The 112218-nt window shown below is 40.4% G+C and carries 134 protein-coding genes and 1 pseudogene (1 of these 135 only partly in view); 96 read left to right on the top strand and 39 right to left on the bottom strand.

Annotation, left to right across the window (positions count from 1 at the left end; genetic code table 11):
* Together PH210_RS19605 and PH210_RS19600 are read right to left on the bottom strand one after the other, a co-directional pair.
* Positions 1-318, bottom strand: the 5' portion of a protein-coding gene (locus tag PH210_RS19605; protein WP_289987872.1) for a FusB/FusC family EF-G-binding protein. The gene continues 336 nt to the left of window position 1, outside the view; 318 of the gene's 654 nt are visible here — the first part of the coding sequence; it begins with the start codon at positions 316-318; its stop codon lies off the left edge, out of view.
* Positions 319-590: 272 nt separating this feature from the next.
* Positions 591-863, bottom strand: coding sequence for a CD3324 family protein (locus tag PH210_RS19600; protein WP_289987871.1), 273 nt, complete (start codon positions 861-863; stop codon positions 591-593).
* Between the two features lie 329 nt (positions 864-1192).
* Here PH210_RS19600 and PH210_RS19595 point away from each other — a divergent pair, with 329 nt between their 5' ends.
* From PH210_RS19595 to PH210_RS19540, 12 genes are all read left to right on the top strand, one after another.
* Entirely contained in the window at positions 1193-2356 is a 1164-nt protein-coding gene (locus tag PH210_RS19595; protein WP_289987895.1) for a glycerate kinase, read from the top strand.
* 168 nt (positions 2357-2524) lie between these two features.
* Positions 2525-4384, top strand: coding sequence for a XylR N-terminal domain-containing protein (locus tag PH210_RS19590; RefSeq protein WP_289987870.1), 1860 nt, complete (start codon positions 2525-2527; stop codon positions 4382-4384).
* A gap of 244 nt (positions 4385-4628) precedes the next feature.
* Positions 4629-5813 (top strand): acyl-CoA dehydrogenase family protein, encoded by a 1185-nt coding sequence (locus tag PH210_RS19585; RefSeq protein WP_289987869.1) that lies wholly within the window; start codon positions 4629-4631, stop codon positions 5811-5813.
* A 25-nt stretch (positions 5814-5838) separates the two neighbouring features.
* Positions 5839-6318 carry a flavin reductase family protein gene (locus PH210_RS19580; RefSeq protein WP_289987868.1) on the top strand — a complete coding sequence of 160 codons (480 nt, stop codon included), beginning with the start codon at positions 5839-5841 and terminating at the stop codon, positions 6316-6318.
* 20 nt (positions 6319-6338) lie between these two features.
* Positions 6339-7151, top strand: coding sequence for an FAD synthetase family protein (locus tag PH210_RS19575; RefSeq protein WP_289987867.1), 813 nt, complete (start codon positions 6339-6341; stop codon positions 7149-7151).
* Between the two features lie 23 nt (positions 7152-7174).
* The gene (locus PH210_RS19570; RefSeq protein ID WP_289987866.1) at positions 7175-8155 is read left to right on the top strand and encodes a DODA-type extradiol aromatic ring-opening family dioxygenase; all 981 of its coding nucleotides are present in this window, start codon (positions 7175-7177) and stop codon (positions 8153-8155) included.
* 17 nt (positions 8156-8172) lie between these two features.
* Entirely contained in the window at positions 8173-9060 is an 888-nt protein-coding gene (locus PH210_RS19565; protein ID WP_289987865.1) for an alpha/beta fold hydrolase, read from the top strand.
* 146 nt (positions 9061-9206) lie between these two features.
* Positions 9207-9998 carry a 2-keto-4-pentenoate hydratase gene (locus tag PH210_RS19560; RefSeq protein ID WP_289987864.1) on the top strand — a complete coding sequence of 264 codons (792 nt, stop codon included), beginning with the start codon at positions 9207-9209 and terminating at the stop codon, positions 9996-9998.
* Between the two features lie 13 nt (positions 9999-10011).
* Positions 10012-11322, top strand: a complete 1311-nt coding sequence (locus PH210_RS19555) for an MFS transporter (protein WP_289987863.1) — start codon at positions 10012-10014, stop codon at positions 11320-11322.
* A gap of 221 nt (positions 11323-11543) precedes the next feature.
* Positions 11544-11984: a hypothetical protein gene (locus PH210_RS19550; RefSeq protein WP_289987862.1), complete on the top strand. Its 441-nt coding sequence runs from the start codon at positions 11544-11546 to the stop codon at positions 11982-11984.
* A gap of 116 nt (positions 11985-12100) precedes the next feature.
* Positions 12101-12970, top strand: a complete 870-nt coding sequence (locus PH210_RS19545) for an NAD-dependent epimerase/dehydratase family protein (RefSeq protein WP_289987861.1) — start codon at positions 12101-12103, stop codon at positions 12968-12970.
* Positions 12971-12982: 12 nt separating this feature from the next.
* Positions 12983-13573, top strand: a complete 591-nt coding sequence (locus tag PH210_RS19540) for a VanZ family protein (RefSeq protein ID WP_289987860.1) — start codon at positions 12983-12985, stop codon at positions 13571-13573.
* 59 nt (positions 13574-13632) lie between these two features.
* Here PH210_RS19540 and PH210_RS19535 read toward each other — a convergent pair whose 3' ends face one another.
* A complete protein-coding gene (locus PH210_RS19535; protein ID WP_289987894.1) occupies positions 13633-13716 on the bottom strand; it encodes a YjcZ family sporulation protein in 84 nt (27 codons plus the stop codon).
* A 104-nt stretch (positions 13717-13820) separates the two neighbouring features.
* On the opposite strand from PH210_RS19535, the gene PH210_RS19530 reads away from it, so the two are divergent.
* The gene (locus PH210_RS19530) at positions 13821-14663 is read left to right on the top strand and encodes an alpha/beta hydrolase (protein ID WP_289987859.1); all 843 of its coding nucleotides are present in this window, start codon (positions 13821-13823) and stop codon (positions 14661-14663) included.
* 144 nt (positions 14664-14807) lie between these two features.
* Here the strand turns inward: PH210_RS19530 and PH210_RS19525 are convergent, their stop codons facing one another.
* The 5 genes from PH210_RS19525 to PH210_RS19505 all read right to left on the bottom strand — a co-directional run bounded on the left by PH210_RS19525 (position 14808) and on the right by PH210_RS19505 (position 18706).
* Entirely contained in the window at positions 14808-15896 is a 1089-nt protein-coding gene (locus PH210_RS19525; protein ID WP_289987893.1) for an acetyl-CoA C-acyltransferase, read from the bottom strand.
* Entirely contained in the window at positions 15892-17364 is a 1473-nt protein-coding gene (locus PH210_RS19520) for an AMP-binding protein (RefSeq protein ID WP_289987858.1), read from the bottom strand. Before PH210_RS19520 ends, PH210_RS19525 begins: the two co-directional genes overlap by 5 nt.
* A 33-nt stretch (positions 17365-17397) precedes the next feature.
* Positions 17398-17574, bottom strand: a complete 177-nt coding sequence (locus tag PH210_RS19515; protein ID WP_289987857.1) for a hypothetical protein — start codon at positions 17572-17574, stop codon at positions 17398-17400.
* Positions 17575-17801: 227 nt separating this feature from the next.
* A complete protein-coding gene (locus PH210_RS19510; RefSeq protein ID WP_289987856.1) occupies positions 17802-18026 on the bottom strand; it encodes a hypothetical protein in 225 nt (74 codons plus the stop codon).
* 116 nt (positions 18027-18142) lie between these two features.
* Complete coding sequence (locus PH210_RS19505; RefSeq protein WP_289987855.1) at positions 18143-18706, bottom strand: biotin transporter BioY; 564 nt, start codon at positions 18704-18706, stop codon at positions 18143-18145.
* A 194-nt stretch (positions 18707-18900) separates the two neighbouring features.
* Between PH210_RS19505 and bioB the strand changes: the two genes are divergently transcribed.
* On the top strand, positions 18901-19920 hold the full coding sequence (gene bioB, locus PH210_RS19500; RefSeq protein WP_289987854.1) for a biotin synthase BioB: 1020 nt from the start codon (positions 18901-18903) through the stop codon (positions 19918-19920).
* Positions 19921-19957: 37 nt separating this feature from the next.
* Here bioB and PH210_RS19495 read toward each other — a convergent pair whose 3' ends face one another.
* Together PH210_RS19495 and PH210_RS19490 are read right to left on the bottom strand one after the other, a co-directional pair.
* Entirely contained in the window at positions 19958-21244 is a 1287-nt protein-coding gene (locus tag PH210_RS19495) for an NCS2 family permease (RefSeq protein ID WP_289987853.1), read from the bottom strand.
* Positions 21245-21387: 143 nt separating this feature from the next.
* Positions 21388-22248 carry an AraC family transcriptional regulator gene (locus PH210_RS19490; RefSeq protein WP_289987852.1) on the bottom strand — a complete coding sequence of 287 codons (861 nt, stop codon included), beginning with the start codon at positions 22246-22248 and terminating at the stop codon, positions 21388-21390.
* Between the two features lie 347 nt (positions 22249-22595).
* Between PH210_RS19490 and PH210_RS19485 the strand changes: the two genes are divergently transcribed.
* On the top strand, positions 22596-23843 hold the full coding sequence (locus PH210_RS19485; RefSeq protein ID WP_289987851.1) for a cation:dicarboxylate symporter family transporter: 1248 nt from the start codon (positions 22596-22598) through the stop codon (positions 23841-23843).
* A 115-nt stretch (positions 23844-23958) separates the two neighbouring features.
* On the top strand, positions 23959-24969 hold the full coding sequence (locus PH210_RS19480) for a DUF3231 family protein (protein ID WP_289987850.1): 1011 nt from the start codon (positions 23959-23961) through the stop codon (positions 24967-24969).
* Positions 24970-24987: 18 nt separating this feature from the next.
* On the opposite strand, the gene PH210_RS19475 is transcribed toward PH210_RS19480, so the two are convergent.
* Positions 24988-25254 (bottom strand): sensor histidine kinase, encoded by a 267-nt coding sequence (locus tag PH210_RS19475; protein ID WP_289987849.1) that lies wholly within the window; start codon positions 25252-25254, stop codon positions 24988-24990.
* Between the two features lie 508 nt (positions 25255-25762).
* On the opposite strand from PH210_RS19475, the gene PH210_RS19470 reads away from it, so the two are divergent.
* Positions 25763-26464: a CAP domain-containing protein gene (locus PH210_RS19470; RefSeq protein ID WP_289987848.1), complete on the top strand. Its 702-nt coding sequence runs from the start codon at positions 25763-25765 to the stop codon at positions 26462-26464.
* 8 nt (positions 26465-26472) lie between these two features.
* On the opposite strand, the gene PH210_RS19465 is transcribed toward PH210_RS19470, so the two are convergent.
* Positions 26473-26832 carry a hypothetical protein gene (locus PH210_RS19465; RefSeq protein WP_289987847.1) on the bottom strand — a complete coding sequence of 120 codons (360 nt, stop codon included), beginning with the start codon at positions 26830-26832 and terminating at the stop codon, positions 26473-26475.
* A gap of 120 nt (positions 26833-26952) precedes the next feature.
* Positions 26953-27771, bottom strand: coding sequence for an SGNH/GDSL hydrolase family protein (locus PH210_RS19460; RefSeq protein WP_289987846.1), 819 nt, complete (start codon positions 27769-27771; stop codon positions 26953-26955).
* Positions 27772-27901: 130 nt separating this feature from the next.
* Between PH210_RS19460 and PH210_RS19455 the strand changes: the two genes are divergently transcribed.
* Together PH210_RS19455 and PH210_RS19450 are read left to right on the top strand one after the other, a co-directional pair.
* Positions 27902-28204 carry an antibiotic biosynthesis monooxygenase family protein gene (locus tag PH210_RS19455; RefSeq protein ID WP_289987845.1) on the top strand — a complete coding sequence of 101 codons (303 nt, stop codon included), beginning with the start codon at positions 27902-27904 and terminating at the stop codon, positions 28202-28204.
* Between the two features lie 66 nt (positions 28205-28270).
* Positions 28271-28939 (top strand): alpha/beta family hydrolase, encoded by a 669-nt coding sequence (locus PH210_RS19450; RefSeq protein ID WP_289987844.1) that lies wholly within the window; start codon positions 28271-28273, stop codon positions 28937-28939.
* 68 nt (positions 28940-29007) lie between these two features.
* Here PH210_RS19450 and PH210_RS19445 read toward each other — a convergent pair whose 3' ends face one another.
* The 4 genes from PH210_RS19445 to PH210_RS19430 form a co-directional block, all read right to left on the bottom strand.
* A complete protein-coding gene (locus PH210_RS19445; protein ID WP_289987843.1) occupies positions 29008-29331 on the bottom strand; it encodes a BC1872 family protein in 324 nt (107 codons plus the stop codon).
* A 157-nt stretch (positions 29332-29488) separates the two neighbouring features.
* Entirely contained in the window at positions 29489-29884 is a 396-nt protein-coding gene (locus PH210_RS19440; RefSeq protein WP_289987842.1) for a secondary thiamine-phosphate synthase enzyme YjbQ, read from the bottom strand.
* Between the two features lies 1 nt (position 29885).
* Positions 29886-30227: a DUF3889 domain-containing protein gene (locus PH210_RS19435; protein ID WP_289987841.1), complete on the bottom strand. Its 342-nt coding sequence runs from the start codon at positions 30225-30227 to the stop codon at positions 29886-29888.
* Positions 30228-30337: 110 nt separating this feature from the next.
* Positions 30338-30472: a hypothetical protein gene (locus PH210_RS19430; RefSeq protein WP_289987840.1), complete on the bottom strand. Its 135-nt coding sequence runs from the start codon at positions 30470-30472 to the stop codon at positions 30338-30340.
* A 126-nt stretch (positions 30473-30598) separates the two neighbouring features.
* Here PH210_RS19430 and PH210_RS19425 point away from each other — a divergent pair, with 126 nt between their 5' ends.
* The 22 genes from PH210_RS19425 (at position 30599) to PH210_RS19320 (ending at position 50024) form a co-directional block, all read left to right on the top strand.
* Positions 30599-30979 (top strand): MazG nucleotide pyrophosphohydrolase domain-containing protein, encoded by a 381-nt coding sequence (locus PH210_RS19425; protein WP_289987839.1) that lies wholly within the window; start codon positions 30599-30601, stop codon positions 30977-30979.
* Positions 30980-31035: 56 nt separating this feature from the next.
* Positions 31036-31263, top strand: coding sequence for a hypothetical protein (locus PH210_RS19420; protein ID WP_289987838.1), 228 nt, complete (start codon positions 31036-31038; stop codon positions 31261-31263).
* Positions 31264-31348: 85 nt separating this feature from the next.
* The gene (locus tag PH210_RS19415; RefSeq protein ID WP_289987837.1) at positions 31349-32050 is read left to right on the top strand and encodes an MBL fold metallo-hydrolase; all 702 of its coding nucleotides are present in this window, start codon (positions 31349-31351) and stop codon (positions 32048-32050) included.
* 159 nt (positions 32051-32209) lie between these two features.
* On the top strand, positions 32210-32578 hold the full coding sequence (locus PH210_RS19410) for a Gp49 family protein (RefSeq protein WP_289987836.1): 369 nt from the start codon (positions 32210-32212) through the stop codon (positions 32576-32578).
* 66 nt (positions 32579-32644) lie between these two features.
* On the top strand, positions 32645-33184 hold the full coding sequence (locus PH210_RS19405; RefSeq protein WP_289987835.1) for a GNAT family N-acetyltransferase: 540 nt from the start codon (positions 32645-32647) through the stop codon (positions 33182-33184).
* A gap of 108 nt (positions 33185-33292) precedes the next feature.
* Positions 33293-33826, top strand: coding sequence for a sigma-70 family RNA polymerase sigma factor (locus PH210_RS19400; RefSeq protein WP_289987834.1), 534 nt, complete (start codon positions 33293-33295; stop codon positions 33824-33826).
* 3 nt (positions 33827-33829) lie between these two features.
* Positions 33830-34240 (top strand): PadR family transcriptional regulator, encoded by a 411-nt coding sequence (locus tag PH210_RS19395; protein WP_289987833.1) that lies wholly within the window; start codon positions 33830-33832, stop codon positions 34238-34240.
* 7 nt (positions 34241-34247) lie between these two features.
* The gene (locus PH210_RS19390; protein WP_289987832.1) at positions 34248-35525 is read left to right on the top strand and encodes an FtsW/RodA/SpoVE family cell cycle protein; all 1278 of its coding nucleotides are present in this window, start codon (positions 34248-34250) and stop codon (positions 35523-35525) included.
* Positions 35526-35891: 366 nt separating this feature from the next.
* A complete protein-coding gene (locus PH210_RS19385) occupies positions 35892-36692 on the top strand; it encodes an alpha/beta fold hydrolase (protein WP_289987831.1) in 801 nt (266 codons plus the stop codon).
* 77 nt (positions 36693-36769) lie between these two features.
* Positions 36770-37561, top strand: coding sequence for an IclR family transcriptional regulator (locus PH210_RS19380; protein ID WP_289987830.1), 792 nt, complete (start codon positions 36770-36772; stop codon positions 37559-37561).
* 295 nt (positions 37562-37856) lie between these two features.
* The gene (locus tag PH210_RS19375; protein WP_289987829.1) at positions 37857-39134 is read left to right on the top strand and encodes an MFS transporter; all 1278 of its coding nucleotides are present in this window, start codon (positions 37857-37859) and stop codon (positions 39132-39134) included.
* A 158-nt stretch (positions 39135-39292) separates the two neighbouring features.
* Positions 39293-39829: a cupin domain-containing protein gene (locus PH210_RS19370; protein ID WP_289987828.1), complete on the top strand. Its 537-nt coding sequence runs from the start codon at positions 39293-39295 to the stop codon at positions 39827-39829.
* Positions 39830-39958: 129 nt separating this feature from the next.
* Positions 39959-40873 (top strand): VOC family protein, encoded by a 915-nt coding sequence (locus tag PH210_RS19365; protein ID WP_289987827.1) that lies wholly within the window; start codon positions 39959-39961, stop codon positions 40871-40873.
* 15 nt (positions 40874-40888) lie between these two features.
* Positions 40889-41680, top strand: coding sequence for an SDR family oxidoreductase (locus PH210_RS19360; protein ID WP_289987826.1), 792 nt, complete (start codon positions 40889-40891; stop codon positions 41678-41680).
* 26 nt (positions 41681-41706) lie between these two features.
* Positions 41707-43395 (top strand): thiamine pyrophosphate-binding protein, encoded by a 1689-nt coding sequence (locus PH210_RS19355; RefSeq protein WP_289987825.1) that lies wholly within the window; start codon positions 41707-41709, stop codon positions 43393-43395.
* Between the two features lie 12 nt (positions 43396-43407).
* The gene (locus PH210_RS19350; protein WP_289987824.1) at positions 43408-44853 is read left to right on the top strand and encodes an aldehyde dehydrogenase family protein; all 1446 of its coding nucleotides are present in this window, start codon (positions 43408-43410) and stop codon (positions 44851-44853) included.
* Between the two features lie 84 nt (positions 44854-44937).
* Positions 44938-45723, top strand: a complete 786-nt coding sequence (gene nadX, locus PH210_RS19345) for an aspartate dehydrogenase (protein WP_289987823.1) — start codon at positions 44938-44940, stop codon at positions 45721-45723.
* A 126-nt stretch (positions 45724-45849) separates the two neighbouring features.
* A complete protein-coding gene (locus PH210_RS19340; RefSeq protein ID WP_289987822.1) occupies positions 45850-47154 on the top strand; it encodes an aromatic ring-hydroxylating oxygenase subunit alpha in 1305 nt (434 codons plus the stop codon).
* 47 nt (positions 47155-47201) lie between these two features.
* Complete coding sequence (locus tag PH210_RS19335; protein ID WP_289987821.1) at positions 47202-47711, top strand: aromatic-ring-hydroxylating dioxygenase subunit beta; 510 nt, start codon at positions 47202-47204, stop codon at positions 47709-47711.
* Between the two features lie 182 nt (positions 47712-47893).
* Positions 47894-48679: an SDR family NAD(P)-dependent oxidoreductase gene (locus PH210_RS19330; protein WP_289987820.1), complete on the top strand. Its 786-nt coding sequence runs from the start codon at positions 47894-47896 to the stop codon at positions 48677-48679.
* A 58-nt stretch (positions 48680-48737) separates the two neighbouring features.
* Entirely contained in the window at positions 48738-49697 is a 960-nt protein-coding gene (locus PH210_RS19325) for a VOC family protein (RefSeq protein ID WP_289987819.1), read from the top strand.
* Positions 49698-49889: 192 nt separating this feature from the next.
* Positions 49890-50024, top strand: a complete 135-nt coding sequence (locus PH210_RS19320) for a YjcZ family sporulation protein (RefSeq protein ID WP_289987818.1) — start codon at positions 49890-49892, stop codon at positions 50022-50024.
* 278 nt (positions 50025-50302) lie between these two features.
* Here PH210_RS19320 and PH210_RS19315 read toward each other — a convergent pair whose 3' ends face one another.
* A complete protein-coding gene (locus PH210_RS19315) occupies positions 50303-54052 on the bottom strand; it encodes a S8 family serine peptidase (RefSeq protein ID WP_289987817.1) in 3750 nt (1249 codons plus the stop codon).
* Positions 54053-54304: 252 nt separating this feature from the next.
* Positions 54305-55606: a helix-turn-helix domain-containing protein gene (locus PH210_RS19310; protein WP_289987816.1), complete on the bottom strand. Its 1302-nt coding sequence runs from the start codon at positions 55604-55606 to the stop codon at positions 54305-54307.
* A 227-nt stretch (positions 55607-55833) separates the two neighbouring features.
* On the opposite strand from PH210_RS19310, the gene PH210_RS19305 reads away from it, so the two are divergent.
* From PH210_RS19305 to PH210_RS19260, 10 genes are all read left to right on the top strand, one after another.
* Complete coding sequence (locus PH210_RS19305) at positions 55834-56817, top strand: glutathione S-transferase family protein (protein WP_289987814.1); 984 nt, start codon at positions 55834-55836, stop codon at positions 56815-56817.
* 15 nt (positions 56818-56832) lie between these two features.
* Positions 56833-57339, top strand: coding sequence for a GNAT family N-acetyltransferase (locus PH210_RS19300; protein WP_289987813.1), 507 nt, complete (start codon positions 56833-56835; stop codon positions 57337-57339).
* Positions 57340-57621: 282 nt separating this feature from the next.
* Positions 57622-57789, top strand: coding sequence for a YezD family protein (locus PH210_RS19295; protein ID WP_289987812.1), 168 nt, complete (start codon positions 57622-57624; stop codon positions 57787-57789).
* 171 nt (positions 57790-57960) lie between these two features.
* Positions 57961-59034 (top strand): sulfate ABC transporter substrate-binding protein, encoded by a 1074-nt coding sequence (locus tag PH210_RS19290; protein WP_289987811.1) that lies wholly within the window; start codon positions 57961-57963, stop codon positions 59032-59034.
* 339 nt (positions 59035-59373) lie between these two features.
* Entirely contained in the window at positions 59374-60195 is an 822-nt protein-coding gene (gene cysT, locus PH210_RS19285) for a sulfate ABC transporter permease subunit CysT (protein WP_289987810.1), read from the top strand.
* Positions 60196-60574: 379 nt separating this feature from the next.
* Positions 60575-61447 carry a sulfate ABC transporter permease subunit CysW gene (gene cysW, locus PH210_RS19280; protein ID WP_289987809.1) on the top strand — a complete coding sequence of 291 codons (873 nt, stop codon included), beginning with the start codon at positions 60575-60577 and terminating at the stop codon, positions 61445-61447.
* Position 61448: 1 nt separating this feature from the next.
* Complete coding sequence (locus PH210_RS19275) at positions 61449-62522, top strand: sulfate/molybdate ABC transporter ATP-binding protein (protein WP_289987808.1); 1074 nt, start codon at positions 61449-61451, stop codon at positions 62520-62522.
* A gap of 75 nt (positions 62523-62597) precedes the next feature.
* Positions 62598-63158 (top strand): HD domain-containing protein, encoded by a 561-nt coding sequence (locus tag PH210_RS19270; RefSeq protein ID WP_289987807.1) that lies wholly within the window; start codon positions 62598-62600, stop codon positions 63156-63158.
* Positions 63149-63652 (top strand): GNAT family N-acetyltransferase, encoded by a 504-nt coding sequence (locus tag PH210_RS19265; RefSeq protein WP_289987806.1) that lies wholly within the window; start codon positions 63149-63151, stop codon positions 63650-63652. Before PH210_RS19270 ends, PH210_RS19265 begins: the two co-directional genes overlap by 10 nt.
* Before the next feature lie 85 nt (positions 63653-63737).
* Positions 63738-64193 carry a DUF2269 family protein gene (locus tag PH210_RS19260; RefSeq protein WP_289987805.1) on the top strand — a complete coding sequence of 152 codons (456 nt, stop codon included), beginning with the start codon at positions 63738-63740 and terminating at the stop codon, positions 64191-64193.
* 17 nt (positions 64194-64210) lie between these two features.
* Here the strand turns inward: PH210_RS19260 and PH210_RS19255 are convergent, their stop codons facing one another.
* The gene (locus tag PH210_RS19255; RefSeq protein ID WP_289987804.1) at positions 64211-65008 is read right to left on the bottom strand and encodes an alpha/beta hydrolase; all 798 of its coding nucleotides are present in this window, start codon (positions 65006-65008) and stop codon (positions 64211-64213) included.
* Positions 65009-65116: 108 nt separating this feature from the next.
* Between PH210_RS19255 and PH210_RS19250 the strand changes: the two genes are divergently transcribed.
* The gene (locus tag PH210_RS19250) at positions 65117-66091 is read left to right on the top strand and encodes a UCP032817 domain-containing protein (protein WP_289987803.1); all 975 of its coding nucleotides are present in this window, start codon (positions 65117-65119) and stop codon (positions 66089-66091) included.
* Positions 66092-66139: 48 nt separating this feature from the next.
* Positions 66140-66529: a VOC family protein gene (locus PH210_RS19245; protein ID WP_289987802.1), complete on the top strand. Its 390-nt coding sequence runs from the start codon at positions 66140-66142 to the stop codon at positions 66527-66529.
* Positions 66530-66576: 47 nt separating this feature from the next.
* On the opposite strand, the gene PH210_RS19240 is transcribed toward PH210_RS19245, so the two are convergent.
* The gene (locus PH210_RS19240) at positions 66577-67092 is read right to left on the bottom strand and encodes a YbaK/EbsC family protein (protein ID WP_289987801.1); all 516 of its coding nucleotides are present in this window, start codon (positions 67090-67092) and stop codon (positions 66577-66579) included.
* A 131-nt stretch (positions 67093-67223) separates the two neighbouring features.
* Between PH210_RS19240 and PH210_RS19235 the strand changes: the two genes are divergently transcribed.
* The 3 genes from PH210_RS19235 (at position 67224) to PH210_RS19225 (ending at position 70141) form a co-directional block, all read left to right on the top strand.
* Positions 67224-67973: an SAM-dependent methyltransferase gene (locus PH210_RS19235; protein WP_289987800.1), complete on the top strand. Its 750-nt coding sequence runs from the start codon at positions 67224-67226 to the stop codon at positions 67971-67973.
* Positions 67974-68197: 224 nt separating this feature from the next.
* Positions 68198-68620, top strand: coding sequence for a Gp49 family protein (locus PH210_RS19230; RefSeq protein ID WP_289987799.1), 423 nt, complete (start codon positions 68198-68200; stop codon positions 68618-68620).
* 273 nt (positions 68621-68893) lie between these two features.
* On the top strand, positions 68894-70141 hold the full coding sequence (locus PH210_RS19225) for an MFS transporter (RefSeq protein WP_289987797.1): 1248 nt from the start codon (positions 68894-68896) through the stop codon (positions 70139-70141).
* A 47-nt stretch (positions 70142-70188) separates the two neighbouring features.
* On the opposite strand, the gene PH210_RS19220 is transcribed toward PH210_RS19225, so the two are convergent.
* A complete protein-coding gene (locus PH210_RS19220) occupies positions 70189-70713 on the bottom strand; it encodes a DinB family protein (protein ID WP_289987796.1) in 525 nt (174 codons plus the stop codon).
* Positions 70714-70807: 94 nt separating this feature from the next.
* Positions 70808-72325: an ATP-binding protein gene (locus PH210_RS19215; RefSeq protein WP_289987795.1), complete on the bottom strand. Its 1518-nt coding sequence runs from the start codon at positions 72323-72325 to the stop codon at positions 70808-70810.
* A 149-nt stretch (positions 72326-72474) separates the two neighbouring features.
* Here PH210_RS19215 and PH210_RS19210 point away from each other — a divergent pair, with 149 nt between their 5' ends.
* From PH210_RS19210 to PH210_RS19185, 6 genes are all read left to right on the top strand, one after another.
* Entirely contained in the window at positions 72475-72774 is a 300-nt protein-coding gene (locus PH210_RS19210) for a phospholipase A2 family protein (RefSeq protein ID WP_289987794.1), read from the top strand.
* Positions 72775-72862: 88 nt separating this feature from the next.
* A complete protein-coding gene (locus tag PH210_RS19205) occupies positions 72863-73147 on the top strand; it encodes a hypothetical protein (protein WP_289987793.1) in 285 nt (94 codons plus the stop codon).
* Positions 73148-73205: 58 nt separating this feature from the next.
* The gene (locus PH210_RS19200) at positions 73206-73706 is read left to right on the top strand and encodes a GNAT family N-acetyltransferase (RefSeq protein ID WP_289987792.1); all 501 of its coding nucleotides are present in this window, start codon (positions 73206-73208) and stop codon (positions 73704-73706) included.
* Between the two features lie 12 nt (positions 73707-73718).
* Positions 73719-73949: a hypothetical protein gene (locus tag PH210_RS19195; RefSeq protein ID WP_289987791.1), complete on the top strand. Its 231-nt coding sequence runs from the start codon at positions 73719-73721 to the stop codon at positions 73947-73949.
* A gap of 19 nt (positions 73950-73968) precedes the next feature.
* Positions 73969-74730 carry an SDR family oxidoreductase gene (locus tag PH210_RS19190; protein ID WP_289987790.1) on the top strand — a complete coding sequence of 254 codons (762 nt, stop codon included), beginning with the start codon at positions 73969-73971 and terminating at the stop codon, positions 74728-74730.
* A 202-nt stretch (positions 74731-74932) separates the two neighbouring features.
* A complete protein-coding gene (locus PH210_RS19185; RefSeq protein ID WP_289987789.1) occupies positions 74933-75343 on the top strand; it encodes a vWA domain-containing protein in 411 nt (136 codons plus the stop codon).
* Between the two features lie 35 nt (positions 75344-75378).
* Here PH210_RS19185 and PH210_RS19180 read toward each other — a convergent pair whose 3' ends face one another.
* On the bottom strand, positions 75379-75558 hold the full coding sequence (locus PH210_RS19180) for a hypothetical protein (protein WP_289987788.1): 180 nt from the start codon (positions 75556-75558) through the stop codon (positions 75379-75381).
* A gap of 167 nt (positions 75559-75725) precedes the next feature.
* On the opposite strand from PH210_RS19180, the gene PH210_RS19175 reads away from it, so the two are divergent.
* The 3 genes from PH210_RS19175 to PH210_RS19165 are packed head-to-tail and all read left to right on the top strand — an operon-like array spanning position 75726 to position 76844.
* Positions 75726-76241, top strand: coding sequence for a GrpB family protein (locus tag PH210_RS19175; RefSeq protein ID WP_289987787.1), 516 nt, complete (start codon positions 75726-75728; stop codon positions 76239-76241).
* A gap of 5 nt (positions 76242-76246) precedes the next feature.
* Complete coding sequence (locus tag PH210_RS19170; protein WP_289987786.1) at positions 76247-76504, top strand: hypothetical protein; 258 nt, start codon at positions 76247-76249, stop codon at positions 76502-76504.
* The gene (locus PH210_RS19165; protein ID WP_289987785.1) at positions 76479-76844 is read left to right on the top strand and encodes a DUF2085 domain-containing protein; all 366 of its coding nucleotides are present in this window, start codon (positions 76479-76481) and stop codon (positions 76842-76844) included. The genes PH210_RS19170 and PH210_RS19165 overlap by 26 nt, the downstream gene beginning before the upstream one ends.
* A gap of 95 nt (positions 76845-76939) precedes the next feature.
* Here the strand turns inward: PH210_RS19165 and kynB are convergent, their stop codons facing one another.
* Genes kynB through PH210_RS19150 form a run of 3 tightly spaced genes read right to left on the bottom strand, consistent with a single transcriptional unit; the run spans position 76940 to position 79896 of the window.
* Positions 76940-77566, bottom strand: a complete 627-nt coding sequence (gene kynB / locus PH210_RS19160) for an arylformamidase (protein ID WP_289987784.1) — start codon at positions 77564-77566, stop codon at positions 76940-76942.
* Positions 77567-77608: 42 nt separating this feature from the next.
* Positions 77609-78466, bottom strand: coding sequence for a tryptophan 2,3-dioxygenase (gene kynA / locus PH210_RS19155; protein WP_289987783.1), 858 nt, complete (start codon positions 78464-78466; stop codon positions 77609-77611).
* Positions 78467-78492: 26 nt separating this feature from the next.
* Positions 78493-79896 carry an amino acid permease gene (locus tag PH210_RS19150; RefSeq protein ID WP_289987782.1) on the bottom strand — a complete coding sequence of 468 codons (1404 nt, stop codon included), beginning with the start codon at positions 79894-79896 and terminating at the stop codon, positions 78493-78495.
* Between the two features lie 349 nt (positions 79897-80245).
* Between PH210_RS19150 and PH210_RS19145 the strand changes: the two genes are divergently transcribed.
* Positions 80246-80860, top strand: a complete 615-nt coding sequence (locus PH210_RS19145) for a TetR/AcrR family transcriptional regulator (protein ID WP_289987781.1) — start codon at positions 80246-80248, stop codon at positions 80858-80860.
* A gap of 426 nt (positions 80861-81286) precedes the next feature.
* The gene (locus PH210_RS19140) at positions 81287-81898 is read left to right on the top strand and encodes a Crp/Fnr family transcriptional regulator (RefSeq protein WP_289987780.1); all 612 of its coding nucleotides are present in this window, start codon (positions 81287-81289) and stop codon (positions 81896-81898) included.
* Positions 81899-81905: 7 nt separating this feature from the next.
* Here PH210_RS19140 and PH210_RS19135 read toward each other — a convergent pair whose 3' ends face one another.
* Positions 81906-82529, bottom strand: coding sequence for a Crp/Fnr family transcriptional regulator (locus PH210_RS19135; protein WP_289987779.1), 624 nt, complete (start codon positions 82527-82529; stop codon positions 81906-81908).
* A 220-nt stretch (positions 82530-82749) separates the two neighbouring features.
* Here PH210_RS19135 and PH210_RS19130 point away from each other — a divergent pair, with 220 nt between their 5' ends.
* The 9 genes from PH210_RS19130 to PH210_RS19090 all read left to right on the top strand — a co-directional run bounded on the left by PH210_RS19130 (position 82750) and on the right by PH210_RS19090 (position 92022).
* The gene (locus PH210_RS19130; RefSeq protein WP_289987778.1) at positions 82750-84231 is read left to right on the top strand and encodes a 4-hydroxyphenylacetate 3-hydroxylase family protein; all 1482 of its coding nucleotides are present in this window, start codon (positions 82750-82752) and stop codon (positions 84229-84231) included.
* Complete coding sequence (locus PH210_RS19125) at positions 84228-84785, top strand: NADPH-dependent FMN reductase (RefSeq protein WP_289987777.1); 558 nt, start codon at positions 84228-84230, stop codon at positions 84783-84785. The genes PH210_RS19130 and PH210_RS19125 overlap by 4 nt, the downstream gene beginning before the upstream one ends.
* A gap of 15 nt (positions 84786-84800) precedes the next feature.
* Entirely contained in the window at positions 84801-85343 is a 543-nt protein-coding gene (locus PH210_RS19120; protein WP_289987776.1) for a 3-hydroxyanthranilate 3,4-dioxygenase, read from the top strand.
* Positions 85328-86338: an amidohydrolase family protein gene (locus PH210_RS19115; RefSeq protein ID WP_289987775.1), complete on the top strand. Its 1011-nt coding sequence runs from the start codon at positions 85328-85330 to the stop codon at positions 86336-86338. The genes PH210_RS19120 and PH210_RS19115 overlap by 16 nt, the downstream gene beginning before the upstream one ends.
* 4 nt (positions 86339-86342) lie before the next feature.
* Positions 86343-86801: a RidA family protein gene (locus tag PH210_RS19110; RefSeq protein WP_289987774.1), complete on the top strand. Its 459-nt coding sequence runs from the start codon at positions 86343-86345 to the stop codon at positions 86799-86801.
* 15 nt (positions 86802-86816) lie between these two features.
* On the top strand, positions 86817-88277 hold the full coding sequence (locus tag PH210_RS19105) for an aldehyde dehydrogenase (protein ID WP_289987773.1): 1461 nt from the start codon (positions 86817-86819) through the stop codon (positions 88275-88277).
* A 61-nt stretch (positions 88278-88338) separates the two neighbouring features.
* On the top strand, positions 88339-89118 hold the full coding sequence (locus PH210_RS19100; protein ID WP_289987772.1) for a 2-keto-4-pentenoate hydratase: 780 nt from the start codon (positions 88339-88341) through the stop codon (positions 89116-89118).
* 245 nt (positions 89119-89363) lie between these two features.
* Positions 89364-90152 carry a 2-keto-4-pentenoate hydratase gene (locus tag PH210_RS19095; RefSeq protein WP_289987771.1) on the top strand — a complete coding sequence of 263 codons (789 nt, stop codon included), beginning with the start codon at positions 89364-89366 and terminating at the stop codon, positions 90150-90152.
* A 217-nt stretch (positions 90153-90369) separates the two neighbouring features.
* Positions 90370-92022, top strand: coding sequence for a M4 family metallopeptidase (locus tag PH210_RS19090; RefSeq protein WP_289987770.1), 1653 nt, complete (start codon positions 90370-90372; stop codon positions 92020-92022).
* A 49-nt stretch (positions 92023-92071) separates the two neighbouring features.
* Here the strand turns inward: PH210_RS19090 and PH210_RS19085 are convergent, their stop codons facing one another.
* Positions 92072-92620, bottom strand: coding sequence for a DUF3231 family protein (locus PH210_RS19085; RefSeq protein WP_289987769.1), 549 nt, complete (start codon positions 92618-92620; stop codon positions 92072-92074).
* 397 nt (positions 92621-93017) lie between these two features.
* Between PH210_RS19085 and PH210_RS19080 the strand changes: the two genes are divergently transcribed.
* The 4 genes and pseudogenes from PH210_RS19080 (at position 93018) to PH210_RS19065 (ending at position 95264) form a co-directional block, all read left to right on the top strand.
* Complete coding sequence (locus tag PH210_RS19080; RefSeq protein WP_289987768.1) at positions 93018-93404, top strand: sporulation protein; 387 nt, start codon at positions 93018-93020, stop codon at positions 93402-93404.
* A gap of 118 nt (positions 93405-93522) precedes the next feature.
* Complete coding sequence (locus tag PH210_RS19075; RefSeq protein WP_289987892.1) at positions 93523-94032, top strand: GNAT family N-acetyltransferase; 510 nt, start codon at positions 93523-93525, stop codon at positions 94030-94032.
* Between the two features lie 89 nt (positions 94033-94121).
* Positions 94122-94766, top strand: a pseudogene (locus tag PH210_RS19070) (HAD family hydrolase); the annotation flags it as partial.
* A gap of 60 nt (positions 94767-94826) precedes the next feature.
* The gene (locus PH210_RS19065) at positions 94827-95264 is read left to right on the top strand and encodes a GNAT family N-acetyltransferase (RefSeq protein WP_354670002.1); all 438 of its coding nucleotides are present in this window, start codon (positions 94827-94829) and stop codon (positions 95262-95264) included.
* Between the two features lie 46 nt (positions 95265-95310).
* Here PH210_RS19065 and PH210_RS19060 read toward each other — a convergent pair whose 3' ends face one another.
* The 4 genes from PH210_RS19060 to PH210_RS19045 form a co-directional block, all read right to left on the bottom strand.
* Positions 95311-95967 (bottom strand): hypothetical protein, encoded by a 657-nt coding sequence (locus PH210_RS19060; RefSeq protein ID WP_289987767.1) that lies wholly within the window; start codon positions 95965-95967, stop codon positions 95311-95313.
* Between the two features lie 213 nt (positions 95968-96180).
* A complete protein-coding gene (locus PH210_RS19055; protein WP_289987766.1) occupies positions 96181-96651 on the bottom strand; it encodes a DMT family transporter in 471 nt (156 codons plus the stop codon).
* 42 nt (positions 96652-96693) lie between these two features.
* Positions 96694-97389: a Crp/Fnr family transcriptional regulator gene (locus PH210_RS19050; protein ID WP_289987765.1), complete on the bottom strand. Its 696-nt coding sequence runs from the start codon at positions 97387-97389 to the stop codon at positions 96694-96696.
* Positions 97390-97407: 18 nt separating this feature from the next.
* Positions 97408-97833 carry a DMT family transporter gene (locus PH210_RS19045; RefSeq protein WP_289987764.1) on the bottom strand — a complete coding sequence of 142 codons (426 nt, stop codon included), beginning with the start codon at positions 97831-97833 and terminating at the stop codon, positions 97408-97410.
* 174 nt (positions 97834-98007) lie between these two features.
* On the opposite strand from PH210_RS19045, the gene PH210_RS19040 reads away from it, so the two are divergent.
* Together PH210_RS19040 and PH210_RS19035 are read left to right on the top strand one after the other, a co-directional pair.
* Positions 98008-98268, top strand: coding sequence for a hypothetical protein (locus tag PH210_RS19040; protein WP_289987763.1), 261 nt, complete (start codon positions 98008-98010; stop codon positions 98266-98268).
* A 684-nt stretch (positions 98269-98952) separates the two neighbouring features.
* Positions 98953-99279: a hypothetical protein gene (locus tag PH210_RS19035; protein WP_289987762.1), complete on the top strand. Its 327-nt coding sequence runs from the start codon at positions 98953-98955 to the stop codon at positions 99277-99279.
* Positions 99280-99397: 118 nt separating this feature from the next.
* On the opposite strand, the gene PH210_RS19030 is transcribed toward PH210_RS19035, so the two are convergent.
* Together PH210_RS19030 and PH210_RS19025 are read right to left on the bottom strand one after the other, a co-directional pair.
* On the bottom strand, positions 99398-99583 hold the full coding sequence (locus PH210_RS19030) for a hypothetical protein (protein ID WP_289987761.1): 186 nt from the start codon (positions 99581-99583) through the stop codon (positions 99398-99400).
* 127 nt (positions 99584-99710) lie between these two features.
* A complete protein-coding gene (locus tag PH210_RS19025) occupies positions 99711-100028 on the bottom strand; it encodes a hypothetical protein (protein ID WP_289987760.1) in 318 nt (105 codons plus the stop codon).
* 248 nt (positions 100029-100276) lie between these two features.
* On the opposite strand from PH210_RS19025, the gene PH210_RS19020 reads away from it, so the two are divergent.
* The 7 genes from PH210_RS19020 to PH210_RS18990 all read left to right on the top strand — a co-directional run bounded on the left by PH210_RS19020 (position 100277) and on the right by PH210_RS18990 (position 104345).
* Positions 100277-101092, top strand: coding sequence for a lipid II flippase Amj family protein (locus PH210_RS19020; protein ID WP_289987759.1), 816 nt, complete (start codon positions 100277-100279; stop codon positions 101090-101092).
* Positions 101093-101212: 120 nt separating this feature from the next.
* On the top strand, positions 101213-101473 hold the full coding sequence (locus tag PH210_RS19015; protein WP_289987758.1) for a YiaA/YiaB family inner membrane protein: 261 nt from the start codon (positions 101213-101215) through the stop codon (positions 101471-101473).
* Between the two features lie 87 nt (positions 101474-101560).
* Positions 101561-102103: a GNAT family N-acetyltransferase gene (locus tag PH210_RS19010; RefSeq protein WP_289987757.1), complete on the top strand. Its 543-nt coding sequence runs from the start codon at positions 101561-101563 to the stop codon at positions 102101-102103.
* A gap of 173 nt (positions 102104-102276) precedes the next feature.
* The gene (locus PH210_RS19005; RefSeq protein WP_289987756.1) at positions 102277-102711 is read left to right on the top strand and encodes an SRPBCC family protein; all 435 of its coding nucleotides are present in this window, start codon (positions 102277-102279) and stop codon (positions 102709-102711) included.
* A 111-nt stretch (positions 102712-102822) separates the two neighbouring features.
* A complete protein-coding gene (locus PH210_RS19000) occupies positions 102823-103644 on the top strand; it encodes a pentapeptide repeat-containing protein (protein WP_289987754.1) in 822 nt (273 codons plus the stop codon).
* A gap of 108 nt (positions 103645-103752) precedes the next feature.
* Positions 103753-103953: a hypothetical protein gene (locus PH210_RS18995; RefSeq protein WP_289987752.1), complete on the top strand. Its 201-nt coding sequence runs from the start codon at positions 103753-103755 to the stop codon at positions 103951-103953.
* Between the two features lie 167 nt (positions 103954-104120).
* Complete coding sequence (locus PH210_RS18990; RefSeq protein WP_289987751.1) at positions 104121-104345, top strand: hypothetical protein; 225 nt, start codon at positions 104121-104123, stop codon at positions 104343-104345.
* A gap of 225 nt (positions 104346-104570) precedes the next feature.
* Here the strand turns inward: PH210_RS18990 and PH210_RS18985 are convergent, their stop codons facing one another.
* Positions 104571-105080: a DoxX family protein gene (locus tag PH210_RS18985; protein ID WP_223589335.1), complete on the bottom strand. Its 510-nt coding sequence runs from the start codon at positions 105078-105080 to the stop codon at positions 104571-104573.
* A 190-nt stretch (positions 105081-105270) separates the two neighbouring features.
* On the opposite strand from PH210_RS18985, the gene PH210_RS18980 reads away from it, so the two are divergent.
* From PH210_RS18980 to PH210_RS18970, 3 genes are read left to right on the top strand one after another with little or no spacing between them, the layout of a single operon-like run.
* Positions 105271-106227: a heme-dependent oxidative N-demethylase family protein gene (locus PH210_RS18980; RefSeq protein ID WP_289987750.1), complete on the top strand. Its 957-nt coding sequence runs from the start codon at positions 105271-105273 to the stop codon at positions 106225-106227.
* Positions 106227-106670 (top strand): dimethylamine monooxygenase subunit DmmA family protein, encoded by a 444-nt coding sequence (locus PH210_RS18975; RefSeq protein ID WP_289987749.1) that lies wholly within the window; start codon positions 106227-106229, stop codon positions 106668-106670. Before PH210_RS18980 ends, PH210_RS18975 begins: the two co-directional genes overlap by 1 nt.
* 13 nt (positions 106671-106683) lie before the next feature.
* On the top strand, positions 106684-107637 hold the full coding sequence (locus PH210_RS18970; RefSeq protein WP_289987748.1) for a PDR/VanB family oxidoreductase: 954 nt from the start codon (positions 106684-106686) through the stop codon (positions 107635-107637).
* Positions 107638-107851: 214 nt separating this feature from the next.
* Here PH210_RS18970 and PH210_RS18965 read toward each other — a convergent pair whose 3' ends face one another.
* From PH210_RS18965 to PH210_RS18955, 3 genes are read right to left on the bottom strand one after another with little or no spacing between them, the layout of a single operon-like run.
* Positions 107852-108241: an SRPBCC family protein gene (locus PH210_RS18965; RefSeq protein WP_289987747.1), complete on the bottom strand. Its 390-nt coding sequence runs from the start codon at positions 108239-108241 to the stop codon at positions 107852-107854.
* Positions 108242-108272: 31 nt separating this feature from the next.
* A complete protein-coding gene (locus PH210_RS18960) occupies positions 108273-108728 on the bottom strand; it encodes an SRPBCC family protein (RefSeq protein WP_289987746.1) in 456 nt (151 codons plus the stop codon).
* Positions 108709-109035, bottom strand: a complete 327-nt coding sequence (locus PH210_RS18955) for an ArsR/SmtB family transcription factor (RefSeq protein WP_223589343.1) — start codon at positions 109033-109035, stop codon at positions 108709-108711. Before PH210_RS18955 ends, PH210_RS18960 begins: the two co-directional genes overlap by 20 nt.
* A gap of 178 nt (positions 109036-109213) precedes the next feature.
* Here PH210_RS18955 and PH210_RS18950 point away from each other — a divergent pair, with 178 nt between their 5' ends.
* From PH210_RS18950 to PH210_RS18935, 4 genes are all read left to right on the top strand, one after another.
* Complete coding sequence (locus tag PH210_RS18950; protein WP_289987745.1) at positions 109214-109921, top strand: MBL fold metallo-hydrolase; 708 nt, start codon at positions 109214-109216, stop codon at positions 109919-109921.
* A 13-nt stretch (positions 109922-109934) separates the two neighbouring features.
* Positions 109935-110501 carry a TetR/AcrR family transcriptional regulator gene (locus tag PH210_RS18945; protein WP_289987744.1) on the top strand — a complete coding sequence of 189 codons (567 nt, stop codon included), beginning with the start codon at positions 109935-109937 and terminating at the stop codon, positions 110499-110501.
* A gap of 98 nt (positions 110502-110599) precedes the next feature.
* Entirely contained in the window at positions 110600-111208 is a 609-nt protein-coding gene (locus PH210_RS18940) for an exonuclease domain-containing protein (protein WP_289987743.1), read from the top strand.
* 163 nt (positions 111209-111371) lie between these two features.
* Positions 111372-111887, top strand: coding sequence for a DUF6933 domain-containing protein (locus PH210_RS18935; RefSeq protein ID WP_289987742.1), 516 nt, complete (start codon positions 111372-111374; stop codon positions 111885-111887).
* The last annotated feature ends 331 nt before the right edge of the window (positions 111888-112218 follow it).

Raw genomic sequence — 112218 nt, 5'->3', positions numbered from 1 at the left:
CTCAGGTACTTTTAGTTTTTTGGCTTTTGGAAACATCTTTTTAATTTGCTGATCAGTCAGCTGAGGAAACGGAAGCAGATACGGAGATAACTCTTGAATGTATTGGTCAAACTCAAAATCCGTTTTCCTTTTTGATAGGTCCAGCATTTGTGTTTGTTCTTGTGTTATAAAAGGAAAAAGTTCCATGATCTTCGCGTTTGCCAGTTCCTTTACGGCAAGAATGACAGTAGGGTCGGAATTCTTTTTATAGCTGTCCTTGATTTCCGCCACTTGCTTTTTTATAAAATTAAATTGTTCGTTTTTAATAAATTTTTCCATCATACAGTCCACCTCACTACGGTTATTTTAAAAGAATGACACAATCATTAATAGGGAGAAGGCGATTAAGAAGCAAACAATACATAAGGCTCTTTTCGTAAACTTTGTTGCTTTTGGAACCTAATAAGGTTCATTTACTAAGTTTCACGGCAATTTTCGCAAAAGTGCTTACGAAAAGATGCCACGACGCTTCTAGTTATACGGGTTGATAAACTTATACGAAAAACAACAATTTATGCGAAAATAGCATACATAAAAAAAGCACCGAACCATCAGTGCTTTTTACGTGAGTAGACAATTTTCTTAATTGTTTCTATAGAAAGGAAATGCTCTTCAGCTAATTGATCAATACTGCGACCGCTTTTAAATGCTCGTTTAATCGAAGCGTTCCGCTCATCAATTAACTTTCTCCCTCCGGAACAGCTGCCCCATTTTTGGTAAGCTGTTTCTGGCTTAGGAATATAGAGGGTTTCCCCTTGTACATATTTTTGAATTTCTGCAATGAGATGTTCAGGTAAAATATTGCTTGCATTGACATATTTCATGGATAACCAGCCCCTTATTTTTAAAATCGAAAGAAAATAAGGTGCAAAGCCACATATTAGAAATATTACCTACCTGGGCGATTTTTTAGATTTATTTCCGCCCCATGCAAAGTATCGCCTTTCCAATACTAGGCTTTGCATGAGTCGCTGGAGTACCAGGCAATCGAGATTGATTCCCCATGAAAAGAACACCCCCACAATTCTAATTACTTTAATTATAATAATATTAATGCAGAAATCCTATAGTGTCTTTCTATTTTATCTGCCAAAGCCAAGCTATTACCGATGTTGGAGCAGTGTTTGAGGATTATAATAAATTTAAGTTGATAATGTTGGGGGAAGGTGAAACTAACGTAAAAATCGTCATTGCGCCTGATTCATTTAAAGGGTCATTAACCGCACCAGAGGCAGCACGGGCCATTGAAAAAGGCATAAAAAAGGCATTGCCGGAGGCAGACACCGTTTTAGTTCCAGTTGCAGATGGAGGAGAAGGCACAGCAGATAGTTTGGTGGCAGCGACCAATGGACGAATGGTTGAAGTTGTCGTGAAAGGGCCACTACAAGACCCGGTTCACGCAGCATATGGAATTCTTGGGGATAACAAAACATGTGTCATTGAGATGGCTGCCGCATCAGGATTAAATCTAATCTGTCCTGAAAGGCGAAATCCGATGCTGACGACCAATTTTGGGACAGGTGAATTAATCAAAAAAGCATTAGACGACGGCTGCAGTAATTTTATTTTAGCTATCGGAGGAAGTGCTACTAACGATGGCGGGATTGGCATGCTTCAGGCCTTGGGCATGAAGCTTTTGGATGCTGAGGGAAATCCGATTGGCTTTGGGGCTGTTGAACTTTCACGAATCTCCGTGATTGAGGATTGTGATTTTGATTCAAGAATTTCAGAAGCATCCTTTTTAATTGCGACAGATGTTCAAAATCCGTTAATCGGGCAGAATGGGGCCTCCCATGTGTTTGGTGAGCAGAAGGGAGCGACGCCTGAAATGGTTGAAATCCTTGACCGAAACTTAGCGCACTGGGCCGATTTGATTGAAGCCAAAACGGGTATACATTTGCATGACAGGCCAGGTGCCGGTGCGGCAGGCGGTATCGGTGGAGCTTTCCAAGCATTTTTTCCGGCTGCTACCAAAAGAGGAATCGACATCGTTATTGAATACACGAATCTGGCTGAAAAGCTAAATGGAGCTGCGTGTGTGTTTACGGGCGAAGGCCAAACCGATTTTCAAACGGCATCTGGAAAAACACCGATGGGAGTAGCAGAGGAAGCTAAGAAACGGGGGATTCCCGTCTTTGTTCTGGCGGGTTCTATTGGAAAAGGTATTGATAAGCTTTACCAGCATGGAATCCATAGTGTGCACAGCATCATTAACGCTCCGATGTCACTTGAAGATGCGATGAAACGCGGTGCTGAATTATTAGAGCAAGCGGCAGAGCAGGTAATGCTTACTGTTTTGGCTGGGCGAGCTAAATAATTCTTTTTTCAAGACAGAGAGATCAAAAATGGTTCTCTGTCTTTTTTTGCTAGTTTAGAATACTATTAATAATTCATTATATATATGATAACATTTTAATAGATAACGCTTTTCATAATACAATAAAATGATTACGCTTCCACTTTGATGATAAACGGGGGTGTCAGTATGAGAATTCAGCTTTCTGAAGAGGATCATAGTCATGAATTGGCTGTTGAGGACAGAAAAATTATCACATCCTCATCCGCATTAGGAATCCTTAAGCAGCAGTTAGTTAAGAACATTGGGAATGAAAGAATCAAAGGTTTCCTGTTTCATTTTGGCTGGGAGATGGGTGAGAACGATGCCAAAGAAGCTATGCAAACCGAAACATCGTTGAAAGCCTTAATTAAATATGGCCCCATCCTGCATATCGAGAATGGCCATATTAGGGGCAGCCAGCATGATTGCACCTTTGAACTGGATGATCAGGGGAAAATAAAATCATTCTTTTCAACCGGTACGTGGGTTGATTCTTATGAGGCAGAAGAGCATATTAAACAATTAGGAATCTCAAAGACCCAGGTATGTCATACACTTGTTGGTTATGCCAGCGGCTTTATGTCAACCGTATTTGGGGAAAGACTGCTGGCGAAAGAAGTAACCTGTGTGGGAAAAGGGGATGCTGAGTGCCGCTGGATCATAAAGCGACAAATAGAATGGGAAGCGGATAATGAAGAGGACCTTCATTATTACAATGAAACTCCGATTGTGAAAGAACTGGAGTATACCTATGACCAGCTGTTGGAGCAGAAAACAGTTGTTACAAGACTGGCTAATTTTCAGCATAAATTAACGGAAGCCATTATCAACGGCAGCAATTTGCAAACCATTGTAGATAAGGTTTTCGGCATGGTTCAAATTCCAATTATTATTGAAGGAACCGACCTTCAAACCATTGCCTGCTCGGGGGTATCTCAAGAAAGATATCTTGAACTAAAAGCAGATTTGGAGCAATATTTAGAAGAACATGCCCCAATGGAAAAGGCGTCTAGGTTTCGTAAAAAAACAATTAAAACCGATGCCCAAGAACGGCTTATTACTCCTATTCTTGTCCAAAAGGAAGTATTAGGTCATTGTTCGTTTATTTTTGAAAACACACAAAGAGAGCAGCATGAGGAAGATTACCTGCTGCTCGACCGTTTGGCCAATGCTGCTTCCCTGGTTCTCTTAAATGAAAAGACAAAATTTGAGTCTTTTGAAAGAATGAAAGGGAACTTCTTAGAACAAATCATAGATGGCAAGCTGTCGGAAAGTGAAATCATCAAAAGAGGAAAATACACGGGGCTTGACCTGGGACAGCCTTTTTATCTAGCAGTGATGGAATATAAGAAAAGTCAAAGTTCAATAGAGGAAGAATTCCTTTTCCAAGAACAAATATTCGAAACGACGTTTCGCTATTTTAATAATAAAAAACATAATTTATTAATTGGGCAGCGGGAAGGAAATATTCTATTTTTTATCACGAAAGAAACCGTGAAAAATAGCACGATTGAAAAGGTAATGAAAGAATTTCATGGCCATTTGATGAAAAAATACCCCAAAGGTGATTTCAAATTTGGAATTAGCAATGTTGGTGATGATATTAAAAAGGTTTCAAAACATTATGAAGAAGCAACCATGGCTTTGAGGCTTGTTAATAGAAAAAAAGTGGTGCCATTCCGTTCGTTAGGAATTGTGGGCGTACTGCTTAACTCCCAAAATATCAGCGGCATAAGAATGCTGGCAGAACAAGAGCTTGGACCTTTATATAATACAAAGGATTCAAAAACAATTGAACTCCTTAAAACATTATACAATTTCTTGTTAAATGGCGGGAAGCTGGAGCAAACGATGAATGATCTCGCCTTGTCTATGAGCGGTTTACGGCACCGGATTAATAAGATAGAAAGTATGCTCGAGAAAGATCTGCGCGACCCGGATGCAGCTCACCAGCTATTACTGATACTAAAATCGTTAATCGCTTTAGGGGAATTTGATATTGAATAGACTCCTATTTATAGACCAACCGGTTATCAACTGGCAGGTCTTTTTTTTATCCAATTGAACAAAAAGTGTCTATTAATAGAAAAATCATGAACAGTTTTTGTTCTAGTCTGAAAATTATAAATTTACTACACTACTGATATAGGAATTAAACAACATAAACATGTGGGAAATGTAGTTAATGTAAGCGTTGCCAGGATAATTTGATTCCCAACAAAAATGAACAGCAATCGAAAGAGGTGTAATTATGGGAAACTATGCAGTACAAGACAAAGATGTAACCGTTGAAGAGTTAATGGCAGGTGCTGAAAAAGTTGGAATATTGGCTGAACAAGAAGCACAAGAAGCGGAAAAAAATGCGACCATTTCTGAAAATGTCGTAAACCTTTTCAAGGAAACACAAATTTCGAGGATCATGCTTCCAAAAAAATATGGCGGACCACAGGTCGATTTAAAAACGTTTGCGAAGATTGTCCGAAAGGTTGCGAATTATAATATTTCAGCTGCCTGGCTGACATACCTTTATCCACTGCACAATATGCTGCCATCTTTTCTTCCGGAAAAAGGGGCAGATGAAATTATTAATCAGGGCGGCTTAATCTGCGATATCTTTGCAGCCCTAGGAAAAGCAGAAAAAGATGGGGACGGTTACCGGATCAGCGGCAAGTGGAGTTTTGTAAGCGGCGTCAATTTCAGTGACTGGGTTGGCGTTGGCGTCATGATCCAATTCCCAGATAATCCAAAACCTGTTTACTGTTTGCCGATGCTGAAGGTTTCAGAGGTTGAAGTCGTGAACAATTGGGATACATTTGGACTCAGAGGTTCAGGAAGTAATCAAATAATTGCTGATAATGTTTATGTTCCAATGGAGCGTATTTTGCGTTTGGATGAAGCGGAACTGACAAGAAGACCTCCTGTAGAAGATTATGACAAGGATTACCCATTTTATCATGTACCATTCTTCCCGTCTTTTTATTTTGGCTTTGCTGCCATGGCACTTGGCGGTGCTGAGCGAATTCTTAAGGAATTTAAAGTACTTACCGAAAAGCGTGTCCGTTTAATGGATGGTGTAAAAGAAAGCGAATCTCCGCGCAGCCAGCGGGTTTTAGCAGAAATGACAACAGAATTTCATGCAGCGGAAGCGTTAATTGATAAATATATCAATCTGCTAGAAAACTATGAAAATGATGGCTGTGTGACGCAGCCGGCTGAATTCTTTGCCATTCGGACAAAAACCATCAAGATTTGTGTGGATATCGCTGTCAGAGCTCTATTAACACTTGGCGGCGGCGCTCTTTATAAAGGCGGGCCAATGGAATTGTTCTTACGAGATATTATGGCAGTTGCTACGCATAAGACTTCATTGTACGAAGATTCTGTTGCTGCATACGGAAAAGAATTATTTGGATTCGATTCAGGAGTAAGAGGATAATTTGATAATTTAGGAGGTAAATAGAATGGATGATCGTCAATTTCGTCAAGCAATGGGGAAATTTGCAACAGGAGTAACTGTTATTACTACAGAGTTGGAGGGTGATATCCACGGGATGACAGCGAATGCTTTCATGTCTGTGTCGCTTGAACCAAAACTAGTCGTTATTTCAATCGGTGAAAAAGCAAAGATCCTGAACAAGATTAAAGAAAGCAAGATTTTCACCATCAATATCTTAGCAGCCGACCAACAGGAACTTTCTATGATTTTTGCCGGACAATTGAAGGAACATCGTGAAGTAGTATTTGAACGGCTGGATGGCAAGCCGGTTTTACCTGGATCTGTTGTTCAAGTGGCTTGTGAAGTCTCAGCTGAACATGTCGAAGGAGATCATATCTTATTCATTGGCAAAGTAACCGACATTCATCTTTCAGATGCAGAACCGCTAATTTTTTACAGCGGAAAGTACCGGTCATTAGAAAAACTAGAAACAGTCACAATCTAAGGACCTGAAAGGAGACAGTAATGAAAACCATTTACTTGAACCGGGAAAATTTGGCTGACTGGCAGAAAAAAGCGACGCCAAATGTCATGGCGCTTGGGTGTTTTGACGGTCTCCATCATGGCCATTGTACTGTCATCAAAACAGCGTTGCACAAAGCGAGAGAAAAACAGGTTCCATTAACTGTTATGAGTTTCTTTCCACATCCGAAAACGGTGATATCGAACGGTAAAAAACAAATTCAATACTTAATGCCGCTTGCGGAAAAAGAGGAGCGGCTTCGGGAACTGGGCGTCGATACTTTTTATATTGTGGAATTTGATAAACCGTTTGCTGCTCTATCGCCGGAGCAGTTTGCTGCCCAATATTTGGTTGATTTCGGTGTAGTCCATGCGGTTGCGGGTTTTGATTTTTCCTATGGCTGCCGTGGAGCCGGACATATGGACCGGCTCCAGGAGGATTCCGGCGGACGCATTGAAGTTACAAAAGTAGCAAAGGTAGAGTGCCGTGGAGAGAAAATCAGTTCCACCTGCATTCGGGAACGGCTCTTAACGGGGAATGTAGAGGAGCTGCCTGATTTTCTTGGCCAGCCTTATGAAGTGAAATGTGATTGGGACGGGATATTATTAAGGCTCCAAACCTACTATACTCTTCCTGCACAAGGCCGCTATTTTGTAACACTGAAAAATGAGCAAAGCTCTATCACAACCGAAATAATCGTCACGGATGGGCCTTCCCTACATTGTGAAAAAGAGATTCCCTTATTTTTGAAGGGCCGCCTTTCCATTGTGTGGCACCGCCCTATTCGGGAAGAGGAAAAACGATTAATTTCGTAAATATATGAAAGGAAGTGGAAAAAATGGCTGAAATTATTGCAGGTGTAGCCATGTCGCACAGCCCCATGATCATGACCAATGAAGCGGGCGCCGGTGAAAAAGGTCAGCGTTTCATTCAAACTGCAGCAGAAATGAAGAAGTGGCTGGAAAACGTTGGAGCTGATGTGATTGTATTGGTTTCCGATGACCATTTTAATAGTTATTTCTACGACCATATGCCGTCCTTTACAATTGGCATTGGCGAATGCGAAGGCTGGGGCGACTGGCAGCTGCCGAAATACAAAATTCCTGTACAGCAAGAACTAGCCAAACATATTCTCCATACGAGTTTAGAGAAAAATGTCGATTTTGCCTTTACATTAAAAATGAAGGTGGACCATGGTCATACACAAGGAGTCTATTTTTTAAATCCTGATCTTGAAATCCCTGTTGTACCTATTGCCGTGAATACCTCTGCACCGCCGCTCCCGACTATGGACCGCTGTTTCCAGGTGGGAGAAGTTATCCGCGGTGCAATCGAATCATGGGATTCCGATAAAAAGGTTGCGATTGTTGCTTCAGGCGGATTATCTCATTGGGTGCCGATTCCAAAGATTGAGAGTGAAAAACCAGAAGATCAATTTTTGATTAATGTTTTAAAGAATGGCCGCCAGGAAATTGACCAGCTGGATGAATATTTAAAATTACGGGAAACCAATGTAACCCGAATTAAATCAGGTCCAGTTAATGAGCAGATTGACCGAGAATTTTTACGCTTAGTAACAGAAAAAGATTATTCCGCATTACGAAGCTGGAGTGCTGAATTTATTGAAGAGCATCTAGGAAATGGCGGGCAGGAAATCCGCAATTGGCTTGTCCTGCTTGGGGTGCTGCAAGGGTTTGAAACGGACGTGGCCTGCTATGAGCCAATTCCGGAATGGGTGACAGGCATGGCGATTGTTCAGTTCACACAGCCAGTAAATCAAAAGTCTAGTAAATCATCAGAATATGAAGTGAGTATTTAATAAGGAGCGATTTGAAAATGACAATTTGGACGGATTTAGCGGATGTTGAATATAAACTCTATTATTTAAATGCGAATGGAATTAAAACAAGAGTAATGGAAGCAGGCACTGGTGAGCCTCTGATTCTACTTCATGGCACGGGGGGACATATCGAGGCTTATGCAAGAAATATAAAGGGTCTTAGTGAACATTTCCGCGTTATCAACATTGATATGGTTGGACATGGCTTCACCGACAAACCAGATCGTCAGTATGGAATTGACTATTATAGTGATCATTTATTATCGGTGATTCAGGCCCTGAATTTAAAGCAAGTCTATCTTTCTGGTGAATCATTAGGAGGCTGGGTTGCCGCTTGGTTTGCGGCTGAGCATCCGGAATATGTGAAAGCGATGGTCCTGAATACCCCTGGAAATGTGAACAACAAGCCTGAAGTAATGCAAAGATTAAAAGATTCGACATTGAAAGCCGTTCTTGAAGCAAACTATGAAAATGTAAAAACGCGGCTTGAGTGGTTAATGTATGACAAGAGCCAAGTTACTGAAGAATTGATCGAAACCCGCTATAAAATATACACCCAGCCGTCTTACCAAGAAGCGGTACACCATATCGTCTGCTTGCAGGATATCGAAGTACGAAAGCAATACAGCTGGGACCCATCATGGTGCGGCAAAATCAATGTACCTACGTTATTGGCATGGACAGACCATGATCCGACGTCAACCGTTGAGGAAGCTAAACCAATTCAAGACATGATTCCAAATAGCGAATTAGTTGTCATCAAAGATGCCGGGCATTGGCCTCAATGGGAAAAGCCAGAAGAATTTAACCGCACTTTAATAGACTTCCTTTTAAAAAATCAGGCGAACAATAAGGAAGAAGCAAATCTTGTAACGAATAAATAAGGCTGACCAACTTTGTTCTGACAACCAAACTGCAAATCTCGCCGTTCATGAAAAAGCACTATTTAATTGATTCAATTGGCTTGTATAATCACTGAATCTTTGAATAGTGCTCTTTTTGTACATTTTTATAGAGAGAGGTTTTTTCAATGACTAACCATGTAGCATCTCGAGTAGACCAGGCATTTAAGCATTTGCTTGAGGCAGAAGCGGAAAAGAAAATGGTCACGCCGCTTACGGATTTGGTTCCGGATATGACTGTTGAGGAGGCATATCATGTCCAAATCAAATCAATAGATCAGAAAGTCCAGGCTGGACAGCAGATCGTCGGCAAAAAAATTGGCCTAACTTCATTTGCGATGCAGAAGCTTTTAGGCGTAGATCAGCCGGATTATGGACATTTATTGGACCGGATGGAAGTGGCGAATAATGGCATTATTGCACTGGATCAGCTCTTTCAGCCAAAGGTGGAAGCGGAAATTGCTTTCGTCCTTCGGAAAGATTTGCAAGGTCCATCCGTCACGCTGGAGGATGTGTTAGAAGCAACAGACTATATTGTACCTGCCTTAGAAATAGTCGACAGCCGCATTATAGACTGGAGAATTAAATTGCAGGATACGATTGCGGACAATGCTTCCTGCGGTCTCTACGTTTTAGGGGATGAAAAGTTTTCGGTGGCAGATTTGGATTTAACCCAAATCGAAATGAAACTTTTTCGAAATGGAGAGTTGATGAATACAGGCTATGGCTCTGACGTTTTAGGGCACCCGGCCGCTTGCGTCGTCTGGCTGGCAAATAAATTGTCGGAATATAATGTCACTTTAAAGGCTGGCGAAGTTATTTTATCCGGAGCATTATCAGCAGCTATTGAGGCTGAAAATGGAGATCGGTTCACGGCCAATTTTACCGGTTTAGGAAAAGTGGAAGTTACATTTAAATAAAGGGGGTCCTTATATGGATCAAAAGAAAACCATTAGTTCGAAAATCACCAAAAAAGCGTGGGTCATTATTTTACTTTTATTCTTATTAACAGTCATCAGTAATGCCGACAAGGCAATTATCGGCTTTGCCTCTGTTCCAATTATGAAGGAATTAGGACTGAATCCCGAGCAATGGGGGGTTGTCGGCAGTGTATTCTTTTTACTTTATTCTCTTTCCGCTGTTCTCGTTGGAGCACTTGCCGATAAGATTGGAACCCGGAAAGTAATCGCCGGGATGGCAGCTATTTGGGCCGTTGTTCAGTTTTCCACTGTATTTGTTTCAAGCTTTACTTATTTATTGATTACGAGAATCATTTTAGGGGCAGGGGAAGGACCTTCCTATTCATTAGCGATGACGGCTGCATCTAAGTGGCTGCCAAAGGAAAAATTGGGAATTGGTTTAACATTGGTATCTATCGGAGGTCCTCTTGGCGTAGCGATATCGGCTCCGATCTTAATGCACTTAATCTTAAACTATGGATGGCGCTCTGCCTTTGTTGCAACAGGAATTGTCGGTGCAATCTGGATTGTTATGTGGTTATGGCTGGCAAAAGAGAAAGCGGTTTCAACTGTGGGACAATCTGACTCTAAAGGTGATGCTGTAGTGACAGAAGCTGTTCTTGAGTCAAAATTTACTTCCGTGTTGTTCTCGAAAAATTTCATTCTAATTGCTTTATGTGGATTTGCTACTTATTGGTCGTTTACGATTGGACTTAACTGGCTGCCGAATTACCTTCAGAATGTTCGAAAATTAAGTCCGGAAACATTAAAGATTGTTGTTTCTTTACCGTGGATCATGATTACCATTTCGCAGATTGCATTTTCTACACTTTCTGATCGTCTTTTTCATAAAACGAAAAGTGTTGTCAAAGGAAGGATTTTTGTTTTAGGGCCTGTCTTGTTGGCAGGAGCAGCCTGCTACACACTAGGAACCTTGGTCAGCTCCAACATCATGGCGATTGCGTTATTATCTTTGGGATTAACCTTTGGATGTATAACCTTAGTGCTTGGACCAGCCATTTTGGTGGAGTTAGTTTCCAAAAAGCATCAAGGTAAAATTCAAGGTTGGTTTATGGCATTGACTTCCTTAGGCGGGATTGTTGGACCATATGTAACAGGTCATCTTGTTCAACATTCATCCAATCCAGCGGCAGGATTCCACCATTCCTTCCAGGTTTGTGGTTTGATTCTTCTTGTGTTCGGCGGGCTGGTTTGGCTTGCGGTAAGGCCAAAGAAATCCGAAAGTGGGTCACAAGGATTGATGACAGAAAAATTATCAAGTTAAGCATTTCCTTTTGAGAACCTTGATGAAAAATCAGGGTTCTTTTTGTTTGGCTGTGTTAAAAGCCAATGTTGATTTTTAACACTGTTGATTGGAGCGGAAAGCGAAGCGCCTGGAGCGCAAATCAACAATCAAGTTTAACAAAGCCATTCGTTTATTTGAAATCGTATAGGGGTAATATAATTGAGTGCTAGAGATTCTATCTTTTGAGGCAGGGAGAAAATATGTTTTCATTACGAGGGGATGCGCATAAAGTTTTTCTTCGCTTGAAAAAAGCAATGGATCATGGGCATTCTGTCAAAGACATGAAGGAACTTATTGAAATAGAAGAAATTCAAAGGCAATACAGGGCGCTTGATAGCAGTGTATTAAAACTAATTTTTTACCGCATGACAAAAGAAAAGAACGGTTCCGGTTTTATTCCTATCCTTGTTTCCTCGGTTCCATGGTTAATGCTATTATTTTCAAAGCAATTATCGGAATATCTTTTTCATGATGGCAGTTTGCTATGGCTTGTCTTCAGTTTCCTTTATATTTTTGCTGTGGCTGCCAGCGTCATTCTTCATTTTCGTGAAAAAGCATGGGCCGCCTTTCATATGGAAATCATTAAGGATATATTAAATGAAAGAAAAGATAATGAGAGTTTGGGACATTCATCAGTGTAATGTCTCTTTTTGTTGTTTTTGATTTTCGATTCCTATCCCGAATACTGCTATAATTAAGGGATGAAAACGCTTTAAAGGGGCTATCGCTGAAAAAAAGAATCAGGGGGAGATTTTTTGTGAAATCTGCGTTAATTCTTGGGGGAACACAGTTTGTAGGGAAAAGATTAGTCCAATTATTATTAGAGGAAGGAATTGAGGTGACCATTGCGACAAGGGGAAAGACACCCGATTCCTTTGGTGATCAAGTATCGAGGTTGAAAATTAGCCGCGAGGATGCCGGTTCTTTACATAAAGCTTTTCACGGCAAAAAATGGGATGTTGTCTTTGATCAAACATGTTATTCTTCTCAAGAGGCTTCCGATACGCTGCAAGCATTATCTGGCAAAATTCGAAAATACATATTTACATCCAGCCAGGCAGTCTATGATTTTGGGACCAAGCATAAGGAAGAAAACTTTAATCCTCTAGTGTTTAATCCGTTGTTAAAAACTAGAGGCGAGTATATCGGTTATGTAGGTTACCAGGAAGCAAAACGGGCAGCCGAAGCCGTACTTTTTCAAAATGCAGAAGTTCCCATCGCAGCCGTCCGCTTTCCGATTATTATCGGAAAAGATGATTATACCAATCGTTTAAAATTCCATGTGGACCATGTTAAAGACGGGAAAGCGATCTTCATCCAGAATCCAGATTTGCGCTATAGTTTTATAGAATCAAAAGAAGCGGCAACGTTTTTATTCAATATGGCAAGGTCTGATTTTCATGGAGGCATAAACCCTGGGTCCAGTGAGGATATAAGTTTAAGAGAATTGGTGACGTTAATTGAAGACCTGACTTCAACAAAGGCAATTTTACAAAAGGATGGAGATCCATCACCATACAATTTGCCTGGTTCATGGTCTGTCGATACTAGTTTTGCCCGTTCACTAGGGTATAACTTTATATCATTAAATCAATTATTAAACCGATTAATCCAATACTATGAATAGGGTTATCCAAAAATGAAAAACAGGTTGCTATGGTTATCGCTAGGAATATCTCAGATTCTCTTTTTGGTTTTATTGCCGGTTTGGTTAAAACTCTTGGCCTATCTTCACCCTGTTGTTTTAGTGGTTGTATGGGCCTGCCTGACATTGGTTGTATTTTTCTTAGTTTATTTAATAGGGAAAGGGACAATAGCCGTTCCCAGTCTACTTACCAAGTCTTTAATGTTTTTGTATAGCTTGGGCTTATTCATATTGTTATTTTTCCGGCCCTCGAATCAGGCATATAACCAAATTAACTTGATGCCTTTTAAAACAATCCTAGGATTTTTTTCAGGAGATGCAAATTTCCTAGTTGCCTTCTACAATATTACCGCGAATATTTTGTTATTCGTTCCATATGGTGTTGTAGCGTACTTACTAAACAAACGTCCTTCGAAGGTGAAATTAATTTTCTTTCCTATTCTTTCTATTTTGCTGATTGAAGCGGCGCAGTACTTTACAAAACGCGGAAGTATGGATATTGACGATTTTATTTTAAATGTGCTCGGGGTGGGGATTGGCTATCTGCTGCATCCAAATATTCAAAAAGTTGTGGTTGTTAAATAAAAGAAGCGTGGTGGTATTCACGCTTCCTGTTGCTGTTGTGTACGAATCCTTTTTTTAGATTAGTACACGAATGATGCACCGACAATAATTAAGAGGATGAAAAGCACAACGATTAAAGCAAAACTTGAGTGATGTCCAGACATATGGTTTCCACCTCCTTTTTCACGAGGTAGTACATCATATGCAGTAATACGTGGTTTGTAATGGACATGCATGGATTTTTTTGAAAAAAGGAGAGATTCAATCGATGATAGAGGGGATTTTTAATGGCCATAATGGAGTAGAACTTTATTTTCGGGTTTTGAAGCCGAAGTCGATCCCAAAAGCAGCCATGATTTTAGTACATGGGCATGGTGACCATAGTGGGAGCCTAGAAAACTTAAGTACTAGATTGGTGGAAAATGATTATATTGTTTATGCCTATGATCAGAGAGGCCATGGAAAAAGTTCGGGTAAGAGGGGCTTTATTAGGACCTGGGAGGAATACAAAGTTGATTTAGATAAGTTTCGCAGGATGGTAGTTTCCGAGTTTCCACATCTGCCATTGTTTATTGTTGGCCATAGCTTGGGCGGGGTTGTAACACTTGATTATGTATTAGATCATGGTACCGACCTTGCAGGGGTTATTGCTATCGCCCCGGCGATTTCCTACGAAGCGACTAGATCGGAAAGGCTGCTGATATCTCTAATGGGTAAGCTTAAACCGGATTTTAGTATTGTAAAACCTGGGGATATTAATAGGTTAACTCGAGACCCGGATATGATCGACAAACTTAATTCTGACGCATTACGACATGATACGGTAACACCTGGACTAGGACGAGGGTTAATGCTGACAGTAGAGCGCCTAATAAAAGAAGCAAGCACATTAAAGTTGCCTTTTTTGCTGCAGTTTGGCCTGAAGGATGAAATCACTCCCCCCGATAAGCTGAAACAATTCTTTGAATCTGTCGCTTACCAAAACAAGCAGAAGTTTGAATACCCAGCAATGCGGCACCGGCCGTTTGATGACGTTGGACGGGAACAGTTCTTGGAAGACCTTATTGGTTGGCTGGAAAGGCGAATTGCCGAGGAACATGTTGTACTTTAAACGATTTTCATTGCCCGAGGGAGTGAGTTTTTAGTCATTAGGGTAAATGAAAGGGCAGTTCATTGCCCGTGAGAGTACTTTTTACTTCTTTACGGGCAATGAACCTACAATCATCATTTGTAATGTCTTCTATAAACCATTTTCTCAAACCGTTTCAAATAACACAGCAACACCTATTCCGCCGCCGCTTCCGATCGCAGCGAGAACATATTTTACTCCATGTCTTCTTTGGACTTCATAGAAAAGCCTAGTGACCAAAATAGCACCAGAAGCGCCGTAGGGATGGCCGACCGTTAACGCGCCGCCGCCCAGGTTCAATTTTTCATAGGGAATGGAGAGTTCTTGTGAACAGGCAACCATTTTTGAAGCAAATGCTTCATTGATCTCAAACAAATCAATTTCTTCGACCGTGAGCCCATTTCTTTTTAATAATGTTTGGATTGCTGGAATGGGTGCCGCCCCCGGATAAAAGGGATGGACCCCGGCAACCTGACTGTCAACAAAGCGAAGAACGGGCATGAAACCGTGAGCACGAGCGTTTTCCTCCTCCATCACAACCACTGCAGCAGCCCCGTCATTGATTCCACAGCTGTTGGCCGCTGTAACGGTACCATTCTCAAAAATCGGTTTCGCTCTCCTGAGCAAAGCTTCCATGTTCCTCTTTTTAAAAAACTCCTCATCATTGTTCCATTGTTCAACGGGGATGATTTCCTCCGCAAAAATTCCTTTCTCAAACGCTTCCCAGCTGCGTTCATAGCTTAGAAAGGCATATTCATCCTGGAGTGCTTTCGAAATTCCATATTTTTTGGCGACCAATTCCGCCGCCTCCACCATATCAGGATCTCCAATGCTGTCAGGAGAAAAGCGGGCCCGTTTTTCAAAATGGGAGGTACTGGAGCTTTCGACACCGCCAGCGATATAGGACGAACCTGCACCGCCTTGAATGAAATAACAGGCTAGCCGGATGGCCTCAAGACCCGCACTGCATTGCCGGTCGAGCATCAAGCCTGGGATTGAAAGAGGAAGACCTGCTTCGAGCGCGGATAACCTGCCGATATTTCCTCCAGGCCCCGTTACATTGCCTAATATCACGTCATTAACGTTTTCACCAAGTCCGTCAGCTAAATGGCTGAGGATGGGAGCCGCCAATTCTTGTGGTGCGAGGCGATGCAGCATCCCGTTCTTTTTTCCAACAGGTGTTCGTTTTGCTCGGACAATGACTGCTCGTTTAATGACTAGTCACCTCGCTTTCGATTAATTTTTTCACTTCCGGGCGGGCAATTTTCCCACTGGTTGTATGCGGCATTTCTTCGATGAAAAACCATTTCCTCGGGATTTTATAGGATGATAAATGCTGCCTGCATAAATTTTTTAAGTCCATAATCGCTGCGTTACCTTTTACGACTGCGGCGGCGATTTGCCCCCAATATGAGTCTTGGATGCCGATGACAGCTACTTCTTCGACAGAAGGATGCAAACCAATTACCTTTTCAATTTCTTCCGGAAAAATATTAATCGCTCCGTATAAAATCATATTTTTTTCACGGCCTGAGATGTAAAGGTAGCCGTCTTCATCTAGATACCCCATATCATCAACCGTAATCCAGCCATTTTCGTCGTGGATCGGACGAATGCGTTGATGACCGAAAGTCTCCTCTGTTTGGAGATACCCAATGAAAAGCATGTTACTTTTTACAAAAATTTTCCCGGGTTCGTTTGGTTTAGCGGCCTCCATGTTCGAGCGGCGAATTTGGATTTGGACATTATGGCAGGGCTTGCCGACGGAGCCAGGTTTTTTATCATTATCATTTAATACGGTGACAAAGCTTAATTCACTCGCTCCATAAAATTCGTACATGGAGAGAGAAGGGAACATCTGCCGGATTCGCTGCTTGGAATTCTCCTCCCATTTTGCACCAGAGGAGAGGAATGTAATGTGTTTTTCAATGCGGGATTTATCTTTTAAAAAGGCAGCGACCATGGTGGGTACGACATAGACAGCTGTAATTGGCTGCGATTCCATTAATGCTAAGGCCATACTCGAAGAAAATTTTTCGAGTAGATATAATGTTCCTCCTATAAATAAGGTGCTAATGGCGCCATAGAGGAAATGGGAATGGATCAATGCCCCAGGCACGATTACATGATCGTTTTCATTGAGCTGAAAATCATATCGGCTGCAATCGAAGCTTGCCACCCATGAGTCATGAGCCCGAATAAAAGCTTTCGGATTACCGGTTGTCCCTGAAGTAAATCCCATGTAAAACGGGGTCTTTCCGTCTATCTCTATCGCTCTGTTTGAGGAAGCATTATTGACTGCTGAAAGAACATCCTCCCATATGAGGATGTTTACAGGGAGATGCTGGACTTTTGAAAAAAGCTCACCTGTTGTGATAAGGATGGATGGCCGGGCTAATGTTAGCCGTTGTTGCAGCTCGGTTTCGGTCCATTTCAAATCAAAGAGAACGGAAGTCCAGCCGGCAGTGGCTGCCCCAGTAAAAAGCTGCAGAAAAGGGATTCCGTTCGGAAGTAAGATTCCTATTGTTCGATGTTCAAGATTAAGAGAATCCAGCCAGTTTGCCGTTTGGCAGACCATCTTGTGCCAGGAGTGATAGTTTATTTGTTTATTGTTAGTGTAAATAGCGATTTTTTCAGGGTAGGATTGAGCATGGTTTATGTATGTTTTCGTAATGGAAGCCATATTTATCACCTCTTTTTACATACTAACACAAGTTTAGGTAAAGTTATTATCGGATAACGCGAGCCAATCAGCGGATAAGTGGAGCCAATTGGCGGATAGCGTAATCCAATCAGCGAAAAGCAAATCAATTATCGGATAACGTGCTCCAATTGGCGGATAAGCAGAGCCAATTAGCGGATAATGTAATCCAATCAGCGAAAAGCAAAACAATTGGCGGATAGCGTGCTCCAATCAGCGGATTAGCAGAGCCAATTAGCGGATAACGTAATCCAATCAGCGAAAAGCAAAACAATTGGCGGATAGCGTGCTCCAATCAGCGGATAAGCAGAGCCAATCAGCGGATAACGTAATCCAATCAGCGAAAAGCAAAACAATTGGCGGATAGCGTGCTCCAATCAGCGGATAAGCAGAGCCAATTAGCGGATAACGTAATCCAATCAGCGAAAAGCAAAACAATTGGCGGATAGCGTGCTCCAATCAGCGGATAAGCAGAGCCAATCAGCGGATAGCAAGCTCCAATTATCGGATAGCGTAATCCAATCAGCGAAAAGCAAAACAATTGGCGGATAGCGTGCTCCAATCAGCGGATAAGCAGAGCCAACTGGCGGATAGCATGCTCCAATCAGCGAAAAGCAAATCAATTGGCGGATAAGCAGAGCCAATCAGCGGATAGCATGCTCCAATCAGCGGATAGCATGCTCCAATCAGCGAAAAGCAAAACAATTGGCGGGTAGCGCCCCTCAATCATCGGATAATCACTCCAAAAAAAGAAGACACATTAAAGTGTCTCTACATTTTTGTGCAAGTTACGTTTTATAGCAGGAGATTTTATCAGTCTATAAACTAAATAAGAAGCAAGAATTGCTTTTAAAATATCTCCAGGAATATAGGCCATGCTTGTTAAGATGGCTTTTTCAATTGGAATATCCATCACAAAAGCCTGAACAGGGATACCGATGAGGTATAGCAGGAAAATACCTACCGTTAAATTGACAAGTAAAATATTTCGTAATTTAAATTTGCTAAATCGAGTGATTAGATAGCCCACGCAAAAAGCGGCTAAAGGATAAGCGAATAGGTAACCGGCACTTGGTCCAACGAAAACAGCAATTCCTCCGCGGCCTCCTGACAATAGTGGTGCTCCAGCCGCAACAACCAATAAAAATACCGTCATGCTAAGAGCGCCGAGCCTTGGCCCTAAAACGCCGCCGGCTAGAAGAACGCCTAAGGTTTGGATGGTAATCGGAACCGGTGTGAACGAAAGCATAATTGGCGGAATAAACCCCAATACTCCCATAAATGCCGCGAGAAGTGCGACGTATGTAATATCTAAAATTTTCATAATCCATCCCCACTTTTTTGTTTGTATATTAATGATTTTAAAAGGAGTGACAAATTTATGTCAACTACTTTTTTATTTGGTTAACAAATATCAGAAATTTTTACCAAAATACTTGATTAGCAGATTTAATGTTTTATAATTTTATATGTAAACTAAAAACTTAAAATGGTTAACAAATAAAACGAGGTGATCAAGTGGAGTGGCTAAAGCTGGCACGGAGAGTAATCGGTGGATATTCATTAACGAAAGAAGAAGCTAAAGAGATTTTGGCGGTCAATGATGACGAAGTCTTGGCACTTGTCCATGCTGCCTATGAAATTCGCAGACATTTTTATGGGAAAAAAGTAAAGCTAAATTTGATTATTAATGCAAAAAGCGGGCTTTGCCCGGAGGACTGCGGCTACTGTTCCCAATCGATTAAAGCAAAAACAGAAATTGACCGCTACACGTTAATCAGCAAGCAAACGATAGTCGAAGGGGCAAAAGAAGCGAAAAAGAACAAAATCGGTACATATTGTATTGTCATGAGCGGGAGAAGACCCACCAACAATGAAGTCGATACAGTGATAACAGCTGTCGAACAAATCAAACAAGAGGTAGAGCAAATTAAAGTATGCGCCTGTTTGGGGCTGGTGACTGAAGATCAGGCGGTAAAGCTGAAAGCGGCTGGTGTCGACCGATTTAATCACAACATCAATACTAGTGCCAATCATCATGCCAATATTACGACCACCCACGATTATGATGATCGAATCCATACGATTGAAAACTTGAAAAAAGCAGGGATTTCACCATGCTCTGGTGTGATTTGCGGCATGGGTGAAACGGATGATGATATTGTTGAAATGGCGTTTGCACTCAAAGAGCTTGATGCAGATTCCATCCCGGTTAATTTCCTGCATCCGATCAAAGGAACAAAGCTAGAGGATTTGGATGATTTAACGCCAATGCGGTGCCTGAAAATCCTGGCCCTTTTCCGATTTGTGAATCCAACTAAAGAAATTCGGATTTCTGGGGGACGGGAATACAATTTACGCTCCTTACAGAACTTGGGACTGTTTATTGCGAACTCCATCTTCGTCGGTGATTATCTGACAACCGATGGCCAAGCGGCAAAAGAAGATTACCAGTTGATTGAAGACCTTGGATTTGAAATTGAAGAAAATCCGTTTGAAACCGAAAGCCAGCACTTTGTAATACCAGCACAAAAATAGCAAAAAGGAGCCAAATATGGCCCCTTTTTTTGTTTAATTAAACTGTATGCAGCAGGAAATTGGTCAAAAACAGCATCGAGATAATATAAATCGAGAGAGAAAGCTGCTTTTGTTTGTTTGTAAAAAGCTTTACCAGTGGGTAAGCGATAAATCCAAACGCAATTCCATCGACGATACTGTAGGTTAACGGAATCATGATAATAACTAGAAATGCCGGAAATGCTTCAGTAAAGTCTGTAAAATCGATATTTACGATATTGGTCAGCATCAATCCTCCAATGATGATGAGGATTGGTGCAATTGCCGAACTTGGTACGAGTTTGATAAAAGGCATGAAGAAAAGTGATGATAAAATGAGTAAACCTGTTACAACAGAGGTTAACCCCGTTCTTCCGCCAGCCGTGATTCCCGCCGCTGTTTCCACCGTCGAAACAGATGGACTTGTGCCTAATAATCCACAAGCAATTGTAGAAATTGAAATGGCTTTAAGTGATTTTTCATTCTTTTCCGGTGCTTCCAGCATTCCGTTCACCTGCGAATGAAGCAGACCGATATTTTCAAAAACGAGAACTAAAACCAGTGAAAAGGCAGCCGTCCAAAACGGAATGGTGGCCATGTTTCCAAAGTCTGCACTTAATAAAACATTTTTATAGTCTGCAAAGGAAATAAAGCTGGTATCCATTTTTGAAAAATGAACGATACCAAAAAAGTAGGAAATGATCGTCCCCAAAATAATACTGATTAAGAAATTCCCCGGTACTTTTTTCAAAAATAAAAATAACGTGATAATCAGATTAATAATCGATGCCAGAACCATCGGGGCCGATAAATTCCCCATAGCTACGAAGTTAGTGGGGTTCTCCACAATAATTCCGCTTTTTTGCAAGCCTATAAAGGCAATGAATAAGCCAATTCCCACTGAAATCGATTCTTTTAAGGATGAAGGTATCGCTTTAGACAAAATCGCTGATAATTTTGTAAAGGCTACAAGCACAAAGAGGATTCCAGATACGACAACGGCTCCTAATGCTTCCATATAATTCAGCCCCATCGAACCCACTATCGTATAGGTAAATAAAGCATTAATGCCCATTCCAGGGACGATGATTAATGGTGCATTGGCCATAAAGGCGACAAGTAAACAGCCAATCAGCGAAGAAAGTACGGTTGCGATAATCCCAGCTTCAAGCGGTATTCCGGCATCCTGAAGGATATTTCCATTCACGGCTATAATGTAGACAATGGAAAAAAACGATGTTAACCCTGCTATAACCTCCTTTTTCAAATTTGTTTTGTTCTGCTTAAGTTTGAAAACTCCTCTCATATTTTAATCACACACTCTCGTGTTGCCCTCTCCCACCCGCATTAAGTAGATAATTTATATTCAACTTATGCCGAAAAATATTATAACACAGAAAATGGGAGTGACAACGTATATAGAAATGGCAATATTTTCGTTTCGCAAATTTATTTTAAAGGTATCCAAATTTCCGAGTAATAACCAGGGCTCCATGGGTCACCGGCAGGATAAACTTCTAAGTCAGGTGTTCCTGCATGCTTATAATGACTGGATGGAAACCATTCAGAAAAAATTTGTTTCCACGCTTTCTGCATTGCTTCTGGCATGGCTCCATGCACTTCAAATACACCCCATTTGGAAGCAGGTATTTCAAGCTGCATCAATTCTGCAGGAGTGGCACCCGTATATTCAGTAGCAACCCAATAATCCATTAATTCGGGCTGTTCGCCGCGCTTATCGACGCAAACCCCAAGAACCCCTTTAATTTCCCCAAGATTTAAATTAAATAATAAATCATTTGTTCCATCTCGATGGACATCTTCCCACATTTTCGGGATTCCTTTTAAATTCTCTCCATTTTGGCAGGCAAACTCCCGCTTGACTCCAACAACTTGAAATCCATCTCGTTCAATAATTTTGTAGTTCATTGGTTCGACTCCTTTCAGATTCACCTGGATGGCCAGGCGGTTATAAGATTTCAGCTTTCCGCTATAATTTCTTGCCTGACTTGGTGTGATGCCGTGCTGCCGGCGAAAGGCTTTAGCAAAAGCCTCAGGAGTGTCGTAGCCATATTTAAGGGCGATATCAATGATCTTGCTGCTAGAATGGGAAAGCTCCTGTGCAGCAAGTGTTAACCTTCGACTTCGTATATAGTCCCCTACTGTAATATCGGTTAAGATGGCAAAAGTACGTTGAAAGTGAAATTCTGAGACATTTGCCTGTTTAGCAATGCTTTCCATTGAAATAGGTTCTAATAAATTTTCTTCAATATAATTAATTGCCCTTTGCAATGATTCGACCCAGCCCATATCGCTCCCTCCTTGAGTGTATATTAACAGCCATCCAAATGGACTTCCTGTCATTTTTTGCTTTGTTTGAACCGTTTCCCTGTTTATTCCATTGTTGACTGTTTATGCTTGAATGTCCAATGAATCGGCCCTTAAAGAAAGTAATGGTAAAAATGCCTCTTCCTCAACAATGAATTTCATGCTATTCTAAAAAAATGTTTTTAAAAAACCAAACAGTTATTATGTATGCGCTATCCTTGGTATATATAGTTATTTTGAATGTTGAGCTTTGGAATATATCTCTACATATTAATTTTTATATAGTAAAAAATAACTAACAATTTAGCTGTTGAAGAGGAGGAATTGTATTGAAGAGAATTAGCTTAGCGTGGCAAATATTCATTGGTCTGGCACTTGGTATTATTGTCGGAGCAATTTTTTATGGAAACGAAGGGGTAGTAACTTGGCTTCAGCCTATCGGAACGATATTTATCCGATTAATTAAAATGATTGTTGTACCGATTGTGGTTTCCAGTCTAATCGTTGGGGTTGCCGGCGCGGGTGATATGAAATCCCTGGGGAAGCTTGGAGGTAAGACCCTTCTTTATTTCGAAATCATTACGACAATTGCTATTTTTGTGGGCCTTCTTGCGGCTAATGTGTTCCAGCCTGGGTCTGGGGTTGACCGCTCCCACTTAACGAAAACTGATATTAATGCGTATGTTCAAACTGCGGAACAAACAGAGTCACATACGATGGCTGATACCTTTATCAATATTGTACCGACCAATATTATCCAATCATTAGCGAATGGAGATATGCTTGCGATCATTTTCTTTTCCGTCATGTTTGGAATCGGTGTAGCGGCTATTGGAGAAAAAGGGGAGCCTATCCTTAAGTTCTTTAGAGGAACAGCTGATGCGATGTTCTATGTCACGAATCAAATCATGAAACTGGCTCCACTTGGTGTTTTTGCCTTAATTGGTGTTACCGTTTCAAAGTTTGGAATTACTTCATTGATTCCATTAGGTAAATTAGTACTCGTCGTTTATGGTGCTATGATTTTCTTTATTTTAGTTGTTCTTGGTTTAGCAGCAAAAATTGCTGGTTACAGTATTTTTAAACTAATTCGATACTTAAAAGACGAACTTATTCTGGGGTACTCTACAGCAAGTTCAGAAACCGTTCTCCCAAGAATCATGGAAAAAATGGAGAGAATCGGTTGTCCAAAAGCAATTACCTCATTTGTCATTCCTACGGGATATTCTTTTAATCTTGATGGGTCAACGTTATATCAAGCGATTGCGGCATTGTTCATTGCGCAAATGTATGGTATTCATATGAGCATTGGTCACCAAATTACATTAGTACTTGTACTAATGTTAACTTCAAAAGGAATTGCCGGAGTTCCTGGCGTATCATTTGTCGTCCTCCTTGCAACTCTGGGAAGTGTTGGAATCCCAGTTGAAGGACTGGCGTTTATTGCGGGAATTGACCGGATTTTGGATATGGCACGTACGTGTGTCAATATTGTTGGAAACTCCCTTGCTGCCATTGTCATTACCAAATGGGAAGGCCATAAACTTCATGATGATAAAATAGAGAATGTAGCATAATAACATGAAAAAGACACTTTCGCAGCAAGCGGAAGTGTTTTTTTTACGCTATTTTTTTCCACTTATAAACACGCCTTACTTAGGGAAAATTATTCAAAAAAGGGGAGATGAATGAATGAGTACCAATCGCCACCCGCGTCTTACAGCCTCTGAGCTTGCAACCTTATGGAATACTTATATGGCTGACACGATGGGCAAATGCATGCTCCTCCACTTTAAAAATACTGTCGAAAATAAAAAAACGGAAAAAATTATCGATTTTGGTTTGAAAATAGCAGAAAACCACCTTGAAACAATCACTGAGTTATTTCATAAAGAGGAAATTGCTATTCCACAAGGCTTTGGCGATCACGATATACATAAAAATGCTCCAAGATTGTTTTCAGATGAATTTTACTTAAGATATTTAGAACATATGGGCAGAACAGGCTTAAGTACGTATTCATTAGCAAAAGCAATCGCTGCAAGAAAGGACATTCGCGAATTATACAAGCTGTGGTACAGCCAAACAGAAACGATGTATGATTTAGCGGTTGATTTATCTCTTGAATATGGATTCTATGTAAGGTCACCATATTTGGATTATCCTGATGAGGTTTTGTTTGTGGAGGACAATGATTTTTTAGGAAAATTTATGGGCAAGCAGCGCCCCTTGTTAGCGATTGAAATTGCCCATTTAGGGACCAATATCGAAGTTTGCCATGTAGGCCAAACCGTGTTATTGGGATTTAGCCAAGTGGCAAAGTCACAAGAATTAAGGACCTTCCTGCAACGTGGATCTAAGATTGGGAAAAAACAGATCAAAACCTTTTTCGACATTTTACAAGACAGCAATACTTCCTATCCTTCTACATGGGATTCCTTAATCACCGGATCGATTGAACCGCCATTTTCCGATAAATTAATGCTGTTTCAAGCCAATCTTTTAAGTGCGATAGCCATTGCTGATTTTGGGACCGCTATTGGTGCAAGTGTTAGAAAAGACATTGGGTTAGAATATGCTAAATTAATCGTTGAATTAGCGAGTTATGCAGAAGATGGAGCCAAAATGATGATCAAAGAAAGGTGGCTGGAAAAGCCGCCTCAAGTTCACGATCGGGATAAGTTAATTAACCGTTCGGATTAATATCCACTGAAGAAGTCGTTAGTTCATAACGACCTCTTCAGTAAATTGAACAATCGGCAGACAAATCGTCACAGCAGTTCCCTCTCCAGGTTTACTTTCGATTTGCAGCCCGTATTCAGCACCAAAGTGAAGACGAATCCGGTCATGGACATTTTTAATGCCAATATTTTTGCCTCCAAGTGTATGTTCGTCCTCCAGAAGACGTCTTTGGAGAGTTGATAGAGTTTGTTCGTCCATGCCTGAGCCATTATCGAATACTTTAGGAAGAGAAGCCAGCCGTTGCATTAAAGTTACTCTACTTGCTCGAAATGGAGATGGAGCAAAGGTTTCGGTCACGTAGCCGGGTTCTAGGTGACCGAAAAGGCAGAAAAAAGGAGGCTCCGGTCACGTAGCCGGGTTCTAGGTGACCGAAAAGGCGGAAAAAAGGAGGCTCCGGTCACGTAGCCGGGTTCTAGGTGACCGAAAAGGCGGAAAAAAGGAGGCTCCGGTCACATAGCCGGGTTCTAGGTGACCGAAAAGACGGAAAAGAGGAGGCTCCGGTCACCTAGCTGTAAGCATAGACACTTTTCTGAAATGTTTGTCATAAACTCCCGTCATATTAAAGTCTGTCAACCTTCATTTTTATTATAAATTCTGGAAACTTTTCAAATAATTAATAGAGTTAATATTAAAAAAAGCTTAAAAATAGTTTGTGAGGACCACTTGTAAAATCCTCCCTAAAATATTACGAAAATCGCATGTTATGATGAGTTTGCTAATGAACGGCAATTTTTCATAACAGGAGGATTTTATCATGTTTAAGAAAAAAGCGATTCTTACAGTGGCTGCAGCGGCGACATTAGCCTTAGCAAATCCAGTACTAAATAAGGCACATGCAGCATCAAATACCGCAACAACACAAGAGGCGGTACATGTTTATCAAGGCTACAATATGAACGAGATTAATAGCATAATAGAAAAATATCTTGCCAGCTTTGGAATCACATTAACTCAAAAACAGCAGGTTCAGGCACCAAGCAATCAAACTGTGCAAACTCAGCAGTCTGTACAGACTCCGGCACCTAAACCAGTTCAGCAGCAGACAACACCAACAACTACAACTCAAACCACCAGCACCTTAAGTGCCTATGAACAAAAAGTAGTCGATCTTACTAACCAAGAACGAGCAAAAAATGGCTTGCCTGCGCTTAAAGTGGATGTAACGCTTAGCAAAATGGCCCATGAGAAATCACGCGATATGTCTGCTAATGGCTACTTTAGCCACACGAGCCCGACATATGGTTCACCATTTGATATGATGAAAAAGTACGGTATTACCTACCGTTATGCAGGTGAAAACATTGCTATGGGGCAGCGTACTCCGGAAGAAGTTGTGAATGCCTGGATGAATAGTGAAGGACACCGAAAAAATATTTTAAGTCCAAACTACAACTATATTGGTGTAGGTTATGTGTCACAAGGGAATTATTGGACACAGGAGTTTATTGGAAAATAAAAAACAGCCTAATTGGCTGTTTGGGGTTGCCGGCTATGCTGGCAGCCCATTTTTTTTAATAAATAACAGGAGCCGTCTTCCGCAAAGTATAAATATTTCCCTTTTAAAATATTAAAATCCACATTTTCTTTGTCGTAAATTAATTTTGCAACCTTGTGAAATTGATTCACTAATTCATAATCAGGGTTGAAAATGATATCTTGGATTTTATTGGATATCACAAATCCTTTTGGGTTACACTTTCTCTCAGGCTTTAATTCAGCAAACCATTCCCCATTTAAGAGTACGGTATTAGCAATGGTTCTTGTCTTTCTATTTTGAATCGACCATACCTTTCGACAATTACACCGATGTATTTTGCATTTCATGATGAAACCCACCTTTTATCTTTTCCGTTATAAAGCAGGTGAATGCAATGTAATACAATATATGCTCCAAATCGGGATATAAGAATATTAAAAAAACCAAAGGAACTATTTCCTTCGGTTTTATACCGGCTCTTTCCGATATTGGTGTTTAAACTGATCGATCATAAGCTCCGATATGGCTGTATAACCAGCCGAATTGGGGTGAACTCCATCAGGTGATAAATTTTGCAGCTTTTCCCCGTTAATAGCCTGAGTCGTCTCCACCACCATGGATGATGAATAATGACCAGCAACCTGATAAATTTGCAGATTCCATTTTGGAAGCAATTTGTCCGCCAAAGAATACATATCATTATCAGGAGACAACGGATTATACAATTCTAAAAAGACGATGGTAGCGTCAGGATTCAGCATGTGAATTCTATCAGCAATGCCAGACAAATTTTTCGAAAAAGAGGTTTGTAATTGACTAAATGATTGGAAGACGTTTTGGAAGTTTTGCCCTTTTGCCATCCTAAGAACGTCATTACCGCCCACATTAATCGTCACAATGTTAGCCTTTTTGATTTCTTCATCAAATCGGCCATCTTGAACAAGTGCAACTAATTCCCCGCTTGTTATTCCATTTATGCCTTCATTTTGAAAGACAATTGGTTTATGAATTTGCTGTTCCAGCCTGCTAGAGAACTGAGAAACAAGATTTTCATTCTCCCCAGCTCCCACTCCGCGAATGATAGAATCGCCTAGCGCTAGATGATTTATTTGAGAGGCGTTAGAATCCCGAAAATAATCTAAATAAGATACAGTCGTATTATCTTTGCTAACCTCAACGGTTTGTTTTTTCATTTTATGAATTTGATATTGCGGGTAATAAAGCCATGCCCCAGCCCCAACACCAATAAAAAGTACAACTATCAAAAGGTATTTGATTATTTTCAAAAAAATCACTCCTTGAATATACCATTATATCAAGAATCACTTTAAAAATACCTAGTTGTTAGTTTCCAATTAAGAAGCAGCGTGTGATAGACTTAGATTACCAAAATTTATCATATCTAGGGGGAAGAAAATGATATTAGAAGCGGCTATACTGCAGGTTAAACAGGGGCTGGAACCAGAATTTGAGGAAGTTTTTCGAAAGGCCTCAACCATTATTTCATCGATGAAGGGCTACCAGTCTCACGAATTACAGCGCTGCATCGAAGCAGACGGAAAGTACCTGTTGTTGGTAAAGTGGGAAACGTTAGAGGATCATACGGTTGGATTCAGGCAATCAGAGGAATATCAGGAATGGAAAAAGCTATTGCATCATTTTTATGATCCATTCCCAACGGTTGAACATTTTGAAAAAGTAAATCTAAGGGGGATTTGACAGTGGGCATTCTATTAAAATCCGTTTTTGTTGGTTTTCGGATCAAATGAATAAGAGGTGAATGGCATGTATCAAATTAGTGCAGATCAAGTGGTGAGAAACGAACATTCAACCATTCCCTATACATGGATTCGGCATGAACAACCTAATAAAAACATTTGTATTATGCTTCCAGGACTTGGATATTCAACTGATAGACCCTTATTTTATTATGCAACAAGTATGTGTTTACACAATAACGTGGATGTTCTCCATATCAATTATACCTTTGCAAAAAATGAACACTTCAAAAAGCACGACGAAGTGGAACAAGAGCGTTGGATGTATGAAGATGTTAAGGCTGTTATTAAGGAAGTTCTGAGGGACACCCACTATGAACAGCCGTTTCTGTTGAGTAAATCCATCGGAACGATTCCGATGGCGTTGGAATGGACGCAGAAAAATCTCTTTCCCAATGCTTTGGGAATCTGGTTAACCCCATTGCTAAAAGTGGATACTGTGTACCAGGCCATAATGAAAACGGAACGTCCGTCTCTTTGCGTTATTGGGGATAATGATCATCACTATATCGAGGAGAAAATTGCTTCTTTGAAAAATAATGGGCTTGTGAACACCGTGGTAATTCCGAAAGCTGACCATAGTTTAGAGATCCCTGGAGATATCACTGCCACGATTAATACGGCAAATGAAGTGATTGCTTGCATCCAAGAATTTATTATCAGAAATACAATCTAGTAACGAGTAGAATAAAAAAGAACTTGGAGATCCCAGGTTCTTTTTCATTTATGATTTTGTATTGGGTTTTAGCACAATTGCTGCCACAATCTTGCGCTGTCAACGGATGAGTGTTTTTCAATGATGGAGTAGGCAGCATTTGTAATGGCTTGTGATAACGTGGCGCCAGTTGCCTTGACATCATTAAAGCTGACCTCTGAATGACCATTTGATGAATAGGTGTATCCAAACATCCCTAGCTTTTCCACGATGAGCATTGCATGATCAAGTTTATGTTCTGGTTGAAATTCAGAATCATGAATGAATAAATTCTTTTCATAGTCATACCATCGGTCCCACCTATTTAACTTCCAACCTAGGATTCTCCGAGCTATTGAGTCTGTTTTATTCATTTCCTTATCCCCCATATCATGTTTAATTATTATATAACAGGTTTGATTAATTTATTATATTATATAACAGCAAGGATGAATCGACTACAATTTTATCATGTTTTTTAGAAAATTTTTCTATTGGGGAATTTGGAGGAGTAGTACAAATGAGTTTATTTTAGTGAACCTTCACATAAAAGGTCCGATTTCGCGGGCCGTCAAACTCACAGAAATAAATTCCTTGCCATGTCCCCAACAGCAAACGTCCATCTGCTACAATGACATGCTGCGATGACCCTACCGTACTGGCTTTCATATGCGCAGCGGTATTGCCTTCCATATGGCGATCGAGTTTGTGATCCCACGGATACACTTCGTCGAAGCGGCGAATCATGTCGCTTTTCACATCAGGATCGGCGTTTTCATTAATCGTTATTCCCGCGGTTGTGTGAGGGCAATAAACAATGACGGCACCTTCTTGGTAGTTCATTTCCTTTATAAAATCTTGAACTTGCTGCGTAACTTCAATCATTTGATCACGTTGGTTTGTCTTTAAAGAGAATTTCTTAAGCATTTTATCTTGATGACTCCCTGAAAGTTATTTTAATGACCTTCTGTGTTTCATTATTAAATTCAATATCTATGAATACACCGAATTCCTTGTTATTTTCTTTTAACCATAATTTGAATTTTTCGGTTGAGGTCTTTGTACCGGTAACTCTGCCAATATGAAGATAATCAACGATATTTGCTTTTGGATACTGCTCATGGGTTTTCTCCATTGCCATAACGCCCCATTTTGCATATGGTGGAATGGGTTTATGTTGTGCCACAGCTCTATTGGAAGAAATGAGCGGGTTCACACTTTGAGAAAAAAGGGCCGTTAAGACAAAAAAACTAATTAGAATCTTTTTCATAAAATTACCCCCTTTTTTTGCTTTATTATGGCTTTTAACACAAAAGCTTATGTAAATATGGGTTATTGTACCGTAGCCGTGATGAAACAAATAAAGGGAAGATGCCGGTATTAAAGACGGTCATCTTCCCATGCTCTGTTATAATCCTTGATAGTGTCATTTTGATTTACAGTCTGGCCTGCCTGACTTTGATTCCTTTTGGAATTCATTTGACTTGAACTTTTCAGCTTATCTTCTTTTTTCATTGCCGTCAGCCTCCTACCCATAACCTGTCCAAATTTAGTGTAAAAATGTATCAAAGGTATTTGAAAAACTAATTCATCTTCTGATTAAATAAAGTTAAGGATGAAAACAAGAGGGGGGATTTTTGGATGAAGGATATTCAAATTTTTTCAAAACAGTACCAAAAAGAAATGGGATGGGAAATTAGCGAGGAGAACTTTGAAAAAAGCAGAGCTTCTCTTCTAAATAATTACATGCTTTTGACAACGGAAGTTGCAGAAGTAGCGGAAGAGCTCAGGAAGGCCTTTAACATAACTGCTTCATTCGCTAAAGAAGGAATACCGGAAGAAAAGGCTTTTGAGCTGGCAAAAGAACAAATTAAAGAAGATCTGGGGAAAGAGTTAGCCGACTGCCTAGCTTATATGCTCAAGTTTTACAATTTTTTCGGAATCGATGCTGAGGATAGTTTTTATGCCAAGATGGAGGAAGTCAGGAACCGCAAGAATAAGGATATTGTCAAAACCAAGTGAATAATCAATCATATAAGGCTAACCCTATATTCATAAAAGATAAAAGGAGACTACTCGTGAAGCCTTATGAAATAACCAATATGATCATTGATGATGATTTTTACAATGAGGAATTTGTCACTGCAGAAATTACATATGAGAATCAAGTTTACAGCATTACTTTTAAAAAAGAAGATCTTGAACTCGTTAATGCTTGGATTTTTAAGGAGGGTACCTCGCTGCCAGCCAATTTATCAGAACAAATGATTGAATCAATAAGAGAAGATGTAAAAAATAGAATCTAGCCATATGGCTAGATTTTATTTATTGCAGGGGAGAGTATCTTAGAAAGCGAATATTACAGCATAGAGATACTAGGGGGAATTTTAGATGAATTATATTTTTGAAAATGTAACTAAAAACGTTTTTGTGTTAGCCGTGTGGGATTCGAGTTGGAATTCCTATAATAACTGCTACTTTATAGTCGAAGACCATGGTGTGACGGTTATTGATTCTGGGAAATTACAGCACGCCAAATATATTGAAGAAGCCTTATATAGCATCGGTAAATCAGTTGAGGATGTTGTCCTTTTCATTGCAACCCATGGGCATGAAGATCATGTGCAATCAGCCGCACTTTTTACGAAGGCAAAAAAGTTTATCCATCCGAATGAAAAAAATATGATTGAGTACCCTGAGCCGGAACAATTCCATTATGAATTGCCTGACCAAGGTATTTTCCGTGATTTTGATTGTCAGCTTGTAGGCTATCATACTCCAGGTTCTGTTATTTTTTATCACAGACCAACACAAGTTTTATTCACTGGCGATTTTCTTTGCTTTTTCGGAGACCCATTATCAGCAGATGGTATAGTCTCGGAGGGAAATGAGCTTCGGGAAGCATGGTTAGACTATTTGAAGGAAGGGGGAGTTCCGAAAGAACAATTGCCAGCGTTTCTTGAGGGATTAAAGACGATTCAACCGTTTGACTCCATTGCTATTTGCACCGGACATGGAGGAGTATTGGTTGGTGAGAGTAAAGAGTTTGTCACTGAGTTGTTAAAGGTGGGGAATTCACTATTACTATTTTAAAATTTAAATTAGAAAACATTAGAATAAGATTAAATTTAACGTACCTTCCTATGTTGGAAGGTATTTTTTTTATGAAATTGAAATATATAAAAGAACACAGCAGGCTAGCCAAAATCGTTTTTTTTCTGTAAAAATATTATTTAAGGGGAGAGCGAAATTATGTTCATAGATAGTATTTGCCCTAAATGTGGAGAGATTAATCACGTCGAGCATAAAGGCGAAAATATTCTGTTTGTAACCTGTAAGAATCACCACATTTATGATCATATCGTAATCCCATATTCCCGGACGCATTCGATTAAGGACGATAAGCTCGAAAAATTAGAAGAAATGATCGTCGAGAAAAAGTTTCACCGGATGAGCGATAAATCTACCATCTGTCTGCTTATTTTTAATAATGGCTATGAGATAGAGGGACGCTCGACAGTTCGTGATGTAAAAGATTTCCGTGCTGTGGTTGGTAAAGATAAAGCCTATGAACAGGCGCTAAAAAAAGCAATGGTAGCCCTGGGAGCGTTTTTAGTATAATACATTGTATGAACTGCGATACTTCGAAACGGGGTATCGCAGTTTTTAGGAGGAAAGGAAGATATTATGCTTATCGGTAAGAATATTTACATAAGACCTTTTTCAACAGAGGATGCGGAAGATCTATTAGGATTACTTTTGGAAAACCGTAGTTTCTTTGAGAAATTTTCAATGGAACGTAAAGAGGAGTTTTATACATTAGATTCTCAGATTAGAAGAATTAAGCAATATGAAGAGGATCGTCAAAACGACCTAGCCTATAATTTTGGCATTTTTAAAAATGATGGAAAATTAATCGGCACCATTAATCTTTTTCAAGTTTGGCGATTCTCTCTTCAAAGTGCCTTTATCGGTTATTTTTTAGATAAAAAGCAAAATGGCAAAGGCTATACGACAGAAGCTGTGCAGCTTTTGATCGATTATGCCTTTAATGAATTAAAATTACACAGGATTGAAGCAGGGGTAATGCCGCATAATATTGGATCCATTCGTGTTCTGGAGAAATCCGGCTTTCACAAAGAGGGCATTGCCATCAAAAATGTAAAGATAAACGGCAGATGGGAAGACCATCAGGTATTAGCGATTATTAATCCAAATGATAAGTAAATGAGTAAAACGTTGGGTGAGTACCTAACGTTTTTTAATTTATTAATTCAATTTAAAAACTTCTTTAGGGAGTATATCGTCTATAGTTTATGAAGGAGGGACGGATCCGTGGAAGAATTAACTGTGGAAATGTTAGATACAGAAGATAAGGAAGCACTTATCGATGAAATTATGAACAGGTATGGCCAGGAGGTCCTGAAGCTTGTTTTTTCCTACGTGAATAATCGAGCCATTGCGGAGGACTTGACTCAAGATATATTTGTTAAGTGTTATCAAAGTCTTCATACATATAGCGGTAAAGCGAAACTAAGAACATGGTTATGGCGGATTGCCATTAACCATTGCAAGGACTTTCTGAAAAGCTGGTACAACAAGAACGTGGTTATCACGGAAGAAGAGCCGATAAACAATACGACACAAAAAGAATTGGTCGAGCAAACCATAATCCAAAAAGAAGAGGATGATCAATTGATTACGGCCATCATGACGCTGTCAATCAAATATAGGGAAGCCATTTATCTTTATTATTATGAGGAACTGCCAATCAAAGAAATCGCCCAGTTAACCGAAGTCGGTGATAACACCGTTAAAACCAGGCTCAGACGTGCAAAAGAACTACTAAAGGTACAATTGGAGGGTTGAAAGATGGAAAATCGATTGAGAAATTTAAAAAAAGCGATGGATCGGAAGACATTTTCTGAGTTGACCTTTTCCGAAGAGCATCGAAAAAATATTCTTGAAAAAATCAAGCGACAAGATGAAAGTGAAGAAACGATCCTTTTAGCGGTCATGCAGCTGCTTGCTCAGGATAGAACTGGCTTTGAATTAACGATGCTTCTTAGGGGAAGGGGCATACAAAAGTTCGAAGAAAATGAAGGTTTTCTATATACGCTTTTGCATCGACTAGAACAGACCGGCTATTTACAATCAAGCTGGAGCCTTGAAACTGAAGCTAAATATTATCAGCTAACGGATAAAGGGAGAAAAGCCCTAAGAAAAGCTGAAAAGAAGCAGTTAAAGAAACAGTTTGTGTTAAAAGAACTTTTAGAGTGGTGAGGCCAAAGTGAAGAATATTAAACATATCTTTTTAAATGAAGTCACCGATCAAATCAAGTCCAAGGAAGCAAAGAAATTTGTTGCCGTGGAATTAGGGTATCATTTGAAGGAAACAAAGAAAGTCTGGATTGAGAAGGGGCTTTCAGAATCAGAAGCTGAAATAAAAGCGGTTGAGCAGATGGGAAGCCCGGTTAAATTAGGACAGCAGCTGAACAAGCTTCATAAGCCGAAGGTTGATTGGCTGCTTGTAATCCTGTTCGTTACCACGCTGGGTCTCGGATTTTTGCCATTGTTCTCACTTGGTTATATGAATGAAGGGCATTTTTCAACCTTTAAGATTATCATTGCCCTTATCAGTGGTACGGCTGCTCTAGGAATCATGCTGATTGATTATCGGAAGTGGAAAAAGCATGGATGGGTATTTTACGCTTTCGGTATGCTGATTCTTTTGCTGTTAAGGTTTTTTTCAAATACGACGGTCAATGGACTGCCGCTTCTAAGAATTCCTCCTATCACGATTGAAAGCCTCATGGCTGTGCCTTTTTTCTTTCTTGCCTGGGCTTCGTTTTTGAGTAACACAAGATTGAAGGTTTGGCAGTTTGGAATTCTGTTACTCATTCCTGTGTTTTTCTTCTTGGCTCTTCCAAGTGTTTCAAATACCTATATTTATACCGTCATGGTTTTTGTGATGCTTTGGTGGAGCACATTTAATCGGAGAACGGTTTTATTCATCTGGGCGTTTTCGTTCAGTTCCCTTTTGCTTCTAGGCGTCATATCTTGGAATACTCTAAAGGATTATCAGTTAGTCAGGTTCCTTGCCTTTTTAAATCCCGAAAAATATTATGATGGTCCAGGTTATTTAATATTGCGTGTTAAGGACCTGCTGTCTAATGCAGGCTGGTTTGGAAACCACACGGACAAACAAGTCTTTATTCCCGAGGCTCATACCAATTTTGTTTTTGTAAGCTTTACCTACTATTACGGCTGGCTTTTCGCCATTGCCCTGGTTGTAATCTTATCCCTATTTGTTGCAAGAATCATTGTGGTTATGAACAAAATCCATGATCCTTTTGGAAAATTGCTTCTGATTGGAGCGGTTGCTCTTTATGCCGTCCAGCTGGGGACTAATGTCGGAATGTCATTGGGCGTGGTTCCTTTGATTAGTATGTCCTTGCCATTCATAAGCTATGGCTTAATGCCCACGCTGCTAAATGCAATCTTAATTGGTGTGGTGTTAAGTGTGTATCGTAGAAAAGATATTGCATCGAATCAAGGAATTATATAAGACCATATTTCATGATTAAAAATGGCGTGCATAAGTTGCACGCCTTATTTATTTGGCTGTGTAAAAGCCAATGTTGATTTTTACCACTGTTGATTGGAGCGGAAGGCGCGAAGACTCCTGCGGGAGTACGGGGCAGGGAAGACCCCGCAGGCGCCAAAGCGCCGAGGAGGCTTCCCGGCACGCCCGCAAACCGCTCGCGCCTGGAGCGCAAATCAACAACTAAGTTTTAACAGAGCCGTTTATTTTTGAGAACATTTTACGGGAAATCAGTTAACTTTCTAAAAATTCTGTTGACTTATCTTGTAATTGTTTTAATATGAAAAATATAAAACGATGTTTTGCTTATGAAACGCAAGGAGGGAGAATATGGCTTTTTTACATGTAAGAGATTTACAAATTCATTATGAAATCGAAGGCGAGGGAGACCCATTAATTATTTTACATGGAATGGGAAACAATTCTCAATCGTGGAAAAAACAATTAAGGGGCTTATCGGAGCATTACACGGTAATTGCGTGGGATGCCCCCGGTTATGGAAAGAGTTCTGATCCAAAAGAGGAATTTAGGGAATTCAGGCAATTTGCTGATGTTTTAAAAGGATTTATCGAAAATTTAAACTATGAATCTGTTACGCTGCTGGGACATTCTATGGGCTCGGCCATTGCTCTTGATTTTTGTTACCGCTTTCCTGAAATGGTGGATGCATTAATTATTTCTGATGCGACAAGAGGGGCAGCAGCCCTGAGTAAGGAAGAGAATGACCGGAAACTGAAAAATCGATTGAAAAACATTGAATCAATGGAACCGATTGAGCTTGCGGCACTAAGAGTAAAGGAACTTCTTTCCCCAAACCCGGATCCAGAAATTAAGAAAGAAGCAGAGAGAATCTATTCGCAAATCAGGCCAATGGGATTCCGCTCTGTTGCATATTCCCTATTTCATTTGAATCAAATGGATATTCTAGCTTCTATCTCTGCTCCAACTCTAGTTATTTGCGGTGAATTAGATATCGTAACACCTATTAGTGAGTCCCAGATTTTTCACGAGTCCATAAAGGATTCAAAATTTGTTACCATCCCTGAGACCGGTCATTTATGTTATCAAGAAGATCCCAATCGTTTTAATTCAATCGTCCTGAATTTCCTAAATTCAGCCGTGACCCAATAAAAGTTCTCCGAGGCTTTGCTTAATATTTGGTAAAATTGTAGAATAGTAATTAATAACAATGAGATGGTGAAACGTTTATGGCAAAAGAAGAAAAGGAACGTTATAATGCCAATGCTTTGGTGAGGGGATTGGAAATTTTAAAGCTATTTAGTGAGGAGCGCCCCACTTTATCCCTGGTGGAAATTGCGAAAGAACTGGATGTCAGCAGGACGGTTCCGTTTAGATTATTGTATACCCTTCAAACACTGGGTTATCTCTACCAAGATGAACATACAAAGCGCTATAGCTTAACTCCTAAGGTGTTGGAATTAGGGTTTGCTTATTTAAGTACATTAAAGCTCCCTGAAATTGCACAGCCTTATTTAGAAAAATTAAGGGATGAAACAGGGGCGTCTTGTCATTTATCGATCTTGGATGGTAATGAAGTTGTCTATGTTGGGAGCGCACCTGTGAGAGGTGTTTCGGCGGTAAATGTAAATATAGGGCTGAGACTGCCCGCACATGCGATTGCTAATGGAAAAGTGCAGCTTGCCTTTCAGCCTCAAGACCGCTTAAACCAGATATTATTTGGCTCTAATTTACAACCATATACGGAAAGAACGCAAACTGATTTCTTGGAATTTCAGCAGGAACTAGCGACAATTCGGAAAGAGGGATATGCGATTACAAAGGGTGAATTCCACCATGGAATTCAATCGGTAGCTGCTCCTATATTTGAACGCACAGGTCAAGTCATGGCTGCGATCAATGTCGTTGCAACCGAGAAAACATTCAATAGTGAATTTATTGAAAAAATTGCGTTACCAAAAGTGCTTGAAGTCTCGGAACAACTATCAGGCTTTATGGGTTACCACGCCAAAATGAACTAAAAGGCTTGCGAAATTTCGCAAGCTTTTTTATTATCCAAACTTAATTTAATGTTTTATATATAAAACTACTTTTAATTTGTAAAACAAAATTCACAATTTGTGTTGACATAATTTTCTCAAAATTTTAAAATAAACTTAGTAGAAAACTATGTTTTGTATATAAAACAAAAAGAACTCTACGAATAATAAAAAAGGAGGAATAGTCGTCCGTTTAGGTCAGCTGAAATGCTGCATACTAAAAATAAAATTTTTGAAAGCGTGTTCATGAACATTCAAAACTAAAGGGGGCTATTTGATGCTAAAAGGTAACAAAAGGTGGATTTATATTGCTTTACCAATCTTCTTCTTTTGGTTTTTTGGACAAATTGATAAATTAGGTATTTCTATTATCCAGACGGATCAAGGCTTCTTAAATGATCTAGGAATAACAGGCGCAGATAAGAATGCCAAAATTGGAATGATTACTTTTGTCTTTACCATTTCTTATGCCTTATCCAATATTTTTTGGGGCTTTATTATCGACAAACTTGGAGCAAGAAAGACAGGTATCCTGGGTCTGATTGCTTGGGCGATTACTATGGTTATTGGAGGATTATCTACTTCGTATGAGATGTTTATCGTGAGCCGTATCATCCTTGGTATCGGTGAAGGGATGATGATCCCGATTTGCGGAAAGTTTATCTCTAACTGGTTCCATCAGCGTGAACTCGGAAGAGCGCAATCTTCCTGGCTGGCAGGAAACTATTTAGGACCTGCATGCGGAGCGGTTATTTTGTCACTTGTGATTGCTACCTTCCATTGGCAAGCTGCTTTTTTCATTTTAGCAGCGTTTAATGTTTTAATCGTACTTCCAATGTTTATTTTCCTTACTCGTGATACTCCTGAAGAACATCCACGTCTAGATAAAGCAGAACTAGCTTATATTCGCCAGTCAGATTCGAAAGGATCAACGAAAAAACAAAGTTTTGTGCAGGATTTCCGTTATTGGATTGTCTGGTTTGGCATGTTAGTGGCATCATTTTTATTTTTCGGTATTAGTATTTGGCTGCCTACTTATTTAGTCGGCGCGAAAGGGTTCACAAGAGAAGCAATGACAGGAATCACCTCTTTATCTTGGCTCTTTGCTTTAGGATTCGTCTTAATTTGTGGGTACTTATCGGATAAAACAAAGCGTCCAGGTTTACTTGCGACTATTCTGTTTCTTTTGACGACGTTATTTTTAACAGCAGCAATTCTTTCTCCACAACCGGTTATGGCAGGGGTATGTATGGGGTTAGCGATGGGAGCACAGGGGGGTGTATTCCATTTAAGTAATTTATTTATTGTTAAATTCTCTACTCCTGAAACAGCGGGACGTGCTGCTGGTTTGATGGGCTTTACCAACATTCTTGGCGGGTTTTCAAGCTATATCATGGGATGGATGGTTGATATTTCTGGAGGAGATTTCGGACCTTCGATCATCATGTTGATCATCGCTGCTTCGCTTGGATTCATTGCCTATCTGTTTACCTTAAAGAAAGAAGCTTCAGAGCTCAAGCTTGAAAATGTACCACCTAATCGCGTAACCGTTTAAATACGATTAAAACGTTACGTATATAAAACATAGTTTTAAAAAAGTATAATTTTCTCAATATTTTTAATTGACAATTATAATATTGGGATTTATTATTGGTTTATAAAGAAAACATTGTTTTGCATATGAAACATATTAAATAAAAGGAGTGCTGAAAAATGTCTGAAGAAAAATTTTCTGTAGAAGCATTTGAGAAAAAATATGTAGCGAGACTAAAGGATCGCAGCCTTGATTGGAATGTCTTAAAGTTCCAGGAAGAACTCGACCCAAAATATAAGAGAGCACAAATGCGCTATATTGGCCGCGGTGCAACCGCTAACAATGACAGCAATGTGATCGCAGCAGAACACTTTACACTAAGCACCATGGTATTGCCTGCTGGCTGTGAAGGACCGCTTCATTTACATGATGATGTAGAAGAAGTGTTCTTTATCTTAAAAGGAAGTGTAACCGCTCTTATTCAGGAAGAGGGCAAAGAGGAAGTTCATGAAATCGTTTTAAACGAAAGAGACTGCATCAGCTCACCTCCTGGCGTTTACCGCGGAATCCGCAACGACAGCGATGAAGAGGCTCTCATGCTTGTTATGCTGGGAGCCGTGAAGCCGAACCTTCCTACTTATCCGAAGGGAAGCGCATTAGAAGAGCTTCGCATCCAGCGTGCAAAAGAAAGAGAAGCAATTATTAACGGAAAGTAAGATTAGGCAGGGTTTTCCATACTCAAACTCCCTGATTACCTAGGAATTTCTTCGTTGACAGGGATGGTCCACTTACCTTATAGGCGGGATCATCCCTGTTGACTTTCAAAAGACTTTGGAGGTGGCGAGATGTTAGGCATTACACATTTACGGCATATCAGCTTAATCACTCCGGTGTTGAATGAACAGGCTGATTTTTATGAAAAAATCTGGGGATTGGATAAAGTATCTCAGGATAATCACTCGGTTTACTTCCGCGGGGCAGGACCTGAAAATCATATTTTAAGTCTCCAAGCCGGTGAAAAAAGCGGCTTGCACCATATCGCGTTTGGCATGGTTGATAAAAATGCAGTCGACCGGGCAGCGGAAATCCTGACTTCAAAGGGTGTCAAAATTGTTTCTGAACCGGGCTACCTGGATGAAGAAGGAAGAGGCTACGGACTGCGCTTTGTTGATCCGGAAAATCGCTGCATCGAATTATCGGCCTATGTGGAAATGCATACGACGATTTGGAATAAGAAAAACGTCGACCCGGTTAAATTGAATCATGTGGTAATGAATACGAAAGATCTCGACATGATTGTCGATTTTTATACAAATGTCCTTGGGTTTAAAGTAACCGACTGGAGCGAGCATCAAATGGCGTTCCTGAGGTGCAACCGAAAGCACCACTCGATTGCTTTTAATCAGGACCAGCACGCTTCTGTTAACCATATCGCTTATGAAGTGGATACGGTCGATGAGGTGATGAGAGGAATCGCCAATGTAAGAAAAGCAGGCTATCAAGAAATTTGGGGCCCTGGGCGCCATGGTCCCGGCAATAATGTTTTCTGCTACTTCCAGGATCCAGCGAAGTTTGTCATGGAGTATACGTGTTATTTGGAAACAATTGAAGATGAGGCCGAATGGGTAGCGCGTGTTTGGAAACGGGTGCCGCATCTGATGGATCAATGGGGAATTGCCGGACCTCCTAAACCGGAAACACGGGCAGCGATGGCTGGACAGCAGGATCTAGGCTGGGTCAATGCAAAAGAATTGGTGTAATGGAGGGGTGCCACGATGGATTTAGGATTAAAGGATAAAGTAGCTGTCATAATGGGAGGAACCTCTGGAGTCGGATTAAAAACAGCGGAAATGTTCCTTCAGGAGGGGGCTAAAGTAGCGGTCTGCGGCAGAAACCACGAGCGGAAGGAAAGAGCCTATGATCATCTTCTGCAATTTGGCTCCATCGATTCCATTTATGCGGCAACATGCGACGTAACGAGTAAAGAGGATGTCAATGAGTTCATTAACGGGACAGCAGCCCATTTTGGCGGGATTGATATCCTTGTGAATGCAGCAGGACAAAGTGTCATGGGATACTTTTTTGATGTGACGGATGAACAATGGGAGCAGCAAATCCAATTGAAATACTTTGCCATCATTTACGCGGTGAAGGCGGTTCATCCGTATTTGGTCGAGCGTGGCGGCGGCAGAATCATTAATATCAATGCTACCTTAGCCAAAGAGCCGGAAAGACATATGATTGCTACAGCAGCTACAAGAGCAGGCCTGCTGAATTTAAGTAAGACCCTTTCCCAAGAGCTTGCTGCCGATAATATTTTAGTTAACTCCGTGAGCCTCGGGCTGATTCGAACCGACCAATGGGAACGACGTAGATTGAAAAATGCGCCGGAGATGAATGTTGACGATTATTATGCAGACTTGGCGAAAAAGAGAAATATTCCACTGGGAAGAGTAGGGGAAGCAGAGGAAGTCGCCAGTGTGATTTTATTTTTAGCTTCAGAGAAAGCAAGTTATGTATCGGGTTCCACGATTGAAACAGCTGGAGCGCTGGGGAAAGCGCTTTAATTTTCAGGTAAAGGCAGGAATAGATGATGAGTGAACAAAAGCAAATGGAATTTACAACAGCAGATGCAGTAGTAAAAGAACTTGTCCGTGCCGGTGTAGAGGTAGCATTTGGAATTGTCAGTATCCATAATATGCCGATCTATGATGCCATTCTTCGCGAAGGGAGCATTCATTTAGTCTGTTCCCGCGGAGAGAGCGGCGCGGCCAATATGGCGGACGGCTATGCTAGAGCGACAGGAAAATTAGGAGTAGTGATTACAAGTACAGGAACGGGTGCTGGGAATGCCGCCGGTTCTTTAATTGAAGCATGGGCAGCAGGGGTGCCGGTTCTTCATCTAACTGGTGAGGTGGCTTCATCTTATTTAGGAACTGGCAGGGGATATATCCATGAATGTAAGGACCAGTTGTCGATGATGGAAGGGTGCAGTAAAAAAGCGGTCCGTTTAAGAAGGCCTGAACAGGCTGCGGCAGTTGTAAGGCAAGCGATTCAGGATGCCTTTGCCTATCCGTCAGGACCTGTAACGCTTGAAATCCCCATTGATTTTCAATCTGCTATTATCCCTAGCTATCCGATTGATGAAATCAGAACAATGGCTCCATCCAATCAAACCCTTCCATATTTGCCTGAAGAGGCATTAATGAAAATCTCCCAAGCCCGCCGGCCGGTTATTTGGGCAGGAGGAGGCGTGATTACGTCTGGTGCATCAAATGAAGTTCAAGAACTGGCAGAAAAGATTGGAGCTGCTGTTATCACAAGCCAGTCTGGAAAAGGAAGTATTCCAGAAGACCATCCTCAGTGCATCGGTCACTTTGCCGCTTATGAATTAACGAAAGACCTGTTGAAAAAGGCCGACTTGCTGATCAGTATAGGTGTTCGATTTAGAGGGAATGAAACCTCCAATTGGAAAGTCACTGTTCCAAAAGAACACATCGCCATTGATGCCGACTGGCTGGCGATCAATCGAAACTATGAAGCAAGCTATGGGCTAGTAGGGGATGCCAGACAAATTTTACAAGGGTTAAATCAAGAATTATCTAATACATCTATTGTTCCGGATTCTGCTTATCTTGATGAGGTACAGTCCGTTCGAGAGGAATTGCGTACACAGTTAAGAGCCACACTTGGGCCATACGAACAAATTCTTGATGGCATGCGAAAAGTACTGCCGCAAAACACGATTTTAGTCCGCGATGTCACCGTACAAGCGAATGTGTGGGGCAGCCGCCTTTTTGAAATCTATGAACCTAGGACATCGATTCACGCATCTGGCGGCGGAATTGGTCAAGGACTGCCAACTGCGATTGGTGCGCAAATGGGCTACAAGGATCGCCCGGTTGTCCTGATGGCAGGTGATGGCGGGTTTATGGTCAATGTCGGCGAAATGGCAACCGCCGCTCAAGAAAAACTGCCATTAATCATTGTCCTGTTTGATGATGCAGGCTACGGGGTGCTTCGAAATATTCAAAGTGCCGCTTATGGACGTCAAGTGGCTGTTGATTTGATGAGCCCTGACTTTGTCCAGTTAAGTCAATCGATGGGATTTGAAGCATCACGAATCGGTTCACCAGCAGAGTTTGTCACAGAGCTCGAGAAGGCCGTAGAAAACAAAAAGCCAACGATGATTGTAGTAGACATGGATGCGGTTGGACCAATGGCGAAACCATTTGGAGGTCCTCCGGGTGCAGCTGATGCTTTCAAGCCAAAGAAGTTATAAGGAGGAATGACAGTGATTTCAACATATCCATCTGTATCTGGTAAATATCTGATTGGCGGAAAATGGATTCAAGCGGCAAAAACAGCAAATGTCATCAATCCAGCACATACAAGTGAAGTGGTCGGCGAGGTGGCTTTATGTTCAAAGGAGGATGTAGACCAGGCGGTGGCAACAGCAGCAAAAGCCTATGAAAGCTGGTCGCAAAGTAAAATTGAGGACCGGGCAAACCGGATGCAGCTGGCAGCTGAGGAGATTCGTGCCATCATTGAAGAGAATGTTAGTCTGCTAGTCCGCGAGAATGGTAAGGTCTTAGTTGAAGCGAAAAAGGATTTACTCCGATGTATCGATATTATGAAGCAAGGGGCAGAGGAATTACTAGAATGGTGGCAGCCAAAAAGCCTGCCTGGGAATCAAAAGGTGCAAATCCGCAAGCGTCCGCGGGGCGTTGCCGCAATCATCTCGCCTTGGAACTCACCGATGATTCTGACCTTTAAGCGGGTCATTCCGGCTGTTCTGACTGGAAATACGGTCGTTGTGAAGCCGGCAACCAGCTGTCCATTAACGATCATGACGTTTTTAAAAGTCGTCGCTTCCTATTTTCCGGATGGGGTCATCAATGTTGTGTCAGGCTCCGGAGGTGTGATTGGGGATGCGCTTTGCTCGGATCCACGGGTTCGCACGATTGCATTCGTGGGGAGCACGGAAACGGGGAAGGAAATTATGCGCGCCGCCAGCGGCACCGTAAAGAAACTGTACATGGAGCTTGGCGGGAACGATGCTGCAATTCTTCTTCCGGATGTAAATTTGGATGATGAAGCGATCAAGCGTCTGCGTTTTGGAGTTCTTCGTGCGGCAGGGCAGGTTTGTTCAGCAATTAAAAGGATTTATGTGCACGAATCTAGATATGAGGAAGCGGTTGAAAAATTAAAGAAAGAATTCAGCCGTATTCGGGTTGGAAATGGGATTCAGCCTGATGTGGAAATGGGACCTTTAAATAATAAATCTCAATATGACTATGTCAACGGCCTGATCAAACGAGCAGCTGAATCAGGAGCTAACGTCATTACAGGGGGCATTCAGCTCGATCCGGAATCATGGGAACAAGGTTATTACATCATGCCGACTATCATTACCGGTGTAGAGCAAACAAGTGAAATTGTTCGCGCAGAACAATTCGGACCTGTTATTCCGATCCTCCCATTTTCCGATATCGATCAAGTCGTGAAGCTTGCCAATGACAGTGAGTTCGGTTTACGGGCATCTGTTTGGACAGAAGATGAAGAGCTTGCGGTGGAATTGGCAGACCGCTTGGAGGCAGGCGCTGTATTCCACAATAACCATACTGTGTTCCAGGATCTTCATCTTGATTTTCCAGGTTTAAAAGAGAGCGGATTGTCTCGTGAAACAAGACATTGCGGGCTGGAATACTTCGCTGATTCTTACGGTTTGGCCAACTAAGAAAAGCGGAAGCCCCTAGGCGCTGGAGCTGGACAATTCTCGAAGTTAAAACTTTTACATTACCTTTAGAAAGGAGGAAACCAGATGAAAATAGGGTTAATTGGCGGAGGAAATATTGGGCAGTTTCTTCTCCAAAGCATCAATATCAATGGTCTTCTTCCAGGGAGTAAAATTGTCGGCCTTTATACGCGAAACGAACAAACGGCAGGGCAGCTTGCGGCACAGTTTGATACAGAAAGTTTTTTGGATCCGCAATCGTTGATCCAGTCTGCTGACATTGACGTTGTGATTGAAGCGGCGACAATACAAGTGGTGAAGGATTATGGCGCCGACATTCTCGCAAGCGGCAAGGATTTAGTGCTTAGCAGTGTCGGCGCGTTAGCCGATGTGGATTTTTACCGGCAGCTTGAAGAAATTTGCCAAAAAAATAGCACGAAAATATATTTGCCATCAGGGGCGATTGGTGGATTGGATATCCTGAAGGCGGCGAAATCCATTGGCGAGCTGGAATCGGTTTCGATTGTAACGAGGAAGCCTCCGGCGGCCTTGCCAGGTGCTCCTGCCGACTGCGAACAAGTGATGTTCGAAGGCTCAGCTCATGAAGCGATTGAATTGTTTCCGAAAAATATTAATGTATCAATCATTTTGTCCTTAGCGGGCTTGGGTCCGGATAAGACGGTAGTTAAAATAATATCGGATCCAGCAGTTCGGAAAAACAGCCACTCGATTGAGGCCGCCGGGTCGTTCGGAAAATTATCTCTGGTTGTCGAGAATGACCCGATGCCGAATAATCCAAGAACAAGCTACCTCGCTGCCCTTAGTGTCTTGTCTGTTTTGAAAAACAAAGATGCGGTGGTCAAGGTCGGATAAGTGCTAGAATGAAAATGGGGATGTTCATTTATAATAAGGAAGAAAACAGGGGAAACCCAAAGATTTTTGAAATCATTCTCCTGTAAAAATAAGATACAAGAATTTAGTACTTAGGGGGAATAGGCTATGATGAAAACAAACATAAATCTTGAAGAAATGTCTCAGCAAGATGCGATTGAATACTTAAAAGAATCCGTTCAGCCAGAAATGGGCGCAATTCCTGCCTCGCTTCTAGGTGACCCAAAGATTTATGACATTGAGCATAAAAAAGTATTTTTAAAAACATGGTTGTTTATCGGCCATGAATCTGAAATTCCAAACAAAAATGATTTCATTACAAGGGACCTTGCTGGTTATTCGGTGATTATTTCACGAGGTTCAGATGGAGAAATTCGCGGCCTATATAATATGTGTACACACCGCGGTATGAAGCTATGCCGGGCCGATGCAGGAAATAAATCTTCGTTTACCTGCCCGTATCATGGCTTTAATTTTAAAAACAATGGAGATTGTATTGGGGTACCGCTGCAAAAGGATATTTATGGCGGGGATTTCGATAAATCTGGATTAGGGCTTCATAAAATTAGAATCGATTCCTACAAAGGTCTTTTGTTCGGCACATGGAATGATCAGGCTGAACCTTTAGAAGACTTTTTGGGTGAATTTAAATGGTATCTCGATATTTTAGCAGGCCGTGCCGAAATGGAGGTCGTGGGGCCGCCCCAACGATTCGTTATTCACTCGAACTGGAAAATAGGTGCAGATAATTTTGTCGGCGACTCTTATCATACGATGGTTACTCATGGTTCCATTGTTAAATTGGGAATGGTCCCAAGTGCCACCTATTCCAAAAAAGGCTATCAAATTCATACAACCAATGGGCATGGCTTAAATTTGGGCACTCCGAATCCTGATTTTGCTTTTCCGGAGGAACTAAAAGAAGAATACAAGTCTAATTTAACAGAAGAACAGTATGATGTTTTGTGCAATCTAAAAAATATGATTGGCAATATTTTTCCGAATCTATCTTTCCTAATTTCCCATACAAAAGTCAAAGGTCAGTTGATTTCTAATACTTCTGTTCGTCTTTGGAGACCTATTAGTGTCGACAAGATGGAGGTCATTACTTGGCTGTTAGTGGAGAAGAACGCTTCAAGCGATTGGAAAAGACGCTCCCGTGAGTCGTTTATTTTAACATTCAGTCCTTCTGGAATTTTTGAACAGGATGACACAGAGGTATTTACGGATATTACCGCTGCCGCGTCTGGTACAATGCCATTGGTTAAACAGCTGACTTTTAACTATACGATGGGCTTACATCGCAAGCCTGTAGAGGATTTCATTGGGCCAGGGGTTGTTTATGATGATAAATTCACAGAGGCCAATCAACGAAACTTTTATCGCTACTGGCTTGATCTAATGACTTCTTAAAGTATTTTTGAAGTGACGAAGATAAAAAAGTGTAAGGAGGAGTCATGATGAGTTTAGAGAAGATGCTGGCAACCTATGAATTTGAACAATGGTTATATTTAGAAGCGAAACTGTTGGATGATATTGATTTTGATGGGTGGTTCAGTTTGCTGCACCCTGATATTTCTTATTCCATGCCGGTCAGGGTCAACAAGGAAGGGATCGAACGTCCTGATTATTCTTTAGATATGTTTGCTTTTTATGACGACATTGAATTATTGAAAATACGCGTTGATCGTTTAAAAACGGATTACGCTTGGGCTGAAATCCCGCCATCAAGGACACGAAGGTCTGTTAATAATGTCCGCCTTCTTGAGTATGCACCAAATGAAAAGGCGGTTGTAAACAGTTATTTGACCATCTATCGGAGCCGAAGCACCGATATCCACCACGATTTAATTTCAGGGGAGCGTCAGGATGAATTTACATTCGTAGACGGGGAATGGAAGCTGTCCAAGCGCGTCTTCATCGTCGACCAAACGACTTTAAATACAAGAAATCTGGCTATTTTTGTTTAATCGTCAAAGTGATTTGTTGTGATTCTCGGATAAAAAGACGATTACTCTCGGATAAGCGGGGTTAACTCTCGGATAGAAGACAATTACTCTCGGATAAACGGGGTTAACTCTCTTATAATCAGCATTTACTCTCGCATACCAAACTCTAAAAATAGCAGCTTTAAATAGAAAGGAGCGCCCTGATGGAACAGCTTAGCGGAAAATCAATTTATTTGACTGGAGGTGCCTCCGGTATTGGAAAGGCAGTCACCGAGGCATTTGTAAAGGAGGGCGCAACCGTCACCATCCTCGATAAATCGGCTGCTGGATTACATGAACTTAAACAACAATTGGGTGACAAGGTTCAATGTATCGAAGGCGATGTGACGGTCTATGAGGATCATGTTAAGGCAGTCCAGAGAGCAGTTGAAACTTACGGTAAATTGGATGTTTTTGTGGCCAATGCCGGCGTATTCGACGGCTTTGCCAAGTTTGAAAATGTTACGCCAGATGCCATGTCGGATGCATATGATCTGCTGATGGATATCAACGTAAAGGGTTATTTTAACGGAGCAAAAGCCAGTGTAGAAGAGCTGAAGAAAACGTCGGGAAATATGATTTTCACTGTTTCTGGCGCAGGCTTCTATCCCGATGGCGGCGGGGTTTGGTATACCGCAAGCAAGCATGCTCAAATTGGCTTAATGCGCCAATTGGCGTTTGAATTAGCGCCAGAAATACGTGTGAATGCGGTGGCTCCAGGAGGAACGTTAACGGCACTGCATGTCATTCCGCCTCTACAGCCTTTTGTCAAAATAGTCGATAATGAAACAAAAGAGAAAAGCATTAAAAAGCGGAACCCACTGCAAATTGCGATGAAATCTGAGGATCATGTTGGCGCCTATATCCTTCTTGCATCCGATCAGGCACGCGCGATTACGGGTGAAGTGATTTCAAGTGATGGAGGACTGGCTGTTCGCGGTCTGGGTTAGGGGGGTGGGTGCCACCGCCCAATTTTTTTGAAAAAAACTATAACCGAGGTGAATCGACGTGACCGAATCCTTAACAAAAAAGCCGCTGGCTGGCAATAACGTCATTAATCAAATTGCTTTTGTGGTTCGTGATATTGAGCAGGCATCTGAAGCCTTTTCTAAACTTCTTGGCATCCCTAAGCCCAATTGGTTCTTAACTGGAGAACGTGAAGTGTCAAAAGTAGTCTTTCGTGGCCAGCCAACGGATTCCCGCAGTAAACTGGTATTCATCAACACTCCGACGGTGCAAATTGAATTGATTGAACCGAACCAGGAGCCTGGTACCATGCGCGAGTTTTTAGATACAGTCGGAGAAGGCATTCATCATATCGCTTTTGATGTTGATTCTATAAAAGATAGATTGCCAGTTTTTGAGGAAAACGGATATCCACTCCTGCAGAGCGGAGAATTTACGTCGAGTGATGGCAGATACGTGTATGTGGATACGTTAAACGATTATAAAACACTATTGGAATTGCTCGAAAGTGCGGAACCAAGGGACACCACACCACCTGCTGATGTCTTCACTCCATTATTAGGAACCAATAAAGTCGAGCAGCTTGCGCTTGTTGTAAAAGATTTGGATGCGGCGGCCGAATCGTACTGCAAATTATTGAGTGTGGAAAAACCAGCTATTATTCATTCAGGTCCAAGTGAGCTGACTCAGGTTGTCTTTGAAGGCCAACCAACCGAAGCAGAGTCGAGATATCTGTTTATTAACACGCCGTTACTTCAGCTGGAATTAATTGAGCCGGGTGATTCACCAAGCACGTGGAAAAAGCAACTCGAAACTCAAGGAGAAGGTGTCCACCATATTTCATTCGTCGTACATGATATGGATGAAAAAGTGAAATTGCTAGAGAATCTAGGCTATCCAGTTATCCAAAGGGGGAATTTTTGGAACGGCAAAGGGAGATACGCTTATATGGATACGACCGCTACATACAAAGTAATCATCGAATTACTTGAAAGATACTAATCGCGGGAAAAGATTCGAAATATTATTCAGAAGAAGTCCCTAATACGGGGCCTTTTTGTTTTGAGGAATAGCAAACTTTGCGGAACAGAATTGGTACTGTATTTTTTCCATAAAATTTCTAGGTAAAGTGCCCTTCCACATCTTAGTTTCTTTACATAAATTGTAGGGAATAAGTCTAAAGGAGGTCTATATATGTTCGGTTATGGTGGATTTGGTGGTTGTTGCGGCGGCTACGGCTACGGCGGTTGCGGTTTCGGCGGCGGCTTTGCTTTAATCGTTGTATTGTTTATTTTGTTAATCATCGTAGGAGCAGTTATCTGCTTCTAAGAAAACAATACTTCAACAAAAAAAGCCTGTTAGGGCTTTTTTTGTTGAAATTTTTTTATCAGACTCAGCACTTGTCTAATCACTTTTCTGTCTTGTACATAAGATATTATTACACCAAGGCCAAATCTAAATAAAATTTTTACCTCCTGAGAACGTTTGCTGACCCCAAGCAGACGTTTCTTGTATTTTATGTGAAAAATACCTTAAAAAAGTATGCTTCCAAAAGGAGCTTACTTTTTTATATTCAAGGATTCTTAATTCAATTTTTTAAATCCCCACTATTTTAATCCGTATGCCTTTATGATCTCTTGTTTAATACTACTTCCTGCATCATCCCAGGCACTGGCCCGAAGGGAGACAAAGCTTCCCGGTTTATTTGGATGCTTGATTGTGGCTGTCCAGCCTTTACCTTCAGCAACTAATCCTACGTTTTCCCAGGACTTGCCTTCATTGAACGAAACCTCAAGGGATGCTCCATCAATTTTTCCATTTCCTGGAGCGCCTGAAATTTGGATCGCCGACAAACCAATTTTAGCTGAATGGCCGGCAAGGGCGTCTCCGTTCATGTCGGTATCCACTTTGTAATCAAGCGAAAGCAGAGGTAAATCTGTTTTAAATTCCTCTTGCTGTTTAGACCAGAACGTCCACTCTGTATGAGTTCGAACGGATGTATGCCAGCGCTCCTCATCACGGGAGGCATCACTGACTATTCGATATTGGGTATTTTCAACAGGATAGTCTGCAAAAGAATAGATTGCTTGCCCTTTACCCTCTTTTACGAGTTTAGAACCTTGATAAAGCTTTAGTGTTTGCTGACCAGGGTAAGTCATTTCTGCCCCAGTGCTTCCTAAGCCAGAATCAGCCCATGCAGGAACATTGATAATCAGACTGTTCCCTGAACGGTAAGGTACCCAGAAGCCATCACCAAAGCGAGGGCGGACTACTGGAGCAAACCAGTCTTCCTCTAACTGCTGCCCTGGCTTGTATTGGGCTAAAGGCTGACGCACTTCCCATTGGCCGTCTAGCACACTTGCCTGATGATACCAGGATGTACCCTCCTGGGCGGATACCCATTCTATTCGGACTGCTGGCAATGATAGACTCATAGGGTAGCCTACTCCAATTGGGCGGTATGCCGGGAGATCCCAGCGGAACTCCGCACCTGGAGCCGTGCGGTCTGATCTATACTGAGTATTGATTTTTACAAGATCCTTTGTTTTTGGTGAATAGGTTAAATCCTTTGGTATTGCATTATGATGGTTATCGACAAGATCATAAATGAAATCACTATCAGGATTACCTTCGACATTCAATTTCAATTTTCCAGAACGGGCAGCTTCAATGAGATTTTTACCCTCTGTTCCACTAATAGCAGCTACCGCGATTGGACTATCTGAAAGTGAAAAATCTTCATTTTCAATTCCAACATATTCGCTCAGTTCTTGCGGTCCATCATTTACAGTAATCAAGAGTTTAGCTCCGGCCTTATTGGCAGCCGCAGCCCTCTCAGCTCCGGAAACTTCGTCACTGCGTTCCACGATAACGGCCTTGTCCTTTACATTCAATCCATTATATTCTGCAGCAGCACCCTTGCCTGCATAAACGGTATCCAAATTGTATTTCCCTTTTAGAAGCGTACTTCCCGCTTGAGCGATATCATCTAATTCTTGTCCGTGGAAGTTGATCGTCAATAACGGCTCTGTAAGACGCCAGCGTGTGTTCATGGTGAAGTCACCATTTTTTACTGGCTTAGTTGGTTGAGCGTACATATGATCCTTCCAAACTGGCAGAACGTAAATGTCCTCGACGTTATTTCCATCAATCGTGCGGTGATATTCCATTTTTCTAAAATTCGCTTCGGTCTTTTTTGGGACATTAGCGGTAATTTTGTTCGCTTTACGGGCATCCAGTTCAACTGTTTGCGGTCCATTTAGTTGGATTTCAGGGTTACCGACGAGTGCAACACCGGCATGATCTGTATTCTCGTCAACATCCATCATTGACATAACTGAATAAGTTCCAGGCGGCAGTCGTAATTCCTTCGTACCGTCAACGGCCATAAACTGTGGAATTCCATCAGGGCCAAGAAGGTTGATGTAGGCTAGGGCAGGAGCACCGTCGCGATCTGTTGCTTTAAGCGTAAGTGGATATCTTTCCTCTTCCTTAATCATGCCAATAGCGGTATGTGCAACTGTTTTGCCATCTGCAGCTGCTGAAAGCTGTCCTTGATAACGGGCGCCAAGAGCACCTAGCTGAGGATCAAGAGTGACGGTGACGTCAGCTGAACTTTTTGCTTGAATCGTAACTTTATCTGTTGAAAGCTTTAAGAACCCTGAAGGGGCATCTGAACCGCTGTTATCTGTTACTTTTGCTGAGAGATTCAGTGTTACCGGCTGGTCGCTGTCATTCGTGTAGGTAACCTTTTTCACAACCGGAACATCTCCATCATGCGGCCAGTCGAAAAAGCCAAAATCGATGGAGCCAGTAGCCCGTACTTTGCCTAATACTGCGGCTGCAACATCAACACGACCTGTTCCGCCCTCGAAAGGCTTAATTTCATCCAGCTCCTTCGTTGTACTCATCAGGGCATCCTTCAGTTCTGTGCCTGTCCAATCAGGATGGCGCTGAGAAAGGATCGCCGCTGCTCCGGCAACATGCGGTGTTGCCATTGACGTTCCGTCCATTGTGAGATAGGATCCCTGTCCATTCGTGGCAAAATGAGACCGTGCCGCCGTTATCGCTACGCCAGGGGCAGTGAGGTCTGGTTTTAGCCCTGAATTTCCATTTCGGGGTCCTCTGGAGGAGAACCAAGCAAGCTGATCAGACTTGTCCACCGCACCAACTGTTAGTGCTGCATCTGCTGCTCCCGGTGAACCAATTCCTTCAGCACCAGTATTTCCTGCTGCAATGACAAACAGAGAACCTGTCTCTGTACTCAGGTTATTGACAGCTTGAGCCATTGGATCTGTTCCGTCACTTGTCTCGCTGCTTCCCAAACTCATGCTGACAATCTTGGCATTATGGGAAGCCCATTCCATGCCATCGATAATCCAGGAATCTTGGCCAAAGCCTTCATTATTAAGCACTTTCCCAACTAATAGACGGGCTCCTGGAGCTACCCCTTTATACTTTCCTTCTGACGCTGCTCCTGTTCCAAGTACAGTGGATGCGACATGTGTACCGTGAGCGTGATGGTCTTCTACGTCCTCACCAGGGACAAAGCTCTTTGAAGCATCCAATTGACCAGAAATATCCGGGTGTTCTGCATCGATTCCGGTGTCAAGCACCGCTACTTTTACACCCTTTCCGTCATAACCGGCATTCCAAGCCGTTGGTGCACCAATTTGTGGAACACTTTCTGCAAGGGTGGCTTCCACTTTGCCATCCAGCCAGACTTTTTCAATTCTTGGAGTCAACGCTGCCCGTGAAGCCTTGGCTTGTTGTGCACCTTTCGTGATGTCTTGCCAGAACGTTTTCGCTTCCTTTTTATCAGTGGAGAGTGCCACACCATTAATGCTTTCTAGCACATGGGTTTGCTTGGCTCCTTTTGGTGTAGGTTTAGGCGCAGCGGAACGAGTTTTAGACTCAGAATATTGGACGATGACAGGCAAAGTATTTTGAGAGGCATCATCATATCCATCAGCAATGAGCGTGGTGATATTGAATAAATCCTTATCCATGAATCCGGAGGCTAAATATGGCATTGCCTGGTCAGGTATGACATATGTATCCTTGTTGACTGTCATTATTCGTGCACCACCGCCAGCATGATTAGCGGGTTCTACGCTAATGACACTTTGCCCATCGGCTAACTCTGTTACAGTGACAACATCCCCCGTAATAAGCGTGATGACATGCTTTCCTGTACTCGCTTTTGCGTTAATACCATGTAAAACTTCTGAAATGCCGTCTGCAGATTTTACCAAATTTTTGCTAGAGTCATCGGCAAACGCTTGAAGAGTGGGTACGGTAAGAAGAGCAGTAGTCATCATCGCCGCAAAATACTTCTTGAATCTAGGCTTTTCCATTTTGCATTCTCCTATTCTGTAAAAAATTTGTCTTTCCATCTATCTATTAAAAAATTATAGAGTGGATTAAGTAGACTGTTAATTGGGACAATTCTCGCTTTTAGGAGGTGGATGAAGGAGGAATTTTTGAGAAGAAGGGGTTCTTTGTGTAAAATAATGAAGCCTTATCATCAGGTTTACTTGGGACAATTCTAATTAGCCGACAAAAAAAGACAATTGCTGCGGGCAATTATCCTTTGTCAGTCTATTAAGCTAACGATCGTTTTTCTCGATAATATTCGCTTTCTTAAGTTCAACGGGAGACCCTATATTGAAAAGCCGATTCTTAAGATGCTGGTTGGCAATTCGAAGATAATGGTTGGCGGAACGGAAGTCTTGATTTTCCTCGTAATAGGCGGCCATCATCTGAAGATATTTGCTCCCTCTATCGGCAGACATATGATTTTCAATGATGGATAATCCATGATTAATTAGAAATTGAATAAGTGCTTTTTTCGGGCCGACTGCTTCATGATAAAGGATTTTCAATTCTATAAAACGCGGTGATTTTTGATCCTGAAAGGAATCTAGCGCTTCTTTCAAGATACCCGCTGCCTTTTCATGATGTGAATCGGAAATTAGGGCCTCTGCCAGACTGGATATCGTTATGTAATAATTAAGAGTGTTTTTTTCTCTGAGTTGAAGGGCCAGCAAATAATGGCTGACCGATTCTTCTATTTTTCCTTGTCTATAATGCAAAAAACCGAGATTATGCAGGGAAAGGGACCGTGTCTCTGTATCCTGCAGCATTTCTGCATCATTTAAAATATGAAGAAGCATTTCTTTAGCCTTATCAAATTCACCAATATAAATAAAATTAACCGCAAGAATCATTTTCACGTAAACAATCCGTAAAAAGTTATTTGTATTTTGAAACATCCGTAAGGCCTTATAGGCATAATGAATGGATAAAGAATAGTGGCATAAGTGGCCTTCCAAGGCTGACCGGAAATAATAATACTCTGTAATTTTTGACTGAAATTGCTCTGCCTGTTCCTCCGCGCGGGACAGGTAGAGGAGTGCTTTCGGGAATTGTTCCTTTTTCCCATAATAGATTCCCTGAAGAAGATCCCATACAAATGCCTCAAAGGGAGAAAACTTCGAGATGTACCGATGAATTCCTAATGAGGATTTTTCAAAAGCTTTAAGATCTTCTAAAAGGAGGTAATAACGGAGCTTATATAGCTCAAATAAATAAAGCATGTCTGTACAATAGATGTATTCCTTGTCCTCCTGCAATTCCTTATAGATTGCAGCTGCCTTTTCCTGGTGCATCCGTTCAATTGTCTCGTAAAATACATCCAGCTTCTGCCTGATTAATTCGGTCTTTTTGTTTTCTTCCTCTATTGAAATCTGCAATCTTTCACATAACAGCTTTAGTGTTTTGGGATTGGCGTCTTTCGTATTATTTTCTATTTTGCTTAAGTGTGTAATCGAGCAAATGCCATGGCATAGCTGTTCCTGCGTCTTATTTTGCTTTCTGCGATGATAATAAATCACTTTTCCTATGGACATTCAATCAACCTACTCTCTTAGAACGAAAATAAAGGACTTTTTTACATTTTAACTACTTTTAGATTAATAGTAATTAAGTAAATAGGATTAATTTTTCATTTTTTGCACCAAGGAGAAATCATTAATGGATATTTAACTGAATATTACATATGGTCAGTGATATTTATTGACGAATAAAACTTAATCATACTAAAATGGATAAAATCACTAAAGAAGGTGTTTTTCTTATGTCAAAAGGAATAAAAGAAATCAACTCGGATGGGTCATTTAACCGCCAAAAAAATAGATTTACGGCACCGTTTGGAAATAAAGAAGGGGAGCTCCCGATTGAGGCGGGAAGATATCGGCTTTTATGGTCGGCTGTTTGTCCATGGGCGCACCGTTCTGTAATCGTTCGCAGCATCCTTGGGCTAGAAGAGGCCATCAGTTTAGGAACCGCCAGTCCAATGCGTCCGAAGGTTCCTCATGTAGACTGGGAATTTTCACTTGATAAGGGCGGAGTGGATCCAGTACTTGGAATCCGGTACATGAGCGAAATTTATCAAAAAACAGCTCCTGATTACTCTGGACGCCCAACAGTACCTGTGATGGTGGATGTTAAGGAACAAAAAGTAGTAAACAATGATTATTTTAAACTAACCAATTATCTGGAAACCGTATGGGCCCCATTACATAAAAAAAATGCTCCTGATTTGTATCCGGAACACTTGCGCGGGGAGATAGATTCTTTAAATGATATCATTTTCCATGATGTCAACAACGGTGTTTATAAATGCGGCTTTGCCCAATCTCAAGAAGCCTATGAAGCGGCGTACGACACCCTTTTTGCGGGATTAGATGAATTAGAAGAACGTCTATCCACACGCCGCTTCTTATTTGGTGATTATATTACCGATTCAGATGTTCGGCTATATGCCACATTAGTCCGTTTCGATGCTGCCTATTACTCGGCTTTCAAGACAAACCGGAATCGGATTGTTGATTTTCCCAATCTATGGGGCTATTTGCGTGATCTCTATCAAACTCCTGGATTTGGGGATACGACTGATTTTCATGCGATTAAAGTGCATTATCATTTATCCAACCATATTGCCAGCGATGATCAAAAAAGCTTTCATATATTGCCGAAGGGTCCGGACTTATCAGGTTTGCATTCGCCGCATAACCGTGAAGTATTAAGTAATAAAACCGAAAAGTTTTTAATCCATTGAGGGGTGGGCATAAAAATGATCATACGTGATGCTAAAGATGAGGAAATGCCGTATATTCGGGAGCAGCGAGTTATTTCCTACGAAGAACATGCGAAAAAAATTCCCGATGGGCATTGGCAGGCATTGAAGCGTGGCATTTTATCAGAAAGTGATAATAACCCAGATGTCGAGCGGATTGTGGCAGTTGTAGATGGATCCATACTGGGGAGTGTCGTTTTGTTTCCGGCCCAAACGGATGCCTATAACGGATATGTGGAAAAACAGGATTATCCCGAAATCCGTATGCTTGCGGTTACCCCTCTGGCAAGAGGGAAAGGGATAGCAACAGCTTTAATTCATGAATGCATTGGTCGGTCGAAGGCAAAGGGACATAAAGCAATCGGACTTCATACGGGAGAATTTATGGATGGAGCGATGAGATTGTATGAGCGCCTTGGCTTTGAGCGGGTGCCCCAATTGGACTTTGTGCCCGCTGATGATGGGATCGTCGTAAAGGCATTTCGGTTATCATTTAAAGAATAAGAGATTTTTCAAAAACACACTTGACAGGTCGGAAAAGTCAGAATAAAATGGTAATAATTTAAGAGTTTGGGAGATAATTTAATATTAAGCTGATTGGATAACCAAAGGCTTATACTCATTTGCTGAGTGTAGGCCTTTTTTGTTCAGAAGGGGGGAGTGGATGATCATGATTTATCCGATTAGTAAGGGGAGTCCTCATTGTTGTCCGTTAAAAGGGATTTTTATTCAGTTAAAACCAAGTAAACTTATATGAAATATGTAGTTTAAGAGGAGGATGATTAAATGGCAATTGTGGATCAAGCCAAGGCCAATTTTATTTTGTCAACTTTAAAAAATATGGAGTATGGTTCTGTAATCATAACCGTCCATGACGGTAATATCACACAAATAGATAAGACAGAAAAAACGCGCTTTGCCTCTAAAAGTGCGGGTGTAAAGAACCAAAAGTGACCACACTATGTAAACCGTATTTTTACAAACAAAGTCGCCGATCAGTCGTACTGAAGGCTGCTTATATTTAGACAATGCTAATGGAGCTTGCTGCCTGATAAAGGCAATCTCTCTTTATGCATTGAGCTAAAATAGGCAGCCTTTTTTAATTACAAAAAAGGGGGATTAACAATGTTATTAAGTCGAAAAATTGCTTACAAATTATCATTCTTTCTCATGCTTTTTGCTCTTGTTCTAGCGGGATGCAGCAGCAATGAGGCGGGCAGCCAGCCTGCCAAGAAGACGGAGGATGCGGCTAAAAAGAAAGAGCCGATTCAATTATTAAATGTTTCCTATGACCCAACTCGAGAGCTTTACGAAGAGGTTAATGCAGAATTCGCGAAGGAATGGGAGAAGAAAACCGGCCAGCAAGTGACGATTCAACAGTCCCATGGCGGTTCGGGGAAACAGGGGCGTGCTGTCATTGACGGCCTTGAAGCCGACGTTGTTACACTTGCTTTAGCCTATGATATCGATGAAATCGCCGACAAGGGCGGCTTATTATCAAAGGATTGGCAAAAGAAGCTGGACGATAATTCCACACCATACACGTCCACGATTGTTTTTCTTGTTAGAAAAGGAAATCCAAAAGGGATTAAGGATTGGGATGATCTTACGAAAAAAGGCGTTTCCGTCATTACACCGAACCCGAAGACATCAGGTGGGGCGAGATGGAATTACTTAGCGGCGTGGGCTTATGCACAGGAAAAGTTCGGCGGCGATGAAACAAAGACCAAAAATTTCATGAGTCAATTATATAAAAATGTTGAAGTGCTTGATTCAGGGGCACGGGGGGCAACGACGACATTTGTTGAGCGCGGTATTGGTGACGTTTTAATAGCTTGGGAGAATGAGGCATTTTTGACGCTAAATGAGTTAGGCAAGGACAAGTTTGAGATAGTGGTTCCTTCTCTAAGCATACTCGCAGAACCGCCTGTTGCCGTGGTCGATAAAGTGGTAGATAAAAAGGGAACAAGAGAAGCAGCAGAGGCTTATTTGAAGTTCTTATACACTGATAAAGGACAGGAGATTATTGCCAAAAATTATTATCGTCCGCGCAATCAAGCCATTCTCGATAAGTATGCGGATGTTTTTCCAAAAATCAATCTTGTAACAATTGATGACTATTTTGGAGGCTGGAAAAAAGCACAGGAAAAGCACTTCAATGATGGCGGAACGTTTGATCAAATTTATCAACCGAAATAATTTGGGGGGCGAATGTAAGAGTTCATAGAAAGATGTGCCCGTTCATTTTCCTAAATAGGAAGAAAAGAGCTATTAGGGGAAATGAAAATGTGTTTCATTTCCCCAATTCGGGAAGAAAAGAGCTAATAAGGTAAATGAAGAGGAGTTTCATTGCCCCAACCATGGAAAAAAGGGTTAGCGGGGTAAATGAAGAGGAGTTTCATTGCCCCAACCATGGAAAAAAGGGTTAGCAGGGTAAATGAAGCGGAGTTTCATTACCCCAAAAAAGGAAAAAGTGCTTAAAGGGTAAATGAAGTGGTTCATTTACCCAAAAAGTTTAAAGCGGAAGGGGTCAACCTCATGTTTCGGTCCTTAAAAAGAAATCATGTCCTTCCCGGATTTGGTCTTTCTCTGGGATTTACGATGTTTTACATTAGTTTTCTTGTCATTCTGCCATTATCGATGATATTTATTAATTCTGCTGCTGCCCCGTGGTCAAAAATTTGGCAGACAATATCGGAACCAAGGGTCGTGGCTTCCTACCAGCTCAGTATTGGTGCCTCCTTACTGGCAGCGGTCATCAATGTTGTATTCGGTGTGTTAATTGCCTGGGTGCTGGTTCGCTATCGCTTTCCGGGGGGACGAATCATTGATGGGCTGGTTGATTTGCCCTTCGCCTTGCCGACGGCGATCGCAGGAATTGCCTTAACCACGTTGTACACGGAAAACGGCTGGATTGGGCAATTTTTAGGATTTAAAGTGGCGTTCACACCACTAGGAATCACCATTGCCTTAACCTTTATCGGGTTACCTTTTGTTGTTCGCACCGTACAGCCTGTTTTGCAAAACTTGGACAAAGAAATTGAAGAGGCCTCCGCAAGTTTGGGAGCGAACCGATTGCAAACGTTTGTAAAAGTACTCTTTCCAGAGCTCTTGCCGGCGGCACTAACAGGGTTCGCTTTAGCATTTGCCCGAGCCTTGGGCGAATATGGTTCTGTAGTTTTTATTGCTGGGAATATGCCGATGCGCACAGAAATTACCCCGTTGTTAATCATGACGAAGCTGGAACAATATGATTACGCGGGAGCTACGGCTATCGCTGCAGTTATGCTTATTTTTTCTTTTATATTGTTATTTGTTATTAATTTATTGCAGTGGTGGACGAATCGGAAGTTTATATAGCTCAATTTGGAAAGGTAATAGATTATGAATGGCTTCTACGTGACCGAAAATAGTTAGAAACGAGGAAAAGGGTAACGTAGAAAGGGTCTACGTGACCAAAAATAGTTAGAAACGAGGAAAAGGGTAATGTAGAAAGGGTCTACGTGACTGAAAATAGTTAGAAACGGGGAAAAGGGTAACGTAGAAAGGGTCTACGTGACCGAAAATAGTTAGAAACGAGGAAAAGGGTAACGTAGAAAGGGTCTACGTGACCAAAAATAGTTAGAAACGAGGAAAAGGGTAACGTAGAAGGAGGCTACTCGACCAAAAAGGTTTGAAACAAAGAAAAAGGTAATGTATAGCAAAAAATAATCAAAAAAATTTAGCAAGGAGGGTTACCATGGCCGGGCACGTTTCTTTACAATATTCAACCTCTCCACAGCAAAACCAAACCCGAATCCAAGATTCAGAACCTCGCTGGGTGCGCTGGTTCCTAATCGCAATCGCTTTAGCATTTATAAGTTTGTTTTTGCTGCTGCCGCTTGCAGCGATTTTTATAAAAGCCTTCGAAAAGGGTATAGCGGTTTTTGTAAATGCGATAAGCGACCCTGACGCCTTAGCCGCTATTAAGCTAACTGCTGTAATAGCCATCATTACCGTTCCACTGAATGCCATCTTTGGTGTTACGGCTGCATGGGTTGTGACCAAATTCCAGTTCAAAGGCAAAAGTCTCCTTATTACAATTATAGACCTGCCGTTTGCCATCTCCCCTGTCATCGCTGGTCTGGTATTTGTTTTATTATTCAGTGCGCACGGTCTGTTTGGACAGTGGCTGCTGGAACATAATATCAAAATCATTTTTGCCGTACCGGGGATTGTACTTGCGACTCTTTTGGTGACACTTCCTTTTGTCGCTAGGGAACTGATACCATTGATGCAGACGCAAGGAACCACCGATGAGGAAGCCTCCATGACACTAGGTGCCAGCGGCTGGAAGACGTTTTGGCTGGTGACATTACCGAATATCAAATGGGGGCTTTTATATGGCATTATTTTGAGCACAGCCCGAGCAATAGGAGAATTCGGCGCCGTTTCGGTTGTTTCAGGCCATATTCGCGGATTGACCAATACGATGCCGCTTCATATTGAAATTTTATACAATGAATATCAATTTTCCGCAGCCTTCGCAGTCGCATCCTTAATGTCGTTATTTGCTATCTTTACCTTGATCATAAAAAATGTAATTGAATGGAAAGCGAAAGGAGCTTCCTAAAATGAGCATCCAAATTCAAAATATCTCAAAATCATTCGGCACCTTTACAGCCCTTGAAAAAATAAATATTGATATTCAAACAGGAGAGCTCGTTGCCCTTCTTGGCCCGTCAGGCTCGGGAAAGACTTCCTTGCTAAGGATTATTGCTGGATTAGAAGCGGCAAATCAGGGAAGCATTCTTTTCGGGGATGAAGATATGACCCACATCCATACAAAGGAGCGTAAAGTCGGCTTTGTTTTCCAGCATTATGCCTTGTTCCGTCATATGACTGTTTTTGATAATATTGCCTATGGGTTAAAGGTGCGTCCTAGAAAAATAAGACCTTCCAAACAAGAAATAAAAGACAAGGTCTATGAATTATTGAAACTAGTAAAGCTTGAGGCTTATGCGGACCGCTATCCATCCAATTTGTCTGGCGGGCAGCGGCAGAGGGTCGCCCTTGCAAGAGCCCTGGCTGTTGAACCTAAGGTCCTTCTATTAGATGAACCTTTTGGTGCCCTGGATGCGAAGGTTCGGAAAGATCTTCGCAGATGGCTTCGAAAGCTGCATGATGATTACCAGATTACTAGTATTTTTGTGACGCATGATCAAGAAGAGGCACTTGATGTTGCGGACCGGATTGTCGTTATGAATGAAGGGAAAATTGAGCAGATTGGCACGCCTGAAGAAGTCTATGAAAATCCAAATAGTCCATTTGTTTATCACTTCTTAGGTAATGTCAATTTATTTAAGGGGCGTTTGCATAATGGGAAACTGCATCATGGGAATTTTCAGGTTGACGCACCGCCTGAATTTGCGAAATCGATGAATACGGATGCAGTTGGCTATGTCCGGCCCTATGATATCAGCATTGAACGGGAACAAAGCCTTGATTCAGTTGCTGCAAAAATCAGTTATATCCATTTGGTTGGAGCAGTGGTCCAGCTTGAACTTATCCGAAATGATAATGGAGATTTTTTAGAAGCGGAATTAACAAAAGAACACTATCGAAGCCTTAATCTAAAAACTGGGGAAGAAGTGTACGTAAAACCAAAACAGTTGAAGGTTTTTATACCGGAGGATTTTTCCATTTGAAAACAAGCAGATTGCTGCTTGTTTTTTCCATTTCTCCACACTGCGATGTAAAATAAATATAAGGGAGGTATTCAAATGGACGTAATTGATAAAGCGCTTCAAGTTGCTAGTAAAGCACACCAAAACCAATTTAGGAAAAATACCGATATTCCTTATATCGCTCACCCTGCTTCAGTCGGGATGCTTGTATTGAAGGCGGGGTACAGTGAAGACATCGTCGCAGCGGCAATCCTGCATGATACAGTGGAAGATACGGAACTTACCTTAGAAGATACCGAGCGGGAGTTTGGGGCGAAAATTGCTGAAGTTGTGGCGGGCTGCTCCGAACCAGATAAATCGCTGCCTTGGAAAGCTAGAAAGGAACATACGATAGAATTTTTAAAGACTGCTACTGAAAGTATTCGTGCGGTTGCATGTGCCGATAAACTCCACAATATTCGCTCCATTTTAAACGATTATGAACAAGTTGGCGAAGAAGTATGGGAGAGATTTAATGCCGGGAAGGATCAGCAAAAGTGGTATTATACGAAAATCGTAGAAAGCCTAGGCAGCCAATCCACCTTTACGTTGTTGGAAGAATTAAAAATAGAAGTGGACAGGTTGTTTAACACAAAGGGGGAACCCTCATGGAAGTAAGACTATTAGAAGCAGCTGATGCCGAAAAGTATTGGGAGCTAAGATTAGAAGCGTTAAAGCAAAATCCAGAGGCCTTTTTAACAAGCTATGAAGATGCGATAAAAAGAGAAAATCCCATCGGGCAGACAGCCCGAAACTTCAGCCAGCCAGGGAACTATACGTTTGGGGCGTTTGAAAATGGGGAGCTGATAGGAGTCGTCACCTTACTGCAAGAACAGGCGGAAAAAATCAAGCACCGGGCCAATATCTATGCTATGTATGTAACACTGTCAAAACGAGGCACTGGCGTAGGAGAGGCACTTATGACCGAGGCGATAAAGAAAGCAAAATCTGTCGAAGCCATTGAAAAAATAAACCTATCTGTTATTGCCACTAATGAAAAGGCCAAAAAGCTCTATACAAAATTAGGATTTAAAGAGTATGGATATGAGGAAAAGGCCATGAAAATAAATGGTGTATACTATGCAGATGAGCATATGGTTTTGCATTTATAAATCATGAATATGTAACAAAGTCGATTCATGAGGAGAGAAATTATGTGTTAAAATGACTTTGTAGAGATTGGAGGTCGCCCAAGAAATGATTACATTCTACAAAGTCATTGTTTTTATTCATATTTTTTCGGCTATTATCGGGATGGGGCCCGGTTTTATTTTAACGACAGTTGTCAAGTCTGGAAATACCATGACCGAATTACGGCATTCATATAGACTCCGTCACAAGTTACATATTTATGTGATGGTTGGCGGTACGCTTTTACTTGTGACGGGTTTAATCATGGGCTTCCTTAATCCAAGCTTGTTTCGGATGGGATGGTATATCGTAAGTCTCGTTCTCTTTTTAGTGGCGCTTGCGTCTGGCCCGCTCCTGCTATCACCGAGGTCCAAACCGGTAAAAGCCCTATTAGAATCCCATAAGGGTGATGAAATACCAGAGGAATATTGGCGCTTATCCAAAGCCCTTTTTCGAACTGAATACGTGGCAAATGTAATTTTTATTATTATCATTACCCTAATGATTTTAAAACCATTTTAATCAAACAGGTATGGCGATTAATCTGCCATACCTGTTTTGTTGAGGTCTGAATATAGATAAGAAAGCATTGATGGGATTCTCTTTCTAAAAAATTCGTAGCGGTGTTCTGCGCTTTCTATTAGTTCAAAGTGAAGGCTCTCCACTTTGTCCTTCAAAATTTCATATACACCATTAGTAAGACCAAAGAAAAACTGGTTCATTTCCTCATCCTCGCCGACTTCCTTTGTGCCAAAGTCCATGTAAAACTTCTCGATGGCGGAGAGGTCGGAGTTCCTTAATAGTTTCTCGATTTCTTCCTGGTTACGGTAGAAACCTGGGGAAATAGCGGCGATTCTTTTAAAAATGTGAGGATACTTGCAGGCAGCATATGTAGAAATATGACCTCCTAGCGAAATGCCTGCCATCGAAGTATGGTCCGTAACCGTTCTGTATTTCTTATCGATGAGCGGTTTCAATTCATGGACGATGAAGTCCAGATATTCATCACCTCTCCCGCCTGAAGGACTGGCGTAACCTAATACTTTCTTACTTATTTCGCCGTTTACCCATGGACAATATTCGTTTACCCGCTCCTCGCCCTCAGGGTTCAAGTCAATCGCAACGACAATAATGTCAAGACTAGTTTGATCCAAGTAGTCTTTCATTCCTAACGATATCCCTCGTATAGCCACTAAGTCTTCAAAAACATTTTGCCCATCGTGCATATACAATACAGGATAGCGTCTTTCATATTCGTTATAATTCTCCGGCAGATAGACTCGTATCATTCTTTCTTTATTAAAGGAGGACATATAAACAGGGAAATTTTCAAGCACAATCGTTCACCTCTATTTGTCTAGTATTCTTAATTTACCATAATTTTTTAAGGTTTTTTACAAAATTTTTCCTATCATCTAAAATAAGGATAAAGGGGGAGTGGTAATTTGGTAGTAGGAATTTTAGCAGCAGGTCTCTTGGTAACCGCTGGAATCATTACGATGGTCTTGAAAGGCAGGCCAAAATTAGCAAAAGAAAATATCCCTGCCCGTCTTGGTGCCCTTGATCATGTACCCATCCAGCCGTTGCTTGAAAAGTTAAATGCCGCTATAGATGACGATTATATCCAGCAAGTTAAGCAGCGCTTCCTTCAGGAAAATCCAAAACAGAATGAAGATGAATTTGAATGGCGGCTGTTTGAGTTAAAACGGTATTTTCTACTGGCGAATCTCTTAAAACAAACACCTATGTTTAGTCATGAAGTAGATGAAGTCTGGCATGATATGCTGCTTTTTACACAAAAATATCAGTCTTTTTCAGAGAAATTTATGGGGAAAATGCTTCACCACACGCCTAACACAAGCCCCGAACCTGCTCCACAGGAACGTGCCTTTTTTGATTGGGTCTTCTCACAGCTGTTTCAAATTACGGAATATAGCTGGAAATCGTGGGGGAGTTTTTTCAAACATCCGATGGACACGGGGATTTTAAAGGATTTTAGACAAAGCAGTAATCTATGGCTTCAAGAAAAATATTTTAATAGAAATGAAGATAATAAAGATTTGGTTGATTATTTGATTGCTCAAATGAAGGAACAATTGAATGAAGCTGAAAAAATCTATCACGTAGATAAGAAAGGGACATTCACAAGGCAGCGGACATTCGGAGAAATGACATCATTGTCCCTTATAATGGTCTTTTTCTCCTATTATTATTTTGATGAGTATTGGAAATATTCAAAAGCGTATGCTCATGCGAATGTGACCATATCCACGAGCGGATGTACTACCGCTATGTTTTGTGGAACTGGTTCTTCTGCGGATGGTTCAGGTGACAGCGGTGGCAGCCACCACGGAGGCGGGGATCATGGCGGTTCAAGCTGCTCGAGCTGTTCGAGCTGCGGCGGAGGATGTTCATCATAGGCTTGAAAATGATAAAATTACTTTAATAACCTTTTAGGAGATGGTTTCTTGATTAAATATAAATGCCTCCATCATGTCAGTCTTTCGGTGACAGATTTAGAACGAGCAAAAGCTTTTTACGGAAAAATTTTATGTTTGAAAGAGATTGAGCGCCCTGCTTTTGATTTTCCGGGTGCTTGGTATGAAATAGAGGGGAAGCAGCTTCACCTAATCGTGGATCCTTCCTCACAGACGATTCGGCAGGATAAAAGCCTTTCAAGCAGAGAAGGCCACTTCGCGTTAAGGGTGGAAAACTATCATGAAACGCGAAATTGGCTGCGAGAAAATGGGATTGAGATTCTAGAAAAGCCCAACAGCATAAGTGGATTCGCACAAATCTTCTGCGCGGACCCTGATGGAAATTTAATCGAATTAAATGTAGATCAAAAGGAATTGTAATACAAAAAAACAAGCAGTTGTTTCATCTATCAACTGCTTGTTTATATCTAGGCATCATGATTTAGAGCAACTTTTTCCTTCAATTCTTCTTCTTCCCAGCCCTTGCAAACATCAACCCAATCCTTAGCAAATGAATATTGAAACATTTCATCATTCGTCAACTCGATTGCGGAGTTGGAGCTCCCGCATGCTGGGAATAGGGTATCGAACCTTTTCATGGAGACATCTAAGTAAACATCGAGCTCATTTTTTAGGCCAAATGGACAAACGCCGCCGATAGCATGTCCGGTTTGTTCGAGGACCTCATCGGGAGTAAGCATGCGCGCTTTGAAGCCGAAGGTTTGGCGAAATTTTTTGTTATCGATTTTGGCATCTCCGGCCGCTACAACCAAAATGGCTTGATCGTCTTCTCCTCGAAAGGACAAAGTTTTCGCAATCCGGGCAGGAATCACACCAATTGCTTCTGCTGCCAGTTCTACAGTAGCACTTGATGTTTCAAACTCCATCATATCTTGTTCACGATTCCATTGTTTAAAATGGGCTTTTACACTTTCAAATGACAACGTATTTCATCCTTCCTCTAATGTTGTTATGAAAAATCATAACACATATTTTAATAAGAAGGAAAAAGCTGGCTTATATTATGGAGTAAATAGTATTAAAATAGAATTATTAAAAAAAGGGGGCCGGGAAAATGGACAGGAATAAATTTTCAGCTATTGCCCATCGGGATCATGCCTTTTATAACCCGATGAGTGAAGAAAAGATTATGAAAATGATTGATATGGCCTCGCTTAAACCGCAGGATAAGGTAATTGATATTGGTGCTGGCCGCTGTGAGCTGTTGATTCGACTGGTGGAAAATTACCAGGTATCAGGGACGGCTGTTGAGCTTTATGCGGGGGCCATTGAGGAAGCAAAAAGGAGTGCAAGTACGAGAATTCCTGATGGAAGCATTGAGTTTATTGTGGATGATGCTGGTGCTGCAGTCGAAAAATGTGAAGTCGGGAGCTATGATTTAGGAATTTGTATCGGATCGACACATGCTTTAGGCGGGCTGGAGTCTACTTTGAAGGCAATGAAGGGTCTCGTACGGAAAAATGGGTTCATTTTAATAGGGGAAGGCTACTGGAAGCAGACTCCGAGTGCAAAGTATTTGGCGGCACTTGGGGGAGCGGAGGAATCTGAGCTCAGGAGCCATGCAGAGAATGTGAAAGCTGGCGAGGAATTAGGATTAATTCCGTTATGGTCGTATGTGGCCAATGAAGAGGATTGGGATGAATATGAGTGGCTCTATTCCATGTCGGTTGAGAATTATTGTCTGGAGAATCCGGAAGACCCAGACCAAGATGCCATGCTGGAGCGAATCCGTGCCTGGCGCCGCACCTATTTAACGTGGGGAAGGGATACGTTGGGATTTGGACTGTATTTGTTTCGAAACTGATATCTTGTCGTGACTTCGTATCAGGCATTAAGAAAAAGGCTATAATGCCTGTCTTCCTAAAAAAATAGGAGTGATGGGCAGTAAATAAGCTATTAACTTATTATTATAAGTTTGAACATTTTGGACACTTTCGCTGCCACTCTCTTTCATTCAAAGCTCACAGCTTGACTAGGCCCCGAATAAGCTATAAAAAAGCGGGTTAATGCATAATGGAGGGGAACAACTTGAAGGTTTTTCAAGTAAAGGGAATACCAGAGAATAAAGTTGAGCTATTGGAAATGACACCAGATGGAAAAGTGAAGGTTCGAAATTTAATCAGTAACGATATCATTGAAACGACGCAGCAAGCTTTTGATATAGCATTTGAGCCATCAGAGTATTCCTTCTATGCGGTAAAGGAGCAACAAATTACCCAGAAAGCAACAAAGTCGGAAATTGATGCGATGATTGAAAAGTCACAAATTGAAATAGTCCAGCTTTTTGGAAAGTGCACCATCGTGGCTGTCCAGCTGCCAAATGGTTTTGTTCTGACAGAATCCTGTGTCTCAGCAGATAAAGTATTAAATAAACAGTATTGTTTAGAATGTATTAAAAATAAAATTTTAGAATTGGAAGCTTATAAATTTAAAAGTTTAACAACTGAATAACGCCCTTTTCCAAAAAACTACAATATTTATCTTGATTCTTTGAATAGAATCAAGTACTATAAAACATACGATATAACGAAAGGGTGACCATAAAGCCAATGATCTACTAAACCTATTTTTAGAAAAAAATTTCGGATAAAACGGATATTTTTTCTGGATAGGTTTAGTGCGGGCTTTTATTGGAAATAGGGGAGTACAAGTAATGAACGGTGTACTCTGCCCTGTTGCCTCAAAGTGCCTCCTATCCAGATTGATGGATAAGGAGGTTTTTTTATGACGGAAACAACAAACCAGGGACTTTCAATGGGGGCATTATTCCGTAATCAAGTCATTCGCACGATTTTGCTTTCAACATTATTTTTGCAAATTGGTATTTGGGTGCGAAACTATTCGATTTTATTATTTGTAATCGAGCAGACAAATGAAGATCCGGTGGCAGTCTCGCTTATATCAGTTGCCGAGTTCGCGCCAATCTTTCTTTTTTCCTTTATTGGGGGTACTTTCGCTGACAGGTGGCGCCCAAAACGAACGATGGTTTGGTGTGATTTGCTCAGCGCCGTTTCTATTTTTGTAGTATTATTAACACTCGTCCTCGGAAGCTGGAAAGCGATTTTCTTTGCAACACTGGTTTCCTCGATTCTTTCGCAATTTTCCCAGCCTTCGGGAATGAAGCTGTTCAAGCTCCATGTGAGGGAAGAAATGATTCAGATGGGGATGTCCATGTATCAGACGCTGTTTGCGGTTTTTATGATTCTAGGACCAATTATTGGAACGTTCGTTTACCAGCATTACGGCATTAACGCAGCGATTGCGATCATGGGTGTTGCCTTTATTTTATCTGCTTTGATTTTAATGTTGCTGCCGCCTGACCGTGAAATTGAGGAAAATAAAGAAAAAACCACTCTCGTCGAGGAAATGAAGGCAGGGTTCCGTTATGTGTGGAACAGCAAAGCACTTACGTTACTTGGAGGCTGCTTTGCGGCAGCAGGCTTGGCGCTGGGACTGACACAGCCGCTCGCCGTTTTCCTCATTACTGAAAAACTAGGATTGCCAAAAGAACAGCTGCAATGGCTGATGGCTGCATTCGGCGCTGGAATGATTTTAGGAGGAGGCCTCACGATGGGGCTCGCGAAAAAAACGCCTCCGCAAATTCTTCTTGCAATTGGGATGACCGTGAGTGCACTTGGATTTTTGGTGATGGGTCTATCGGAGCAGCTATGGATCACGCTGACGGCACAATTCATTAGCGGTTTGTTTATGCCTTGTATTCACATTGGTATTAATACAATGATTTTGAAAAATACCGATGAAGCCTTTATTGGACGCGTCAACGGAATATTGAATCCGATGTTTATGGGGACAATGGTCATCACCATGACTATGAGCGGCTGGTTGAAAAAGAGCTTATCTCTTGTCGCGATGTATGAAGGTTCGGCATTACTCTTTTTCGTTGGTGTTTTATTCCTCGTGCCACTATTCAAAAGCTCTTCGGCTTTAATGAAAAAAGGGGAAGAAGTATAATGAATAAAAAAGCAGCTATGCACTTTGCATAGCTGCTTTTTTTGAGATTAATCCTCTAATTGCTCCAAATAGTTCAATAGTTGAAAAATTTGTCCTCGGTGATGGGCTTCATGTTCAACTAGATGATATACAACCCACTCGGGAGTTACATCATAGTTTGGCAGAACTCTTGGCTTTCTCCAATCCTTCATATCCATTGTTCGGAAGTGAGAAAGGAAGATTTCACGAATGGAATCCATTCGATCGAAATGAGCTTCAATGGTTTCACCTTGAAAATGTGCTAATTCTCCGGAAGAATTCCGGTGTTCTAACGGAAACATAGCTTGTACTTCAGACGGCCATCCTGAACAAAGGACTTCTTCATATAACCAATCTGCTTCAATCAGCGCAATATGGTAAAGAAGGCTTCCAATTGAATGTCTTCCTTCAAGCCTTCTATCAATCAAATCCTGACTCAGTCCAGCTAATCGTTCTTTAATCGTGCGCCGGACATCTTCTAGAGACCAGAGCCAACGGCCAATTTCTGGTTCATAGCCAGGTAATGGCATCATCAAAAAAGACTTTCTTGTCATCCTATCACTCTCCCATCGTTCAATATTATTCTCTTAGAAAAATTGTATTCCTCCTTTTTGTGAGGAGGAATACTAAAAAAATCGCAGGGAGATCCTACAATTTTTTTTCAAATGAAAGAGGAAGGGCAATTTCTACCTCTGTTCCTTCATTTGGAATGCTTTTGATAGAAATATCCCCGCCATACGAATCGATTATCCGTTTGCATACGGTTAAACCTAATCCCGAGCCATCTTTCTTAAGTGTGTAAAAAGGATTAAAGGCCTGAGAAATTTGATCCTTCTGCATTCCTACCCCGTTATCTGCTACGGTTATTTTGCAAGTGTCAGCTGCTTTTTCTAGTTGGATGGTAAGTTTGCCGCCGCTGGGCATCGCATGGATAGAGTTTTTCGTTAGATTGAGTATGACCTGTTTTAGGTGGTCTTTTACGCAGGATACAGGTAGATCTACTTCAGCGTATTGAATATCCAATTCCACATTCATAAAATTGGCCTCGGAATAAATAATCGGGAAGATTTCTCGGATAATGTCATTGGCATTATAGGTTTTTAGTGTAAAAGCCGTCGGCTTGCCGAGCATTAGTAATTCACTTACGATGGCATTAATTCGGTCAATTTCCGTTTGAATGACATTGAAATATCGCTGTGCCTTTTCATCCTCAATTTCCTCACTTAAGAGCTTCACTAATCCCTTAATGCCAGTAAGTGGATTTCTAATTTCATGGGCCGTGCTGGCAGCGAGATTGCCGATTAATTCAAGCTTTTGAATCTCCGTCTGTGCTTTTTCCTTTTTCAATCTTTGATGTAAAAGGACATATTTTGCCAATAAAAATAAGATGTTCGTAATGGTTAAGAGCACGGCAAGGCTAATAAAAAAGGTCTTCCAAAAAATGAGTTCATCATCAGATGTGACGAAGGCAGAAATCGTCCATGGTACCTGAGAAACATTCATGCTGGATTTAACCGAATCTTGCTTAGGGATGGAACCAGCCTTAATTAATTGTTTTCCGTTTCCATCATAGACGATAATCATTTCATCCTTTAATAAATTCTGAATTGCTGTCTCTATTTCATCGATTCGTAAGCTGGCAACAAGAACACCTTGAATTTCTCCGTGGGTCACAATTGGGGTGGCGATTGAAATGATATACCTTCCGGTCACACGGCCAAAATGTGGCTCTGATATACTGGTTTTCTCTGATTGAATCGCTTCCTGAAAATAAGTTCGGTCACTTACGTTAACGGGAGAATTGATTTTGTTCGTACTAATTAACAGGTCCCCGTTTGTACTTGCCCAGTAGAAACCTGAAAAACGCGGATCTTTCCCCATCGTTTCCCTCAGTATTTTTTCTACCCCATTAAGGTTATTATTTTGGACCTTGATCGAGGTAGCCAGCATTTCAAGTCTTCCAACCGTTTCACTTAGAAAATGCTCTATCGTTATGGCATGAAAATTGGCATAATCCTGAGCTTTCTCTTTATATTCTAGTTCCGTGACACTTACCTGATTCTGTGCCAAATAAGAACTAATAGCCAAAGAAGGAACTAACGTTAGCAGAATATATATGAGCCATTTATTTTTAAAAAGTAAAGTAAAAAACCGAAGGAAAGCCAAAAGGATCTACTCCTCAAATATGTATATACAACTATTTTTTATTATATAACTTTTTGCTAGTACTTGTCTTGAAACTAGGGATTTGCCAATTCATTTTTATCAGCTAAGCATATTTTAATATAAAGTACTTGGTATGGAGGTGGTAAGTTTTGCAAAACAGAAGCCGAAGTGGTCTATTTTCCTTCTGCATTTTTCCCGGATATCGTTGGTGCGGACCCGGCTGCAGCGGACCAGGTGCCCCGATTAATGATGTGGATGCCTGCTGCCAAAAACATGACCAATGTCTAAATAAAGGAATATCACCCTGTCAATGTGATAAAGAATTCATGGATTGCCTTCATAATAAAAGAAATAGAGATACTGATAAAGGCCGAAAAGCAGCAATTATGTATGACTTTATGAAAGTGAGATCTGCGTTTACTTGCGGGCAGAGGAAAAGGTTTTTATGATTTTCCTAATTGTGGAAGGTTGGCAGGATAGCTGAGCCTATCTGTTGAATATAATTACTTGGAAGGATTTTAAATTTGGGGGTAATTCATGTTTATTTTTTGGCCTTTCACGATTATTTCGCTCACCCTCTCCATTATTGCAATAGCGTTAAATAAGAGAAAAATTCTTTATATATCCTCCATTCTTATCTTACCCATGTCGCTTTATCTAGCTGCCACTCCACGTTTTGAAGTATGGGGGTTAATTTTTCCCTTATTATATGTTGGGGCAGGAATATCCTTAAAAAAGAAGACACGCTGGCTGGCCTTTTTGTTAGTGGTCCCGATTTTTCTTGCATTCGCTTGGCTGGGATATATTGTGATTAATCAGTAACCGCGATACGTCATTTATGTATCGTTTTTTCTTGTTCGATATAACAGGGGGAATTCAAATGCTTGTTAGAGAGGCACAGCCTGAAGATGCAGAAAATTTAATTAAACTAATTAAGCAAGTGGAAGCTGAGTCTGATTTTATGTTGATGGAAACAGGAGAAAGAAAAACTTCCCCGGAACAACAACGTAAACGTTTGGTACAAATGAGGAAGGACAATAATTCTGTCATACTAGTGGCAGAACAAGAGGATGGAAAGCTTGCAGGTTATTTAATCGCAATTGGCGGTACGGCAAAAAGAAATAAACATACTGTATACCTTGTAATTGGGATTTTACAAGAATACCGGGGACGCGGTATAGGCACGAAATTATTTCAGCGAATTGAAGCTTGGGCACTCACACATAAAATCTCCCGTATGGAACTTACAGTAGTGACGGAAAACCTTGCAGGTGTAACCCTCTATAAGAAAATGGGATTTGAGATAGAGGGGACAAAAAGAAACTCGCTTTTCATCCAAGGTACATACTTTGATGAATATTATATGTCTAGAATATTATAGGGGGGATGGAAAATGGAAAAAACACACGAGACACAATCCAGTGAAGCATTAAAAGAGATTAATGATAATAAATTGTATACACCTATTGAGGAGTTGCAAAAGATAACTGCTGGAGGGGTTTACAAAAGAAAAAGCTTTAAATTAAGTTCCATGCCTAAAGGGATTCGCTACATTGGGTATGCCATCATAGGTTTTTGTATCCTTACCTTTGTAATAGCAATAGTTCTAAATTTATTTTATTAAAATGAGAAGAGGGAGACTAATGAATTTAGCAGGTAATACAATATTAATTACAGGTGGTGCCTCTGGAATTGGCTTAGCCTTTGCAGAACGTTTTATCAAAGCGGGAAGCAAGGTCATTGTTTGCGGGAGAAGGGAAGAAAAGCTGAAGGAAGCAAAAGAAAAATTTCCTGACATTGAGACTCGTGTATGTGATGTAACGAATGAATCAGATCGGTTGGCGTTATTTGAATGGGTAACAAGTCAATATCCTGAATTGAATGTTCTTGTGAATAATGCAGGAATTCAGCAGCGCTTCAATATTCTTAAGGCGAACCCGAAAGAGGATTGGAACTACTACAATAATGAAATAACTGCGAACATGGAAGCGCCCATTCATCTATCAATGCTATTTGCGCCGTATCTTGCTAAAAAAGAAAATGGAACCATTATCAATGTAACGTCAGGCCTAGCTTTCACACCAATGGCGATTGCCCCGATTTATTCGGCTACGAAGGCAGCACTTCACTCCTTTACTGTAAGTTTAAGATTGCAGCTTTCGGAAACTCCGATTAAAGTGATTGAAGTGGCTCCTCCTGCGGTAAATACGGATTTAGGCGGTGTGGGCTTACATACTTTCGGTGCTGATTTGAATGAATTCGCAGATGCCATATTTAAAGGGCTGAAGGAAGGTAAACTTGAAATAGGTTTTGCCAGATCGGAGAAAGCCCTGCGGATGACGAGAGATGAAATTGATGAATCAGTGATCGGAATTTATGAGAATACGAAGAATTCAATCAAATAGAGGCTTACAAAAGAGGTTCGCAAATCAAATGTGCAGCCTTTTTTGCAGTTTTAGGGCTATTTTATCTATTTAAAAATAGATTGCTCATTTTTAATTTCTTTAATTCAATAAGTAATGACTACCGCAATTATCCAATCATAAGCCCTTCCTTTTTAGCCGAAAATAATATGGCTCGCTCATTCAAACAAAGGGGGAAATGGCGTTGAAATGGCATAAATCAATACTTTCAATGATTCAGCAGCGTCAAGACAAGAAGGTTGCTTTAGCCGTGGATACTTCCACCAATGAAGCTCCAGCCATCCTTATTAATAACATAGTGAAACTGTTTGAACAGCTAAAGCCAGATACGATATTGGTTCAAGCGGATTTTAAAATTCGAAGTATTACTCCCGTAAAAAGTGATACGATCAAATATCATACACATGGGAAATCTTCCTATACATTAGTGCTTGAGTGGGCAAAAGAAGAGAATGTAGATACATTGTTTTATATTACTGACGTTACCGGGTTTTTTTCTGAAGAGATGGAGAAGGTCGATTTTGAATTATTTTGGCTGGTACCTGGGGCATTTTTACCACGAGTGCCATTCGGTAAAGCAATTAAAGTGGCATAAAGAAAATCCCTCACAATTTTGTGGGGGATTAATATTTAATGTCTTATGTAAAAAATAACAAGAGAAATCAGGCCGGCACCAACCATAGCTATCAGCAATTGAATTGGCTTTGATAATTTATATCCTTTTTCAATTATATACTCTTTTGCTTTTTCCTCTATTGTTATAATGGCAACAATCCCTATAAACCCCAAAGCTATATAAAACCAGGTCATATACAAACACCATCCCTAGGACTAATGTTACTTATTAGACGAATATACGACCTATTTTGTTTCCAAATTTTGTACTTTTTTTAAAAGTAAGTAAAAAATACCCACTTATAGAAACAGCACTTATAATGAGATAGAGAGGTGAAAATAGAGTCCTTGGAGGGAATTAAATGAAAGTAAGACTTTCCGAATTTAATGAAAGCTGGGCGATAATGTTCCAAAAGGAGACACAATTTCTTAAAACCATTTTTGAGGATGAAATCATCGGCTTCGAGCATTTCGGCAGCACGTCTGTCCATGGCTTAAAGGCTAAGCCGGTAATCGACATGATGTGTATCGTAAAAGACATTGTAAAGGTGGATTCATACAACCACAAAATGAGTGAACTTGGATATGATGTTGCCGGAGAATGGGGTATTCCAGGCAGAAGATTATTTCGAAAGGGCGGGGATAACAGAACTCATCATATTCATTTTTATCAATTCGATAATCCCCAAATTGAACGTCATTTAATTTTTCGGGATTATCTTCGAACTCACCCTGAGGAAGCAGCAAGGTACAGCCGCTTTAAAGAAGACTTAGCTGAGCGATATGAAAATACGAGTGACTACAGCCCAGCCAAAAAATCATTTGTGAAGGAATTGGAACAGCATGCTCTTGATTGGTATGCACAAAGCAAAGGGTGATTGCGATGTTTTTTCTATTATTAACTATGATGATCATCGCTTTTGTCGTCGGAACCGTACTAATAATAAAAACTAAATTAGTATTTGGTTTCATTGCTATCGGTGTTGGGATAGTATTGCTTCTTTTTATCCTGATTTATTATGGGAAAAATAAATACCGCAAAAAGAATTGGGACTGCATCTCTTACCTTGATTGTGTTCCTGATTGCGACCCTGATTGTCATGGGGGGCCAGACTGTGATTGCGGGCCGGATTGTCATTAATATGGAGAGAATATTAAGGTTTGTCCCATGTCATCGGATGAAGTCAAGGAGTTTAACGATAAAAGGATATACACTCCCATTATGCGCGAGGTGTACGGGAATTCTATTGGGATATTTATTTTTTCCATTATTCATGATACTCAGTTTACATGTGCCGTTATGGCTGGGGATAGTAATAAATATCCCAATGATAGTAGATGGCTGGACGCAAAAAAGGAAATATCGAATAAGTACTAATGCTTTAAGATTCACAACTGGATTAATGAGCGGCTTGGGGCAAAGCATCATTATTGTTAGTGTAAGTGAATCCATTATTAAGGCTTTACTTCTTATGGGGTAAGGCTTTTTGTTGTGAAAAAATTTGCCTAATCAATGAAAATTTCAAAAAACAGTACAAAAAAAGACGTATGCAGAGCACACATCTTTTCGTCTATACTAATCCATTTTTCGCAAAACCGCACGGACTGGACTTCCATCCGCCTCCACTAATGGAAGGGGAAGAGCAGCCAATTCATAATCCCCAGGCGCTACTTCGTCCAGTACAAGTCCTTCCAAAATGTGAATGTTATGACGGGTAAGCTCATGGTGGGCAGACAGTTCCTTGCTGTCGATTTGATCCACAGACGGCAAATCAAGGCCAATCAGACGCACTCCAAGCTCTGAAAGATAAGAAGCCAATTCGGGTTCAATCGGGGGAATCGACTCAGGAAAAACACTTCGATCCTTCCAGGCATCCGTCCGAATTAATAAGCGTGTTATCCCTTTAAGATTCATACCGGCAAGGTCCTTTACACCAATGCTGGTGGTTTCCTGTAAATGAATGACCCGTGCCTCGCCCATATATAAATCTAGATCCAATTCGATTACTTTTTTTCCGTCGTTATCAAAATGGAAAGGTGCGTCAATATGAGTACCGGTATGGGCACTCATCGTAATCTGTCCTACATTGACAGAACCACTTTCTTCTTTACTCCAACTGACTTTGTAGTTGAAGGGTGTATCACCTGGCCAGACCACTATATTGTTGTCAAGGCGCTGCGAAACATCGATCCATTTACTCATTCTTACAGCCTCCAACACTTCAGATTCAACATCTTCATTATCCTACAACTTAGTTCGAAGACTCAATAGCTCAGGGAAGAATTGCTGGTCAAGAACTCGTTTTAAATAGGTAACACCAGAAGAGCCGCCTGTACCCATTTTATGGCCAATAATTCTTTCGACTGTTGTCATATGATTAAAACGCCATAATTGCTGTTGATTGCCAATGTCGACCAGCTTCTCAGCCAGTTCATATAAATCCCAGTATTGATCAGTATTTCGGTACACGTGGAGCCAAGCTTCTTCCACGCTGGCATTTGGTTCATAGTTTTGCGACCAGTCTCGATTCAAGGCTTTTTCATCTACCGATAAACCATGTGCCACAAGCGCTGAAATCGCAGCATCATAAATACTTGGTGCATGAAGTGATTCCACTAGACGGGCATATAACTCCGGCTGATGCTGATAGACTGCAAGTGTATGGGCATTTTTGTTTCCGAGCGCAAATTCTATCAAACGGTTTTGATAGGATTGGAATCCAGAGGAATGTCCCAATTTATCCCGAAATTGCATATATTCAGCCGGTGTCAAAGTGGATAGAACACTCCATGATTGAATCAGCTGCTGCTGTATTCTGGAAACACGTGACAGCATTTTAAAAGAAGGTTCCAAATCATTACGTTTGATACATTCAATCGCTGCATTCATCTCATGTAGAATAAGCTTCATCCATAATTCGCTTGTTTGATGGATAATAATAAACAGCATTTCATCATGATGATCCGAAAGCCGATGCTGACTTGATAAAATTTTCTCCAGGTGAAGATAATCACCGTAAGACATATCTTTTTTAAAATCTAATTGAATTTCCTTTTCGAGATTCGATGTCTTGTGTTCTTGTAGATTATCCAGGTTGCTCATAACATTTTCCCTCACATTCCATTAATCTATTTAATTTGTTCTTCCAGAGAATCCTGCTGTGATAGATTATTCATGTTTCTTTTATGAAAAAAGAAATATGCCACACATAAAAAGACTAACCAAGGTATTCCAAACTGCAGTAAAATTTTGAAATCGGTAAACCATGTGGTAATCATTAAACTTACAAGAAGTACTGCTCCTAAAATGGTCAAATAAGGGAAGCCCATCATTCTGACTGGTAACTTGCGTCCGCCTGATTTTTCCCACATTCTTCTGAAAAATAAATGAGAGACAAAGACCATTAACCAAGTAAATAAGGCACCGAACATCGAAATCCCCATCATGAAGGCATAGGAAGTTCCTGGGAATAACGCGCTTACCACTGCTGCCACAATAATTCCAAGAGTGGAAACGCCCAGTGCTGCCCCCGGAACACCTTTTTTGTTTAATTTTCCTAAGAACGCAGGTGCAAAATTACTGCGGGATAAGGAAAACACCATCCGTGTTGATGCATATAATTGGCTGTTCATGGCAGATAATGCAGCCGTTAAAATAATAAAATTCATAATTCCAGAGGCTCCAGGGATATTCAAAATTTCCATTACTTTAACAAACGGACTTTTATCGACTCCTGCTGCTTTCCAAGGAACAATCATTAACATGATCGCGAGTGTTAATACATAGAAGGTAGACAAACGGAAAACTGTTGCTTTTAAGGCTTTCGGAACAGCAACATCGGGGTCCTTTGCTTCCCCTGCCGTAACGGCAATCAATTCAGTCCCTAGGAAGCTGAATAGGGAAATAAAGATGGCGACCCATACACCATTCAAGCCAAACGGGAGAAATCCTCCGTCATTGACAAAATTCTCTGCACCCATTTTTGGATGATCAGATCCAAATAAAACATAGGCTCCAAGAATGATAAATCCGACAATAGCACTAATTTTAATCATCGAGAACCAATACTCAAAGGTTGCAAAGGTATTAACGCTTGTAGCGTTTACGTAAATTAACACAGCTCCAAAAAGTAATATCCAGACCATTCCAGGCACTGTCGGGAACCAGTATTTCATGTAAACAGCGATGGCACTTACTTCTACCCCAACAGCCAGTACATTCGCAATCCAATAGGAGTAGCGCACAAGAAAGCCTGCCATCGGATGAATATATTTTTCTGCAATAACGCCGAAGGATCCTGAAGCCGGGTGTGCAACCGTCATTTCAGACAAACATCCCATAAGAAGCAGGACAATAAAGGCACCAACTGCATAGCTGATTAAAACACCTGGTCCCGCTGTTTGAATGGCCAGCCCGCTGCCGAGGAAGAGCCCCGTTCCGATGGCGCAGCCCATCGCAATCATCGTGAGCTGGCCTGTTTTTAATTCCCTCTTTAAACCTTTTTCTGGTCCATTTGTATTCATATTCGTCATACTTTCCCACCTTCCCTTGTTTTTATCTTCAATTTTCATTCATACTGCTTTTAATAATAATGGAATTTTGAGAGATTAGCTGTTTTTTTAATTGATAGAGTTTCACTTATTTGGAACCGCTTACAAATAATTTTCGACAAAGGATCCCAATAGGGAAAAAATCTATCTTTATCAAAACCCTCCTTTTTCCATAATTCAAAGTGAATCATAACAAGGAAAATGACATGATGTCAATAATATATTTCAGAAAATTATAAATGTTAAAGTATGACAAATTCTTTTTTTTAGTAAAAACTTTTATTTTCTAAGGAATCCTTATATGCTGTAAATAGAAACAGGAGGAATTGGAATGACAGATGAAAAAGTGATAGATAAACGGCATTTGCGTTCAATAAAAACACGGGAAAAGTTATTAGAAGCAGCTAAAGAGGTATTTCTTGAAGAAGGCTTTCATAAGGCAACCATTTCTCAAATGATCAAAAAGGCCAATATTGGGTATGGAACGGCATATGTTCATTTTGAAGGGAAGGAAGACATATTAATTGTTTTGATGGAGAATGTCATGGAGAAGTTCTATGAAATTGCTGAGGTTTCCTTTTTGCCCAAAACCAAAAATGAAGCTTTGGAGATTATCCTAAAGCAAGCTACTGCATTTTTGAAAATGGCAGAAACAGAACGGAACATGATGCAGGTATTCGAGCAGGCGATTGGCATTTCAACCGAAATCTCAAACAAATGGAAGGCGATTCGAGAAAAGTTTATTCAGCGAATTTCAGAGGATATTGCTTATGCTCAAGAAAACGGGCTGGCCAGACCCGAGTTAAATCAAAAGCTCGCAGCCAGAGGTTGGTTCTTCACAAATGAAATGTATCTATGGGAAATTGTCCGGAACGAACATCACGATACTGTAGAAGAAGTTGCGAATACAATCACGGCTATTTATACTAGGGGACTTTATCTCTAAAAACAAGAAGGTTAGATGAGGGGGGGCATTGCCCGAAAAGCCAAAAAGGAAGCTGCTACGGTAAATGAAAGAGCGTTTCATTGCCCGAAAGGTCAAAAAGGAAGCTGCTACGGTAAATGAAAGAGCGTTTCATTACCCGAAAAGTCAAAAAGGAAGCTGCTACGGTAAATGAAAGAGCGTTTCATTGCCCGAAAAGCCAAAAAGGAAGCTGCCACGGTAAATGAAAGGCCGTTTCATTGCCCGAAAAGTCAAAAAGGAAGCTATCACGGTAAATGAAAGAGCGTTTCATTGCCCGAAAAGCCAAAAAGGAAGCTGCTACGGTAAATGAAAGAGCGTTTCATTTCACCGAAAGCAAAATAGAGTTCTCATACGATAAATGAAAAATTTGGCTCAGAAAAAGTCTATAAAAATGGACGGTGATATCCAATGAAGGAGCTTCATTACAAATGGGAGCCATATCTGAAATATGGCCAGCGGTTTGAGGTAGAAAAAAATAAGGTCATCTATCGCCAAGGGCACAGTGGAAGAGGATTTTATTATCTCAGCATCGGCGAAATAAATATCACCCTTCTGTCGGAAAAAGGGAATGAAAGGATTATTAATGTTGTGCCGCCAGGCATGCTGTTTGGAGAACATGGTGTCCACCAGGAACCTTATTTAACAAGTGCCACCGCAGCCTGCCCCTCAGTTATCTATTTCTTTTCTGATGAGGCAGCAGCAGCTATTTACGCTGAACATCCGGAGGCCTCTGTGATTTACACTGAGTCACTAATCTACAAATTTAGAACTTTAGCAGAAATCCTTTCGCTCATTGAAAGTCCAGTGGAACAACAAATGGCTTATTATTTGTTAAAACTGTCAGAGGAAAATGGCAGCGCTTCCATGAATCAAACCTCTTTTGCCAAGTACATTGGTACGTCCCGTATTACCCTCAATAGGGTGATTCAAAAGTGGAAGCAGGAAAACTATATCATCCTTCATAATCGTCAAATTGTGATTAAAGATATGGAAAAAATAAAAGCAATTGCAAATCAATAATAGCATTCTAGTTAACCAGGTTTCTTAAGAAATCTGGTTTTTTTATATAGTATTTTCGGTTCATAATCTCGATGATGCCATCCTCTTGCCATTGTTTTAACACTTTGTATACTGTGATTCGTGTTAATCCGGTGCAACCAGCAATGTCCTGCTGTGAAATAGGAATCTCGTAATTTTTAAATTCATAGCAAATATTGTGCAAAAGAAGGGCGATTTTTTGTTCAGATGTAAGCGTATCCAAATTAATGCGATCTAATAAAATTTTCATTTTATGAATAACCGTACGCGAAAAAAGTGGAACTAGCTTTGGGTGCTCTTTAAGAAGTGTTTTAAATGTTTCACAAGGAAAGTGATAAACGACAGAATCCTTTACGGCGATGGCGGTTGTAAAATGCTGCCTTTGATCCAGCGATTGGACGCCTATGAGCTGATTCGGAATCACAATGTTTAAGATTCGCTCCTTGCCTGATGCATTTACACTGACAATTCTCACTAAACCCTTCTTAAGAAAATAAAACCCATCCCCACAGGTCCCTTGACTGTAGATGGCTTCCTTTCTCTTAAAGAACTGCCTCGTTCCAAAATGTAAATAGCTGTCCCAATCAAAAACATGTTCATATAGTGTGGCCATAGCGTTACCTCCAAAAAAATTTTTGGATGCCCTACTCAGATGTCTTCTGTTTTTCACTTTTATCATAGTTGAAATCAAAGGGATTATCCATTGGTTAGATTAATTATTTAGATAATTTAAAATATAAAATCAAAAAATATGTTAAATAGGCTACACTTTCATTTTGTGGAAGCGATTACAATTCAGTTATAAATTTCCGTAAATCAAGGAGGCCCAAACGATGGGAATTAGAACAGGTAATCAATATATTGAATCCGTAAAATCCAGAAAACCTGATGTATGGCTGCATGGCAAAAAAGTGACCAATTTATTTGATGAACCAGTTTTTAAACAGCCAATTCTGGAAATTGCCAAATTATATGACCTGCAGCATAACCCGGAGTACCAAGATAGAATTACCCATATATGCGAAGAAACTGGAGAGAGAGTAAACAACGCTTTTTTAGTGCCAAAAAGCTATGAAGATTTAATGAAACGCCGAGAAGTTTTTGAAGTATTTGCCAAGGCAACCTTTGGGCTAATGGGCAGAACACCAGACTTTTTAAATGTTGTTGTGACGTCGATGTACTATAATTCTTGGTTTTTTGAAAAATACAACCAAAATTGGGCGGAAAACATCCGAAATTATTATAAATATCTTCGTGATCATGACTTATTTTTAACCCATGCGATTATCAATCCGCAAAATGACAGAAGTAAGACCTCACATGAACAAAAGGATACTTATACCCACCTGGGGGCTGTAAAGGAAACTCCGGATGGTTTAGTCGTGAGAGGAGCGAAAATGCTGGCTACGCTTGCACCGATTACAGATGAAGTCATCATTTACTCGTTCCCTGGCTTTAAACCTGGTGATGAAAAGTACGCTCTTGCCTTTGCGATTCCAATTGAAACACCTGGGTTGAAAATTATTTGCCGGGAACCGATGCAGGATGGAACTCGTTCCCTCTTCGATCATCCATTAGCGTCAAGATTTGAGGAAATGGATGCCCTGCTAGTTTTTGAAGATGTTGTCGTTCCTTGGGACCGAGTCTTCCTCTATAACAATGTTGAAGCAGCGAATAGACTGTACCCAATGACTGGAGCAGGCCAGCAGCCGGCACACCAGTCCGGTGTTAGAGGACTGGTTAAGTTGCAATTTGCCACTGAAGTAGCTATGAAGCTAGCGGATTCCATTGGAGTCGATGTCTATTTAAATGTCCAAAATGACCTCGGCGAATTAATCCAATCGCTTGAATCCATCAGAGCGTTATTACGGGTTGCCGAAGTGGAATATACGATGACAGAACACGGTGAAGCAATGCCAAGTTATATTCCGCTTGAAACGATTAGAGGACTGCTGCCGACGATGTACCCAAGGGCCATTGAAGTGATGCAGATTATCGGGGCTGGCGGGCTGTTAATGTCCCCAACTGGCGCAGAATTTGAAAGTGAGCCATTAAAGGATGCGATGGAAAATTATTATGTGGGAAGAGAAGGAGTGTCTTCCTTAGACCGTGTAAGTCTGTTCAAGCTTGCATGGGATTTATGCGGAGAAGCGTTTGGTCAGCGTCTGCTACAATACGAGCGCTATTATACAGGAGATCCGATCCGTAAACGGGCGATTTTTTACAATAATTATAAGCGTACGCATTCGCCTGATATGGTAGATGAGGCATTGCAGGTAAGTGTATTAAATAAGGGATTGGAGAGCCAAGTATGAAATTATTAGGTATTTCAGGGACGATTATTGGGGCAAAAACAGGAATTCTCGTCAGGAGAGTATTAGAAGAAGTGAAACAGAAGCACCCGGAAATCGAAGTGGAGTATTTAGACCTGATGGACTACGAGGTTCAATTTTGCGACGGACGAAATCCTTCCACCTATTCCGAGGATACAAAGACGGTGATTCAAAAGGTTTCTTCCGCTGATTTTTATATTTTTGGAACACCAATTTTTCAAGGCTCTATCCCCGGGCCGTTAAAAAACTTGTTTGACTTAATCCATCCAAACGATTTCCGAAACAAAGTGATGGGATTTGTGGCAAATGGCGGAACCTACCAGCATTATCTGGTCATTGAAAACCAATTAAAACCGATTGCTGGTTACTTCCGTTCTTTTGTTGCACCAGGCTATGTCTATGCGAACAATGAGCATTTTAACCAGAAAAATGAAATTGTTGACCCTGATTTGCTGCGGAGGATTTCCGAATTGGCAGAAGAAGTGGTCCATATGCAAAAAGCTCTAAAAGGAAATTTCGAAACCGTAAGAGGATAGAAGGGAGAAGAGGAAATGACAAAAACTCAGTTTTTACCGATTAATCTAATGAAATTTATTGAAGAGAATAAGGATCAGCTTCAGCCTCCTGTTAATAATAAAGTGATTTGGAAGGATGCGGAATTGATGGTGATGCTTCTTGGCGGACCAAACAAAAGACGTGATTTCCATGTTGATCCTTCGGAAGAAATCTTCTATCAAATTAAAGGCAGCTGCTACGTGGAAGTCATCAATCAGGAAGGAAAGCGTGAGGTTGTTGAGGTAAAAGAGGGGGAAATGTTCCATCTCCCTGCCAATGTGCCCCATTCACCGCACCGAGTGGCAGATACGATTGGGCTTGTCATTGAACGAAACCGTGCACAAGGAGAACTGGAAGATTTCGTCTGGTTCTGTGATGAGTGCGACCATGAAATGCATCGAGTAAAGATTCAATTAACTAATATCGAAGTACAAGTTAAAGAAGCCATTGCCGGGTTTAACGGCAGCCGAGAGCTAAGAACATGCATGAATTGCGGCCATGTAATGCCGGAAGAAGCGAGTGAATGGAAATGCGAGTAGACTTTCATACGCATATTATTCCTGAGAATTGGTCTGAGCTGACTCAGCATTTTACGGGAGAAAGATGGCCGAAGCTTGAACGGACCTGTACTTGTGGCGCCAATATCATGGTCGCTGGTAAGGTATTTCGGGAAGTCACCGATCAAGTTTGGAGTCCGGAGAAGCGGATTTATGATATGGAGCGGGAATCGGTTGATATCCAAGTGCTTTCGCCGATTCCAGTAACGTTCTCCTATTGGGCACCTGCCGAAGAAGCGGAAAGATTAGCACGGATTCAAAATGATTTCATCGCTGAAACTGTCAATCAGTATCCAACTCGATTTATTGGATTAGGGGCTGTGCCACTGCAAAATGTGGATATCGCCATTCGTGAAATGGATCGCTGCATCCACGAATTAGGGTTAAAGGGCATTGAAATTGGTACGAATGTAAACGGTGTTAATTTGGATGATCCTTCTTTCATCGAGTTTTTCGAGATGGCGGAAAAATGGGAGGTACCCCTCTTTATTCATCCTTGGGAAACGTTAGGAAAAGAGCGGATGCCGCGTCATAATTTGATGTACACAGTGGGGATGCCGAGCGAAACAGCTCTTGCGGGTGCAAGTCTTATTTTAGGAGGGGTCATCGATAAATTCCCTAAGCTAAAAATTTGCTTCGCGCACGGCGGCGGGTCCCTTCCATACCTTTTGCCAAGACTTGATCAAGGCTGGAAGGTCTGGCCGCATTTACGATTGCTCGACAAACCGCCAAGCTATTATGCGAAAAACTTTTACTTTGATTCTTTAGTCAATGATCCTATTAATCTCCGATATTTAATTGAAAATTTCGGTCATGAAAAAATTATCATGGGCTCTGATTACCCATTCCTGTTAAGAGAAGTGCCTCCTGGAAAAGTGATTGATGAAACGCTGGGACTCACACAAGAACAAACAGAAGCCATGCTCGGAAAAAATGCGCTGAAATTCTTAAATATTCCTGTAAAGGCTGGAGTGTGACATGATGGAAAATCAAATTCTTACACCTGAAGATAAATTAGCAGAACTTGGGCTGACCTTGCCGCCGCTTCGTCCTGCCTCAGGGAATTATGTGAGCTGCGTCCGGACCGGCAATCTTATTTTTACATCAGGTCAGGGGACGAATGAGTACCGCGGCCAATTGGGGAAGGATGTTACCATTGATGTGGGCTATGATGCCGCAAGACAATGTATGTTAAATCTCCTAAGTGTTATTAAAAATGAACTTGGTGAATTAAGCAAAGTGAAGCGAGTTGTGAAAATATTAGGCTTTGTCAACAGCACACCTGATTTTGTCGATCAGCCGAAAGTGATGAACGGTTCTTCCGATTTACTTGTTCAGGTATTTGGCGAAAGAGGCAGACATGCCAGATCGGCTGTTGGAATGGCCCAGCTTCCACACAATAATGCAGTGGAAGTTGAAATGATCGTAGAAGTAGAGTAGCAGGAGGGGATAGGGATGAACTTAACCCAGCAACAAGTAATTAAGGATGCAAAACTTTTCATCAATGGAGAATATAGGGATGCTTTCTCAGGTGAAACCTTTGATACCATCGATCCTTCCACCAATCAAAAGCTTGCTTCGGTTGCCAAGGCAAATGAAGAAGATGCTAAATATGCCATTGAAGTGGCACAGCGGACGTTTGAAAGCGGCATATGGAGCGAAATGCCTGTCGCGGAACGGTCAAAGATTTTGTGTAAAATGTCTGATTTGGTCATGGAGCGAGTCGATGAATTAGCACTTGTTGAAACACTAGATGTTGGAAAACCCATTAAAGAGAGCCGCGGCTTTGATATTCCAAGGGCTGCTGCCAATCTCCGTTTTTTCGCGGAAATGGCCAATTATATTCATCATGAACACTATGATCAAGCAAAATATATGTCCTATTCCAAGTATGCACCTGCGGGTGTAACCAGCTTAATTATTCCGTGGAATCTTCCGTTTATGCAAATGACCTGGAAGGCATCGGCTGCTTTGGCAGCGGGGAACACGGTTGTGGTGAAGCCGGCATCCTATACACCGCTAAGTGCCGTCATGCTTGGAGAAATTGCTAATGAAGCAGGACTGCCGCCTGGTGTATTGAATATTATTACTGGACCTGGCGGAACAGCCGGAACAACGATGACCAACCATCCATCGGTCCGCCGCATATCCTTTGTTGGAGACAGTACAACCGGACGGACGGTCATGCAAAATGCCGCTTCTCAATTAATTCCGGTTTCATTGGAGCTTGGCGGTAAATCTGCGAACATCGTGTTTGAAGATGCCGATTTGGATGAAGCAGTAGCGGGATCCATCGAAGCCATTTTTCGTAACCAGGGTGAAATTTGCCTAGCCGGCTCTAGACTTTTGGTACAAGAGAGTGTTTACGATCTATTCCTGGATAAATTTTTAAAGGCTGTTCGAAAAATTAAGGTAGGAAATCCGCTGGATGAAACGACCGATATGGGGGCATTAGTATCAAAAGGTCACTTGGAATCTGTTGATCAATATGTTCAAATCGGCCTTTCTGAAGGAGCTAAACTGGCAATCGGCGGAAAAAGAATGCTAGAATTAGGCGAAGGAAATTTCTACGAGCCAACGGTTCTTTATGATGTAGATAACAAAATGAGAGTGGCACAAGAGGAGATATTTGGCCCTGTCCTTGTCGTCATTCCATTTAAAACAGAGGAAGACGCCATTCGAATTGCCAATGACTCCATCTATGGGCTTGCCGGTGTCGTTTGGACTAATGATCTTCGCCGGGCTCACCGTGTTGCAGCTAAAGTCAATTCTGGTTTGCTTTGGATTAATTGCTGGTATTATCGCGATTTACGAACACCATTTGGCGGGGCAAAAGCGAGCGGCATTGGCCGTGAAGGCGGCCGTCATAGTTTTGAATTTTATACAGAAGCAAAAACAATTACATTGAAGCTTTAGAGCAGAATCGAAGAGTGCTTTTATGGCACTCTTTATGAGTTCATATAGAAAGAGTGATTGTATGAATCAGGTAGTGGATAAAATTGTGGGAAGTCTTTTAGAAGCGGAGCGCACGAAGAATGCTATCGCTCCTCTTACTGTGGAGTATCCTGAATTAAAGGTAGAGGATGCCTATAAGATTCAACTTGAGGTTATGGCTAAAAAAGTGAATCAGGGCAGTAAGGTCATCGGGAAAAAGGTTGGTTTGACCAGCGTGGCGATGCAGCAAATGCTTGGAGTCGACGAACCAGATTATGGTCATTTATTGGAAGAAATGAAGGTGGAAGATGGCGGCATCGTTAAGGTTGAGGGGTTGATTAGTCCAAAAGTGGAAGCAGAGATTGGGTTCATTCTAGGCGAGGACTTAAAAGGACCTAATGTCACGTTTCTGGATGTCTTAATGGCCACAAAGTACGTGGTGCCAACTCTAGAAATTATTGATAGCCGGATAGAGGATTGGAAGATTCAATTAGTCGATACGGTTGCCGATAACGGTTCTTCCGCAATGGTAGTGACAGGTAATCAATTAACTCAGATTGACGGAATCGATTTGCGTACCGTTGGAATGGTGATTTTTCAAAATGGAGAAATGGTTGATACAGGTTCTGGTGCTGCTGTTCTTGGACATCCCGCTCAAGCTGTCGCCTGGCTCGCGAATAAACTTCATGAATTTGGTATTACGCTTAAAGCAGGCGAATTAATCCTTCCGGGTGCGTTGACAAAGGCCTTGCCTGTTCGGGCGGGCGATCAATTCTCCGCACATTTCGGTTCACTTGGATCAGTTTCGGTTACTTTTGAGTAGGTTTTGGTAGATAGCTTTGTTTGTTAACAAGGTTCAACGTGACCGAAAAAGTTGAGGAACCAAGAAAAGGGTAACGTAGATAGGGTCTACGTGACCGAAAAGCCTAAGAACCAAGGAAAGAGTAACGTAGGAAGAGTCTATGTGACCGAAAAGGCCTAATTACAGAGAAGAGGGTCAAGTGAAAATTTTCCACGTCGCCAAACTTTTCATAATTGGCGAATGGCCGCAAATTGGAGGTATAGCAAATGACGTTAACCAGCGGTGTTGACTTAGAAATTGTAGATTATTTGTATTCGGCGGAAAAAGAGCGTCGGGAAGTGGTTAAGGTTACGGATCAATACCCGGAATTAACCATCGATGAGGCTTATCTTATCCAAGAAAAACTCATCCAAAGAAGAGAAAATGATGGGGCACGCCGAATTGGGTTAAAGCTCGGACTTACCAGTAAGGCAAAACAAGAAATGATGGGGGTACATGAAGCAATCTATGGTTATTTGACCGATGATATGCTTGCCCTTGAATGGGAACCGCTTGATTACAATAAATTCATCCATCCAAAAGCAGAACCTGAAATCGCTTTTATGATTGCAGAGGACCTGCAAGGAACCAATATTACAGCAGAGGACGTGCTGCGGGTTACCAAATATGTGGCCCCGGCGATCGAAATCATTGACAGCCGTTACTTAAATTTTAAATTTACCCTGCCAGATGTAGTTGCCGACAATTGTTCCTCATCAAGCTTTTTTATTGGGAGCAAGTGGATGTCGCCGAAAGTCTTAAATTTGGCTGATATCGGTATGGTAATGTCAAAGAACGGGCAGGTTTCCCAGACCAGCTCAAGCGCAGCTGTGCTAGGACATCCCGCTACATCAGTTGCCTGGGCAGTTAATAAGCTTGGAGAAGCAGGAAAAGGAATTAAAAAGGGGGATATCATCCTTAGCGGAGCCATCTCCGAAGCGATTTCTTTTGAACCAAAAGATTCCATTCTTGTACAATTTGCTGAATTAGGCAGTGTTACATTTACTTGTAGGTAATCTAATTTTTCACAATATTTTTTCTATCAAAATCATAAACCATTAATATTTCCCAAGGCTATTATGAAACTAGCCTTGGGTTTTTTAATAGACTCGACAAACTTCGAGCAGGGACAGGCACCAGTAGAAATCACTTTTTTCCCAATAATGCAGATAGATTTACCATGCTATTATTAAATTCCAAACAAATCTTTTTATCTAATAGGGGGATGGAAGAATGAAAAAGAGAACGTCACTGGTACTAGCATTGGGACTAACTGTTGGGGCTGTATTGCCGATCACTGCTGCGGCACAAACACAAAGTGCGGTTCCGTACAATGTTATGGTCAAAAAGGATGCAGCGCAATTCGGTAAGGAAGCAAAGGTGAACTGGAAAAAGGGGCAAACAGTTCCATCTTTCGTACATGGAAAACTATCAACAAAGGCGCTGATCGATAAAGCGGCGGTCAAGCAATTTTTAAAAGAAAATAAGGAACTCTACCAATTAGATTCAGATAAAGATTTGACCTTACTAGATGTCCAAAAGGACGAGCTTGGCACCACTCACTATAATTTCGTTCAATCTGTCCAGGGCATTCCTGTTGATGGCGCAAAATTCAAGGTTCATACCGATAAAAATGGCATCGTTACGGCAGTAAATGGTGACGTCTTCCCAGAAGCTTCCTCCTATTTTAAAGGCGCCCTTAAAGCACAGCTATCCAAGGCTGATGCACTTGATAAGGCTTGGAAATCTATTAATCTAACAAAGAAAGATACATTAACGAATGCCGAAGTAGATCCTACCGGTAAAAAGGTAGAAGATACGGCTGAAAAGGCAGAATTAGTCGTTTATAAAAAAGCCAATGATTTTTACTTGGCCTACAAAACGAACCTTCAATTCATCCAGCCATACGGGGCAAACTGGGTTGTTTATGTTGATGCTATCAATGGCAATATTCTAGATTCCTATAATGCAGTAGCAGATGGGGCTACAACTGGATCTGGATATGGGGTATTAGGAGACTATAAAACGTTTAATACTTATTTTTCAAACAGTACTTATTATTTGTATGATGTAACAAAACCGATGACAGGAGTCATTGAAACTAGAACAGCACAAAATCGTACCTTATTACCAGGAAATTATTCTGTTGACCCTGATAATCAATTCAATGCTGTTTCTCAAGGTGCTGATGTAGATGCTAACTATTATGCTGGTAAAGTATATGACTACTATAAAAATACATTTAACCGAAATAGTTTTGATAATAATGGGGCAACGATCCGTTCCTCCGTCCACTACAGCAGAAATTACAACAATGCGTTCTGGAATGGCCAGCAAATGGTATATGGCGATGGAGATGGTGTACAGTTTAGACCGCTTTCCGGCGCTCTTGATGTCGTAGGCCACGAATTAACCCATGCGGTTACAGAAAGAACAGCAGGGCTGGATTACATTAACCAATCTGGAGCACTTAATGAATCCATTTCTGATACATTCGGCGTATTCATGGATAAGGGTGACTATTTAATTGGTGAGGATGTTTATACACCGCAAAAATCTGGAGATGCATTAAGAAGTTTATCAAACCCAACTCTATATGGACAGCCAGATAATATGAGTAACTATGTGAATACAACCTCTGATAACGGTGGTGTTCACACGAACAGCGGTATTCCAAACAAAGCTGCTTATTTAACAATTAACAGCCTTGGAACATCTGTTGCAGAAAAAATCTATTATCGTGCTTTAACGGTTTATCTAGCACCACAAAGTAATTTTAGCGATGCCCGTGCGGCTCTGCTTGCTTCTGCAGCGGACCTTTACGGCTCTGGAAGCACGCAATATAGCGCAGTTGCGAGTGCTTGGTCACAGGTAGGAGTTAACTAAAAAAAATAAGTCAGCCATCACATTTGTGGTGGCTGACTTATTTTTACGCCTAATCCCGGGGTTTTCCTGGTGGATAGTAGTAGGGCGGTACTTTAATCCATCCTCTTTTCCTCATTAACTCCTTTAATGAGGAACCAAATTTCATCTTTTCAATCATCGCGTGGGTAAACAACGAACCTACATCATTTCTAATGGATTGTGAGGCGGCAGTAGCACAGTGAACAATTGCGGCAACCGTTTTGATACTTACACCGTTCATGATCTCATCATCCGTTAGTTTCGTGCCTAATGGAACTGCATCAGGGTCAGAGAAAGGCCGCTGCTCGCTTGTTGGCGGTAATTGAATCCCTTCTTTTATCATAAATTCCTTAAATCGCTGTCCTTGTGTATCACACTGTTTCAAGCTTTCTTGTAAAATCCTCACTACATCATCATCTGTTGACATATTTAACCCTGCTTGCAGAAAAACGCTGGATTCGTCCATGATCGTAAGATACAACCAGCAACTCATCACTTCTCCTACATGAAGCGGATTTTTCGGTTCATTATCTAAATTCATTTGCAAATAGTCTTTTAGCGATTCAAATATATTTGTCAAATTAAGCCCCCATTAATTTTTTATTATTTTTCCAAATATGGAAAACAAAATACACAAAAAAATAGATCGGTGCTTAGCACCAATCCAAAATGGGAAGTTTTAAGAAATGAGTTCAAGAACCTATTTCCTAATTAAGTTACCTTTATATTAGAAGAAACTTGTGTGGAAATTAGGGGGAACTTGTGTGGAAGTTGTGAAGATTGATTCGACTTTTTTTAAGATGGCCATTTAAAACTACCTCCGCAATAAATGGAGAGTAGGCCTTTAAAATAAAAATCGTGAAATATGCCTGAAGAATTAACTCGAAATAATTGAAAAGCGGATGGATGAAAAAAATGTAGAAGCATATAATGAAATGTTTCATCCGATAATGAAATCATTCAGGAGGATATTAAAATTGATACTTAGAAGATATTTGTCGCTTGTTGGCATCGGTTCGGCGGAGATTGATCTTATCCTGCCAAAAGACACGTTTAAAGCAGGCGATTCTGTAGGCGGTTATTTCTTAATTAAAGGCGGCACAATTGAGCAGCAAATTAAACAAATAGATTGTGAGTTTATCTTAATGGATCAGGCAAACGGAATAGAAAAGGTGATTGATAGCACAACAATTATGCTATCAGCTTGGATTGACTCTGAAGCATCGAATAAAGTGGATTTTACCTTCAAACTTCCTGAATCGGTCCCGGCATCATCGAAAGATATTTCTTACCGTTTTACAACTAAGCTCACTTTTGATGAAGGTGTAGAAAGCTTCGATCAGGATATTATCAAAATTAAATAATCATTTTAACAAAGGCTGTTGATGAACGAAATCAACAGCCTTTTTGATGCTAGTGTGCCTGGCAGCGAAAAAATTTGATAAAATAATAGATAAATTTAAAAGGAGCACTAAAGTGATAATGGATATAACTCTCGCAAAAAAAGAAGACTTACCATATATTGAGGAATTGTTTGGGTCATGTAAATTAGACCTGTTAAAAAAGGAAATTTTCCAATGGGATGACCAATATCCGAACAAGGAATATTTTGAATGGGTTATTAAAGAAAAAGAAATGTATGTCTATCGTCAGGATAGCCAAGTGTTGGGAGCAATTGTCTTTAATGAATGGCAGCATCCTGAATGGGAAAAGGTTAAATGGGGCGAGAGCAGCGGAAAAATCATGGTCATTCATGCATTCTGTGTTCACCCCCATGTTCAGGGCGGGGGATACGGAAGCAAAATACTTGAGTTTGCTGAATATCTTGCACAGGAGCAAGGCTATACAGGAATCCGCCTTGATGCCTTCTCTGGGAATCCTAGTGCCCTAAAATTCTATGAAACTAGAGGGTATAATAAGAAGGGTGAAATCTTTATTTCGACCAAACCCCTAGGGCATGAAACGTATTATTGTTATGAAAAATTATTTTAAAAGATGAAGGGTTCGTCCGATTTATGCTTTCGGCTCCTTTTATGTAAACCTTTTTTCATCCAAATGCGTCTAATATTAATGAGGTGATAATAGTGAAAGCAATCATTTTTGATTTTGATGGTTTAATTGTTGATACAGAAACCATTTGGTTTGAGAGTTATAAAGAAGTTTTGGGCGGCCACGGCTTGGAGTTAACCCTGGAACGATTCTCCAAAATTATTGGAACGCAGGATACGGAATTTTTTTCTTACATACAACAAAAGCTTCAGGTTGATTCTAGTGTGATAGAAGCTAATGCCCATGAACTCTTTCATGTGAAAATGGGTGAACCGGCTCCAAGAGAAGGAGTCGAGGACTACTTAAAAGAAGCAAAGGAACTAGGCCTCAAAATTGGGTTAGCTTCTAGTTCGAGTCGGAAATGGGTGGAAGGATTTTTAACCAAACTTAAAATTATCCAGTATTTTGATGTCATTAAAACACGTGATGATGTTTCAAAAGTAAAGCCAAATCCTGAATTATATTTGAAAGCTGTGGAAGCGCTGGGTGTACTGCCCACCGAAGCGATTGCATTTGAAGATTCTTTGAATGGACTAAGAGCAGCGAGGTCAGCTGGCATCCAATGTGTGATTGTTCCGAATCCCGTTACTTCTCATTTAGATTTTCAAGACTATTGTCTAAGATTATCTTCCATGGGTGAAAAGGAATTGAAGCATGTTATACAAGCAATTTCTGAAAAATCGAACGTCTATAATATTAGAATAGGCACACCTGCAGACGAGGATTTTTTATGGGAAATGTTATACCAAGCAATTTTCATTCCTGATGGAAAGCATCGGCCTTCTAGGGACATCTTGATGGAACCCAATATTCAACAATCTTTAAAAGGGTGGGGGAGAAAAGGCGATACAGCCTTAATCGCAATCGATGCCTCTAATAATCCAATTGGGGCAGTTTGGGTTCGATTATTCGATGAAAATAATAGTACATATGGATACATCAATAGCCAAACCCCGCTTCTAGGCATGGCACTGCTTCCGGAATATAGAGGTAAGGGAATAGGTACAGCTCTGCTTGGGGAAATGCTAAGAATAACGAAAGAGGCTGGATTTGGTGCAGTTTCATTAAGCGTTGATCCCAAAAATCCTGCTTTAAAGCTCTATAATCGCTTGGGATTTAAAAAGGTCGGTGTTGATGGTACATCCTGGAATATGATAGTGGAATTTACTGAATAAAAAAAGTTATTAAGTGCCTGAAAGTTTCAGGCTCTTGCATCTTTCCTCATAATTTTCTGCTGTTTTTCCCCGACTTGATGATAATATTTATCCCATTTGCTTCGCCGCTATCTATGTGGTGAGCCATTTTTGAGACATCAATATTCGTCTCAATCTTCACATGTCTGTGCTCTTTCCCGCCCAACTTGACCCTATAGGGGGCGTTGTTATTCATAAGAGATAACATTCGAACATCATCTTCAAAGGCATATTCCTCATAAAATTCGATGGTGAATTGGACATCATTCTTGCTGTAATTTTCAAACGGGAGATCACACTCACCGTGTAATATTGTTTTATTGATCATGTCAAAGCGGCAACTACTTTCATTCTCGTCATAGGAAACTGCATAAATCCCCGATGCAACAGTTCTTTGAAATAATTCAACAAAGTAATGAGGCGTTGACACAGAGAGAAATATGGCGAGAAAAATAAACCTGCCTTGATATTTTTTCAATGATTTTGCAAGAAAAAATAAACCTGCAATTAATAAAGAAAAAGCAGTAATTCCTACAATTGAAATTCCATTAACCGTGGTGATTGGCATATTCAAGATCGACATAGTCCCACCAAACGTTTTTTCGTGAGGGAAAGGAAAATTTATAACCATAGAAGCAATAAGAAGAAAAAGAGCAAGTAATAAAAACTTCTTGTTTTTGACCAAATAGACTCCCCATTTCGGACTCTGACTAATTAATTTCCAATATAGTATTATTTTAACATTGTGGATTTTTAAGTTGGGTATATTTAGAAAATTCTTTTTTAGATGAACATGTGTAGAGTATTATGGAGAAAGTCTTCAATAAACGCTTGTTTCATAAAGCCATCCAGCCGTGAAAAATAGGATTGCCGGGCATAAAAAAAAGGAGCAGCCAAATTATGAAATCATCTTAGCTGCCCCGTGTTTTACATTAGCCCCACCCAATTTAAATACAAGAATACCGCTAACAATAACGAGAACACCGATTAGTTGCTTGGATGTAAATGGGACCTGAGTAAGACCAAGTAAGCCTAAGGAATCTCCTAATAGGGCAAACCCGAGCTGCGATGTCATGACGATAGAAATCGTATATGTTGGGCCAAGCAGCCTCATCCCCTGCACAATACTAGTTACTACTCCCACCCCGATTAAACCGCTGAACCAATACCAGGTCTTCATATTTTGCAGGTCAAATAGTTGTTTTCCTTCGAAGATGAGACCAATCGACAACGATGCCAGAAATCCTAATCCTAAAACCAAGGTTGTAGTTGCCCATGACCCGGCACGTTCATTGACTTTACTGTTAAAAATATTTTGCAAGCTGACCAAGGAACCCGCAATAATTGAAAATAGTAGTCCTAGAATCATATTCTCAACTCCTTAATTATTTAAATCTTTATCGGGAAAAGTCTATTCGTAAATATTATCGCCTGCAAGAGCCCGTAATCCTTCTCTGTCCTTAACAAGAATGAAACCTTTATTTCGTTCAATTAAACCTTCTGTACAAAACTGACCGATGACCCGATTGAGATGCCGGTAACTGGTTCCAATAAAGTTCGCGGCATCCTTTATACTGATCCTCAGCTGCTCTTTGTTCAAAGAATCGGATTCATTAAAAGAGACAGATAATAAATAACTGGCGAACCGTACTTCCACTGGATACAATAAATTGAAGCTCATAGAATTCGTTTTAAGGTGAAATTTTTGAGTAATGATATCTAGTAAAAATTGCAGAAGAGGGGCATGATCTCTTCCGTATTTTCTCAGCCAATGATACTGAACTCCGATCATTTGAACAGATGATACGGCCTCAACTGTATTAATAATGTTTATATCCTGCACGTATTCAATATCCCCGATCACCTCAAGAGGTGTCTTAAATGAAAGAATAAGGGTTCTTCCTTCTGCTGAAGTGGTATAAACTTTAATTTTCCCTTTAACGAGTACATACAAATATTGGGAAGCCTGCCCTTGGGAACAAATAAATTCCCCCTGTTCGAAGGTGTAGAGCGACAAATGCGGTAATATTTGTTCATTAAATATCGATTCAATTTGATAAGCTGACAAATATGATTTAACTTGTTTAAAGTCATTGATTTCCCTCATTTTCCGGACTCACCTCAGTTAAAATCTTAAAATCACTACACCTGCTATCATCAGACCGATGCCGATAAATTGTGGCAGCTTTATCTTCTGCTTGATTGTGCCAAACCATCCGTTACTGTCAATGATATAGGTCAGCACCAGCTGCGCAATCAGCATGGCGGATACCGTAAAAGTAACCCCTATTCTTTGAATTGCCGTCACATTACTGAAGATAACAATGGCAGCAAATGCTCCGCCAGCCAAATATAAAGGTTTCACTTGCTTAAATCTTTTCCATTTTCGGTCCCGAACGAATATTAGAATCACCAAGGCCATGATAAATCCAGTTAACTGTGTAATAGTCGCAGCCTGCCATGTACCAATATCCTGGCTAATTCTAGTATTGGCCACCCCTTGGAGTGTAATAAAGGCTCCACCTAAGAAGGCGAATAATATACCTTTCAATTTTCCTCACCTCCACATGTTTCTAACTTTATTAAAAGACAGATGCATATTCTTGGAAAGGACATATGTCCTGAAGTGTTAAAAATAAATTTTGGACAAAGTTAGGTAATTTGCCTTTACACGTTAAGGACATCCTCCATACATTAAAGTATGTTCAAATAAGGAGGAATCTTGATGAATTTAAATTATGAGCAAGCGCAGCATCTAGAGGGCAAAATGATTCAGTTTAAAGATAATCAAGGTGAATGGTCAGTAGGAAGAGTTGTAAAAGTAAGGAAAGATGGTCTTGAGATTGAGGAATTAGGTTCTTCCAGTTCGAATGATGGATACGGATTTGGCTTTTTTGGTCCAAGACCGTTCTTTAGACCGCGGTTTTTTAGACCACCTGTTTTCTTCCCGTTTGTTGGATTTGGATTCTCTCCATTCTTTTTTTAATAGAAAACACTTAATACAAAAGACACAAAAAAGAGCATTGGACATATCCAATGCTCTAATTTTTTTACATAAGGCTATTTTCGCAAGGATTGTTGTTTTTCGTATAAATTCATCAACCCGTTAAAAAGATTCTTCGTGGCATCTTTTCGTAAGAACATTTGCGAAAAATGCCTAGAAACTTTGTAAATGATTCTTTATAAGTGCTATTAGCAACAAAGTTTACGAAAAGAGCCTTACATAAAAATATTGATAGAGGGATTAGAAGTGATATTAAAAACATATAATTTCCAGTAAAAAGCACCTGACAAATGAAATCGCTTACATTAAAATAAAAGTAACAAATAGGAGAGGGGATACAAACTATGGAACTATTATTTAAACAATGTGAACATAACCAATCAGAAGAAACGTGTGAAGAGTGTACCCCAAAAATAGAAACTGAAGAGAATTTCGATATCTCAGAATATGATTATCATAAAAGATTGTGGTTTTAATATTTTAAGAGCGTGCTATTTGTTAAAGCTAAGAATTGCAATTAAAAAAAATAACCCTTTAATATGATAAAAAGCCCTCACAGGAAGGGCTTTTTTTATTGGAACTAACAAATGAAAAATCCTTCATAAAGTAATCGATATTTTTTTTATGGTAATACTAAAATGCATATATATGGCAAGGAGTGAAACGATGCCACGAAAAGCTGCACCTTCAGTCAACGAGGATACGGACTTAGAAGCAAATGATTTATTGCCAGAAAAAGAAAATGACGAAGCTGAAATCGCTAACCTTAATCGCATGTTAGCTGCTACATTGAATTACTTGTCAGACGATGAGGTGGAAGAGATAGATATCGAATACCTCCTGGATCATACAGAAGGCCTTAGAGAATGGTGGGATCGATATCGAGAGAGCAATAGAAAAGAAATAGAAGAGGAAATAAAAAAGTCTCTCGGTGAACTCTCCTTAAAAGAACTAGAAATGATCCGCGAACAGATAAAAGAAAAACAGGATTGAATTTTGGTCTCTTCACTTGCTGTGAAGGGATGTTTTTTATTATTGGGGCAGTACCATTTTTGGTTAAAACAAAATGAGAAAAGCACCCATATTATTGAGTGCTTTCCACTTAACCTATTTATTTACTGAACAAGCCTTTGACTCCCTTGTAAATTAAAACGAGTGAGAAGACGATAACAGTTAATATGCCAATGATATCTGTAACAGGTGAAACGCTTTCAAGAAATGAATCAGCTAAAGGAACTCTAATAAGTGCAAACCCCGATAAAATAGCAGCAAGGAATAAGAAAATCCGATTATCCATTGGTTCTCCTCCTTCCTATTTGATTGATAAATTATATGTCCTTAATGTTACAAATATGTCAATTGTGTGATAAAAAAATATAAAAAAATAACACCCTTTTTGGAGTGTTACGTCATATCGATTGAAATTATCTTTCGATTTCACTATGCTGAAAGCCACTCTGGGTATCAAATACTTCATACCATTTGTATTTTGGGGATTTGAACCACTCGTAATGCGGCAAATAAACCAAATAGCCAAAATTGCCTTCAGCATCAAGGAAAGATTTGAATATCTTGACAGCCCCAAATCCAAACGTTCTATCTAAATAACCTTCGATTCCTTCTCTGACAATATTTTTTTTATTTTCTTCATCTTTCTTATGTAACTCCATCAGCCCATCAATAAAAATTCCCAACAAGACCAAAGTAATTGAGATTAAAACAAAAATCAGCAAATTTAACAAAAAACCTGCCCCTTCTCATTTAATTGACTCACCTCGATTGTACATTCGCTAGTTATCAAATAGTGTGATGTAAACCACACATCCCGTTTGATATCTGACAATTTTGTGGCGAAAAAAATGTGGAACGAGACATCTTGGTAAATGTCTCTTTTAGAGAGGGAGTATTAGAATAGTCATCTATTTCAAATTCGTACAAAGTAAAAATTTTAGTTTATAATACAGCTAGAATAAATTTTAAGGGGCTTTTTATGGCATTAATTACAGGCAAGGTAATAATAATATCTTTATTTTTATTGATCATTACAATGATTGAGACGTTGGCCTATTCAACAAGGATTTCAGGGGCGAGAGTTAAATTAATTGCGACTGCATTATCTTTATTTAGTACGTTAGTGATTGTTTCAAGGTTCTCTACAATGATTCAACAACCTTTAACAGCAAAACTAATCGCAGAGGCCCCTAAATTAAACAAACTACACTATATAGAAGAACAATATCGGATATTAATAGGGGTAACCTCTATTGGAGTGTTGTTTGGCATCCTTCTTTTTCCAACCTTTATCAATATTTTTTCTAGGGCTATTGTACAGCTATCAGATCAACGCGGTTCCGTAATAGCGCTATTTCGAAATCAATTTAATCGAAATGGCATCAAAAAAGTATTTTTGTGTTTCAGACGCCCGAGATTAAGATATCTAAAAGGAATAACGTTGAAAACCATTCCTAAGCGCCTCTTTGTAATTAATGTTATTATTTCTTCTGTTTTTACAATCGGGGTACTTTCTTCCATTTACGCGTCGATGTTAGTTCCTAAAGATTATGCACAGGCTGCCTTAATGTCATCAGGAATAATTAATGGCATTGCGACGATTTTATTAACATTGTTTATTGATCCAAAAGCTTCAGTGCTTGCGGACAGAGTCATGAAGGAACAAAGTGATTATATTTTCTTGAAGAGCTACTCTTTGACCATGATTAGTTCGAAGTTTTTGGGGACAGTCGCAGCCCAATTTTTGTTTATTCCGGCTGCATATTATGTGGCTTGGTTTGCCAAGTGGATTTAATGTCTTTCTTCAATGAAAAGGCTGCTAATATTGGCAGCCTTTTTGTTATGGAGCTGAAGTTTTTATTATTTATTTGTGGTAATATAAATGTAATAATATATAAAAAATGGGGGAAATTTCATGAAAAAAAGAAAGCGCAATACACAGCACTTTACTTTTTTAGCCTGGGCAGCATTCGCTATTTTTACTGCACTAATGTTGGTTGGGCTTTATACCTTAGAAGAGCCATTATTTGTTAAAGGTTATTACTTTATGGGTACAATCGGGATTATTGTTTCCTCTTTTATGGTCGCAAAAGTTACACGTGATAACCAAGATGATATGGAAGACAGCTATTATGAAGAGGACAGTAAAGGGAAAAAAGACAAATTGGATATTTAATGATAAAAGAGGTTTAAAAGAGTTGATGCGTCAACTCTTTTTATATGTAAGTATCCGATACAGATAAGGAATTTGGAGTGGTAATTAGTGCTAAATGTTGAGATTAGAAGGCCAAAAATTGAGGAGATAAATGAGATAAATCAATTTTTTAGAAAGGTGATTACGGACACCTTTACAAAAGAAGGTATAGGGGAAAAGCTGGATGATATTGAAAATGAGATTGAGATAAAGAAAAAATATTTGGCAAGTGATTTTGAAAGTCATGGCGCGGAACGATATTTTTTGATAGCCATAGATTCTGATCGAATTATCGGTACGATTGAATGTGGTCTTGCAAGCGATTTAATAGGCAATTGTACCAACAATGCATATAAAGGGCTTTTGGAAGTAGGTACTGTATTTGTCCACCCTGACTACCAAAGGATGGGAATAGGGAACAGGTTATTGAAAGCAATGTATTTTGCATTGCAAGATGCAGGGAAGAAAGAGTTTTGTTTAGATAGTGGATATAAAAGCGCGCAAACAATCTGGAAAAAGAAATTTGGGTATCCTGATTACTTGTTAAAGGATTATTGGGATGAAGACTATGATCATATGATCTGGAAAATCAGGGTAATCGAATGGATATAAGATTATGAAGGATTGATTACTGAAGATACAATGGAGATGCAAACCTGCACCACAGATTGAAAAAATGTTATTTTCAGGGTTTGAATACTTCTTTTCTGCGGTAAAATTAAATATATTGGCGAAACCACATACCATTGCCCCAATCAATTATTGAAAGAGAGTCGATCCATTAAATGAACAATGTTACAAAAATGAAAATAGCAGCCCCTGCTAATGAAGTATTTGAAGCATTCGTTGATCCAGCAAAAATCAAAAACTTTTGGTTTTCATCAAGTTCTGAAAGATGGGAAGCAGAAAAAACATTCACATTGAGATATGATGAATACAATGCCCAGGTGGATATAGAAGTTAAAGAAATCGTTGCAAACAAGAAAATCGTATTCCAGTGGGGTGCCAATGGAGAAGGACATACCGTGACTATGCTGCTGGAAGAACAAAATGATTCGAGTACTGTTATTGAAGTATCAGAAGAAGGCTTTAATGAAAATGACATCGATTTTGTCAATCAAATTATTGATAATAAAGAAGGCTGGGTTTATATGCTTACCTGTTTAAAAGGATATTTAGAATCCGGAATTAAAAATTTAAGAGCGGGGTTAGTTAAATAAAACTACCTCTAGAGCCATATGGCTCGTTTTTTTTTGGAAAATTGATAATTGAATTTTTTTCCTGCTGCAATTAGAGTAGAGATAGTACAATTTTTAGAGGAAGTGTAAGTATTGTCAACTCAAGTAATAAATAAGTTAAAAGCCGACTGTGAAAATTGTTTTGGTTTGTGTTGTGTGGCTTTGCCTTATGCGAAGTCCGCCGATTTTGCTTTCGATAAGGAAGGAGGTACCCCTTGTCGGAATTTGCAATCCGATTATCGCTGCGGTATTCATAAAAATCTTAGAAATAAAGGGTTTCGAGGCTGTGCTGTTTATGAATGCTTTGGTGCAGGTCAAAAGGTATCAAAAATCACCTATGATGGGAACGATTGGCGTGAACACCCAGAGCTGGCCAAAGAAATGTTTGAGGTCTTTCCTATTATGCAGCAGCTCCATGAAATGCTTTGCTATTTAAATGAAGCACATGGTTTGGAGGATGCAAAGCCTATATATGAAGAATTGCAAAATGCTTTAGAAAAAACAGAATCTCTCACTAATTTGAAGCCAAAATCTATCCTAGAACTTGATATACCGGGTCATAGAGCCGTCGTTAATGATTTACTTCTCCGCACAAGTGAACTTGTACGATCAAAGGTTTTTCAAAAGAAAAACAAAAAAATAAGTAAGGGAAGAGACTTTTTAGGTGCAAAGTTAAAAGGTGCAGACCTAAGAGGTTCGAACTTGAGAGGAGCCTTGCTCATTGCAGCTGACCTCAGGGAAGCCGATATGAGAGTAGTCGATTTTATCGGTGCAGACTTAAGAGACGCAGATGTAAGCGGTGCTAATTTAACCGGAAGTTTCTTTTTAACACAAGCACAAGTTAACTCGGCTAAGGGCGATATTCATACGAAATTACCTGATTCATTAAGGATTCCTGAACATTGGGTTAAATAGTCTTAGGAATTCGCGGATTACCTCTTACAAAATTGTCCCCATTGTAACAAAAGTCCAGTAAATTAATGTATAATAATGGAAGATTTACATAAAATCGGAGGGCTTTTGATGATGGACAATGGCAATATATTTGGTCTTTTTGCAATTATTCCTATTTTACTTTATTTGGTAATTTTGGTTTTTAGTATATACTTTGTTGTCAGAACAATAAGGTTTATGAATGAAAAAACAAAGTTGGATCAGGAGAGAAATGAGAAACTAGATTTATTAATAAAAGTCCTTGGTAATAATGATAGAAAAGTTGATTAATTGAAATTAAATTTTCAGGGGAGAAGCTGCTGCTGCTCCTCTTTTTATTTATTTTATGGTTTTGATTCATTAAAAAATGAAATATAATAAGAGTAAGGATGTTCAAAAAATTGTCAAAATTCCAACATAATATTGTTGATATAGAATAAGTTTAGGAGGGGAATTCAATGATAAGGGCGGCAATTGCAGGTGTGGTCGGATTTATTCTTATTTTTGTAGAGTCTTTATTAATAATGAAGCTAAAAGGGTATGAAACAATTGAATTTGGAGGCCTAACACCTTTTATTAATGTCTGGGCCATGAATTTTTTTGTAGTATTTGCCATCCTAACGCAAGTTACAAATTGGTTCGAAAATAGAGCAGATATGGAAAAAAGTGAAGATAGTTATTAATAAAGGCTCTTTTCGTAAACTATGTATCTTTTGGGGCCAAATTTAGTGCATTTACTATGTTTGTAGGCAATTTTCGCAAATGTTCTTACGAAAAGATGCCACGAAGCATTTAGTTATACGGGTTGATGATCTCTTACGAAAAACAACACTTTTTGCGAAAATAGCCTTAATAAAAAAGCGCCTATGACACGGATGAAAAGCCGATTGCATAGGCGCTTTTTTGAACTAAGCATTATGTTTTACTGCTCGATTACCTTTGAATGCTGCTCTGCGAATAAATGGAATTACCCAGCGGTCAAGACCAATGCGGCCAGCGTTAAAGCCAGAGAATAGGATAATTGCACCGATGAATAAGTCAGTAGGAATATGAGATACAGTACCGGCTAAGAAGAACGCGAAGTTCATCACTAGACCAAAGAACATTGCTGCAGTAGTTAAGCATCCAAGAATAAGTCCAAGCCCTACTAGAAATTCTCCAACAGGTACGAGTGTATTGAAAATATCTACGTTTGGTAAAGCGAAGTGCTTTAAGAAGTCGACGTACCAGCCGTATACGATACTGCCATCAGGACCTTTTACTGGATTCGCGATTACTCCTTTTAAAAATCCAGAAGCATCGAACCCCCCTGCTAATTTGTGATATCCAGCTGTGATCCAAGAATATCCGATATATAAGCGAAGAACTGTTAAAATACCAGCGGCAACTTTGTTTTCTCTTAACCAATTGACTAACATTTGAAACACTCCTTTTGATAAATAAGTTTTATATATTGATTACACTGTAAATATATCATTTTTATTTTGAATTGAGGGTAGTTTGTTCACTTATTCACAAATTTGTAAAAAGAATTTGAACAATTTATTAACATGGTCAATAGTTTTTATTAAAATGAAAATAAAGAATTTTCAGTAAAGTAGGGATGTTATGCAACAGACTGATGATTTAGAAACATTTCCGTATCCATTTAAAGGAGAAGTATATCGTTACTCTAATAACTCTGCCCCATTGGATTTTCCAAGCAGCATCGAAATTACTCCGAGTTACATAAATGAAATGAATCTTAAGCGGGGTCTTCTAAACCAGCATCCTGAACGATGTTATCAGTCACTGTCTCATACACTTCGTGGACAATGGGAAATCCTTGAGATGATAATGGGTCATTTAACAAGCCATTATCCTGATCAATTTTCGCTTGATAAACAAAATGATGAATGGACGTTTCATAATAAAATTTTACAAGAAAAGCAGTACTTTATTTTTGGGGATGAAACTACATTACCATGTGAGCCGCTTGATTTTATTGGAAGGCATGTGCAAGAGGACCTGATTTTCATGATGCAGCGAGATGGGGATTTATTTTTAGATGCCGGTCAATTATGCTTCCCCGCTAATTGGTCGCTAGCCTTTGATTTAGGGATGAGTTTTCGAGAAATTCATCATCCTATTCCGGGCTTTAAGGAGGAAGGATTGGATGAGCGAATCCTTCAGTTTTTGTTGCAGTTGGAAGCGGGAAATCCCTGGTGGCGGAAAAATTGGTCGCTGATGGCTGGGAATCGTCTCGATACATCACTAGAAACCTTTGATGTATGGGGAAAAGGCCGAAAAGGAGTAACATTGAATAACGCTGGAGAATTCGTACATTTACGAGTGGAGGTACAGAAACTATTCCGTTTGCCGCGATCAGGAGGAATCCTGTTTACCATTCATACTCATCTGATTTCATTGGAAAAATTAGCTTCAAAAGCGGAATGGGCTGAACAATTTTACCATATTCTCTGTGAGCTTCCAGATAATATAGTGGATTATAAAGGCCTTTCTCTTTTCAAGAATCAAGTAATCGAATACTTGAAAGGAAGGCTCGAAAGCAGAGGAGTTTTATGATGCAGAAAGCTTTGTTTGTTTCTGGAAAAAGAAAATATTTATTTTGTGCGGATCAGAACGGGATGGAGATTTTACAACCAGTTATCGATTTGGCAGTAGCAGAGAAGGCACCCTATGAGATCTACAGCGAAGCTCAACCGCTTATTGAATGGTTGAAAAAGCAGAAGATGGGATGCTACCTTTACGTTGCAGCAGAATGGGCTAAGCTGGATTCTCTGAAAAACCTCACTGAAGAGGTTGGTTTTTCAGAGGAAGAAGCACAGTACATTGGTTATGGTGAGCGATGGGTGAAGGTGTTTTGCTGCCGGTGCCATGGGATTACGGAGGTAATTTTGCAGGAAAAGCAAGAAATCGCCTGCAGTGAATGTGATTTGCTGCTTGAGGTTTCCAATCATTATTCTAGACTGAAAAATGCCTATCTTGGATACGTGGCAAAACTTTAGAGGGGTGGATAGAATGGATCAGGAAAAAACAATACCTGTATTGGTAAAAGAAATTCATCAGGAAGCCCTGAATGTAAAAAGTTTTATACTCTTTCATATCGACGGGGAGGAACTGCCGGCTTTTAGCGGGGGTGCACATATTACTACCTATATGGACGGAAGCTTTGGTTTACTCAAGAGGCATTATTCCTTAACAAGCCATCCGGATAATCGTTTGTTCTACCAAATTGCCATTCATCTTAATGACACATCAGCAGGCGGTTCTTCTTATTGGCATCAGCAGGTAAAAGTCGGGGACAGGCTGCATATTAGTTATCCCAAAAATCATTTTCCATTGAGCTTCAAGGCAAAGCATCATGTTTTTTATGCGGCAGGAATTGGTATTACTCCATTTTTACCAATGATGGCTGAATTAGGGGATTCCTTTGAACTGCATTACGCGGCAAAATCAAAGGAGCTTTGTGCATTCTACGACTTTTTGCAGCAAAATTACCCGCGGCAATGTAAGTTTTATTTTTCGCAGGGAGTGGGGGCAGAGCGACTTAGTTTTGATTCTCTTTTGGAACATAAGATTGGGACCCATGTATATTTTTGCGGACCAGAGACTTTTATATCTAGTTTTACGGAGTTTGCTCTACAAAATGGGTACCCACGTTCGAGTGTTCACCACGAGCGCTTTACACCGCCGCGGCCTATAAAGGCTAATTGTTTTCAGGTTCAAGTTTCAAACGGGAAAACTGTAAAGGTTTTAAAGGAAAAGACTCTGTTGGATGCGCTGCTTGAGGCGGGAATCAAGGCTCCCTATTCTTGCCGAGTCGGCCGATGCGGGACGTGCGAACTGAAGGTGGTTGAAGGAGAGGTGGATCACTACGATTCTTTTTTGAGTGAAAAACAAAGAAATGCCCAAAATGTAATCTTATCATGTGTTTCTCGAGCAAAATCAGAGAAATTGGTGATTGAAATTTAATAAAGGCTATTTTCGTATAAGTTGTTGTTTTTCGTATAAGTTTATTAACCGTATAAATAGAAGCGTCGTGGCATCTTTTCGTAAGGACCTTTGCGAAAATTGACTATAAACTTAGTAAATGAACCTTATTAGGTTCATTTACTAAGTTTACGAAAAGAGCCTTAATAAAAAAATCACATTATTTCACCCACGAAATAATGTGATTTTTACAAATCTATCCTAAATATTTTTCAATTGGACTCCAGTAGTTCGCTCCCCAGCCTGCTGCAAGATGATCGCCTTCCGCTTCGGGGAAACCGACATGGTCAAAAACCAACTTAGTCTTCGCTCCTTGCTCTGTAAGTTCGAATTTAGCGATTGAATATAAGCCTTCTGGCCAGTTCTTTACTCGCCAAGCTTGAACGACTCGAACACCCGGAACTAGTTCAATGTTTCTTCCTAAAATCATCCCGCCGAAACAAGAAAACGTACCGCCATCCTCTGCGTTAATATCAGTTGGCGCTCCACCTGTAACTTCACTGAACTGTTTAGAATCAGTCAAAATTTCATATATTCGTGCAGGACTTGCATTGAATTTCACTTCTTGATGAATGGTATTTCCCATTTTTATAACCCTCCAATTTTACTCTATTAAACTAATGCATGGCCAGTTCGGTCCATGGGTCAACGCCAGGGTCTCTACCTTCTGCAAAATCCTTTATGCGCGGCATGTAGTGAGACCAGCCTTGCTGATGTGAGGGGATTTCTGAGGACGGCAAGTCGTAATGCGTTAAGACTAAGTTCGTCCCATTTTCCTTCGGAATTAAACGGAATTCCACTTTACTTGAGCCTGGGGGAACAATCTTTGATTTTTCCCAACCCCAGGACATGACGATTTTTTCATAAGGGACAATTTCCACATATTCTCCCATGGCAATATCGCTGCCATTGACATCTATCCGATACTTACCGCCAATCTTTGGCTCAAGCAGGATTTGTCTGCCCATCCAGCGGACCATTTTATCAGCATCGGTAAAGAACGAAAATAAGGTCTCCGGACGTGCTTCAATAAAGATTTCTTTTACAATGGTATCACTGTTTGTTTGTGTCATTTTTTTTCCTTTCTTCCTCTTCGGCAGCTTCTTTCAGGCGAAGTAAACTATCATCCCAAAAACGGTCAATGTATTGCTTTAATTCAGCAAAACCATCCCTTCTGATCCCATAGTACCGTTTTGTTCCATCTCTCCGGACGACTACAAGGCCGGATTGTTCTAGAACTTTGAGATGCTGTGAAACTGCGGGAGCTGATATTTCAAAATGTGATGCTATCGCGCTGGAGGTAAGCTCTCCATCACGAACGAGATAAAGAATATCTCTGCGTCTAGGTTCTGCTAATGCATGAAGGACTTTTTCAATCATGATGTTATTTTAGTCTATACTTAATTAAGTGTCAACTTAATTAGTGTTTTTTCATATTAGTATCATTTGGAAAATACTTAATATATATAAATCAATTTTTTTCCAAAATTACTTGATAAAACTAATAGTATTAGTTAAAATAAAACTAACGATATTATTTAAGGGGAGATGGGGTAAAATGAGAATGATTAAAAAGGGATCTTTATATCAGGTGACGTTTATGGCCAAAGTGTTTCCGGTAAACTGCTACTTGGTAGAGGAAGAGGACGGTTTGACCTTGGTTGATGCAGCGCTTGGCTTTTGTGCAAAGGGGATTTTGCAGGCAGCTGAAAGAATTGGAAAGCCGATTACGAAAATCGTGTTGACCCATGCTCACGAGGACCATGTAGGGGCGTTAGATTTAATAAAAGAAACCCTCCCAGAAGTACCTGTTTATATTTCAGTTCGAGATAACAGATTAATGAGCGGCGACCGTTCTCTCGATCAGCATGAAGACCCAACCCCGATTAAAGGCGGCGTTCCGAAAAAGCTAAAAACAAGAGCCACAATTGTTTTGAATGAGGGCGACCAAATCGGCTCTTTGACAGCAATTGCCTCACCTGGTCACACACCAGGTTCTATGTCCTTTATAGATAACCGTACTAAAGCATTAATTGCAGGTGATGCCTTTCAAACCAGGGGAGGAACTGCTGTAGCAGGGGATATCAAGCCATGGTTTCCATTCCCGGCATTTGGAACATGGAGTAAAAGGACAGCTTTAATGAGTGCGAAGAAATTAGTTGGGGCTGAACCAAGTTTGCTTGCGGTAGGACACGGAGAAATGGTGGAGAACCCTGTTGGGATTATGGAACAGGCGATTATAAATTTTGAGCAGAAATTGAAGTAAAGGAGCATTTTTGATGTCACCCAGACCTAAAATTGGACTCGAATTAACGTATATTCTAGAAGCAGCAGGGGAAATCGCGGATCAATCCGGTATGCAGGAAGTAACTTTGGCGAACCTGGCAAAAAAACTCAATATTCGCCCGCCATCATTGTACAATCACTTTGATGGCCTGGGCGGTTTACGTAAGAAGCTAGCTATTTATGGGATCGAAAAACTTTACAAAGAATTAGCCGATGCTGCCATTGGGGTGTCAGGCACCGATGCAGTCCTTGCTCTAAGTAAGGCTTATGTCCATTTTGCCAGACAGCATCCTGGAATATATGAAGCTACTTTAATGGCACCGAATCCAGAAGACACGGAAGTCCAGCAAGCTGGGGCGAAAATCGTTGATCTGACAGTTAGGGTCTTACAGGCATTCGAGCTGAGAGGAGACCAGGCTTTACATGCTGTAAGAGGCCTTCGTAGTATATTACATGGATTTTCGTCTTTAGAGCAAAAAGGCGGTTTTAAAATGGCGTTAGATTTGGATGAGAGCTTGTTTTTGGTAATCAGAGCATTTTTAAAAGGGATGACTGCCTAAAAAGTATGAGGACAATTCATAAAGGGACTTTTTGGAGATAGGATAGCAGGATAAGCTCTGATATAATGAGAGAAACATGATATTAAGGAATGATCAAATTGCTGAAACAAGAGAAATTTGGTTTGATACTAGACGTAGAGACAACTGGTTTGGGGCCAACAACAGATGAAGTAATTGAACTTGCTTTAAAACTCTTTTCATATCGTACGGATACCGGTGAAATCATTGAAATTATTGAAGAGGACTCCTTTTTAAGAGAGCCTCTTAAGAATACAGCCCTGAGAAATTATGACCGCGCCTATAGAGTCCATGGCATTCCTTACGAGATGGTCAAGGGGAAGAGCTTCCATGATGGAAAAATCAAGACCTACTTCCATCGCGCTGATTCTGTTTTTGCTCATAATGCTTCCTTCGACCGGAGCTTTCTATTCCACATGTATCCGGAAGTCAACGATTTGAAGTGGTATTGTACGATGAGAAATGTTCCTTGGAAAAGCTACGGTTTCCCAAATGGCAAACTTCTGACTCTTTTAGAAGCACATGAAATCACAAACTATCAGACACATAGAGCAATGGACGATATTACATATCTAATGGAGCTGCTAAAAAAATCCAGCCCGAATGGGAATCTCTATTTGCAAGAAGTGCTCGATTCTGGTCCGATGAGAAAATACCAGCCTGCATCTTCGCGGGCTAAAATGGGGTAAAACTAATCAAATTTTTGATTAGTTTTTTTAAATTTGTGTCCGCCCTGGGCGGACACATTGACGGATTTGTCTATGAATGGTGCCTGACACCATTAATTGTTTTATTATTTTATTTATCGTCAATAATTGTAATATTATTTAATTAGAAAAAGTGGGTGGAGTAGTGTTTGTTATTGGAGCAACGCAGAAGGTTTTAAAAGAATTGCAGGTTCAGGCGAGAAGTGATGTGGAGCTTTCCAAGGGCCTGAATGCTTGGCATATGAATATATTTAAGATTGGTCGTTATCAGTGTTTAATTCTCGTTAATGATTTAACTCTTTATAGTCTGGTTATTCCTGGAGTAAAAAAGAAGGAGCTTTCTAATATTGGCGAACTGTTAACTCGTCATTTTGCTGAGAACCTTAGGTCAGAAGGACTCGATGCTGTAAGTATCGAAAAATTTATAGAACAAGGAAACGAGATTGTTTTCACTAAAACGCATAACCGAAGTGTTGTTGGAGCCATGGTTGAAATGGTCAAAATGATGCAACATATTTATCCAACAGGTAAAGACATTATGGCGAAAAATCCTATTGATTTAAACAAATTTAATAATGGTGTTATTTATTCACCAATAAAATATGCTAGACCAATAGATCTGTTTAGAGAAAATATTCAAAAGGAAGTTTATAAACAATAATTTCTCATTTAATATCTGGATATGGGATATTTATCTGAAGAAAATTAACATTTACCTGCAAAAAATTAAATGTTTGATAGAATAATATGTCATGAAATTCGATTTCAACCCCTAATTTAGGGTAATATTGCCCTAAATTAGGGATTAAATAGGGCTTAAAAGCCAAGCTGAAAATTTTGTCAGCGAATTTTTCGGGTTTATCAGCGAATTTCACTACTTTATCGGCTAATTTTTAATTTTTATCAGCGAATTCGGTTTGGCCCCCTAATTCCGGACACAAGCTTTCTTTTTCTCTTGTTTTCTCAGTTTTTCATTTTGAGGTCAACCTTCT

This window comes from Paenibacillus sp. BSR1-1 (assembly GCF_030403775.1).
Taxonomy (GTDB): domain Bacteria; phylum Bacillota; class Bacilli; order Bacillales; family Cytobacillaceae; genus Neobacillus.
The sequence above is the reverse complement of the archived record's forward strand: the minus strand, read 5'-3'. Positions and strand labels throughout refer to the sequence as shown.

Bases quoted from the DNA above. Each gene is read 5' to 3' on its own strand.
- PH210_RS19600 (WP_289987871.1), bottom strand. From the start codon at position 863: ATGAAATATGTCAATGCAAGCAATATTTTACCTGAACATCTCATTGCA.
- PH210_RS19595 (WP_289987895.1), top strand. From the start codon at position 1,193: ATGTTGGGGGAAGGTGAAACTAACGTAAAAATCGTCATTGCGCCTGAT.
- PH210_RS19590 (WP_289987870.1), top strand. From the start codon at position 2,525: ATGAGAATTCAGCTTTCTGAAGAGGATCATAGTCATGAATTGGCTGTT.
- PH210_RS19585 (WP_289987869.1), top strand. From the start codon at position 4,629: ATGGGAAACTATGCAGTACAAGACAAAGATGTAACCGTTGAAGAGTTA.
- PH210_RS19580 (WP_289987868.1), top strand. From the start codon at position 5,839: ATGGATGATCGTCAATTTCGTCAAGCAATGGGGAAATTTGCAACAGGA.
- PH210_RS19575 (WP_289987867.1), top strand. From the start codon at position 6,339: ATGAAAACCATTTACTTGAACCGGGAAAATTTGGCTGACTGGCAGAAA.
- PH210_RS19570 (WP_289987866.1), top strand. From the start codon at position 7,175: ATGGCTGAAATTATTGCAGGTGTAGCCATGTCGCACAGCCCCATGATC.
- PH210_RS19565 (WP_289987865.1), top strand. From the start codon at position 8,173: ATGACAATTTGGACGGATTTAGCGGATGTTGAATATAAACTCTATTAT.
- PH210_RS19560 (WP_289987864.1), top strand. From the start codon at position 9,207: ATGACTAACCATGTAGCATCTCGAGTAGACCAGGCATTTAAGCATTTG.
- PH210_RS19555 (WP_289987863.1), top strand. From the start codon at position 10,012: ATGGATCAAAAGAAAACCATTAGTTCGAAAATCACCAAAAAAGCGTGG.
- PH210_RS19550 (WP_289987862.1), top strand. From the start codon at position 11,544: ATGTTTTCATTACGAGGGGATGCGCATAAAGTTTTTCTTCGCTTGAAA.
- PH210_RS19540 (WP_289987860.1), top strand. From the start codon at position 12,983: ATGAAAAACAGGTTGCTATGGTTATCGCTAGGAATATCTCAGATTCTC.
- PH210_RS19535 (WP_289987894.1), bottom strand. From the start codon at position 13,716: ATGTCTGGACATCACTCAAGTTTTGCTTTAATCGTTGTGCTTTTCATC.
- PH210_RS19530 (WP_289987859.1), top strand. From the start codon at position 13,821: ATGATAGAGGGGATTTTTAATGGCCATAATGGAGTAGAACTTTATTTT.
- PH210_RS19520 (WP_289987858.1), bottom strand. From the start codon at position 17,364: ATGGCTTCCATTACGAAAACATACATAAACCATGCTCAATCCTACCCT.
- PH210_RS19505 (WP_289987855.1), bottom strand. From the start codon at position 18,706: ATGAAAATTTTAGATATTACATACGTCGCACTTCTCGCGGCATTTATG.
- PH210_RS19495 (WP_289987853.1), bottom strand. From the start codon at position 21,244: ATGAGAGGAGTTTTCAAACTTAAGCAGAACAAAACAAATTTGAAAAAG.
- PH210_RS19490 (WP_289987852.1), bottom strand. From the start codon at position 22,248: ATGGGCTGGGTCGAATCATTGCAAAGGGCAATTAATTATATTGAAGAA.
- PH210_RS19480 (WP_289987850.1), top strand. From the start codon at position 23,959: ATGAGTACCAATCGCCACCCGCGTCTTACAGCCTCTGAGCTTGCAACC.
- PH210_RS19475 (WP_289987849.1), bottom strand. From the start codon at position 25,254: ATGCAACGGCTGGCTTCTCTTCCTAAAGTATTCGATAATGGCTCAGGC.
- PH210_RS19470 (WP_289987848.1), top strand. From the start codon at position 25,763: ATGTTTAAGAAAAAAGCGATTCTTACAGTGGCTGCAGCGGCGACATTA.
- PH210_RS19465 (WP_289987847.1), bottom strand. From the start codon at position 26,832: ATGAAATGCAAAATACATCGGTGTAATTGTCGAAAGGTATGGTCGATT.
- PH210_RS19455 (WP_289987845.1), top strand. From the start codon at position 27,902: ATGATATTAGAAGCGGCTATACTGCAGGTTAAACAGGGGCTGGAACCA.
- PH210_RS19450 (WP_289987844.1), top strand. From the start codon at position 28,271: ATGTATCAAATTAGTGCAGATCAAGTGGTGAGAAACGAACATTCAACC.
- PH210_RS19445 (WP_289987843.1), bottom strand. From the start codon at position 29,331: ATGAATAAAACAGACTCAATAGCTCGGAGAATCCTAGGTTGGAAGTTA.
- PH210_RS19440 (WP_289987842.1), bottom strand. From the start codon at position 29,884: ATGCTTAAGAAATTCTCTTTAAAGACAAACCAACGTGATCAAATGATT.
- PH210_RS19435 (WP_289987841.1), bottom strand. From the start codon at position 30,227: ATGAAAAAGATTCTAATTAGTTTTTTTGTCTTAACGGCCCTTTTTTCT.
- PH210_RS19430 (WP_289987840.1), bottom strand. From the start codon at position 30,472: ATGAAAAAAGAAGATAAGCTGAAAAGTTCAAGTCAAATGAATTCCAAA.
- PH210_RS19425 (WP_289987839.1), top strand. From the start codon at position 30,599: ATGAAGGATATTCAAATTTTTTCAAAACAGTACCAAAAAGAAATGGGA.
- PH210_RS19415 (WP_289987837.1), top strand. From the start codon at position 31,349: ATGAATTATATTTTTGAAAATGTAACTAAAAACGTTTTTGTGTTAGCC.
- PH210_RS19410 (WP_289987836.1), top strand. From the start codon at position 32,210: ATGTTCATAGATAGTATTTGCCCTAAATGTGGAGAGATTAATCACGTC.
- PH210_RS19405 (WP_289987835.1), top strand. From the start codon at position 32,645: ATGCTTATCGGTAAGAATATTTACATAAGACCTTTTTCAACAGAGGAT.
- PH210_RS19395 (WP_289987833.1), top strand. From the start codon at position 33,830: ATGGAAAATCGATTGAGAAATTTAAAAAAAGCGATGGATCGGAAGACA.
- PH210_RS19385 (WP_289987831.1), top strand. From the start codon at position 35,892: ATGGCTTTTTTACATGTAAGAGATTTACAAATTCATTATGAAATCGAA.
- PH210_RS19380 (WP_289987830.1), top strand. From the start codon at position 36,770: ATGGCAAAAGAAGAAAAGGAACGTTATAATGCCAATGCTTTGGTGAGG.
- PH210_RS19375 (WP_289987829.1), top strand. From the start codon at position 37,857: ATGCTAAAAGGTAACAAAAGGTGGATTTATATTGCTTTACCAATCTTC.
- PH210_RS19370 (WP_289987828.1), top strand. From the start codon at position 39,293: ATGTCTGAAGAAAAATTTTCTGTAGAAGCATTTGAGAAAAAATATGTA.
- PH210_RS19365 (WP_289987827.1), top strand. From the start codon at position 39,959: ATGTTAGGCATTACACATTTACGGCATATCAGCTTAATCACTCCGGTG.
- PH210_RS19360 (WP_289987826.1), top strand. From the start codon at position 40,889: ATGGATTTAGGATTAAAGGATAAAGTAGCTGTCATAATGGGAGGAACC.
- PH210_RS19355 (WP_289987825.1), top strand. From the start codon at position 41,707: ATGAGTGAACAAAAGCAAATGGAATTTACAACAGCAGATGCAGTAGTA.
- nadX (WP_289987823.1), top strand. From the start codon at position 44,938: ATGAAAATAGGGTTAATTGGCGGAGGAAATATTGGGCAGTTTCTTCTC.
- PH210_RS19340 (WP_289987822.1), top strand. From the start codon at position 45,850: ATGATGAAAACAAACATAAATCTTGAAGAAATGTCTCAGCAAGATGCG.
- PH210_RS19335 (WP_289987821.1), top strand. From the start codon at position 47,202: ATGAGTTTAGAGAAGATGCTGGCAACCTATGAATTTGAACAATGGTTA.
- PH210_RS19330 (WP_289987820.1), top strand. From the start codon at position 47,894: ATGGAACAGCTTAGCGGAAAATCAATTTATTTGACTGGAGGTGCCTCC.
- PH210_RS19320 (WP_289987818.1), top strand. From the start codon at position 49,890: ATGTTCGGTTATGGTGGATTTGGTGGTTGTTGCGGCGGCTACGGCTAC.
- PH210_RS19315 (WP_289987817.1), bottom strand. From the start codon at position 54,052: ATGGAAAAGCCTAGATTCAAGAAGTATTTTGCGGCGATGATGACTACT.
- PH210_RS19310 (WP_289987816.1), bottom strand. From the start codon at position 55,606: ATGTCCATAGGAAAAGTGATTTATTATCATCGCAGAAAGCAAAATAAG.
- PH210_RS19305 (WP_289987814.1), top strand. From the start codon at position 55,834: ATGTCAAAAGGAATAAAAGAAATCAACTCGGATGGGTCATTTAACCGC.
- PH210_RS19300 (WP_289987813.1), top strand. From the start codon at position 56,833: ATGATCATACGTGATGCTAAAGATGAGGAAATGCCGTATATTCGGGAG.
- PH210_RS19295 (WP_289987812.1), top strand. From the start codon at position 57,622: ATGGCAATTGTGGATCAAGCCAAGGCCAATTTTATTTTGTCAACTTTA.
- PH210_RS19290 (WP_289987811.1), top strand. From the start codon at position 57,961: ATGTTATTAAGTCGAAAAATTGCTTACAAATTATCATTCTTTCTCATG.
- cysT (WP_289987810.1), top strand. From the start codon at position 59,374: ATGTTTCGGTCCTTAAAAAGAAATCATGTCCTTCCCGGATTTGGTCTT.
- cysW (WP_289987809.1), top strand. From the start codon at position 60,575: ATGGCCGGGCACGTTTCTTTACAATATTCAACCTCTCCACAGCAAAAC.
- PH210_RS19275 (WP_289987808.1), top strand. From the start codon at position 61,449: ATGAGCATCCAAATTCAAAATATCTCAAAATCATTCGGCACCTTTACA.
- PH210_RS19270 (WP_289987807.1), top strand. From the start codon at position 62,598: ATGGACGTAATTGATAAAGCGCTTCAAGTTGCTAGTAAAGCACACCAA.
- PH210_RS19265 (WP_289987806.1), top strand. From the start codon at position 63,149: ATGGAAGTAAGACTATTAGAAGCAGCTGATGCCGAAAAGTATTGGGAG.
- PH210_RS19260 (WP_289987805.1), top strand. From the start codon at position 63,738: ATGATTACATTCTACAAAGTCATTGTTTTTATTCATATTTTTTCGGCT.
- PH210_RS19235 (WP_289987800.1), top strand. From the start codon at position 67,224: ATGGACAGGAATAAATTTTCAGCTATTGCCCATCGGGATCATGCCTTT.
- PH210_RS19225 (WP_289987797.1), top strand. From the start codon at position 68,894: ATGACGGAAACAACAAACCAGGGACTTTCAATGGGGGCATTATTCCGT.
- PH210_RS19220 (WP_289987796.1), bottom strand. From the start codon at position 70,713: ATGACAAGAAAGTCTTTTTTGATGATGCCATTACCTGGCTATGAACCA.
- PH210_RS19205 (WP_289987793.1), top strand. From the start codon at position 72,863: ATGTTTATTTTTTGGCCTTTCACGATTATTTCGCTCACCCTCTCCATT.
- PH210_RS19200 (WP_289987792.1), top strand. From the start codon at position 73,206: ATGCTTGTTAGAGAGGCACAGCCTGAAGATGCAGAAAATTTAATTAAA.
- PH210_RS19195 (WP_289987791.1), top strand. From the start codon at position 73,719: ATGGAAAAAACACACGAGACACAATCCAGTGAAGCATTAAAAGAGATT.
- PH210_RS19190 (WP_289987790.1), top strand. From the start codon at position 73,969: ATGAATTTAGCAGGTAATACAATATTAATTACAGGTGGTGCCTCTGGA.
- PH210_RS19180 (WP_289987788.1), bottom strand. From the start codon at position 75,558: ATGACCTGGTTTTATATAGCTTTGGGGTTTATAGGGATTGTTGCCATT.
- PH210_RS19175 (WP_289987787.1), top strand. From the start codon at position 75,726: ATGAAAGTAAGACTTTCCGAATTTAATGAAAGCTGGGCGATAATGTTC.
- PH210_RS19170 (WP_289987786.1), top strand. From the start codon at position 76,247: ATGTTTTTTCTATTATTAACTATGATGATCATCGCTTTTGTCGTCGGA.
- kynB (WP_289987784.1), bottom strand. From the start codon at position 77,566: ATGAGTAAATGGATCGATGTTTCGCAGCGCCTTGACAACAATATAGTG.
- kynA (WP_289987783.1), bottom strand. From the start codon at position 78,466: ATGAGCAACCTGGATAATCTACAAGAACACAAGACATCGAATCTCGAA.
- PH210_RS19150 (WP_289987782.1), bottom strand. From the start codon at position 79,896: ATGACGAATATGAATACAAATGGACCAGAAAAAGGTTTAAAGAGGGAA.
- PH210_RS19145 (WP_289987781.1), top strand. From the start codon at position 80,246: ATGACAGATGAAAAAGTGATAGATAAACGGCATTTGCGTTCAATAAAA.
- PH210_RS19140 (WP_289987780.1), top strand. From the start codon at position 81,287: ATGAAGGAGCTTCATTACAAATGGGAGCCATATCTGAAATATGGCCAG.
- PH210_RS19135 (WP_289987779.1), bottom strand. From the start codon at position 82,529: ATGGCCACACTATATGAACATGTTTTTGATTGGGACAGCTATTTACAT.
- PH210_RS19130 (WP_289987778.1), top strand. From the start codon at position 82,750: ATGGGAATTAGAACAGGTAATCAATATATTGAATCCGTAAAATCCAGA.
- PH210_RS19125 (WP_289987777.1), top strand. From the start codon at position 84,228: ATGAAATTATTAGGTATTTCAGGGACGATTATTGGGGCAAAAACAGGA.
- PH210_RS19120 (WP_289987776.1), top strand. From the start codon at position 84,801: ATGACAAAAACTCAGTTTTTACCGATTAATCTAATGAAATTTATTGAA.
- PH210_RS19115 (WP_289987775.1), top strand. From the start codon at position 85,328: ATGGAAATGCGAGTAGACTTTCATACGCATATTATTCCTGAGAATTGG.
- PH210_RS19110 (WP_289987774.1), top strand. From the start codon at position 86,343: ATGGAAAATCAAATTCTTACACCTGAAGATAAATTAGCAGAACTTGGG.
- PH210_RS19105 (WP_289987773.1), top strand. From the start codon at position 86,817: ATGAACTTAACCCAGCAACAAGTAATTAAGGATGCAAAACTTTTCATC.
- PH210_RS19100 (WP_289987772.1), top strand. From the start codon at position 88,339: ATGAATCAGGTAGTGGATAAAATTGTGGGAAGTCTTTTAGAAGCGGAG.
- PH210_RS19095 (WP_289987771.1), top strand. From the start codon at position 89,364: ATGACGTTAACCAGCGGTGTTGACTTAGAAATTGTAGATTATTTGTAT.
- PH210_RS19090 (WP_289987770.1), top strand. From the start codon at position 90,370: ATGAAAAAGAGAACGTCACTGGTACTAGCATTGGGACTAACTGTTGGG.
- PH210_RS19075 (WP_289987892.1), top strand. From the start codon at position 93,523: ATGGATATAACTCTCGCAAAAAAAGAAGACTTACCATATATTGAGGAA.
- PH210_RS19065 (WP_354670002.1), top strand. From the start codon at position 94,827: ATGTTATACCAAGCAATTTTCATTCCTGATGGAAAGCATCGGCCTTCT.
- PH210_RS19055 (WP_289987766.1), bottom strand. From the start codon at position 96,651: ATGATTCTAGGACTACTATTTTCAATTATTGCGGGTTCCTTGGTCAGC.
- PH210_RS19050 (WP_289987765.1), bottom strand. From the start codon at position 97,389: ATGAGGGAAATCAATGACTTTAAACAAGTTAAATCATATTTGTCAGCT.
- PH210_RS19040 (WP_289987763.1), top strand. From the start codon at position 98,008: ATGAATTTAAATTATGAGCAAGCGCAGCATCTAGAGGGCAAAATGATT.
- PH210_RS19035 (WP_289987762.1), top strand. From the start codon at position 98,953: ATGCCACGAAAAGCTGCACCTTCAGTCAACGAGGATACGGACTTAGAA.
- PH210_RS19030 (WP_289987761.1), bottom strand. From the start codon at position 99,583: ATGGATAATCGGATTTTCTTATTCCTTGCTGCTATTTTATCGGGGTTT.
- PH210_RS19020 (WP_289987759.1), top strand. From the start codon at position 100,277: ATGGCATTAATTACAGGCAAGGTAATAATAATATCTTTATTTTTATTG.
- PH210_RS19015 (WP_289987758.1), top strand. From the start codon at position 101,213: ATGAAAAAAAGAAAGCGCAATACACAGCACTTTACTTTTTTAGCCTGG.
- PH210_RS19005 (WP_289987756.1), top strand. From the start codon at position 102,277: ATGAACAATGTTACAAAAATGAAAATAGCAGCCCCTGCTAATGAAGTA.
- PH210_RS18995 (WP_289987752.1), top strand. From the start codon at position 103,753: ATGATGGACAATGGCAATATATTTGGTCTTTTTGCAATTATTCCTATT.
- PH210_RS18990 (WP_289987751.1), top strand. From the start codon at position 104,121: ATGATAAGGGCGGCAATTGCAGGTGTGGTCGGATTTATTCTTATTTTT.
- PH210_RS18985 (WP_223589335.1), bottom strand. From the start codon at position 105,080: ATGTTAGTCAATTGGTTAAGAGAAAACAAAGTTGCCGCTGGTATTTTA.
- PH210_RS18980 (WP_289987750.1), top strand. From the start codon at position 105,271: ATGCAACAGACTGATGATTTAGAAACATTTCCGTATCCATTTAAAGGA.
- PH210_RS18975 (WP_289987749.1), top strand. From the start codon at position 106,227: ATGCAGAAAGCTTTGTTTGTTTCTGGAAAAAGAAAATATTTATTTTGT.
- PH210_RS18970 (WP_289987748.1), top strand. From the start codon at position 106,684: ATGGATCAGGAAAAAACAATACCTGTATTGGTAAAAGAAATTCATCAG.
- PH210_RS18965 (WP_289987747.1), bottom strand. From the start codon at position 108,241: ATGGGAAATACCATTCATCAAGAAGTGAAATTCAATGCAAGTCCTGCA.
- PH210_RS18960 (WP_289987746.1), bottom strand. From the start codon at position 108,728: ATGACACAAACAAACAGTGATACCATTGTAAAAGAAATCTTTATTGAA.
- PH210_RS18955 (WP_223589343.1), bottom strand. From the start codon at position 109,035: ATGATTGAAAAAGTCCTTCATGCATTAGCAGAACCTAGACGCAGAGAT.
- PH210_RS18950 (WP_289987745.1), top strand. From the start codon at position 109,214: ATGAGAATGATTAAAAAGGGATCTTTATATCAGGTGACGTTTATGGCC.
- PH210_RS18945 (WP_289987744.1), top strand. From the start codon at position 109,935: ATGTCACCCAGACCTAAAATTGGACTCGAATTAACGTATATTCTAGAA.